Genomic DNA, 100,088 nt, shown 5'->3' with positions numbered 1-100,088 from the left:
CCTTGATCAGCGTGAGGAAGGACCGCAGGATCCGGTCCTCGTCGAGCGAGGCGACCTGGTCCAGGGCCCCGTCCAGCTCCTCCAGCATGCGCTTCGCGGGCTTGGCCTCGGGGTCTTCCGCTTCGCTCCAGACCCTTGGTTGAGGCGCTTCGCGGCTCAACCAAGTCCGTTTCACGGCCTGTTGGGCCGGTCCGCTTCGCTCCCCGGCCCTGGCCCGCTTCGCAGGCGGCTGGCTACGAGGGAGGGGGCCGGGGCCCGTTGGTGACCCCTCCGCTGGTGCGATTGGTAACGCACAGTCAGGATCCCAGACCCTCGCCGAGGCTGTCAACCTACAATCCGAGGCCAGAAAAGCAAATCTGACGGTTAATTAGATTGTGTCCGTCGCTCGAATCCAGCGGAGGAATTTTAAGCTTTACGGAACCGCCGGAGACTCGAAATTCAGACCCCTTTGGACTTATCTGCAACCCTCAATGCGTGGACAATTGCCCACGCCAAATCGTCCGAATCCAACTCTTCCGCATCGGTGTCGACTTCAGCAAGGTACGCATCAATCGTCCCCATGATCACAGACTGCTTTTCGTCATCAGTCACGCCGCCACTCCCTCCGTGGTCCGAACCCGGCCGGGGAGCCGGGAAACTAGGTGAATGACCGAACGCCGCGCCCTGGGCACCGGCCCGCGCCCCACAACTCCCCCAGCACAACCCACGACCGGCCGCCGGGCCCGACTCGCCGCCGAGCCGGTCGAGGCGCCCCGCGCGGCCGCCGAGGCGCCTGCGGAACCGCCCCGCTCCCCCGGCCGGCGCCGACTCGGCACCGGAACGGACGCGGCCGCGGAGTGAGCTCCCGCCCCCGGCCGGGGCCGACTGCCTGCTTGGGGCGGCCCGGTGGTACTGCCCCCGGCACTCCGGGCACCGGGCCTCGCCCGCGCACGCCATATCGGCACGGGCTGCACCCGACACTAGCCCCCGACAGACACGGCACGGGGCATCGAACACCCGTCAGAACCCGAGGCCACAGAGGCCCCCTGAGCACCTTTCAGGCTGCTTCGCGACGGGGTGAGGCCGCGAGGTGCTGCGGGGTGCTCAGAGAGGCACACAGCGGCTAGACCGGGGCTGCTGCGGGCTGCTGGACAGCACGCAGAACGCCAAGAGGGTGTGAGCATCAGTCTCGATGCTCACACCCAAAGGGGGGCTACCCAATTAGATATGAATTCCAAGGAAAGCAAGGATTGTCTTCAAAATAAACCTCAGCAGGGAGGGCTGAGTTGGATCGATAGCCATGTGGATTTTGTCGTACCCGCCGATCAGGTTGATCAGTATGAGCGGGTAGTGCGTGACAGTCGCCGTGTAGTCCATCGTGGTCTTTACGCCGCGGCCAATCCGGCGGGCCCTGCGGATCAGTCGGGATGTCGTGTGCCGCGTGGCATCCATGATCGCTCGAAAACGGTAAGAGAACATGCTCGCTCACTTTCGGGTCGGTTATTCCACGGTGTGATCATTTTGGATTTCCTTTCTTGCAGGCCGTCTGTCGATGACAGACGCTTCCGTCTTTCAGGAAGAAGTGGCTACATGCTCGCCACCGCCGAACGGTAGATGTGAGTCCAGTCTACCGACGTCCTCGCTCCGTCAACCATCCAAGAGCGCTCAACTTCACTTCGGCATGCCGACTTTGACTGACACTCAGGCACACGGTCGAGCAGTAGGACTGCCCATCTCTGTCGGGGGTCGCGTCGGCGAAGTATCCGGCAGCAGCCGGCGCCCGAGCCCCCGGCGTGGCTGGTAGAGCGCGGCATGGGGGTCGGCCGGCTCCCGGTCCGCCTCCATACCGGTGGGTTCTGGGCCGCGGCCATCTACGGGCCGGGATGAACTCCACGTTCTTGCCGCCACAGCCGGCCGCGATGCCGAGCAGCCGGTCCCGCTCCGCCTCATCCACCGCCAGACCCCACCGCAGCTTCGTCGCAGTCCACTCCGCCCCGTACCGACACGACGCCTCCGCCGACGGCGGCAACCACCCCGCCGGATCCTGATCCGCCTCGCTCCTGTTGGCACGCGCGGTCACCGCGACGAGAGAGGCGGCCTGTCCCTGGTCGTTCGCCGTGCGCGCCGGAGCGCGGGGGCGGGCCCGGCTTCACTCACTCGGGTGAATCGGGGGGCTGTGGGGGGAGAAGTGCGCCGTGGGCTTCGTCTGCGGGGGCGAGGACGCGTTCACGCCGACCGTGTCCCGCCAAGTAGATGGAGAACCACTGAACATGACGCCGTCCTTGGAGTGGATCGGGCATGTCCCGGCCGCCGTGAGCGCGGTGCACGCGCTGGTTGCCCTGGTGAGGTTGTGCCGGCGAAGTCCTGCCGGTCATCAGGTCGCCCGCTTGGACGCGACCGCGAAGCCCGTGGCGGAGGGGGAGCGCTGCGGTGCGCGGGTTGTCGCGGTGCGGGTGGATGTCGCCGTGGAAGCGGATGTCGTGGTGCGGGTCGTGGTCGGCGCGCACGCCCCTGCGGGCGTCGGTGCGGGCGTCGGCGGTCCAGCAGCTGGCGGGGAGCGGGGCCCGTGGTAGGCGAGGGGGCGGAAGAGGGGTTCGCGCCGGATGCGGATGTGGCGCAGCGGTTGCTGGAGGCGTATTCGGCGTTCATGGCCTCTGGGCCGTACGCGTTGCGGCGGGCGTTTCGGTCGTTGTCGTTGGCGACGTGTCAGGACCTGGTGCAGGAGGCGTTTCTGCGGGTGGGTTCGAAGGCTGCGGAGGGGGAGCTCGCGCCGGATACGAACGTGATGGCGTACCTGCGGCGCACCGCCCACAACCTGGCCATCGACGAGCACCGCAGGGAGCAGCGCGGGGGCAAGCGGCTGGTGGTGATGGACGCGCAGGAGCTGGACGGGCTGCCGGCCGGTCGGGAAACGGTGGATGAGGGCCGGGAGCGGCAGCGGGAGCTGTTGCGGCGGGAGATCGAGCAGATGCCGGAGGGCCGGCGGCGGCAGGTGGTGGACTTGCAGAGCCGGGGGCTGAGCGATGCGGAGATCGCGACCGTGCTCGGCATAGCGGCCACGCAGCTGCACAAACTGCGTTCGAAGGCCATCGCTTATCTAAGGCGCAAGCTCACTGGGCATATTCGGGATGGGCATCGGAAGAAGAGCCTCGGAAGGAAGGACAGGTGACGGATGTGAGCACGAACGACGACCACCGCGGCGGGGCGGGCCGCCCGGAGCCAGTGGTCCCGGCCGGGCTCGCGCACCTGCTGGCCCAGCTTGCCGGGCCGCATGATTTCTGGGACCGCCCCAAGGGCTACTTCGGTCCCCTGACCGACACCTACGGCCTGAGCCTTGAGGATCGGGAGCACGCGAACTCGCTGTACCGGCTCGGGTCGAAGGCCTTGGTGCGCGGTGAGCTGCTGCGGGCCGAGCGGTGGCTGGGCACGGCGAGTGAGGCCGGGCATCCCGGTGCCCTGTTCCGGCTGGCCGCGCTGGCCGGACGGGCTGACGGCGACCGGCGTGAGGATGTCCGGTTCCTGGTCGCGGAGGCGGCCCGGCACGGACACAACGACGCCCGCCGGCTCCTGGCCGCGACCGCCCACCGCCGCCCCTCCCCTACGGAGCCGGTCCCGCCTGTCGAGGACCCGCAGTTCTTCGAGGAGGTCCGCAGCCACCTCGGCGTGCGCGCCGAACTCCTCACCCCCGACCCGGCGGAGGCCGCCGCGGCGGCGGAGGCCGGGGAGATCATGGCGCCCAGGGCCGGGGGCCCGCATCTGGTTCTGGTGCCCCCGCCAGCCATCCCCGCCCCCGACCGGCCGGCAGCCGACATCCCGCCCGGACCCGCGTCCAGGCCGCAGCGGCCGCATCTGCGGGCCGTGGACGGTATGCAGGCCGCGCTGGTCCAGCCCCTGCCGGACCCCGCCCCCCACCTGGCCGCCGCGGCCGCGGCCGCCGCCGGAGCCGCCGGGGACGCCGGGGACGCGACCACAGCCCAGCCGGATTCCGCCGCTGCCGCCGCCCCCGGCGGTGGCAGCAGGAAGGGGCCGTGGTCGGCGAACGCCCTGCGGCCGGCGGTCCTGGCCGACATGGCCCGCTCCCGGATCCTGCCCACCCAACCCCCTAGCCAGCAGGCCGCAGTCCTCAAGGCCCAAAGACTGCTCCACCACATCCAACAGTCCGGCGGAATCAGCACCCGCGACCTCGCCCGGCGCACCGGCATGTCCGTGACCTCCACCGCCTGGCTGCTGCACTGGCTGCGCGCCCAGTACCTCGTCGAAACCATCGCCGGAGCCCACGTGCCCGGACCGGTCATGGAAATGGCCGGCCGCCCCGAGCAGCACGAGCTGCTGATGCAGCAGACTCTCGACGGGCTGCGCGACCGCCTCGGCGCCGCCGTCTACCTCAGCACCTACACCGGCGGGGAAGTCGAGATCCTGCAGTCCTCCCACGGCCCGGGCGCGCCGCCGGTCCGGCCCGGCGCGGCGTTCACCGACAGCGCGCACGCCAGCGCGGTCGGCAAGGCCCTCCTGGCCGACCTCGACTTCGAAGCCCGCATGGAACACCTCACCCGCTACGAACCCGTCTCCTACACCGGACGCACCATCACCAGCACCCGAACCCTCTTCCACAACCTCGACAAGCACGGCCCCCAAGCACTCCAGTTCGATCTCCTGGAGTACTCCGACTTCAACGTGTGCGCGGCGTTCTCCCTCACCCTGCCCGGCCACGACGCCACCTGCGTCGCCCTCGCCCTCCCCTCCGACCAGCACCACCGCCTGGAGCGAACCGCCGCAGCCCTCAGCGACCTCTCCGCCGGACTCCTCCTCGCCCGACTCCTGACCAGCACCCCAACCGGCAGCACCACCAACACCGGCGCGGACGGCACCTGGCCCGTGCGCCCCTCCGACCCACCCCGCGCCATCGCCCTCCCCTAACCCGCGCACAACCGCTCTGCCCCGGTCCGAGGCGCCCCAGGGCGCCCGGACAGGGCAGAGCACCAGCCAGGTCCCCCTCGGCTGCCGCCAGCCGTAGGCGAGTGGCTGGCGCCCCGGCTCTGGTCGCATTACCAAACCCGCGGCTGCGCCTGGACGTGGCCGAGGACGACGTCGTGCTGCTCGGGGCGGGGTGCCCGCAGGCTGACATGGCGGGCGAAGCCACGGGAAGCAAGTAACGAAACAGGGCCGACCCGGGGGTCGGCCCTGCACGTGCGGCACTCGCGCGGCAACGCGGTGCGGCTGTTATCCCTTTTCGTGAAGTCACCACTTCAGGGGGCCGCCGGTTTCCCCGACGGGCTGCCCCCCACGGTGCCCGGGACTTGCGCTTGGGGCAAGCCGTAGTTGGGACGCTGGTGGACGAAAGCGTCCGGTTGTCCCCGTGACAGGGACAACCTAGGGGTGTTTTGCACTCATCTGTGAAGGGCGTCGACTGCGGGTGTCCGTGGCCTGTGGGTGTGTAGCCGCAGGTCAAGGGCCTGCGTTTACTTGCGTTTAGTTGTGGACGCCGATGAACGAATCAACCGACATTCCGGGCATTTCGATGTAGCGGGTGACGGAGCGGCAGGTCTGCCGCACGGTGACCCGCGGGTCACCTGTCATGCTGGTGACTCCCGGGTCCGCGACGGCAATCGCCCCTAGGGAAACGCCACTTGGCGTGAAGTCACCAATACGAGAGGGCGCATTTTCGCGCCCTCTCGTCCACTTCAGGGGGCCTGTGGCCCCCGGATAGGACTGGCATGTCTGTGTACGACGAGACGAGCCACGGCCCGGGCAAGCGCGGGCGGGCGAACGCGGGCCGGACGGCTGGTGCGACGATGCCGCAAGCGGTGATCATCAGCACCATCGTCAGCGCAGTCCTCGTCCTGGCCGTGGTGCTGCGGCTGCACGGGATCCCTATGACGGAGACCCTCCAGATACTGGGTGGGGCCGGCGGGATCGGGGCGGGCCTGGTGCTCGCCGTGACCCCGGGGGGCCGCGGCCGGCTGGCCGCGGTGGCCCGCGCTGCCGTGCACTCAGGTCGCTGAGGGGGGGATCATGGGACGCCGTGAACTCCCCGTGGACTACACCGTCCCCCAACGCGGCCAACTGGCTGCAGCCCTGCGGCGGGTACGTGCGCTGGCCGGCCTGAGCTACGACGAGCTCACAGGCAAAACCGGTCTGTCGGCGGCCACCCTCAAGCGCGCTACCTCGGGCAAGACCGTTCCGACCGAGGAGACGGTCAAGAAGTTCGCCACCGCGTGCGGGGGCGACCTGGACGCGCTGCACCTGTTCTGGTTGAGCGCCAGGATCGCTGACCGGGGCAGACTCGCGCATCTGCGCAAGCCGGCCCTTCCGCAATTCATCAACGGCCGCCGGGAGCTGAGCGCAGCGCTGGAGTACTTCTACGAGGCAGCCGGCGCGCCCTCGCTGCGCCGCCTCGCCGAGCTCGCGGGAGGCACCCACCTGCTGCCGGTCAGCTCGGCCGGCCGGATCGCCAACCGGCAGGCCCTGCCGGCCAGCCGTCAGCAGATGGTGGCCTTCCTGACCGCCTGCGGCCTCACCGGGCAGGGGCTGGACCTGTGGGGAGACGCCTTCGAGGAGATCACCCAGCACCCGGACGGTCCGTACTCCAAGCTCGAGGCGATCCTTGAGAAGGTGGCCGAGAGCATGAAGGGACGCGGGCGTCTTCACCTCTCCCCCAACCACCAGATGGTGGACGGCCCAGGAGGAGACTCAGGCTTCGTCACCGCCGCGCGTTGGGCGGCGAACGACATGCTTGCCGCCAGGCATCTGACCCATCGGTCGGCGGCCTGATAGCTGCTGGGCTGTGCAGTGGTGCTTCACCAGCGAGCAGGCCCCGGGCAGGCGGTTCACATGCCCTGGGCCTGCTCGCCGCAGACACCACAGCGGCCACCGCTTCCCTCGCTGTCCCCGCAACCACAACCCCGCCCCCAGCGTGGCTGATCTGTGGGCGGTCAACCGACGGCCGCGGTCGGGCCCTGGCCGAACCGCGGGACGTCAGCCACGCCCATGTCCAAACGGATCCGCCGGAAGCGGAGCGGGTGACGGAAAACACCCAGGTCAACGGCCTTGTCGGCGCTGACTTCCGCCACCAAGTCCGGGCGGACCAGCACCACGTCCAGGACGTCGTGGCTCCCCCAAGCCGAGGCAAATCGCACACCCTCAAAGGGGTGCGCGGGGCTGGCCGCGGAGAGATGCTCGCCGACCTGCCGGGACGCCTCCGGGCGCAGGGGGACGGTCCGGCCGACCGCGCGCAGCCGGCCCGCCTGGTCGTGGCGGCCGAGGACGAGGAGCTGCGGGCGGGTCAGGGTGCCGGTGACGGCGCCGATGATCGCTTCGGTGGTGTCCCTGCGGCGGACCTTGGTCCATCCGCGGTATGAGGGGAGGTAGCGGCTGGTCAGGGGCTTGATCACGACGCCTTGTGCACAGTCGGTCACTGACCATATACCTAGCGCCATGATCGCGAATGCGTGGCGAGTGCGAGCCACGATGGAGGACTTCGACCTCCCTCCTGACGGACTTCCCTTCGATGTACGCCTGCTGACGACGAACCGGGCGGAGTGGCTACGCGAGGCGGCCCTGGAGGCAGGTACGCCGTCCTCGTGTCGCCGGTGTTCGAGTACGACGTCGTCTTGAACAGCTTCTTTCAATCGCCTGGGATGCGGATGCACGCGGTGAACACCCAGTTCGGCTACGCCCGGGACCTGGCGGCGTTCCTGACATTCCTGTGGGTGTCGCGGCGCGGTAAGGGCTGGCGGGACGCGGCCGAGGAAGATCACCTCGCCTATCTGGCCTGGCGGCGCCGAGACGGCCACGGGCCGCCATCGCCGGGGCGACGTGGAACCGCGAAGTGGCGGGGGTGGACGCCTTCTACCGGTGGGCGGTGCGTGCCGGGCACGTGCCGACGAGCCCGATTCCGCAGGTGGCCAGGCGCCCGAGGGTTGGCGCGCAGTTGTCGCGCCGGACAGCGGACGAGCAGCGGCCGGCGACGTACGTGCGGGACACTGGGGCCGTGCGGGTGGAGTGGCTGCCGCCGGTCTCCCATTCCTCCCAGCCTGACGTATGCCCACGGGCTATCGGGGTCCCCATCGCACAGTCGCTCGTCAGCACGGCGGGCTGCCATCATGCTCAGATGGCCCACCACATAGTGATCTTCCTGGCCCCCGACGACGAGACCGCTGCTGCAACGCGCCTGGGGGACCTGGTGAGGCCTTCGAGTCCGTGACCTGCCATTTCATTGAGCCGGACAGTGCCATCGCCGAATGGGACATGTACTTCGAGGAGCCTTCGGCCGAGGCCCCGCCTCCTGAGCAGATCTACACGTGGCGGCCGTGGCCGGAGTGGGTCACTGCACCCTTGAACGATGGCGTTGAGGTGTTCGCACTGCCGCAGCGGTTGACCCGGGCGCTGGCCAACGCAACCTCGGCCGCACTGGAAGAGCTGGCAGGCCGCTGGACCATGCGGCTCCGGTCCGAGGACGGGGACGACATGACCGACGATGATCTACTGGCGGTCCTGCAAGGAGTTGCCCGGCTTGCGGCGTCTGCAGTGGACACGGGCGGCGGCCTCTACAGCTGGAGCCTCTGAGCGTTCCTGCGCGGGGGACGCTCGTTCTTGACTCCGCTGCATGCCAGGAGCTCGGTCCCGGTGGCGTCGAAGTACAGGGTGAAGAACCAAGATCGGCCTGCTGCAACGATGTTGCCGGTACGCAGTTGTTCGTCGCGGTCCCGAGCGCGGAGAATTTCAACGGACTCGTCGAGGCCGAGGGTCGTCAGGCCGATCTTCAACGACCGCCTCAGCCTTGTCGCAGCGATGCCAAGGACCATCCACATTGGCGCTTGTCCGTCGTAGAGCATGACCTCGCCGCCAGCGGCGATGGCGTCGCGCGCTGCCTTACAGGCACTGGTCTGGTCTTTGAGCATCACAGTGATGTCTGGCGGACTTGGGCTCTCGTCCTCGGTGGCCATGTGGCGACTGTAGAGACCGAATGCAGGCGTTGCCACAGGATTCGGCGTGCGCAGGACTCAAAGACAGAGGCAGTCGTGACAGGTAGAACTGTGGACGGGCCACAAGGTGGTCAATCGGTCAACACCAAACCCTGGCTGCAAGATGCCTTCGACGCCGCACACGTCCGTCCAGGACTCCAGCCACTCCCGCGCTTTGGCCAGGTCCGTCGTCATGGGGACGAGCGTCCACGGGGGCATCAGGGCGTAGTCGGTGAACAGCTCCTCCAGCAGGGCGCGCCGCTCGGCGTAGGGCCGTTGCAACAGCTCCTGGCCGCCCATCTGCAAGACGTCGAAGGCCACGAAGTAGGCCGGCCACTGGGCAGCCAGGCCAGCGGCGCCGCGGGCGCGGGCGGCGGCCCGGCGCTGCAACGCGGCGAACGACAGCCGGCCCGCTTCGGCGTCCCACACGACCAGCTCGCCGTCGAGGACCAGGCCGTGCGGCAGCTGCTCCTCGGCGGCCGCTACCAGGTCCGGCCACCGGTCCTGCACCAGCGACCCGCGCCGGGTCTGCACCACCACGGCGCCGCCCGGACCGGCCGCGGTGAAGACGAGCACCCGGCGCCCGTCCACCTTCTGCTCGTACGCCACCCCCACCCGCACCGCGGCCGGGCCCGGCACGGCTTCCGCGGCCTGCGCCAGCATCGGCTCAACCGGCGGCCTGAGCACCATCTCGGGGGCCTCCTCTCGCCCCTCTTCCAGGGTCGGCTAAAGCCAGCCCGAGGCGGCCCGGCAGAACAGCCGTCGGATCACCCATCCGAGGGGCGCAGCGGGGCCGTCAGGAGCGGTCTGGGACCCGGCTGCGGCACCGTGACGGGATGCGCCGCTGGTCCCTGCCTCTGCTCCTCGCCGCGCTGCTCGCGGCCTCCGGATGCGTCTTCGTCCATCCCGCCCCTACCCGGCCCGCCGATCCCTCCCCGGCCGCGGCGCTGGCGGACGCCAAGCACCCAGCGCCCCGGCCCGCACGGCCGGCTCTGCCCCTCTCTCGCCTGCCCGAGAATGCCGCCGCCCCAGAGACCGAACGTCCTCCCGCCCCCGGGCACCCCGGGGCGGGCGCCCGCGAGGCATCCGGCGGGAGCCAGCACACCCGGCCGGTCCCCCAGCGCAGGGCCGAGGGCCAGGCCCCACCGCGCAGGGCCGCCCCGCCGGCGCCCGCCGCACGCCCCGCCGCGAGCCCAAGGCCAAGCCCAGGAAGGTGAAGACGCGCCCGCACCACACCACCCGGTACAGCCCGCACCCGGGCCGGGCGCGGGGAGCCGCGAACATGGCCGCGCTGTGCCGCGCTGCGCACGGCGTGACCAGCCCCGCCGTCACCGCGCTGTGTCACCAGACGTACTGTGACCGAGCACCGCAGTTGGCCCCACTGGACAACTCCGATGCACAACCACAGACCGGTTGCTCAGAACAAGGAGTCCCAGAAGACCTCTTCCGGGTCGGGTTCTTCTGGGTGGAGCATGCAGCGTCTGCAGCGCAGGAGTCCTGGTTCGGTGGTGCCCGAGGCGGCACTCATCCACGGCAGGGCCTCCATGGCGTGTGCGCGCTCGTTGTCGGCGAGGGTGTCGACGGTCCGGCGGAGCTCCTCCGGTGCGGATTGGTCGGTGAGGCACAGCCAGCCGACCGCCGCCGACAGACGGGCTTCGGGGGGCTCCGTCTGGTCGTGCCACCGTTCCCACAGCCACATGACAGTCGGCGGGTGCGGGTGGGCCCGGGTGATCTCGGCGGTGGCCAGGAGCAGGGCGGCGCGGACCATGGCGTCGCGCTCCGTGGCGAGCCTGGTGACGACGGCGGTTCGGACCGTGTGGTCCGGGTCGGCGGCGGTGGCCAGCGCATAGGCGGCGTCGATGCGGATGGAGGGGTCGGGGTCGTCGAGCAGTGGCAGGAGTAGGGGCGTTTCGGTAGTGATCGCGGCTCGGGCAGCGGCCACCGACCAGCCTGCGGGGTAGCCGGTCACCTCGACGCCGTAGTCGTCGTAATCGTCAGATGCGTGGCGCCGCGGGTCGGTGCGGTAGAGAAGGAGTTCGTCCCGGGAGGCGACGCCGAAGTGCCGGGAGCGGGCCGGGGCGGAAAGTACGCCGAGGGCGTCGGCACGGTGTGGATGACGGGCATCGGTGGCGATGGGGATCAGGAACGGTACGGCGAGGGCGGCAGCCGCCCGGCTGTCGTTGGCACACAGGCCGCCGAGAACCCCCGTCGCGTGGCGAGCGGGGCTGTCGCCGGTATGCAGCTGGTGAACGGCCTCCCGGGCACGGTCCCCATGAGGGAAGTTTCCCCACGGGACGGCGTCGAGGAGGAACCCGCGCTTGGTCTCGGGCCGGATGCCGGCCACCACCGCCCGGACATCGAACGCACCTCCCGCGAACGAGGCCAGATCTGCTCCCTCCACCAGCGCCCGGCACATCGCGAACGTCGGATCGGTCCGCCAATCCCCCACACCACACCCCCACCATCGATCTCCAGCGACTCGATCATGCCTTCCCCGACCGCCTCCGATAGCCGGCTGTCGGGGATCCCGAGCGCCTCCCCACACATCGCGAACCACCGAAATCTAGAAAACACCCTGCTCAGGGCGGACCTTCCGCCATCGTGCGGGCCAACTATCGCGCTCAGCCCGCAGTGCCCGGGCCGCGGGCGTCTGGCCGCTGAGCCAGCCGTGGCCGTGCTCCGGAACGCCCGGGGAAGACGGACCGGTGCCGTTCGTAGGCCTCGCCCAGTTCTTCCGCCGGGACATCCCAGCCCTGGCTGCCGGGCCCGACGGTGCGGATCTGGTGCAGATCTTCCGCTGCCCGTTCAATCACGGTCCCTACCTGGAGCGCCGTTTTCACCTGCGGTGGCGGCGGGCCGCAGAGACCGAGCGAGCGGAACGGTTCCTCGCCGCTCCGCCCGAAGTGCCCATGCTGCGATGGGAGCACGAACTCCCCGAGCCGTGTGTCCTGCATCCCGAAGAGGTGGACACCTATCCCTGGGCAGAGGACGACACGCTGCCTGCCTCTCTGATCGCCCGCATCGACGCGTGGGACGACGCCCAGGCCGCGGAACACGGCCCTGAGGCCCCCAGCTACCAGTTCGACCTGTCCATCCCGCCCGGCTGGCGGGTGGGCGGCTTTCCCAGCTGGGCGTCGACGGGCCCGATAGCCATCGGCTGCGAATCCTGCTCGACCCCGATGCGACTGCTGCTGACCGCCGGCAGCGACGAGATGGACGCCGGCTCGCACAGCTGGGTGCCTCGAGAGGAGCGCGACCCGTCCCTGCGGGGGAAGGCCTCGATCCAGGGCGGCCCGTCCGTTGCCCAACCGACCCGGCTCCGCTTCGGCCGGGACCGGGACCTGCACGTCTTCACCTGCCCGGCCGACCACAGCCACCCACCCCAATGGGTTCTCTCCTAGAGAGCGGTGAGGTAGTGGGACCAGCTTTCGCTGACCAGCTGTGCCCAGCGGTTGGCGGTGTGGGGCTGGATGCCTGGGCAGCCAGCCAGACCGGACCCTGCGCGCGATGCCACCTTCTCTGCAGTCTGCTGGGCGGCCTTGGCGCGCGCCGCTGACGTTCCCGTACAAAATGGCTGTATGGCTTCGAGGGGGACACCCCGTGCGGCGGTTCGCAGCAACCAGTTGAAGCGGATCGCACGACGTAAGGGGCAGAAAGCCCGGCGGCGAGTGCGGGCTCCACTGGGTCCTGGACAGCAGGGACAGCGCCATAGAGCAGCCGAGCGCTTTCGGGGCGCCGCTGGCGCACCTGGCGTCAGCAGCGCACCACGCAACCGCATGAGCCTGTGGGCTCGACTGGAGCGATCAGTCTCTCTCTCCTGGCAACCTTGAGCGCAATCGCCGTCGCCGCCTTTACCTGGAAATCAATCAACCAGGTAAACAACGAACAGGCCATTACACGAGAAGGGCAGATCACCGATCGCTATAATGCCGCCGTGGGGAACCTCGGTAACAAGGCTTCCGAGGATGTGCGCCTCGGTGGAATCTATGCACTTCAACGGATCATGCAGGACTCGCCGCGCGATCAGCCCACCGTTATGAATGTCCTCGCCTCCTTCATTCGGGTCCACAGCGAGAAGCCGAAGCCGAAAAGCGGCGAGACTGCCGTGACAAGCGACGTCGCCGCAGCAGCCAAAGTCCTCCTTTTCAGAGACACCCACAATGACGGAGGCGGCTCCGGGATCTCGAAGCTTCGAGGCGACGAGGACTTTGATCGCTACCTCCGCAATCGACAGCGAAGCGTAGACCTACAAGGCGCCGACTTGCACGACCTCTCCCTGGAGTACGCGCAGCTAGGCAAGGCCGATCTGAATGGCGCCGACTTGAGTGGCGCCTCCCTGATCACTGCGGACCTGCACGAGGCTTATTTGATCGGCGCTGACCTCAAAGACGCAGACCTGAGTGGGGCATCCCTGAGAAATGCAACGCTGCAATCTGCGGACCTGAGCAACGCATCCCTTAAGTCCGCAGACTTCACCTGTGCGGTGCTATTCAACACGAACCTCCAGAACGCTTTTCCGGAGAGAGATCACCCTCGAGCAGATCTTGTCTACTGCGGTCATTGATCGATTCACGCAGCTTCCTGAATATTTAGCAAAAGACCCTAAAGTTCAAGAAAGGATGCATTTCGATAACCCTTCGTGCGAGGTACTGACCGACTGACCTGACCCGGAAACCGTAAGCCTGCCGTCACTACAAAACAGTGCAGTGAACACGCCAGCCGACATGCCGTTACGGGGTGGGTGGGAGCCCCTTGTGCAAGCCGTGCCGGCAGGCCCGGCAGGAACAGCTGCTCGCCCGCCCCTGACCGTGACCGACCCCGCACCACCGCCCGCACCGATCACGCTCCTCCTGCCCGACGGGCAGAAAATCGAGCTCGTACGGCTCTACGAATGCCAGCAGCTCGAATCGGGCCTGTGGATGTACCGCATCGGCGTCCCCCTCTGGCAGACCGCCGTCGGCGGCGGCGCCGAGCCGGTCGAATACGCAACGTGGGTTACCGCCGCCCAGCTGCGCCCGATCCCCGGGGTTGACCTGGACGCTGTGCCCAAGCACCACCGGCCCGCCACCGCCCCCGCTGCGGAGGCGCCCACCACGCCCTGGGCGTGGGTTTTGGACGGCCATTCCCGAGGGCGGGCCGCCGTCGTGCACGCCGCAGGATGCCGGCTGGCGAACGATCGCGCGGTGCCGGTGAAGACGACGGGGGCGCTCGATGCCCTCATGCGGCCCGGCACCACGGCGTGCCCCAAATGCGACGCCGCCGAGACCCTGCTGCCGATCCTCGACCACGGCCAGAAGGGCGTGCCCGACACCGCCGACTGACCGAAGGCAGCGGGTCAGACGGTCGGAGACGCGGTGTAGTCATGGCGTAGGTAGCCGCGGCCGTCGCCGTGCCAGTCCAGGAACAGCACCGAGACAGCCGTCCCGCGCGGGTCGGGGCGCTGGACCACGGTCAGCCACGCGCGGGCGTCAGCACCGTGGCGGTGGCGGGTCGCTCAACCCCGAACTCCCCTGGCCCGCTGCGCCCTCAGGCGGTGCGCCGGCACGACGGGGTGGGCGAGTCCCCGAGGTCTGGATACCGACCAGGCGGCCTGGTGCGGCCCGGGAATCAGCGAGGTTGCGGATCGGGCGGGCGGGATGGGGCGGTGGGCAGGAATCGATCCGCCGCATCAGCGGTCGGCACCCGTGGCTGCCGTTGGGGTAGGCAGCGGTGACGAGGAGCGCGTCGGCTGCGTTGCACCTCGACTTCCGGTCGAGCCCTTGCCACCTGGAGGCAATTCAGAGAATGTACAAGCTTATCGGATACAGCCCTTAATCGCGATCAGGTCCCTTTAGTCCGCCCTGTAGCTTGTGCGCAGGGGTAGCGAATAGTGGCGAATAACGGAGTGGATCTCCATTCGGTCATCACGCCTCCGGCACATGCCACAGACTGACGGTGCTGCCCCACCTACGCTCCGTCAGATACACGCCACCCCGGGGAGACGTAACCACGCCCACTATGGGCGAAATTTGCGACATATCGACCATGGTTACCCGCCTTCGCGGGGATGCGGCCGAAGCCGCGTCGGGTGGGCGGCCGTTTCGGCGGCCAGCCCGAGGAGCCGCGCGGGCGAGCGGGGCCAAAAATCTAGATGCGGTTTCCATTTATTGAGGAGATGGTTCTGTGGAGCCTGAACGTGTCGCCTTACGGACGACAGATAATGTCGTCCTCAAGGAGGCAGATGGCAAGAGGCGTGCGGCATTCCGGCAGCTATCTTCGCCGAACGCGCCCGATACAAATGCTTGGACCGGGGCGCTCACTCAGGAGCCGGCGCTTCGCCGGCCCACGCCCCGGCTCGGCGACGTGGCCGCCCGGTACGACGAGATCATGGCCGCCGTCGACTACGACAGCCACGGCATGGTCTCCGAGGAGGACCTGCTGGCCGCCCTGCTCGTGATCCGGGAGCTGAAGTCGAAATTCGACATCGACGAAGCCCGGATCATCGCCGCGGCCCGGGAGAAGAAGGTCACCTGGCAGCGACTGGCGGGGGCCATGGAGCTTCGCAGCCGGTCGTCAGCCGAGCGGCGCTTCCTGCAGCTGAGCGCGGTAGGCGACTGCGAACCGGGCAGGGCGCGCACCCAGGCCGAGCGGGTCGAGCAGGCGCGGACGCTGCGCTCACGGCGCGCCGAGCGGGAGTGGGCGGCCGACAACGCTGCCCACATCATGCGGCTGGCCCGTCAGCTTGCCCTGCTGCCTGACCTACAAGACCGCGCTGAGCGCGCCCCCCACGTGACCAAGGCCCGCCACCGCGCCGCCATCGAGGCCACGAGGACCGGGCATCAGGGCTCCGCTGTCCCCGTGGCTTGGCCCGGTGAGCTCATCAAAACCCTCCGCCTGCTCCAGGGCCTCGAGCCAGGCAAGGCCGACTGGACCTCGCTCATCCACCGGCTGTCAGGACTGCTCAGCCACGCCGCCGACTCGGCGCACATCCGGCTGGACGACCACCCCGACCTGCGCACGGAGGTCCGCGCGCTGTACCGCAGCGCCGGCAACGCCGCCCCACGCCAGTTGGGCCGCCCGCCGGCCGCCCCCCGCCGGCGGCCCGTCATGGACTGAACCCCCGGCACACCGTTCAGCCCGGCACCACGCCGCGCGGCACCGCAAAGCCCATCAAGCCGGCCCGGCCGCCGCCATCGGAATCCACGCCATCAGGCGGCGGCCGGGCCCGAAGCCCTTACCAGCCAGGCAAGACCCGGAAAGGACCCCTGCTCATGGTGCCCGACAAACCGCCCGCCCAGCACTGCCCGGCCCAATCCGCCACCCACCGCGCCACCCTCACGCCGCCCAGGCCGGTCATGCCCGCCACCGACTCCAGCATGTCCCTCGACGACGTCGCCGACGTGCTGCTTACCGGCCTGGTCGAGCAGACCGGGCGCTGCACCAACACGATGGTCACCGTCACCCGCTCCCGCCCGGGCCCAAACGCGGTGCTCGAGGCCGCGGCCCTCCTGCGCTCCCGCGGGCACGTCAGGGTGCTGGAGACCTTCGGGGCGATGGCCCTGCACCTGACCTACGAGGGGCTCCGTGCTGCCGACCGGATCGTCCGCGAGCGGGCCAACCACGGCGTGCGGATGGGTTTCATCCTCGACCGGCTTGTCGCCGCCGCGTACGCCGAGCCGGCCTCGAGCGTCGACCTGCAGGCGTTCACCGCCCGCACCCTCCACCGGGGCGAGCGCCTCGATGCCTCCGCCGTCGCCACCGCCGCGCTCGACCTGCGCGCATACGGGCTGGCCATCCTCGACCCGGGCGACAGCCGCCGGCCGAGGCAACTCACCCTCACCGCTGCAGGCCGCCACTGTGCCGCCACCCAGCCGAAAGTGATCCAGTACATGACCCGTCACACCGCCGCGAGCGGCCCCGTCTTCCACCAGCACATCCAGCCGGGCGCCACCGGCACCCAGGCGATGAACGTCACCCACCACCACGGCACCCAGCCCGCCGACCTCTCCCAGCTCCTCGAACAACTCCGCGCCGTCGCCGGCCTGACCGATGACCGCGACCGGTACAGGGCAGACCTCGACACTGTCCAGGACACCCACGCCCCCGCCGAAACCCGCCACAACGCCCTGGCCCGGATGCGCTCCCTGCTGGAAGCAGCCGGCGCCGCCTCCAGCATCATCCAGGCCACCCTCGCCCTCGGCATGCTGATCTGACATCCGCAACCCGCCCCCCTCGGGCCCGGTGCTCCCGCCAAGGGGCACCGGGCCTACCTCGCCGTTTCACTTGGGGATGGCAGTGGGCGGAAACGCGAAAGTGCCTCCCTGACCTGAGACGATGAACCTCCTGAGGGGTTCTGCCGGTCCAGGCGGAGGGCACTTCTACGTGCAGGCTCGTTGCGTCCCAGGGTCCAGGTCAGTGCCCGGTGGTCCGGGGGCGGTCGGTCACGCCGGGGCACGGTTGCTGGCGGATCTCGCTGATGCCACCGGGCTCACCGCCGCGTACTCCGCCGCTCTCAGGTCGCTTCGGCCGCGCGGGACCCGGGCATGATCCGGGCCGGATCGCCACCGATCTGGCGGTGATGCTCACCGACGACGGCGAGGCCATTGGAGCTGGCCAGCGGTGTCGTGGGGGCCGAGGATGAGGAGCTGAGGGGGGCAGGGTGCCGGTGCTGGCGCCGGGATCGCTTCGGGGGTGTCTCTTCGGCGGAGCGTGGTGCAGCCGTGGTGGCTGAGGACGAAGCGCTGGGCCATGTCCTTGATCACCCTCCCTTTCACCCTGGACACGGTTGTGGGCGGGCGTGGGCGTCCTGTCCAAATCCGCGGGGCGAGTTACCCATCTGTCCCGTCACCTTGGTAGGAATGATCTTTTGATCGGTTTTTCACCATGGGGGGATGGGTCGCGTGGCTGTCACGTTGCCTGACTGGGCGGACACTCTGCTGGACGTGATCGGGGTGGCGTGGCCGAACGTCGATGAGGATGCCTACCGGGAGATGGCGGATGCTCTGCGGGAGTTCGCCGAGGACCTGGAGGACGACGGGCAGCTCGCCAACAATCACTTCCAGCGGCTGATCTCATCGGGCGAGGGCGAGTCGATCAAGGCTCTCAGTGAGCACTGGGAGAAGGTCAAGGGCAAGCACATCAAGGACATCGCCGGGGCCGCGCGGACGGTCGCCGGGGCGATGGACAAGGCCGCCGGAGCCGTGGAGGCGATGAAGGTCGCGGCCATCGGGCAGCTCGGTTACCTCGCCGCCGAGGCCGGTATCGCGCTGGCCGCGATACCGGTGACGGGCGGTCTGTCCGCCCTCTTGGGCGCGGGGGCGATACGTATCTGTCAGGAGGCCATCAAGCGCGGCGTCAAGGAGTGTGTGAAGGAGGCCGTCGGGTACATCGTGTCCGCGTTGACCGAGCCGGCGGTCGCCGCTCTGGAGGGCATAGCCGCCGACCTCGTGGTGCAGTTGGGTGCGATGGCGATCGGCCTGCAGGACGGCGTGGATCTGGGACAGGCCAAGCAGGCCGGCAAGGACGGCTTCAAGGAGGGCGTCCAGTCCGGCAAGGAATCCCTCAAGCTTGCCTCCGCCGGTGGCGCAGGAGGCGGTTCCGGGCTGTCGGACCTCTTCATCGATCACGACGAACACGACCGGGCACACGGCAAACTCGGGGATGTCAGCACCCGCATTCACGGCCGGACGACGTCGAAACTCCACAAGGCCAAGTCCCACCACGGCCGCACCCGCGGCCGGGACTCCATAGCCCAGGCCATCGACCCGGTGGCCGACAAAGCCATGGCCGCCTTGGTGAAGGCGACCAAGCAGGTCGGTGACCACGTCGGCAAGACCCTGCCCAAGGCCGTCAAGCAGATCTCCACCGACCACAAGAACAACGACGCCGACCTCGCCGCCCGCTTCGCCCGCGTCAGGAACAAGGACGACAACGGGCACGGGCGCGGGCGCGGCGCTGATCACCGCAAGGGTGATGCAGGGGCGCGGACGAAGCCGGATGCGTTGCACCTTGCCAAGGATGATTCCCGGCGCAACAGCATCCCGTTGGGAAAGACACGCTGTGCGACCGACCCGGTCGACGTCGCGACCGGCGAGATGCTGCTGCCGCACACGGACCTGTCGCTTCCTGGCGTGCTGCCGCTCGTCCTGTCCCGTACGCACCTGTCCAACTACCGCTACGGGCAGTGGTTCGGCCGGACGTGGGCCTCCACCCTCGACGAGCGCATCGAGCTCGACCCGGTAAGCGCCGGTGCTGTCTGGGCCCGCGAGGACGGCTCCCTTCTGGTCTACCCCCGGCTGCCGGCGCTTGGAGGCGAACCCGTACTGCCTGTGGAGGGTCCCCGGCTGGCGCTGGAGCACGCAGGTACGCACGAGGACGTGACGACGTACACCGTCACCGACCCCATCGGGGTGACCCGCCACTTCACCGGCAGCCCCTACCGGGAATCCCCCGCCTACTGGCTGTCGTCCGTCGAAGACCGCCACGGCTCCCGCCTCTCCTTCGCCCGCCGCCCCGACGGGGCCCCGACTTCCGTGAAGCACTCCGGCGGGTACCTCGTCCAGGTCAGCGTCGAGGACGGCCGGGTCGGCGCGCTGCACCTGCGCACGCCTGACGGTCTCGTGCAGGTGAAAGCCTTTGGGTATGACGAGCGGGGCAACCTCGCCGCCGTGACCAATTCCTCCGGTCGCGCTCTGGGGCTGGCCTACGATGCCCACGACCGGGTCGTGTCGTGGACCGATCGGAACAACTCCACCTACACCTACGTGTACGACAGCTCCGGCCGTGTGGTGCGGACCCTGGGGCCGGACGGGTTCCTGTCGTCGTCGTTCTCCTATGAGGGAAGGCACACAGAGACCGGCCACCGCATCACCCGGTACACCGATTCGGCCGGCGCGACAACGGTCTTCCACATCAACGACGCGCTGCAGATCGTGGCCGAGACCGATGCGCTCGGGGCGACGACCCACTATTCCTTCGACTCCGCGGACCGGCTGGAGTTGGTTCGCGACGCGCTGGGGCACACGACCCGCCTTGAGCGTGACGCGGGCGGCCGCGTCGTGGCTATGACGGCGGCTGATGGCGAGCGCACCACTGCGGCGTACAACGGGCTGGGCCTTCCGGTGGAGGTCGTGGAACGCGGTGGTAGGCGCCATGGGTACGAATACGACGAGGCGGGCAACCGCACGGCTGTGATCGGCCCGGGCAGCGCCCGCACAGAGTATGCGTATGACGGCGCGGGAGCCATCGCCCGCGTCCTCTCCCCGGCGGACGGGTCGACGTCGATCACGAACAACGCCGCCGGCCTACCCATGGTGATCACTGCCCGCAACGGTGCCCGTGCGACGTGCACGCGTGATGCCTTCGGCCGCGTCATCTCCGTGACCGATGCGCTCGGCGGGACGCTGCGGCAGGGCTGGACGATCGAGGGCCTGCCGTCCTGGCGCGAACTTCCCGACGGTACCCGCGAGGAGTGGGCCTGGGACGGCGAGGGAAACCTGCTCAGCCACACCGACCGCACCGGTCGGGTCACCACGCACGAGCACACCCACTTCGACCGCCCGGTGGGGCGGTCGGGCCCCGACGGGCCGGAGTACGGCTTCGCCTACGACACCGAGCTGCGGCTGGCCGAGGTCACCGATGCCCGGGGCCGCACGTGGCGGTACACGTACGACCGGGCCGGGCGGCTCGTGGCGGAGACCGACTTCGACAACCGGACACTGACCTACGCCTACGATGCGATCGGCCGTCTGATCAGGCGGACGAACGCAGCCGGGCAGAGCCTGACCTACGAGCGCGACGTTCTCGGCCGGGTGCTCCGCATCCGCGACGACAGCGGGGCCACCACCGAGTTCGGGTACGCGGCGACCGGAGCGCTCAGGGAAGTCGCCAGCCCCCAGGCCCGGATCACCTTCGAAGCGGACGCGGCAGGGCGCATCGTGTCCGAGACCGTCAACGGCCTGACCATGTCCTACGCCTACGACGAGGAAGGCCGCCTCACCTCGCGGCGCACCCCGTCAGGTGCCGTCAGCACCCTCACCTACGGCCCGGAGGGGCTTTCGGCCCATCGGGTCGGGGAGCACATCTTCCGCTTCGACCGCGACGCGATGGGCCGGGAGACCGGCCGCACGCTCGATCACCGCCTGGTTGTGGCGCGGGATCTCGATCCGGTCGGACGCCTGTCTGCCCAGGCGGTCACTACGGCGGACGCCACTGTCCTCGAGCAGGCCTTCAGCTACCGGGCCGACGGCATCCCCGTGGCGATCGACGACACGCTCACGGGTCGGCGTGCCTTCGACCTGGACTCCGCCGGCCGGATCACCGGGGTCCGGGCCCGCGGCTGGAGCGAGCAGTACGCGTACAACGCCGCCGGAGACCAGACCCGCACCGACCTTCCCCCGCAGGCCCCCGGACAGGATCACCACGGAGAGCGCACCTATGAAGGCAGCCGGCTGACCCGCTCCGGCCGCACGACATACTCATACGACCCCCAGGGCCGCCTGACAGAGCGCGCCACCCGCACGCTGAGCGGGAAGCAGCTGACCTGGCACTTCTCCTGGGACGCCCGGGACCAGCTGACCCAGGTCCGCACCCCGCACGGCACCGTGTGGCACTACCTGTACGACGGCCTGGGCCGGCGGATCAGCAAAACCCACCTCGAGCTGGACGGCTCCGTCCGCGAATCCGTCCAGTACACCTGGGACGGGCCCCAACTCGCCGAGCAGCAGTCCGGGGACATCACCTTGACCTGGGACTATGCGGGCCTGTATCCGCTGGCCCAGCGCGAGGCACGCACGGAAGCCGACCAGGAAGATGTCGACCGCCGGTTCTTCGCCATCGTCACCGGCCTCGACGGCAGCCCCCACTACCTGCTCACACCAGAAGGCGACGTGGCCTGGCGGGCCCGGACCACCGTGTGGGGCGCCGCCCAGTGGAACCGCGACGCCACGGCCTACACGCCGCTGCGCCACCCGGGGCAGTACTTCGACGCCGAAACGGGCCTCCACTACAACGTCCACCGCTACTACGACCCCCACACCGGCCGCTACATCAGCCCGGACCCGCTCGGCCTGGCCCCGGCGACCAACCACTACGCGTACGTCCCCAACCCGTTCGTCATGAGCGATCCGCTGGGGCTGGCCGGCTGCGAACCGGACCACACCTGGGGCGGGAGGGTCGTCTTCGTCCAGGACGAGCACGGCCGCCCGTTTGAGATGCACGCGACCATCACCCGCGACATGCTCAAGGAGGGCACCCACGCCAACAACAACATCAAGCCGCCGGGATTCGTGCACGGGACCGACCACAACCAGGCCCGCGCGCACATGCTCGCCCGCATGCTGGGGGGCACCGGCGACCACCCGGACAACCTGTTCACCCTCACCCAGAACCCGACAAACTCGCCGCACATGCGGGACCTCGAGCAGATGATCTACGATGCCGTGGCCGGTGACCCCGCGAACAACGTCGCAGGCCAGACCGTCCAGTACAGCGTCTACCTCGACTACACCGACGACCAGAAGGACTCCGTCCCCTCGCGCGTCTACATGCAAGCCGACGGCTCCAACGGATTCCATATGGACACCGACTTCGCCAACCCCGACCACGCAGCCCAGCAGCACCGACGCCGCCGAGGAATCCGATGACCGACATCAGCGCCCTCATCCGCCTGTGCCCGCCCCCCGGAAACCCGATGGTCATCGACTGGGAGGTTGTGGAGGCGGCACTGGGCATGCCGCTGCCCTCCGACTACAGGCAGCTGGCCGAAACGTACGGACCAGGCCGATTCAACGACTACCTCGCGGTGTTCCACCCCCACGGCGTCACCGAGTACGTCAACCTGACCGGCCCCATGTCCGCACGCATCCGTGGCCAGCTGCACCAGCAGGAGCGCCAGGGCCGCTTCCCCGTGCCTCACGACCCCGACTCGCTCTTCGCAATCGGCTCCACCGACAACGGCGAGTACCTCTTCTGGATCACCAATCCGGCCGAGGATCCCGACCGCTGGCGGATCACCGTCAACGAAGCACGCGGACCGGGCTGGTTCGACTACGACGGCAACCTGACCGCCTTCCTCGCCTCCGTACTCGCCGGCCGCATCCGCGTCCCCCTCTTCCCCAAGAGCCTCACCGAGCAGACCCCGCAGTTCACCCCCTCCCACCCCGTCCTCTACAAGCCCGCGCCCACCCCGGACCAGACCCCCACCGATACCAACGCCATCCGCATCTGGGCCCAGGCCAACGGGTACAGCGTCCCCCCACGCGGCCGGATCCCTCCCAATGTCCGGCAGGCATGGGAAGACGCCCACAGGGCCTGAACCCAACGCCAAGAAGCCCCACAGCCAAGCCGACCGGCCTGGTCGACTCATGGATACCCATTGCCGCATGGTCACGTCCGCGGCCGCCAAGCCCACGGCCAAGCCCCGGTCCGTCCAAGCCAGGCGCGACGCCGCCCGGCTACTGGACGGCGCGCAGCGGCGTTCCCCGCAGGGCGCGACCTGGTCCAAAAGCCCTTGCACAGGTGCTGGACGTGGTGCGGGCTCTGGTAGGCGCACGCGCGCAGACTGTGGCCGTCGCCGCGCCGGCGAGCGCGCGGGCCGCCGGCGCGCGCCCGGCCGCCGCCCACGGGCGGGCGATGGCGGCATAGCGTCGCCGGCCCCTGCTGCTGCACCCCGGGGCCGGGACGCGCCCGGTTAGGGGACCTGCTCGTAGGAGACCGTCGTGCCCGGGCAGTCCTCCGCCAGCAGGGACAGCGCGTCACGCTCGGCCGGGTCCGCGGTCAGCTTCCAACGCAGCTTGTCGGCCACCCAGTCCGCGGCGTACTTGCACTGGTCCGCCTTCACCGGCAGCCAGTCCGCCGGATCCTTGTCCGCCTTCGACCTGTTGGAACTGCCGGAGACCGCGATCAGAGAGTTCGGCGCGCCCTGATCGTTGGCGTACGCCTCGCGCCGAGCCGCCGTCCACGAAGCTGCTCCAGAGTCCCAGGCTTCCGCCAGCGGCACCATGTGGTCCACATCGAGCGACGACGCCGAGGTGATCCACACCTGGTCGTACTCCGACCACCACCGGCCACCGGTCAGCGCGCACTTCGCCCCGACCTCCGGAGCCAGCAGCGCCTCCGCCAAGATCACCTCCTTGCGCGTGTCACAGCCATCGCCCGCAATCAGGCCCGCATTCCAGTGCTTGAACTGCGTGCGGCTGTATCCGTCCCTGACTCCTTCCGGGCCCTCCTCGATCCACGCCAGCGCCTGGAACAACGGCGCGTCGACAGCCGACGCCGGAGCCGGCGCACGCTCCATGCCCAGGGCGGCGGGTGTACCGCCGGCGGACACCGGGGCAGCCGCGGCCGCCGCCGGGGCGGGAGCGGTGAGCGGGAGAGCGGTCAGGACGAGAGCGGGCAGACAACGCCACAGGTTCTTGATCACACCGCCCGATGTACCGGCCCCGGCCAGCGAACACGAGGGACAGCCCGGCCAACTCACCTTGACGGGCGCACACATTCACCGCAGAACCGATCCGCCCATACACCGGCCGCCACCGCGACCAAGACGGCCCACGGCCGACACGACACCTCGGCCACACAGGGCTCGAGACCCGATCCAACGACCCGTGGCAGCGGGCCACGGGCAGCGACCAAGAGGAACCGGCGCCGATCAAAGCCTGACCACGCGCTTCACGCCAGCGCCGGTACCGCGGCCCCATGAACCCAGCCCGACCCGCGCTCTGGCACGCAACTCTGCGGCCGCCGCTGCCGGCGTATGCCCGAAGCGGGTCAGCCGTGGTAGACCCAACCACCGAAACGGGCCAGGAGCGCCTGGGTGTCGTCAACGTTCAAACCGAGCGCGGCCGCGACCTCCTGCGGGTCCTGACCGCGCGCGTCGTGAGCCGGCCAGTGTGCTGTGCGCTGGGCGATGAGTTCGAGGGAGCGGGCGGCTTTGAGGGCGGCGACGGGTGAGTCCTGGGCGAGGTTCTCGATCGCGTCGGCGATGGTGTCCAGGAGGGCTTCCAGCTCGGCGGGCAGGGCGATGGTGGTGGCGCTGACGGCGGTGATGTGGCTGTCCCACTCCTGTTCGCACTGCGCTGCCATCGCCAGGCCACTCTTACGGAACGGGAGATCCCCGGGGGCGGTCCAGTCGATGGTGTGCTGGGGGCCGGTCCAGCCGCAGGAGCATTCGGCGCGCAGCACCTCCGCCTTCGGCCGCGGCACGTAGGGGCCGTCGCCGTCGTAGACGCTCCAATGCCTCACCTCCCAGCCGAACCCGCCCGAGTTGGAGTCGAAGTACACCGGCTTCGGGACTGTCCCGTCCGCAAGGAGCACACCGACACGGCCTTCATGCGACGTCCCGTACTCCTCGGACGTCCACGTCTCGTCCTTCGCCACAGACACCTCCAGCACCTCCGACGGGCCTCGGTCACAGCCACCAGGGCACGACCATCTCGCACCCGAAGCGTGCGCGGGCGAGAACCGGCTGAATCAACCACTTCCGCGCGGGTCCGGACAGTCGCGGGACGTCGCAGCTCCCGCGCTGCGGTGAACCGCAGCGCGGTCCAGTGGGAGCCGGGTACGGCCGCGGCAGCTGCTCGGCGGGCCGGGGCCGGCTGGAGCAGGACCGTCCGCCCCGACCCGTACGTGGCCGGTCTGCGTACGTCGAAGCGCCGAGCAGGGACCGCGGCCAGTGGGGAGGGGCGGGGTGGGTCGGTGCTCACGGCTGGGGTTTCGGGCGTCTGATCAGTTCTGAGCAGTTTGTATGTTCAGCTTGGGGCTTTATCGGCTCACCTTGCTGCACCTACCGGTTTCTTGCGTTGACCGGCAGGTGGCTGTCGTCGCACCGATTAGGGTCGCGATTCGGAGGCCCCCTGACCGGCCGTCAAACCAGGGGCAGGGGGCTCTCCTTCAACCGACTCGAACAAGGGAGCGCCATGTCCGTTATCCGAGGTTCTGCAGAGCGCGTGATGGCTCTGAGCAGCGGTTTCGACCGTAACATGCCCCCTATTGGGGTGGCCCAGTCCTGCGGGGCTGTCGACAAGTGTGTCAACGTGCAATTGATGCCGTTTCTGGCCGTCGTTTGCGTGGGCGTGATTCTCGTTCTCGCCCCTGCGCAGGTTTCGTCCCTGTTCTTGGTCCTGCCGGCTCTTCTGGCTTCCGCGCGGCGTTCTTCCTGGTCGATGCGGTCCAGGCGGGAGTGGAGCGGTGTCGGCCCGGTGCCTGTTACCGCGGGCTGAGGCTGCGCTGTGGCCCGCTCGTCGCGGCGCGCGCCGGGACGAGAGGGCTGTTTCTTCCTCTCCTCGGGGGCATTGCGTCTCGGGGCGAGGTGGTGACGAAACCGGGGTGGCGCGGCTATTCGCCACCCCCCTCTCATGCCTGTGAAGGATTGGTATGTCGCAGATGGTGGCGCCGCGGATCGAGTGTGCGCACTGCAAGGAGAAGTTTTTTCGGCCCCGGCCGACGGGCCGGCCTCCGACGTACTGCGGGAAGGAGTGCCGGGCGGCCGCCCACCGGGCGCGGCAGGCGTCGGTGCTGCGGTATTCGCAGCGGCACGACGCGGACGTGGTGCGACTCGCACAGTCGGTGTCGGGCCGGGCGGGCGCGGCTTTGCATCGCGCCCGGCTTCCGGCGCCGTCGCGGCCGCTGGAGCTGGTGGAGGAGGTCGTGCGGCTGCAGCGGGACCTGGAGGAGCTCAAGGCGGTCGCGGTGCGGCAGGCCGCCGAGTACGGGGCCGGATGGTCGGACATCGCGGCCGTGCTGGCCATGTCCCCCTCGCACGCGCGCGTGAAGTTCAGCGACGAAAACGTCGCCAAGACTCTCGAGTGGCGGGCCGCACGCGGCTCGGCCCCCGGCCCCCGCCCGCCGCGCGTGCCGTCACGGCGGCCGGCTTCCCCCTCCGCCGCGCCGCAGGAGGGGCAGGGGCCTTCCAGTCCGGCCCTGCCCGGCCATCCCGGCTATCAGCTCACCACCGCCCTGTCCCACCTGCAGCGGTCTTCCGGGCACACGCAGCGCTGGCTCGCGGCTGAAGTCGGGGTGTCCCCGTCGTTACTGTCCCGGATCCTGCTCGGCAAACGGAACCCGAAGTGGGAGGTGGTCAAGGCGGTGGCCGCGCTGTGCGGCGCCGACCCCGACGACCTCAGGCCCCTGTGGGAGAAAGCCCTGGGCATCCCGCCCGTCCAACTGCCGGGCCCGGAGGACTTCCTGCAGGCAGCCGCCGCGCTGAAGGCCTCCCTGCGCGGAATGTGGATCGCGGCCGGCGCGCCGCTGCCGCACGCACTCTGCTCCAACCACCCGCTCCTCACCCCGGGCCGCGTGCGGCGGGCGCTGGTGACCGGCCGGCCCGAGGAAGAGCTGGCCGACTGGCCGTTCGTGGCCGCCCTGGCCACAGCCCTGCGCGGACAGCCGGAAGACCTCCACCCCTTGTGGCAGCGGATGCAGGTCGCATCCGCGCTCCTCACCCCCTCCGGCCCCCAGGCGCACGACGGCGCCGGCGCGGCACCGGCACCGGTCCCGCACCCGCGTGCGGGCAGGCCGTCCGACACGACCGCACCGGGGCACTCGAGCACTGGCCCACATGGAAGCAGTCCGCGAGACGGCTTTACGCCCCAGGCGCGCCCGTCCACGAGGCCCGGCGGCGCCAGGAGCACCGGTGCCGACGCGGTACGCCGGCGACTGGAGATCCTCGAGGTGCTGCGCGCCTGCGACGCGCCCGTCGGGCTGACCACGCTCGCCCGGTCCTGCGGGCTTCCCGTCCCCCAGGCCGCTGAGGTCCTCTCATGGCTGCGCGAACACCACTTCACCCAGGACAAGGACGGCGGCCACACCGCCGGCCCCGTCCTGCAGGCCATCGCCGAAGGCCGCGACGTCACACAGGACTACCTCGAAAGCCTCAGCCGGCAGCTCCTCGGCGCGATCTACATCGGCACCTACATCGACGGGGAGATCCACGTCTCCCACGAAGCAGCCGAGCCCGGCATCCCCACCGTCCACCAGTGGGTCGACTTCCGCGAAAGCGCCCACGCCAGCGCCGTCGGCAAAGCCACCCTCGCCCAACTCGACCGGGCAGCCCGCCTGGACCACCTCTCCCGCCACCAGCCCGAACCCCTGACCCCGCACACCATCACCAACCCCGACAGCCTTTTCCGCTCCCTCGACCTCACCCCCGTCCAATACGACCTCACCGAGTACTCCGACCACACCATCTGCGCCGCCAACCCCCTCACCCTGCCCGGCCAGACCACCTGCATCGCCGTGGCGCTCCCCGCCACCGAACGCCGACGCCTCAACCAAGCCACCACCCCCCTCAAAGCCCCATCAACCACCATGGCCCTGTCCCTCATGCTCGCCCTGAACACCCCCCACCCCCGACAGCCGAGGTAGACCACCGACATCACCGCCTGGGCGCCCGCCCGCCATCGCGGCCGCCCCCGCCGGGGCGGGCGGGACCAGGCCCGAGCCAGTCGCACACCACCAAGCCGCCACAGCCCAGTAGCCGACCCCTCGGTCAGGGCCCGGCCCCTATCGGATGCCGGCCCGAAGAACGCGTTCGCCAGCACGCGGCGGCTCGTCAGCCGGCCGCCGCGGCCGCCCCCTGCCCGAAGGACGCGACGTCGTCCACGCTCACATCCAGACGCAACCGAACGAAGCGCAGCGGGTGCCGGAAAACGCCCAGGTCAACGACCCGATCCGCACTGAACTCCGCCACCAGCTCCGGGCACACCAGCGTGACGTCCATGACGTCACGCTGCCCCACGCCGAAGCGAACGTGCCCCGGTACAGGGGTGCCAGCAACGGGCCAGGCCAGGTACTCGGCCACCTGCCGGGCCGCCTCCGAGGGCAGAGGTACCGTGCGGCCGACCGCGCGCAGCCGGCCGTCTTGGTCGTCGCGGCCGAGGACGAGGAGCTGCGGGCGGGCCAGGGTGCCCGTGATTGCGCCGATGACCGCCTCAGCAGTGCCGCGTCGCCTGATCTTGGTTCACCCGCGGTACGAGGGCATGCAGCGGCTGGCCAGGGGCCTGTAGACGATGCCTTCAACGCCGGACACATCCGGCCAGGACCGAAGCCACTCCCGCGCTGGGGCCGCGTCCCTTGTTATCGGGCACAGCGTCCACGGGGATGTCAGGGCATGGCCGGCAAACAAGGCCTCCAGGCGGCCGCGGCGCTCCTGATAGGGCAGGTTGATGGCGATATCTGAAACTCCCCACACAACAATCGGTGGCTCCTCAGACTTGCTCAGCTTGGTTCCCCAACCTCAATGTGCCTGGCGTCGAATGGGAGGAACGCTCGTGCCTCTTTACCTGGCCACGCGAGGACGACACCAGCCTTCTTGCAGATCCGTCGCCACCGTTCCCTCTCTGTGGGGGCTCGCTCCACCCAGAGCACCCGTCGCACGGTGCGGTCGCGGAAGTGGTCGGCGTAGTCGAGGAGCTGAGCGAGGCCGGCCCGCAACTGAGCTGTGGCGTTGTGGTCGTTCAAGGACTTGACCTCCACCAGCGTGAAGTTGCCGTCGGTGTCGGTCCATGCAAGGTCGTATGCGGGCACACCGGTCGGGGAGAGAGGGCGGAAGCCCCGGACCATTGCCTCATCGGCGAGACGGTCCTGCAGGATGCCGTGTGTCAGCCAGCCTGCCGCGGTGAGGTCCGGGTCCGGCCTGCTCAGTTCCGCCTCCTTCGGCGGCGGCCTGTCGCCCTGCCGCCGGTACGTCGCACCAAGTGGGGACGGCTGCTCGATCACGGGGAACGTCAGTTCGCCCTCCTCGGCAAGGAGGTCGGCGACAGCCTTTCGGAGCTCGGCGCGGTGCGCCTTGATGGGCCGGATCGTGCCCTGCATCGTGAGCGCGTTGGGCGGAAGCTCGCTCCGGATCAAGTACGTGAACCACCGCATCCGACGGCGACGCGGGAACCCGTCGTCGTGCCACGGTTCGTACGTGGGATCACCCAGGACCTCGCCCACGTAGACGACGCCATTCTCACGGTCATGGACGGCGATCCAGTGACCCACCCGGACCTTCCACAGGAAGGCGTGGAGCTGCGTCGTCCACTGGCTGATCGTGCCAGGCTTCGCCTCTGGGAAGCGGCTCTCGAAGGCACGCCGTATCGGCGCTGGGTCCGCAGCCGGCTCGACGTAGCCGATGTCGTGATAACTCGTGGCGCAGTACCCTCCCCTGATCCACTGCTCGGCGCGGTCGTCGTCCTCCCGACCTGCCGTCAACAGCCAGGTATCCGGATCGCCGACGGAAATGGTCGAGGTGTCAGAGATCATGAACGAGAGTATGCAGGGGCACAGGGGGGTTGTTGCCTAGAGCAATCGACTGAGGATCGATGAGCAGTCTTGGTCGATTTCACGAAGCCCCATCAAGGTGCAGGAACTCCTGGCCGTCTGCTGCAAGACGTCGAACGCCACGAAGTAGGCCCGCACCGCCCGGCCAGGCCAGCGGTACCCGGCCCCGAGCCGCAGCCCGGTGCTGCAACGCCTCGAACGACAGCCAGCCGCCCTCTGCGTCCCACACCAGCAGCTCGCCATCGAGGACCAGACCATGCGGCAACTGCTCCTCGGCGGCCGCCACCAGGTCCGGCCACCGGTCCTGCACCAGCGACCCGCGCCGGGTCAGCAGCACCACGGCACCGCCCGGGCCGGTCGCGGTGAAAGACGAGCGCCCGATGGCCGTCCGGCTTCTGCTCGTACGCCACCCCCGCCCGCAACGCGACCGGGTCCGGCACCGACTCAGCGGCCTGTGCCGGCATCGGCTCTACTGGCGGCCCCCGCACCATCCCCGGCGCTCCTCACGTCCTATCCGCGTCCCTCTTCCAGGGTTGGCAGGACTGCCCGAGGGGGACCGACGGGAGGTCCCACCGCATCATCGATCCGTCCAGCCGGTGGCTTCCGGCAGCGTGAGCGCCTTGGGTCGGTAGCTCCTCAGCCCTGGCGGGCTTGCGGTGCCCCGACGGGTGGAGACTCACCGCTGGCGACTAGCGGGTTCGTGGTGGCTTTGAAGAGGAAGCGTGGCTGGGACCGGAACGGGGTTGCTGGAAGCCATGCCGCTGCTCAAGAAAGTGAAGGCATCGTCGTGGCTGACTTTCGATGGCTGAGGTTCAGGAAGGGGAGGGCAGCCAGAGGGTTCACTTGAGCTGAGGGTCTGGGTAGTGGCCGGGGGCCAAGCTACCGAATGGATGGAGCAGAGGTCACGGCTCGTACGGGTGGCCGCACGTCGGTACTGCCGGTTCCACCCCTTAAGAGGGAGGAGGCCCTCAAACTTGCTGGTCAGCGCGTTGCGGGGCTGGAGATGTGCACCTACTGGGGGTTCATAGCGCGCAGGATGTGCACCGCCTGAGGTTACATATCGGCGACCAAACGTCAGGCTGCCTGACGTTTGGTTCCTCGGAACGTCGGCCACACTGACGTCTCACCGCCGGGAGTCCGCTGGGTCGCGAAGGGTGTTGCGGGCCTTCGCGGTGGAGTTGCGCACCTGGTGAGGGTGCACAACTCCACGAAATGTCGGCGTGGCTGACGAAAATGTCGGCGTGGCTGACGTACTCTGCTGGTCCGGGATCAACGAAGTGGAGAGCCGCCTCGTGTCAGCAGAGTCTGCGCGTCGCCGTCGTCAACCGAGCCCTGCCGCAGGGTTCGAGACCCCTCATGACGATGCCATGGCGGCTTGGTCCCAGCCGATTGCGCCGGTTCCGGAGCTGCCAGACCTGGATTTCGTCGCGCGGCAGTACCCGGACCGCAAGCTAACGCTGGACAGTCGACGTGCGCCGCTGGAGTTCTACGGCCGCCCTGGGGAGCCCAACGCCTTCTCCTTGGACTCGCTGGAGTTCTTCTTCTTGATCGCCCAGTACTTTCGTGAGGCCTTGCCCCTACGGCTGATCCTGTTGCTGATTGCGTGCCAGAGGGCCGGCGGCCGCATCCACCTCACTCAGGAAGAGATGGCGACGGTGTTGGACGTGCACCGCGTGAAGGCTGCGGAGACGCTGCGGGAAGTCATGGGGCACGGCATCGTCTTCAAGGTGCAGCGCGGCGTCTACCAGTTCAACCCGCCCTACTCGTATCGGGTCGCCGAGTTCATCCCTGGCACTGAGACCATCGAGGCCGAGTACGTGAAGGTGCCCCAGGGCAAGACCATTGCCTCGATCAGGGCGAACAAGGATCTCCCCGACCTCGTACGCTTCCCCTCGTTGGAACACATGAGGCAAGCCATTGAAGAGCTCCGGAAGCAACGGGCTGAGGAACGTGCGCAACGTCGTCTGAGGAAGGCGCGGCAGCGCCAGGAGGGAGCGGATCAGTGAGCACGCTGCGATTCGCCGCGGTCAACGCCGACGGCCTTCTTGCGGACCTCGACCTGCCGCCGGCGGCATACCGGGCGCTGCTGAAGCTGCGCGCGATGAGCGAGCCGGGCGGGCGCATCTATGTGGACCAAGCCACGATTGGGCATCTTCTTGGGCTAAGCCGGCCCAGTGTGAATGCCGCCATGCGCACGCTGGAGCTGGCCAAACTGGTAAAGAAGGTCCGTAACGGTCTGTACCAGGTCAACCCCATGCTCGCGGGCTACAACGCTCCGGAAGACGCCGTCGCTGCGGTGCGCGACATGCCAACCGAGGATCGGCTGGACGCTCCCGACTTCGTCCCGAACTACCAGCGTGCTGTGGCGGACTACGAGGACCAACTGGCCCGTAAGCGCCGGCTCAAGGAAGACCAGAAACGTCGACAGGTCTTCAAAGCCGTCTCCTGACTAAAGCGGAGCAGCAACGCAGCATCCTTCGGGGGTGGCGGCCCTGCGATTTCCCTGTCCATGGGGGCAGCGGCCTCAAATCGGCATTGCTGCCGCGCAGCACAGGCGTGGCGACGACTGATCGTGTGCTGGGTGCGTCGTGCGAATGCTGCGCCTCACGTCGTGATCCTCCCCAGCTCGCAGTGGCTTGACGCGGCCGTCGAACAGCGGGGCAGGCGACGGTGAAATGCCAGCCCATTGTCGTGCACCCAACGTTGCCGCCGCGTGCCAGTCACCCAGTGTCCGTGGCAGGGCCGGGCCCGGACCGGATGGTCCGGTGTGACTGAGCATTTGATACGGCGAGTTGAGCTGAGTCGCGGTACAGCCCGCATCCCGGCTGCCAGGTCGTGCGCGAGCTGCTCGGGCCTCCCGCCCCCTTGGCCCGCGTCGTCCACTCCACAGGCAGCACGGCTGCCTGCGCAGCCGGCGTCTGGCGGATGCGCACGAGGTTCCGGAGAGGAAGTCCTTGCTGAACACGCCGTCGATCAACAGGAAGTCCCCCTCCCGCCTGTGACAATCTGATCCCGAATTGTCACTTTCTGCTACGAGAGGCATCGTCATGATTCCGTCCGACCTCAAGTACACGAAGGACCACACGTGGATGAGCGAACGTGGCCTGGAGTTCAGAATCGGCATCACCGAGTACGGCCAGGAGCGGCTTGGGGACGTTGTCTTTGTTCAGTTTCCCGAGGTCGGCAGGCACATGATGGCCGGGGAGGCTGTCAGCGTTGTGGAGTCGCCCTCTGGCGAAATGCGCGTGCAGACCCCCAGGAGCGGTGTAGTGACCGCGGTGAATAGCATGCTGGACGACCAGCCTGAATTGGTGAACAGCGATCCGTACGGCGAAGGCTGGCTGTTCTGCATCAAGCCGGACAGGGGAGCGCCCGCCTACGGGGTGATCGACGCGGCGACATACGAGGAGATGTTCGGCTAACAACCGCGAGTTCGTATCCTGGCTCGCCGGTTAACCCCGAGCCGTGGATCACTCCCACTCAAGTCGCCATCTCGCACGCTCACTCGCCAACTGAAGCGCCCAGTCACATCCGGTGTGACTGAGCGCTTCAGTTGGCGAGTCTCGCCAGATGAGGCGCTCAGTCGTGTCAGGTCGTGTCGGAGACCTGCTGTTCGTAGGCCGCCGCCAGCTGTGTCTGCACCCTGGCGTGCCGGAACTGGTACACCGCGCCCTCTTGCCGAAGAACTCCGCGACGATGGGCCTCGTTCAGGAACGTCATCAGGCGCCACGGCAGCTTGCCGGTGCCGCACAGCCACAGGCGTGCAGTGAGGAACCAACCCCAGGCGCTCAGGGCGATAGCGAGGGATCCGACCAGAGGCCAGATGAGCGCCGAGAGGCTGCCACGCTGGGAAATCCCCGGTTGTGGGAGAGCCAGGAATAGCAAAACGGTGGCAAGGGTACCGAAGAGGAACACGATGAGGCCTTGGGCGATCGCTGTCGTTCTATCCGTGCGCAGACTCGCTCGCGGGCTCAGTGCGCGGACGATGTCCACCGGTGAGAACAGCCATCTGTGCAGTGCGGCGACGATGCCAGTGACCAGACCGATGGCCAGTCCGCCTACGAGGCCGAAGGTCGCGAAGTTGCTGAACTCCAGCGCCGGGTCCGGGCTGTAGAGCCATTGAGCCGTCTGAAGGGGCAGTCCCCTTTTGAAACTGAAACTATAATCGCGGGCGGGGGTGCCGTCGGGAAGTACGACCACCAAGAATCGCCTGAAGCGGTCTCGTTCGACGTGAAGCTCGATGAGCCCACGGAAACTGGTACACCGGTACCTCGCGCACGGCACCTCCGACTCCGGGGTACCCGCCCAGCTGCTGGACCGGGCGTCGAAGCGGACCCCCTCAACCTCACGTGAGGGGCGCACGAACCGGTCGCCGTCCGGCGACCGGCACTGACTCCAGCCGTTCGGGGTGACCGCGCAGCGCGTTCCCGGACGCAGCGTGAACACATCGGAGCCTTCGGGAAACGCCTGGTGCATACCAGCCCGGATGGCCAGTACGGTCCCCCCCGCCAGACCGAGAGGAGCGCCGAGGCAGAATCCGGCCACCAGACCAGCCGCCAGCCCCCGCCCCACCGTCTGGCCCAGCCGCTGCCACTTCCTGGCTCTCCCTGTGGGCCTATGACGGGCCGCCTCTATCCTCCCGACCTCCGGGGTGGCCTTAGCTCCGCGGACAGCTGTCAGTGCATACAGCAGCGTCATGACCGCCACGGGAACGCCGAAGAAGAGGGCGCCGCTGCCCCAGCGCAGGTAGGAACCGGCCGCGGTCAGACCAGCGGCCACGGTGAGAACGAGGGCTGTCCTGGACTGACGACGGCCGCTGAAAGACGCAGTGGAGGGCACCGGCTCGCCGACGATGCCGACTACGGCCAGGACCACGGCGGTGGCCAGGCCTCCGGTCATCGCCAGCCAGAAGGCTGGATACGGCCAGGTCGGCTCAGAGTCCAAGGCGTACCTGAATTGGCCACTGAGGTTTACTCTTGTGCCGATGATGGCGCCAAGGACGGCGGCAGTTGCGACAACCGCGAAGAACCCCCGTAGAGCGCGGCCCCGTTGGACCAGCGTCAAGCCTGGACCCTGCGACAGTACGACGTATCCGATGCAGACGCCGACCAGCGACGCGGTGGCTACCACGAGTGCCGCCAAACCCGCCGCCGGCGCCAGGGCGGTGCTGATCACGACGCCGAGGGCTCCCAGAAGCAGGATCGGCCCCAAGCGGCGCAGCGGCCACGGCAACGCCGATCGCAGGCGCCACCAGGCAAGATCACGGGCTTGACGACGTTCCAGGTGTGCGGCGAGAAATCCGAGCCACCGACCAGCCCGGCCACCATCAGGAGAATCGCTGAAGGCCGCAGGCACGAATCCCTCGAGCAGGTGCTGCTCGAGCTCGGCAGGGTCGGTGAAGCGCAGATCGAGTAGCTCCGCAGGGTCGGCCCTGCCATCGCTGTAGACGGCACGCGTCATCGCCACCATCAGCGGCGTCTGGAAGACCTGGCGCAGTGTGCGGCAGACGGGAGCGTCCGGATGATCCCGTAGATGGGCGAGGACCGAGTCCCAGCGCGTGGTCCGTTCTCCCGCGGCCCCTCGCACCGGTCGCGCGGTGCGTACGAGGTAGGCGCTCACGTTGTCGAAGGAGGGCGGCTTCAGTTCCAATACCGCGGCCGAGGTGAAGGCATCCCCATTCTCGACCTGCTCGGCATAGTCCTGCGTTCGGCAGGTCAGCAGGACGGGGGTGGCGGCATCCAGTTCAGTGTTCAGCCTGCTCACTGCGCGGGTGCGCAGGGGTGGGGGAATCTCGTCCAGACCGTCCAGTACCAGCAGCACCCGACCGGTGGCCAAGAGCCCCTGGACTCGCGCGGTCCCCATGGTGGCCAGCGAGGCCGCCGCCCAGGTACGGAGGCTCTCGCGATCCGGCCGCCAGCTGGAGAGCGAAAGGATCACCGGCACGGGGTCGCCAGGGTGGCGCCGCCGCAGTACGTCCAGAGTGAACCGCACGGCCAGGACCGTCTTGCCGCTGCCTGGAGCACCAAGTACCACCATCCGCCTGGAGGGCACCTGGTTGAAGACCTCAGCGATGTTCTCCCAGCGGTCGCTGTGGTCTACGGTGTCGTCCCAGTCGCCGCATGCATCGGACAGCCACGGTTCCGGCAAGGCCCAGGGCACCGGCAACGGATCAGGGTCCTGTAGCCGGCGCAGCCGCCACTCCTCCTTCCACTGATCCTTGACCGCGTCGGCCAGTCGCCCCGCGAGGCGGTCCAGCCTCTCGGGGGATGCAGCCTCGCGCTCGGCTTCGGCGACGTCATGGAACAGGGCCCGCGCCGATTCGAAGACGGCCACAAGGAATCCCAGCACCGCGATCAGGAGCTCGGGGTCGGCGAGGCCCTTCCCGCTGAGCGCTGTGACGATGATGACGGCAGCGGTGATGATCAACGTCGTCACCCAGATGCCGAGTCGCATGTACCGCACGTCAAATGCCCCCGTAGCGACCGTTTCCCTGACGGAGGAATACTTTCTGTAATCACTCCGGCACCGGAACGCGCCGCGCCGGGCGGCGAGGTGCTTCTGGATGGGCTGCCCAGGGCGGAGACAACGACCCCTGAGGTCAGCCCAGGCCCGACGTGCAGCCAGTTCTGCAGACCAGCCCGAGCGAACCCGGCCGCGGTGCCCAAGGATGGAGTCGCCGGTTTTGACCTGCCACGGCATGGGATGGCGCTCAATCCGCCAACTCGACCGCTCACCCGCCAACTGAAGCGCTCAGTCACATCCGGGCTCGCTCTTGTTCGGGGTGTGGCCTGCTACAGGTCGAACTCGATGTGGTCGATGTCGGTGAACTCCACCAGGAGACCGCCGGCGCGGCGGCCGCAGTCCTTGAAGTAGATCTACTGCAGGCCCTCAGCGGCGATGTCGAGCAGCTGCTGCTCGCTGGCTCCGGCGTCCTGGGCGTCGAAGAGGCGGCCGGCGAACTCGGGTGGCAGTCCCACGGTGAGGTGGCGCAGTCGGCCGTCGTCGGTGGTGCCGGGTGCGGCGGTGTAGCCGAAGCGGGCGCGGGTGCCGACGAATGCCGCCGGTGGTGGCAGCGGCCTTCTTGGCCCTGGCGCGGATCTGGGGCTGCCAGCGCTTCTTGACCTCGCGCTCTATGCGGTCGGCGAGCTCGGGGCGGGGCTTCTTGATCTGGTCCTTGAGGTACCGCTCGACGGTGCGCTGGGTGATGCCGAGCGCGGCCGCGGCGGCCTTGGTGGACTTGTACTGCTTGACCAGGTAGCGCATCTGGGCGCCCGCCGACTTTGGGATCGGGCGGGTGAACGCCTTCTGCACTGCCTGGTTGAGGCCGTCCCCGAGCTGTGCCCTCGCGGTTTACTCCCCGCCGTCGGTGTGGGTGATGTTGCCGTCCTTGATGTAGCGGGCGAGGTTGAGGTCGCCGCCGTGCTGCTCGCGGACGCCTTCGCCCCACAGGACGGTCTGGGTGCCTTCGTGCTTGACCAGGCCCGGGTTCACGCCGAGCTTCCACCCGCCGGGGAGCGGCTTGCCCTCGCGGTAGGGCAGGAAGTCCAGCGGGTTCGTCCCGTCGACGGCGTACACGGCGCAGTCGGAGAGGATCGCAACCGGGTACTGCCCGGTGAAGGCGGCGTGCTTGAGGATCTTGCGGTGCATGTTGATGCGGGTCCGGGAGATGACCGCGGCGCGGATGTCAGGGCGCCAAGTCGGCCGGGACAGGGCCCGCCACGGCTGGCCGGGCTTCCAGCCCTCGCCGCGGGGCCGTTCGCGGAGCTTGCCGATGCCACCCTTGACCGTGGCCTTGATCGCTGAAACGACGATCGCCATCTCCGGGTCGCGCTGCCGGTAGCCGTCCATGGCCGCGAGGAACTCCTGTGGCGGCAGGTCGGTGCCGACGCCGAGGTCGGCCATCGTCGCCAGGTACGCGTCGCGTAGCCGGCCGTACCAGGCGTCCAGGTAGCGGCCGTTCTCGTAGCGGACGTACGCCTCGAGCGGGGCGACGTCGTAGCCGAGCTCCACCGCGTACGCCACCGTCGGCGTCGCGTACCAGGCCGGGCCCTCGGGGCGGGTGCCCTTCGGCGTGAACGGGTTGGGCAGCAGGTCGCTGTTCAGCTGGACCCAGTCCTTGCCGGACTTCACTCGGGAGAGGTCGACGTGGGAGAGGTCGACGAGCCAGGAGCCGGGCAGCTTCGGGTCGAACACCGGTGCCTTGACGTGCGTGGGGGCGCCGAGGCCGACCACCAGGCCGTTGGCGCCCGCGGCGAAGGCCATGTTCACGTCGATGCCGACCAGGTTCGAGCGCATGCACTCGTCGTCGGTCAGCGGCCGTGCCCAGTCGTACGCCTCCTCCATCAGCATCTCGGCCGGGGTGCGCTGGTGGAAGCGCGGGAGGTCGGCAAGCAGAGGGTGGCCGTCGGGGGCCTCGCACGGCGCGCAGTCGACCGGGTCCTTGCCGAGGCTGCCGGGATTGTGCTCGGAGTGCCGGCGGCCGTCGGCGTCGGGTTCGGAGGCGCGGGTCGCCGGGTGGAGGGCGGTCATCAGCTCCAGGCCGGTCACGGCCGTGGAGCCGCGCGGCGTGATCACGCGGGCCGCGTACGTGCCCAGCAGCCGGGCCAGTTCCGCTGGCGGAAGCTGGGCGGCGCCGTTCCAGTGGCGGGTGTCGAGCGCGTCCCAGGACGGGATGCACAGCTGGACGCACGCGCGCTCCGAGCCCTGCGCGGGCCGGTAGATGCGTGCCCAGGGGCCGAAGCCGCGCTTGGTGAGCTGCCACTCCGCTCGGGCCAGCTGTTTGGCGACCTTGTGGCCCTCCGGGAGCCGTCCGGCCAGCCGCTCCTGGTCGGTGAGCTTCGCCGGGAGGCCGTAGCGCTCCAGTGCGGTCTCGGTGAGCACGAGCAGTGGGTCGGCGTCCTTGCCGGGACCGGACAGCCTCGGCTGCCCGAGCTTCGCCTCCTTCAGTGTCCAGTCCACCAGTGTCGGCAGGGACTTGGCGGGCACGTCGAGGACCAGGCCGCCGGTGCAGTACGCCTGCACCTGCCCGTCCTGGACGTCGACGACCGCCAGCGGGCCGTTCTCGAACCGCTGGTCGGTTCCGCCCGCCGGGGTGCCGGTCGGTGCTGCCTTCTTCGCTCCTGGACGGCGCGACGTCGATGACGGCCTGGTGGTGCTCGCCGGACGCTGGGCGGCCGCCGGAGCGGCGACGGGGGCAGGGCTGGTGGGGGTGTTCTCGTGTTCGGTCATGGCCGCAGCCTCGGGTGCCGGGCCTGCGGACAGGGTTCGGGCCTCAGGGGCCGGGGCGGGGCTGCCGGTGAACGTAGCCGGCGCCGTGTCCGTGGCGGCCGCAGCGGTGCTGGCGGGGGCGGGGTAGAGCTCGGCGAGCTTCTTTAGGAGCCGGGCGTACGCGTCGCGTTCCGGGGGGCGGGGCTCGGTCTTGCCGGACTCCCAGCCGGACACCGTGGCGCGGCGCACCTTCAGTGCGGTGGCCACCTCGTCGATCGTCAGGCCGTGCGCGGCGCGCAGTCGCTTGCGCTCGGCGGGCGGCGGGAGTGTGGCGCGGGACGCGATCAGTGCGTCGACCGCGTCGAACAACTCGGACATGGAACACCTCCTACCCCCACCCTACCCCACGAAGCGTGCATTTCGCGTACGCTTCTCGTGCGAAAGCCGTACGTTCTGCGTACGTAGGGGCTAGAGTGGGGCTTGTGGGACCTCCGCTCTGCGACAGGGATTGCGCAGTCCGGAAGGACCCACCACATCGGGCACGCGAGGCACGGCCAGGAGAGGTCAGTGGAGGAGTACGGCGAGTTGTCCGCCGAGGTGATCGTCGCGAAGTTGACGGCGGGCGCGGTGCCACAGGAGCACCCGGTGGCGGTGTTCGTGGCCGGGCAGGCCGGCAGCGGTAAGACGTTGGTGATGGACCTGGTACACGCCGCCCTCGAACAGCGGGGTGGCGCAGTGCGAGTGGAGCGGGACGCCTACAAGGCCCTCCACCCTCACTACTCCGCCTTCCTGGCCCAGGAGGTCCGCACGGCCGGGGTGCGGGTGCGGCCGGAGACCTACCGCTGGCAGGCCGAGGTCGAAGCACACGCCCGCAGCCGCCGGTACGACGTGGTGGCGGAGGAGGCCCTGGCCGACCCGGCCGGGTGGCTGGCCACGCTGGCCGCCTACCGCGAGGCCGGCTACCGGATCGAGGTCGTGGCCCTAGCCGTCCCGGAAGCCGTGTCCCAGCTCGGTGTCCTGGACCGGTACCTGCGCCTTGCCGAGGAGGGCCGGGCCCGGTACGTGGGCTGGGACAACCACGACGCCTGCGCGGCCGCGCTGCCCACCGCCCTCGCGGACCTCGAGACCGGACGCCTGGCCGACCGGGTCGTCGTCGTACGCCGCGCCGGCGAAGTCCTGTATGCCAACGAGCTCACGCCCTCTGGCCGGTGGCGCAACCCAGCCGGGGCGCGCGAGGCGCTGCTGGGCGAGCGGTTACGGCCGTGGAGCGCAGCGGAGACCGGCGTCTTCCGCCGCCAGCTCGCCGATGCCGACCGCCGTGCGCACGATCCGCAGCTGCCCCAGGACTGGGCCCTGGCGGTGCGACGCGACGGCGAGCGTGCCGCCGCCCTGGCCGAGCCGCTGCGACGCGGCGCGCAGGCCCGCCGAGAGGCGCCCGGCGTCGACTACCACCGGCTCTCCGCCGAAGAGCACCGCTTCATCTTCGACGTGCTGATCGCCCCGTCCCTCCTGGAGGGCATCACGCCGCAGGAACGCCCGGTCGCGGTGTACGTGATGGGCCAGCCCGGCTCCGGCAAGACCAGCCAGGCTCGGGTGCTGCGCCGGGCCCTGCGCGGCGGACCCACGCAGATCAGCGGCGACGACTTCAAGGCGATGCACCCGGACTACTACGACCTGCTGCGCGAGGAGCCCCGTACGGCCGGTGAACGTATCCGGGCGGACTACCGAGCCTGGCAGGCGATGGCCGAGGCGGCCGTGCGGGAGCGGCGCGGTGACGTGATCATCGAGATCGCCCCCGGCAGCGCAGCCGGCTTCGTGGAGGGAGCGATGGCCTACCGGCGGGCGGGCTACCGGGTGGAGCTGGTGGTGCTGGCCGCACGGGCGGCGGACTCCCGGCAGGGCACCGCGGTGCGCTGCGCCGATGTGAACCGGCTGGGTGGTCATGGCCGGTTCACCACCGCGCAGGGGCACGACCACCACTTCGCCGTGCTCGCCGACGCGGTGGCCGCGGCCGAGCAGGAGGCGGTGGCCGACTCCGTCATGGTGTGGGGGCGCGAGGGAACCGTTCTCTACCGCAATGACCGCACTCCTGAGGGCTCATGGTCTAGGCCGAGAGCGGCGGCGCAGGCGCTGCTCGCCGAGCAGACCCGCCCCTACACCTCCCAGGAGGCGGCACGCTTCTGGGCCGTCCAGCGCCGCCTGCGCGTCGAGCTCCCCCACTTCCGCCACGACCTGGAGCAGATCGCCCGCCTGGCGCGAGCGCTGATGCCCGCCCACCTTCAGCCGCGCAGGCTTCCCGGCCCCGCGGCCGTGGCCGCCCTGCCGCTCCCCCGGGCCCACGAGGTCGCCGATTATGAGCCGGTGGCCTCCAGCTCCTTCAGCCGGGCCGCGTAGAGAGCGGTGATACGGGCTGTCTCCTCGGCGTCGGCGTCCCTCAGCCGCGCCCGGTCCTGCATGCCCTCCTGGTGCCGGGCGAGCAGGTGCTCCAGCCGCTCCGGGTCGGGGTGGGGCGCGCGGCGCTCGGCCATAAGTTCCCGGGTGTACCAGGCCAGCACCTCCCCCACCACATCAGCGGGGACCTGAGAGCCGGCCACGTCAGCCGGCTCGGAGCTGGAGGAAGACACGGGATCGTACACGGGGGACCAACCTTCGCGGGAAGACGACAAAAGGATCATTGTCGGCCGTGGCCGATATCCAGTCCACCACCAGCGTGCACTGGACGTGCCGCCCGGAGAATCCGCAACGGGCCACGGGGCCGCATAGGTTGGGGGCCCGGACGATCACATGTGGGGGGACCATGGCCGACAACCTGCGTGCGCTGTTCAGCTCCAACGACCCGTCGGCGTTCGACGTCGCGGAGGCGTTCACCGACCGCAACAGCCAGTGGGCCCTGGTGGCCGCCGCACTGGAGGAACACCTCCGCCGCGTCGCCGACGGATCCATCGACGTGGAGGACCTCGAAGCTTCCCGCACCAACGTGATCGTCTTCCACGGCGTCGGCGGCGTCGGCAAGTCCACCCTCCTGCGCAAGATCGAGGCCGCCCTAACCGCCGCCGAGCATCGCCCCGAGCAGTGGGGCGCACCCACCTGGACGGACAAGGTCCTGCCCATCCGGATCGACCTGTCCCGGGCCGCGTCGACCGGCTCGGACTTCGAGCGGGTCATCCTCACGATCCGCCTCGCGCTCGCCGGGGCCCTGGACCGCACGGTGCCCTCCTTCGACGTGGCACTGAGGCACTACTGGGAACACGTCCACCCGGGGGAGCCGCTGGACGAGTACGTCCGACGTGCCGGGCTGGCGGGGCGCTTCGCCAACCTGCTGCCCGGGCAGCTGCGGGCCGGAGTCGGTGAGGTCGCCGCGGCCCTGGCGCTGCCCGGCCTGGTCGGCTCGGCGGCCGGCCAGCTCACCTCCGCGCTCGTCCAGGCCCTGCGCGAGCGCCAGGAACGTGCCCGGGCCCTGGCCGGCGCGACGCGGACGGCGGCCCTGCTGGAAGCCACCCCGGACTTGGAGGCGCTGTCCTACTACCCGCACCTGCTGGCCTGGGACCTGAACCAGCTGCCCACGAAGAAGCGACTCACCCCGGTGGTCCTGCTGGACACCTTCGAGGACACCGCCGACCGCCACCGGGACTTCGAACGGCTGCTGCAGCGCCTGGTCTGGCTCATGCCCAACGTCTTCTTCGTTATCGGCGGCCGCAGCCGCCTGCAGTGGGCCGACCCCGCACTCCACGGCCAGCTCGACTGGACCGGGCCCGCCGCCTGGCCCGGCCTGGCCTCCTCCTCTTCCTCGCTGACCGTCCCGCAGCCCCGGGCAGCCGGCTCCGGCGCCCGGCAGTTCCTGATCGGCGACCTCTCCCCCGAAGACTGCGAAGCCCACCTCGCCCGCCGCCTGGTCCAAGACGGTCAGCCCCTCATCAGCGCCGACATCCGGGCCGCGATCACCGCCCGCTCCCACGGCCTGCCCCTCCACCTCGACCTCGCCGTCTCCCGCTTCCTGGAGATCCGCCGCACCGGGCGCACCCCCACCCCGGCCGACTTCGACTGCACCTTCCCCGCCCTCCTCGCCCGCACCCTCTCCGACCTCACCCCAGAAGAACGCCACCTGCTGCGCAGCGTCAGCCTGCTCGACGCCTTCGACCTCGACCTGGCCACCCAAACGGCCGGCCTCACCCACCAGGCCCTGGCCCGCCGCCTAGTCGAGCGGCCCCTGGTCACCGAAAACCCGTACGCCCTGTGGCCCTACCACCTGCACCGCGCGATCCGCAGCGCCGTACGCGACGACCAGCACAGCGACGACCGCTGGACACCCGCCGACTGGCACCAGGCCGCCACCCGCGCCCTGGCCGCCCTCGGCGACCAGTGGACGAAGGCCGCCGCCCTCGCCCCCAGCCGCATGCTCCTAGTCGCCTGCCTGCGTCAGGGCCTGCGCCTGGCCCGCGACCACCAGCTGACCGGACTGGGCTGGCTCATCGAGGCCGCCTTCGTCTACACCGACGACTCCGTCTGGGAACCCCTCTCCCTGCCCACCGTCACCACCGACGCCCCGGACACCCCCGCCGATGCCGTGGCCGAACTGCTCACCGCGATCGTCCGTCGCCAGCGCGAGCACCGCCGGCTCACCGCCGACCGCCTCACCGCCGTCCTGGACAGCGGCCTGCTGCCCGCCGAGCTGACCGAGATGGCCCTCTACTACCGAGCCAAGGCACACAAAGACCTCAGCCAGAACGACGCTGCACGCACCGGCATGCAGCAGGTAGCCGACGCCGATGGGCGCCTGGCTCCCAAGGCCCGCCGGGCGCTCGCCAACCTGGCCCGTCTCGCCGGCGACTTCCCCACGGCCTTGGCCGCCGTCCCCACCCTGGGCTGGACGGGCCGCCACCACCGCGTCCTCGGCGACATCCACTGGTCGCAGGCCGACACAGCCCAGGCAATCACGGCCTTCGAAGCCGGCCGCGCGGAAGCCGAACAGCACGGTGCCGCCGGCGAGCGGGCCATGATGCAGGTCCGCCTCGCCCTCGCCATCTCGTTCGCCGACCCCGTACGGGCCGACGATGAGCTCGCCCTCGCCCACCAGCTCCTCGACGGCCTCGACCAGCGCTCGAACACCCTCCTCGCCCAGGTCGTCGCCCTGATCAAGGACGCCGGGACCGACGGGGTCACCGACCGCGCCCAGAGCCTGCACGGCAGCGTCGAGAGCGCCGGGCTCCCGTTCCTCCACCGGTTCGTGGAGCTCGCTCTCGCCTTCCACCACGCAGTCCGCGGAGAGGACCAAGACCTGGCGGCCACCATCAACCGCCTGCGTGCCCTCACCGTGACCGGCGACTTCGCGTACTTCACCGACATCGCCCACTTCATGGCCGGCCTTCCCCTGCCCGGCCCGACGACCACGCGGTGGCTCGACGGCGAGGACCAGACACGTGCCAGGTGGCACCGGCTCGTCACCGCCCGCCGCACCCACACGGGGCACGCCCGATGACCGATCCAAAATTCGCCCAGCAGATCCGCCGGAGTTTCGAAGAGGCGTCGGAGCGCCGACACCAGATCTACCTCGCCGAACGCGCACAACGGCAGGCCAGGGAGCGGGAAGAAGACCGGAAGCGGCAGAAGGCAGAGCTGCGGCAATCGCAGGCAGCCTGCCTGGCTGTCGCTGTGGTGCTCGGGCTCATCGGCTGGGGCGCATGGTGGGTCGTGTCCGGCGTTTCCGACTGGCTCGAGGGCCCGGGGCACGGTCCCACTGCGGCCGGACTTGGCCCGTCCCACTCACCCCTGCCCGCTCCCCTTTGGAAGCTGGCCCAGCAAGGCGACGACACCAAGAACGCGACGCTCTGGATCGACATGCACGATGAGACGACGCTTCGCCTCCTCGAACATGTGAGTGCCGAAGACACGCACACCGTTCGCACCGACGACCTCGACGACGACAAGGGCCTGACATCCGCCGATGTCGAGATCACGGTCACCCAGCAACCCCAGCACGCGACGCTGGAGCTGCAGGCGGACAGGAGCCTGGCCGTGTACACCCCGCAGCGTGGCTTCGGCGGACATGACACCTTCGAGTACACCGTCAAACTGCGAAGCCAGCCCGAGGTGCTGAAGGTGAGGTTCACCGTTCAGGTCGGCCTAAGCATGGGCGCCCGCTACGACCTGGAGCACAAATACGAGGACTGCGACGCCGCCCGAGCCGCCGGCGCAGCACCTCTACGCCGTGGAGATATCGGATACGGGCTGCACCTGGATGCCGACATGGACGGCATCGCCTGCGAATAGTCGTCGCGAAGAAGAGGGGCCAGTCGTCCAGGCGGCGCACTTTCGTCGCAGTCGGCGAGTAGGGACGCCAGCAGTGAGATCGAGAATTGGGAGGCCCGCACACCAGGTTGTGCGGGCCAAAGCAAGAGGGACAGTGGCCGGTGAGGCGAGTGCCCCTTCAAGTAGCTCCGACTGTACGCCCTCGTCACCCGCACGGCACCGGGATGGACTATTCCGTCAGGCGCGCGATGATGAGTGGGCGGTGCTGAAGCCGTTGTCGCGGTCGCGGTGTTGGGCAGACCGGCCGGTGTGCCGGCTGCGGTTGATCGATCGTCCCAACACCGTCTACCCGAGCGGGGGTGGCTGGTATGCGCCGACACGTGTCAGGAGCCGGCCTGCGAGGGACACGACCCGCGGCGGGGCGTGACGCACCAGGCCGTTAAACAGACCCCACCATCAGCCGCGGTCGATGCGGGCACAAGCCCTCTGCCGTCCGTGTGCCAGCCTTTCCCCCGCTCTCGTACGGTGTCCTCGTGACGACGACAGACGAGCGGGTCAGCGAGATCACGAAGGCCCTTGCCCACCGTGAATGGGTGCCGAGCGAGACCGAACAGGCCGTGGGCGCCTTGATCGTGCGCAAGCGGCAGAGCCTGATGGGGCACCTGGATCAGCAGCCGATGACGGGCCGTAGCAAGGCGGAGGGGCTGCGGCTCCAACAGGACCTCGCAGATCAAGTCGCCCGGGAAAGCTTGCCGGCTGCCCGGGAGCTGTTGGGCAGGTCGCTGATGGTGGAGCTGATCGAGGCGTATGTGGACACGCTGCGGGCGATGGCGCCGTACGCCGACAAGCTGCGACCGCTGCTGGAGGCAGGCGGGGAGAGCCTGACCGAGTACGACGTCCTCACCCCCGCAGAGCGCGAGAAGATGCAGGACGTCTGGACTGCGATCATCGCGGCCGGCTCCGTTCTGGGAGCCGCAGTGACTGGCGACGTCGACTGACCAGTAAGGGGGGCCAATGAGGGAACAGCCGCAGCCGCACGCGGTCCTGCCCGGCATGGACGTGCACGCCTGCCAGGTCCACAGCCACGTGGTGGTGGTCCACGGCGAGCCGTTGCAGATCCATGTCACCCGGTACCCGTTCGCGAGCAGGCCCTCGATGTGGCCGGGCGGGCCGACCGGCCGTCTCCAGCGGCTCTTCGACGACCTGGAGCTTCACGCCCTGGCGGTCGAACCGCTCGACAGGATGCAGGAGACCCCAGCCCTCGGCAGCGCCGATGTGATCTTGAGCGGCCCCGGGGACCTGCCAGCGCTGCTCATGCTGGACCGCTTGTGCCGGCGGCGCCGCGCGGCCCGCGTCATCGCCGTCGTGACCGACCAGCGCTCCGCGGTCGTCTGGGTCCGCACCAGTGGCGACATTCTGGGCCCGGACACGGGGTACACCATGACGGTCACCTGCGACGAGCCCGGCCCGGTCGAGCTGTACGGGTCCGCGCTGTACGGGTGGGTCCAGTGGTGGGTCAAGACCGTCATGGAGCTGCGCGGCGGAGGAGCGGACGGACAGCAGTCCCCGGTCCAGCTGCGGGAGCTTCCGCCACCACCCGACGAGCTGGACATTGTGGAGGCATGGCGGCCCTACCGGGCCCACATCACCGATATCCACCGGGAGACCCGGCACCGGATCCCCGAGCGCCCGCGCCAGTACTGGACTGAGCCTGGCCCGGAATGACGGCTGAGCTGGGTAGCGGCCGCTGCTCGGATCCGGGGCTGCGGCTTGTCGGAGAGGTGACCGGGGCGGAACCCCCTGCGGGAATCAGGCCCGAGGCCGTGTACGACCGACGTCGTACGGATCGCGAGTTCGCCCAGCGTACGGACCGGCTCAGGGCGAGCGGGTAGGCCATGCGGGGGGAGTGAAGGTGGCTAGCTTTCCTTCCATATTCGAACAGAATTACGATGTCGGTGTGAGTGACACCGACACCTTCCCCTCCGACCTTGTCGCGCTCCAGGAGGAGATGCACCGCCTGCGCGCTGAGCACCACTCCTACCTCAAGGGCCTGCCGTGGAGCGTCGAGCCCCTCGCCGGCTGGGCGCGCGGTGAGCGGTACAGCCACCGCGGGGATGTACCCGACAGCCCCGGGTGGACCGACGAGCAGAAGGCGCGCGTCGCGGCTATGGAGCAGCGGCTGAGGGATCTGGCGGCGGCCGTCACCCTGCATCCGTACTGGGCGACGGTGGAGAAGGAGAAGCTGGTTGCGGCACGGATGCTGCTGAAGAAGCAGACCCGGCCCGACAGCCCCGGGCCGGTGGAGACCAGCGAGGCGGCGTAGCCGTGAGCATCCCCGATCCCCTGCTGCCGTTGCCTCCGCGGCTGGACCAGCTGCTGGTGGTACGCCGCTGGCTCGAGCTGACGCTGGCCCGCGTGGACGCACGGATCGAGGCGGTAGGGGAGCAGGAGGCGGTGCTGGCGCAGCGGCGGCCGCTGCCGGAGCCGGCCGCCTGGTGGCTGGAGTACGGTCGCGGCATCCAGCGGGCTCCGACCCGCGTCCACACCAGTGCCTGTCGGCGGGGCAGCCGCTCCCGCCCGGCAAGCCGGGAGGAGGCGGTCGAGACGCTGCGGTCCGTCCCGACGGTGATCGCGTGCCCGCTGTGCCGGCCCGAGAGCGACCTCGGCCTGCTTGACCTGTAGACACCGCCCCCGTGGCAGGCTCGGCTCCTGCCGGCCGGGCAATCACGCGCGGGGGCGCGGTGTGCGGCCCTCGGTCGCCCTGGCCTGTGTCGGCACCTGCGCCCGCGCCTACGGCACGCCTGCGTCCACGTACAGGCTGCGTACGCTGCCCCCTCCACCCCGACCCGCACCTTTGAGGAGAAGGTCGCTGCTCTGATCAAGGCCCGGCCGCCTGCGAGAACGTGGAGAAGGCCGAGCCCGCGGCGGCCCCGACCGGCATAGTGGACCTGATGGAGGTTCTGCGGACCAGCCGAGTGCGCCCGCAGCCCCAAGGCCACCGGCGAGAAGGCCGCCCCCCACCCGAGCCGCCACCACCTCGCGTCCGTCCCGGACGGACGCCCCACCTCCCCCCACTGCGCAGGCGCCCACCCCCCCACCGGACGTCGCCGCCGAGCCGACGGCGTAGGCGTGCTGTCACAACCCCGTGGCGCTGTGATCCGGCGACAGCAAGGGGGACCTGCTCGGCGGCGAGGAGAGCTCGCGCCATGTCGAGCTCGCTGAACGTGCCCGCCCCGGAGGGAAGTTCCGAGGACGCGTCGGCGGCCGCCCCCAGTGCTGCTGGCGCGCGCCGTCCTACCGACGAAAGTCGCCGAGGCCGACGTCGCCCCAGTCGGCTGCCGGAGAGAGGCGCCGTCGCACCGCGATCGGCTCACCAGGGCGTTACGCAGCGGGTAGGGAAACGCGGGGCCCGGCAGCTCAACAGCGCGCCAGCAGCCCGCCCTTAAAGCTGCTGGCTTTTGGTAGACGCACCAGGTGGGCAGCACGGGAGCGTTTTAGCCAGGAGGCTGATTACCGAACATGCGAGATCACCTTTGAGCCAAGCTGATCAAGACCGCCTACGCAGGCCGCCGAAGGATTGGCCGAAAAATGTAATGCACACACAAGAGGCCGCCCGATATAGGCCGCTCAGGCGCATTGGCTACGCAGCGCTACACCTTGAGGTCAGGCCCGAAGGGGAGGAAGGGCCGCCATTTCCATCGCATGACACTGCGTTGCGAAAAGACCCTCGTCCGGCATGTTTGAGTCAGGCTTTTATCTTTCTATTCCCTGGACTGGATTCGCGGTGCATGTAAATATTCGTAACGCCTCTCGAGAGGGAGTGGTGCGGGGAATTGGGGGGATTATTCGACGCTAGGCAGATCGATATAGCTCTGCTTGAATGCGACGGTCGCGCGATGGTCAACACAGCTTAAAGTCGTGCAATTTGACACGCTCTAATGTGTCATCCGTCCAATTTGCGGATTGACCTTGGATCTTTTCGTGAATTTACACTTTCTTCACTTGCGTCAAACCTGCTCGCCAATCTTGCCTCGCGGTTACTCGAAAGAATGCGCCACCCATCCGAAAGGGTAGGTGGCCTAACAAAGGGAGATGAAATGAAGAAGATGGTTACGGGGATCACCTTGGCGCTGGGTGGGGCCGCACTCGTGGTGGCCACTCAGGGATCGGCACAGGCTTCCGAAACGCCGGCGCCGGTGGCCCGTGCTGCCGCAGTGCAGGCTGAAAATCCGGAGGATGCCCCGCAGGCGATCGGCGGCCTGGGCAAGCTCGCCGGTAAGGCTGCGAAGTCCGCTGGCCGCTTCGCCGAGCGGGCCGCCGTGCACGGCAAGGCGGCAGCGGAGCTGGCCGGCGACTCGGCGCTGGAGGCCGTTGGGGCCGTCAGTGATTTCTTCGGTGTCGCCCCGAGCAACACGCTGCCCGACGGCTCCGACGTGGAGACGGTTTTCGACAAGTGACGGAACACTCTGTAGCCAGGAGGGTGGCGCTGCTCGTCGGCGCCGCCCTCCTGGGCCTTCATTTCCTTGCCTCGGCCTTCTCTCAGATGCCGTTGACTCCGATGAAACTCCGCTACTACCACTATGCTGCCAGTTATCTGGAACCTTATTTCGCCCAAAATTGGATGCTCTTCGCCCCGGATCCCCTGTCCGACAATCGCGGCATCCTGGCACGGGCCACATGTCCGGACGGATCGACCACCGATTTCTATGACGTGACCACGCGATATGTGGAGAAGGCGCAGCAGAGCAGATTTTTCCCTTCGCGTATGTCGCGGCTGGTGACCGGCAGTGTGCAGCAGCTGAGCGGCGGTGACCCGGTTCTGGCGCGGCTGCGGGAATCGCAGAAGGAGGAGAAGAAGAAGGAACTTCCGCTCACGCCTTACGAAAAGACCTCACGAGAGGAGGCCGTCCGGTTTTTGTCGCGTTATTCCTTGACGCAGATGCCTGCGGTCTGCGGCGGAAGGCCTTCAAAAGTCCAAATCCGCCTCTATGTCCAGCAGTTGCCGCCTTGGTCGAAGCGGCACGATCCCAAGGCTGAGGACAAGGTCGACGTCCAGGACATGGAGTGGGTGGAGGTAAGAACCCTGTGAAGAATCTGATCCCTCTTCTGGACAAGGCGAGTAGTCGTCCTTACGCCGTACTCGGGGTAAGCGGTACCCGCCTCCTGCTGGGCTTCGTTGGCTTCATGTACTACGCGAGCCAGTACGGCGACCGCAAATACCTCTTCGGACCAGATGGTGTGCTCCCCTGGGGAGAATTCATCACCAAGGTCCACGACAACGACACCTTCAGCCTGTACACGCTCAGCAGCTCCGATGTGTGGTTCGAGGTCGTCTTCCACATAGGGATGCTGGCCGCCCTCGCGGTGACCTGCGGCGTGGGCGGCAGGATGTCACTGGCTGTCCACTGGGTACTCCTGTGGTCGCTCTACCAGCGCCAGCCCGTTCTCCTCGACGGCGGCGACAATCTGGCCTACGTCGTGCTCCCCATGCTCCTGCTGACCCGCTGCTACGACCGGTTCGCCTTCCCCACGGGCCTTGCCCACCGCCTCGCGCAGCGCATCCCGAGCGTGCTGCGGTCGCTGTCGGCGCCCTTGCACAACCTCGGTATCCTCGCCATCGCCACCCAAATATGCCTGGTGTACGTCGTCAGCGGCCTCTACAAGGTGCAGGGAAAAATGTGGCAGGACGGCACTGCCCTCTTCTACATCCTGAGAGTCTCCGAGTTCAGCCTTCCCGACGTCTCCGACCTGGTCTACAACAACGACATCCTGGTCTTCCTCGGGACGTACTCCACGACCATCTTCCTGGTCTATTTCCCCCTCGGGATCCTCGTCCCGCGGCTGCGCCCGTGGGCAGCAGTGGCCTCCATAAGTTTTCACCTGGCCATCGGCGTGCTGATGGGACTCACCAGTTTTGCCCTGACCATGATGGCGTGCGACCTCATCTTCCTGAGCGGGGCACTCGGCACTGCCCTCCAGCGGTATTCCTCGGCAGCGCACCGGCTGCGATCCTCCCGCCGGCCTTCCGACGAACAGTCCGGCCGAAGCACGGAACCGCATACGGCGGCCGGGGCCAGCAGCGATGCCCCCGAGCCCGCGCCGGCCACCTCGTCCGCCACGTGACGCCTACGAACCGCACGCTCGCCACTCGCACACCCCAGTCCCGAAAGGAAGGCATTCGTGAGCCCAACCAACCGCCCGCAGCCCGTCCTGGCCTTCGACGGAGACTGCGGCTTCTGCCAGGCCGTCATCAACCAGATCTCCGCCCACGGCCGACCGACCATGCACGCCGTCCCCTGGCAGTTCCTTCCCGACACCGCCACCGAGCCGCATCGGGCCCGCCTGGACCATGAAGTCCTCCTGCTCCGCCACGACCAAGTGATCGCGAGCGGCGCACAGGCCCTGGCCACATACATGCGCCACTCCCCCCGCCGCCGCTTTCAATTGGCCGGGGCAGCCATCCAGGCCCCCCTCCTGCGCAACGCCGCGCAATACATCTACCGTTGGGTAGCCCGCCACCGGCACCGTATGCCCGCCGGAACGCCGGCTTGCGCCATTCCGCCCACCCGCCCCTGAAAGGACCCGCGCCCGTGTTACGGACACGCACGCCCACATGCGTCCTCACCAGCGCCGCCGCGCCCCGCACCACACATGGCCACGACCCGGACCGCTACGTCCAGATCGGTTCACTCACCAAAGTCCTCACCGGCACCGCCTTCATCCGCATGGTCGCAGCTGGCCTGCTGGATGCCGCCGACCCGGTGGAACGCTGGCTCCCGGCGCCCCGCGGGACCGGCATCACTCTGCAGCATCTGGCCGAACACACCTCCGGCCTCCCCCGGCAACCTCCTGGGCTGCCGAGCAAAGACCCCTACCGCGGCTTCGACACCGCCGCCCTGCACCGACTGCTGGCCCGCTGCAATGAGATCACCGTCGCGCCCGCCGGCACGACCGAGGAATACTCCAACCTCGGATACGCCGTTCTCGGCGCAGCCTTATCCGCGGCAGCCCAACTGCCCTACGAACAGGTCATCGACGACCATGTCCTGTCGCCTCTCGGCATCCGCGAGATCGCTGCTCACCCCCCGACGGAGCAATGCCTGCACCCCACCGGGCTGTTCGGACGTAAACGACCTGAATGGACCCTGGACGGGGCCATCCTTCCCTCCGGCGGTCTCTGGGCCACCCCCCGCGCCACCGCCGACCTACTCAAGGGCCTGCTCGTCGACCGGAAACTGGGGGATCCCGCCCCCACCTGGCAGACCACCGGCCTCGTCACCTGGCACAACGGCGCGACCGGAACCTCCTCCGCCTTTGCTGGCGCGCTCCCGGGCGGCGCATGGGTCCTGATTCACCGAATCGGCGGCACCTCCAGCGACACCGACCGCATGGGCGTCGAACTCCTCAGAAACCTGCACGATGCCTGATCACTCCCGGTCGTGTGCTCCTCCGCTGCGGCTGATGGCGCAGAAGCCGGCGCCGGGCCCGATCTCCACATCACCGCTTTGCAGGACATGGCCAGCGCCGCCACCTGACCGCTCGGGCGAAGTGGCGGACACCGTCGTCCGCGGCGCGTGGTCCGCCACTTCCAGATCAGAGGTCGCCCTGGACCCGAGCATGCAGATGCTCGTCGTGCCATCCGTCTGCATGAAGCAGAGCGCTTCGCATGGTCCCCTCCAGGGGAAACCCAGCCTTGGTCGCCACCCTGCATGAGGCCGGATTCGCAACAGGGCCCACCGGCTGATCAGCTCCGTTGACTCAACTATGGCACCATGGCCACGGCCCTCAGGCAGAAGCCAGTACAAGAACTCGGCGCTTCCTCTGTGAAGGTCGATGTCGCCGAGCCCAATCAACCCCACGGGCCTGGCATTCGGAGCGGCGATCGCCCAGATCCCGGCTTCCTCGTCCTGCCAGCGCTGTCCCCACCGCGAGATCTTCTCGCGGGCCTCGTCCAGCGACAGGTAACCAGTGCGGTTTCACATCTGAATGTCCGGGTCATGGCAGGACCTGACCAGTACCTCGGCGTCCTGTTCCTGCCATGGGCGCAGCAGGAAGCCGCTGCTGAGGCGGAACACCGGCTGATCACTCCGACTCATGCTGCCGACAGTGACCACAGAAGGTATCGAATCCATCGCAGCATCATGTCAATCGCTGAAATCACAGCTGCCTTTGCACCCGTCCAGGCGACGAGCAGAGATCGAGAGCACAATCAAGCACCCCCTGACAGAGCTCTGCACTCCACCCCGTACTTCGCTCTGCAGATGAACTCGTACGCCGACAACAGCAGCCCGATGACGACGGTTCCCGGCGCCGCGACATAGGCGGCCCGGCCCAGGAAGGACGACATGGGCAAGGCCGGCGGCCCGTGCTGGCGGCTGCGCCTTCGACGTGGGTATGAGCCCAGTCTGTTCACAGCGCTGCACCCCTGCACGTAGACCCGCCAGCAGGCTGTCTTCCAACTTCCGGGCGCTTCCCGCTCTGCTGCCCCCTCCTGCCCGCGTGCGGTTTTCACCGAACCGATCAGCGCCGGACTCGAGTTGTCGGGGCGCCTCCTTCCCTGGGGGCCGACCGGCACCCGGCCGGCCGCCGACGGCCGACGGCCGACGGCCGGCGGCCGGCCACCGGCGGCCGACAAGGGCTGGGCGTGGGGTGAGGTCGAGGGGGGCTTTGGACGTCTCCATCTTCGTCCCCACTGCCTCGCCCTGTTCCTGAGGTGTGCGGATGCTGGTCCTTCCGGACAACGGGGTCAGGTGCGGAAGACAAGCAGTTCGTTCGGTGTGCTGGGGTCGAAGTCCTGGGTGTGTGCTCCTTCGCTGATGCCGGTAAGGGTGGTGTACGTGTGGGGGAGGGCCAAGTCCGCGTTCTCCAGGTTGAGAGCGGGTTCGGGGTCGGCTGCGAAGAGGTACAGCCTGTCGCTTTCGGGCCGAGCGGCCAGGTGGGGGCCGGAGGCGGCGGACAGCTCGAGGTCGATCGCGTCGGCGGTCGCCAAGGGTGTGCGGAACCGGTGGCGAAGCCGGTCCAGCGCGGTCCGGCTCAGGATGTCGGGCTCGGACGCTGCTTCCGGCCCCCCGTTGGTGACAGGGCTGTCGGCGGGCAGCTGGGCCCCCGCCAGCAGCAGGGTGAGCAGGACGGGTACGGCCTTGAGGGTGAGGGCCTGCGTGGCGGCCCCGAGTCGGTGTGCGCTGCTGTAGGGCAGGGAGAGGGCCAGGCTGCCGGCCTCCGTGCCAAGAGTGACGGGCACGGCGGCGCAGACCGTGTGGGAGGAGTATTCGCGCAGGTCGTAGACGGGGTCGTTGGGGGTGACGCGCTCCAGCCGGTCGAGGAGGATCCGCGGGCTGGTGATGGTGCGTGGCGTGAGGCGGGCGGCCTTGTGCCGGGCGAGGTGGTCGACGCGGGTGGCCGAGTCGAGCTGGGTGAGTAGGCATTTTCCGACGGCGCTGGCGTGCGCGGCCGCACGGAAGTCGACCCACTCGGTGACGGCCGGTGTGATGGGCCCGTCGGCCATCTGCGTGATCCGGACCTCGCCGTCGGTGTAGCGGCTGAGGTAGACGGCGGCGCCGACGCTGTCGCGGGCCAGCGCGAGGGTGTGCTGGAGCTGCGTGGCAAGGCCGCCGGGAGAGGCCAAGCGCACGAGGGCGGGGCCGGGGGCGTAGACGCCGCCGGTGAGGGGCTGGGCGAACTCTTCCTCCACCAGCAGCGTCAGGACCTGGCGCAGCTGCTCAGCGGGAACTCCCGACTCGCGGGAGATCTGTCGGCCGCCCACGCCCAGGGGGTGCTGCTCGAGGACGCGGACCACGCGCTCGGCGATTCGGGCTCGCCGGACCGCGTCGCTGTCCTGTGGGTCCGGCCGTTCCTGGGCGTGGTGGGGCGCCAGCACGAGCGACCAACCGGAGTGAGGCTCCCCCTCGGTGCCGGGCTTTGGGTCTTGGCGCTCCGGGAGTTCGGCCTGGCGCAGGAGACGCGGAGCCCCTCCCGGTTCGACCAGCTCCTGGACGAACTCGACGAGGCCCTCCTTCGGGGCCGGGATGACGCCGAGGAGGTCGTCGTCGTCCTCGCTGACGTACGCGGTCAGGGTGGGGGGGAGGACGTTCTTGGATGGGACGCTGCCGTAGGGGCCCCAGCGCCGGAACGGAACGAACGTCTCGTGGTCGAGCCAGGCCGCCCACACCTCGGCGTCGTCGTATTCCGCGTGCCGGCTGTGGTCGAGGTAGAGGCAGTAGGCGGCGGCATCGCTGCCCGCCGCCGCGGCGAGCTGCCACCAGAACCTGGCCCCCTCGTGTCCGAGAAGATGCAGCAGGCAGGCGAAGACGAGGGGGCCGTGCCAGTCGGTAGGTCCGCCTTGGACGAGATCGTTCAGCACGGAGCCGGAGTCCGGCGTGAACACCGACCGCAAGCAGACCGCGCCGAGCGCACGCTGCGCGTCCGCGGCATCGGCAGGATGGTCTCGGCGTGGGTCGAGCCAGTGCTCAGGACGGGCCGGGGGAACGGCGGTCTCCGGTCCCGGCTCGGGCAGCTCCGACACCAGGCCCCGACCGGCCGTACGCCTGCCGCTCTGAAAGGTGGCCACATCGAGACCGAGCAGACGGGCACGCGCACGGGCCATGTCGGGGTGGGGGTACCTATCGGGGACCTGCGGCCTGGCGTAGATGCCTGCCAGGTACTGGAAGAACTCGCGGTCCCTCATGTTCTGACCTTCCTGTCTCCGTTGGTGCTGCCGGGGCTGGCGAGTAACTGGAGGAGGCGATTGCGGGCCAGGCGCAGCTGGGAACGGACCGTTGCCTCCTCGACGCCCATGAGCTCGGCCGCGTCGGCTGTGGAGAGATCGAACCCGTAGCGCAGGATCACTGCGTCTCTTTGACGTTCGCTCAGCCGACGGACCGCCGTGTAGAAGTGGATGGTCCCGGCGAGGACCTCGTAGTCGTCTTTGCCATCGGCGAGGACCGCCTCAAACGCGGTCACATCAGTGGGCTCGGCCCGCTTCGCTCTCTTGCGCCGCTCGTCGACGATCCGGCCCTTGAGGATGGCCCAGGCATATCCGTCCAGGCTCTCCAGGCCGAGCATGTACAGCCACTTCTTCATGATCTGCTCGAAGGTGTGGGCGACAGCTTCCTCGGCGTCGGCGTCCGACCCCAGCTGCGCGTAGGCATAGCCCAGATACCGCGCGTAGCGCCGTTCATGGAAGGCCCAGAACGTCAGCTGGTTCTCGGTGGTCCAGTCGCTCATGGCCGGACGGCTTGCGGACTCCGCAGCGTCCTCGTCCCCGCCGGAAGCCTCCGGCCCGCCGTGGGTCACCGCATGACCTTGTGGTCATCGTCTGGCTCGGTGCTGGAGCGACGGGCGGCCCCCGACATGGTCGTGATCCCGATCCGCACGCCCGCGGCAAGCAGCCGCCGGCAGCAGCGCACCGCGTCGGGTCCGAAGACGCGGATGGCCAGCGTGACTTCCAGGACCGCCAACCACGGAGCAGCATCTCGCTGCACGTGCCCCTCCCAGGGATGTCGTCGAAGGGCGCCGCACCCCGCCTTCCGCGGCGCCGGAGGCGTCGTCGCCTCCACCCCTATACCGGTCGGAAGGCCTCCGAATGTGCAGGCCAAAAACGATCACTTCCGAAGCCTCAAACGAAACCTTCCGCACCTTTGTGATCCCTTGACTCGGGGCTCACCTCCGGCGAGGGCAGCCGCGCACGATCGAACCGCGGAGAGGCCGGCGCCCCTCAGAGGTGCCGGCCTCTTGCCAGCCGGGTGGCCGCTACCGGTGCTGGTACAGCTGCACCTGCTCCGCGGCGTAGGTGCCGTCCGCCAGGGCCGCGTCGGTGAGCTCGAACCGCTCGGGGCCGGCGGGGCCGGTCTCTGCCCCGGCGCGACCTGGCAGGCACTCGGCGAAACGCTCGACCCCGACGAACGCGAGAACGCCCTAACTCAAGCGCTGATCAGCCTCAACGGACCGTATCGATCCGCCCGTTCCGTCCACGCTGCCGGTCAGTACCCACCGGCGAAAGACATCGATGCCCGCCTGCGGCTCAACGGTACGGCTGGCCCCTCCGCCCCGCAGGTTGGAAAAGCGGGAGGGCGCGTTTGCCGCCATGAGCTGAAGCCAGTCGCTCTCCGACTCCGGGTGCGGAGGCCGGCTACGCGGCGCCGTCGATCCGGAGCTCACGGTCCGGCCCGCAGAAGGGACACGCCTCGATGCCGTCGGTCAGGAGGCGAAGGGCCTCGTGCCGGGTGATCTCCTTGCCGTGGCCGTCGGGGCAGTGGCCGGCGTGGACGCGGAAGGGGCGGGGGCCGTAGCCGGTGCGGTGCACTTCGAGCTTCCAGTCGGGCACCCGCGGCGTCGGCCTGCGGGCCGTGGCGGCGGCCTCTTGCTGTTCCAGGCGGGCCAGGGCCTCGCGGGTCTCGCCCAGCTGCCACTCCAGCCAGCCGACGACCGCCCGGTGCCGGGCGATCAGTTCCGCAAGATTTTCGTTCACGTGTTCTATTTTAGGGGTGGTGGCGCCGGGCTCCGGCCGGGCCGCGTGATTGTCCTGTCTCAGCGAAGGTTCACCGGTCTCACCGAGGATTGACGACCGCGCGGTTCGTCTCATCGAAGCCTCACCGGGCGACGCGGCAGTGTCCCGTGTCATGGAAGCTTGCCGTTCTCAGGAAGGCTGGCATCTCATCTTGTCTGGGTCTCGGTGCGCGTAGATCGATGCCCGGTGGGCCGACGCGAATCGCTTGCACCGGACCACCACGGCTTCCTCGGTGCGCCGGGCCATCCCGGCCTCCCCCCCAGCCCGAGGCTGGTAGGCGGGCCGTCATGCCTCGTTGAGCGCCGCCCCAACCACCTTCCGGTGGACCTCCGCGTCGGCGGACTCGGCAGCGCGGCGACGGCGGTAGTAGTGCACGGTGAGGATGCCGAGCAGCGGCCCCCAGGCCGCCAGCGGCCAGTACGACGCATAGAAGACGAAGGCCTGCCAGCCGTGCGTGCCCCCACCGGGGTTGACGCCGCCGTCGACCCTGCGACCAAAACTGATCATGATCATCGAGTACGGCCAGAGCAGGGTGTTGAACGTTGCGCCGAGGCCGGCCGGGATGACCGCGGCGAGGATCGGCACCCGGCGGCCGCGCAACCATGGGATCCACCGGGGCCACACCTCACCCCACACGCTCACCAGACCGACCGCCAGGAACGCCAGGGCCTCGCTGACCACGCTCAGTGCGATGACGTACCACCACTCGCCGCCGAACCAGTCCGGCGGTGGGCGGCCGTCGCTCGGGGCATCCATCAGCGGGATCCGGAAGTCGACGCTCAGAACCCGCCAGAGCCCGGCGGGCAGCACGGTCAGTGTGATCGCGTAGGCGACCCGCACCGCCCAACGGGGCACACCCGCTGCTGTCCGGCCATGCAGCCTTGCCAGAAATGAGCGAGCGGTCATGGGGGTCCTCCTGGTCCGGACGCCCGGTCAGCGCGGACGGCCTCTTCGTCCGCCGATCCCGTGGGCGCACCTTGCTGAACCGAAGATCGCAGTGAACGCAAGGCGGCACATCCGACCTGAGTGCGGAACGGCTCACCCTCGCGGGGGAGGTCTGCCCTGGAGAAGTCAAACTTCAGTGAGATTGCTCAACCTTCGCTGAGACAGGACAGTGATCAAGCGCGGCGGCGAGGCGTGCGGCCCTCGGCCGCCCTGGTGGTCTTCTTGGCAGCCTTCTTCGCGGTCTTCTTCTTGGCGCCGAGCTCATGGACGGTGGCCTCGGTCTCGCCCCGGGCTTCCCGCGCCTTCTGCACGGACGCCTCCAGGGCGGCCATGAGGTCGATCACCGGGGCGGGTGCCTCGGGGGCCTGTGTGCGCTCCCCGTGGGCCTTGGCTGTGAGGAGTTCCTCTACGGCGTCGCGGTAGTTGTCGCGGATGCCTTCGAGGGTGTCGGTGGTCATCGCGTCGGCGAGGGCGAGGGCGGCCTGGACCTCGTCATCGGTGACGTCCACGGTGGGGGCGGGGACGTCGGCCTCGCGGATCTCGTCGGGCCAGCGGAGGCCGTGGAGGACCAGGACGTCGCCGACGACGCGGAGCAGGCCGAGGCGTTCGCGCTGGTGGAAGGCGAATTTGGCGACGGCGACGCGGCTGGTGCGGCTGAGGGCTTCGCGCAGGAGGACGTACGGCCGTGCGGCGATGGGGTCCGGGGCGGCCAGGTAGTAGGCGCCGGCCCCGAAGGCGGCGGGGTTGACGGAGGCTGCGTGGACGAAGCTGATGATCTCGATCGCCTTGGCGGTGGGCAGGGGGAGGGCGTCGAGTTCGGCGTCGCTGACGGGGATCGTTCCGGTGGAGGTCTCGTAGCCGCGGCCGATCTCGTCGAGGCCGACGGGTTCGTGGTCGAGTTCGCAGACCTTGAGGGTGCGGACGCGGCCGATGAGTCCGCCCTCGTGCTGGTGGATCTGCCGGAAGTGCACGGCATGACGTTCGGTCGCAGGCACGACGGACACCGGGACGCTGACCAGCCCGAACGAGATCGCCCCCTTCCACAGCGGTCTCACGTCTCAGGCCCAGGACTCGGGTCCGGTGCCCTGCCAGTCGAAGAGGGCCTCGTCGGTCAGGTCGATGTCCTCGGCGTCGGCCATGCCGGCCCGGTAGAGGAACTCCCGGACGTCCCGCTTGCTGGTCGCGCGGCCGAGTTCCTCGCGCCGGTAGGTCACCAGGCGGCGGCCCCGCTCGTCGGGAGGGTGGATGGTCACTTTGGACTAGTCGGCCATGGCTCCAGAGTCGCGGCCGATGCCCGGAGCCGCACTCAGGCCCAGTCCGGTCGGGTCCAGGCCGCAGCATTCGCTGGCCCCCGAGGGGTGGGGCTGGACCAGCCGGCCGACCAGGCCACCCCGTCCAGCCAGCCGCCGACGGCGCGACTTCGATCAGCCGCGCAGCTGCCGTCGGGCCCCTCGATCCTGCCGGGTGGGCGGTGCTACCGCCTCGCCCTGGGGCCCCCGGCGGCCCCAAGGGAGGAACAGGGCTAGCGAGGCCAGTACCTGGCCCAGGCCCGGCAGGATGTGCGGTAAGTCCTGGGGCCGCGCCTTCGCCACTACCGCGCGGGCGACGATGGCGACCACGGTGAGCAGTACGACGATGACCGCAAGCGCGGCGAGCAGGACGTAGGCGGGCACGGCAGAAGCAAGTTCCGTCACGGGGACCTCCGGATACAGGTAAAGCCCCGGCGGGCGCCGAGGCTTTCGAACACAGGACATGCGGGGGTAGGGAACAAGGAACTCCCGCCCGGAATGCGGGCGGGAGCTTTGGTGCAGTGGAACCGGCAGGGGATTTGGTGGAGCCATCGACCCTGCCGTCATGCTGCACCGTCGTGAGGGAGCGCGGGCTCCACCTCGTTCCGCCGGTGCCTCTATATGGGGCGTCATGGTGGCAGCGCACGGGACGTCCGGTCAAACCTCATGGTCAGGTCATGTGGTCTGTCCAAGCTGGCGCGGGGTCTGCGCCCTTCCGGCCTTCTCCGCACGGGCCCGGAGCAGCGCGGCGGCCTCGGTCGCCGCGGCCTGGCGGGCGGCGCTGAATGCGGGCCTGCTCGATCGGGGCCGGCGCATCGTCCGGTACTGCGGGCGGCTCGGGGAACGCCCGGCGGGGCAGCTCCCGCATCGCGGCGCTCTGCCGCTCCACCGCCTGTGATGGGGATTCTTGAAACCGGCCAGGGCTGCTCGTCGCCCCACTTGAGTCAGGGGTTCAACAGAGTGGGGAGTGGCAACGAGCATGGTGAGTCCGACACTGAGGAACACCAGCGCGGAGATCAGGTCATCCCTGCTGGGTGCTGAGAGTCGGTGGACGAGGTCGGTCAGTGGCTGCGGGGCGCGTACATGATCACGGCCATGCCTGCAAGGCACACCAGGGCGCCGATCACGTCCCAGCGGTCGGGCCGGTAGCCATCGGCGATCATGCCCCATGCGATCGACCCGGCCACGAAGATCCCGCCGTACGCGGCGAGGATGCGCCCGAAGTTGTCGTCGGACTGGAAGGTGGCCACCACGCCATACAAGCCCAGCGCGATGACGCCAGCGCCGATCCAGATCCAGCCCTTGTGCTCGCGGAGGCCCTGCCAGACCAGCCAGGCGCCGCCGATCTCGAAGAGGGCGGCGACGAAGAACAGGGCAATGGAACGAGCGACAACCATGCGGGCGACCCTATCGGCGGCCCGTGCTCGTGATCTTCAGCGGGTCCGCGGACGCCTTGCAGCCGCACCCGCCCTCACCTGCGGCCTTCGCCGCGCAGGAGCAGGGGAGGGAGCGGCGGCGCTGGCCGAGCCACCAGGTCCCGGCGGCGAGCACGGCCAGGACGACGGCGAGGGCGGGCAGCCAGCCCACTACCGCCCCGGCCCCGGCGCCGACGACGCCCGCGGTGATCAGGACGGGCAGCGCGCAGCACGCCACGCAGGCCAGGGCGGCCAGGCCCCCGAGCGCCTTCGGGGCGCGGTGGGGGCGCAGGTCAGCAGCAGGGTCCGGCATGGCGGTTCTCCTCGGCGAGGTGGGTGAAGGGGATGGGACAGCAGGCGCTGGAGGCACAGACGGTCAGGTCGTCGCAGCCTGCTTCGACGGCAGCGGCCAGGGCGGTGCGGATGGTGGTCAGGTCGGCGATCTTCGCGTCGACCTCGGCGAGCTTGGCCGCAGCACGTTCCTGGAGGCCCGCGACGGGACGGCCGTGCCGGTGGCGGCCGGCCTCCAACAGCTCGGCGACCTCCTCCAGCGTGAACCCGAGCCGCTGGGCGGCCTTGATCACCCGCAGCGCGGTCACCGCCTCCTCGCCGTACAGGCGGTGACCGCCATTGCTTCGTTCCGGCTCGGCCAGCAGGCCACGCCGCTCGTAGTAGCGCAGCGTCTGCACGTTCACCCCGGCCGCCTCGGCGACCTGTCCACTGCGCAGGCCCGAGCTCACCGTGACTCCCGGGAGGCAGCGGTCCGCGCGGCGAGGGCGTCCAGGACGGCCTCGTGCGCCGGATCCACTGAGATGTCCAGTGCGATCAAGTCCTCGCCCGGGGTGGTGGTGAAGGTGAAGAACGAGCAGCAGCCGTTCTCACGCTCCACCAAATCACGGACCCGCTCCTCAACGCCCGGCCCGCCAGCCAGGTCCAGGCGCAGCCGGAGCGGCTGGGGCCGCGACAGCGAGATCAGCCCCTCGGAGAACAGCGCGTCCCACTCGGCGACCCGTAGGGGCCGCTCCTCGGTGGGCAGCGTGCAGGACTGCGGCACCCACGCCAGATCACTCATCGCACTCACTCCCGTCATCACGCCCCCGAGGGCGGGGACACCTCCGACGGTAAACCCGTACCTAGGTACAGGCTGCAAGTCCTGGACGCGGCTACAGGTGGGGAGATCCACTGAGCATGTGTGGGGTGGGCCGAGCAATGGGGTGGCCGATTTCAAAGAGCCCCATCACCTGCGCGATGTGCGGGTCCACCCGGGACCGGGGGCGCGGCCTGGCGGTGCGCCTCGATCGCACGGCGGTAGCCCTCCGGCGGCGTCCGGCGCTCCACCGGCGCGGCGGAGATTGGCCGGCTGCGGGGCCGGGTCGGCGGCCGCTGGGGCGGGGCCGGCCTTCATGGCTGCGGGGGCCAGGACGTGCAGGGAGCGGACATTCGCGCCGGGCACCCGCTCGGTGGCCGTCGCGATCAGCTTCGGCGCGCTCCAGCGCAGCTGCGTACCGCTGGCCGGGCCATCACCGACCGCTCGCAGGGTCTGCACGCCGAAATCGAGGCCGCGGGACTTCCCTTCCTCCACCGGTTCGTGGAGCTCGCACTCGCCTTCCATCACGCCGTCCGCGGCGAGGACCAGGACCTGGCCGCCACCTGAACGCCTGCTCGCCGGAAACTGACCCTGGACGCACGGACGGCCCCGACCATGTCTGGTCGGGGCCGTCGCCACGCACGGGCCGGGATACATCAGCCGGCGTCGGGGCGCTTCCCGACGAGCTGGGTGAGCAGCTCGATGATCTGAGCCTGATTGCGGTCGATCTTCTCGTTCAGAGCTTCGACCTTCTGGTCGAGGTTGCCGATTTGGAGGCGTACCGCGGTGAGGTCGGACTTGATGATCCCGAACTCGCGGTCGTGCTTCTCCGCGACCTCTTCGAATCGCCGGGTCAGGGCAGCGAGCTCGCTGTGGGCGATGGGGTCCTCGGGCACGCGGTACTCCTGCCAGATCAAAAACTGCAGATAAGAAGGCTTCACGATACCGCGCCGATACCTCGTACGGCCTACGCCTTCACGGCTGCGGCGCAAGGTGCTGCCCGCGGTCGGCGGGGCCCGAACTGGGGCGGGACCGTGCAAGGCAGGCTGGTGGCAGCGACGGGGTCGACCGCGGCGAACACGATGATCGGGGGCTTCCGCAGCCAGGAAGGACGGGGCGCGGCCAGCGAGAGCCTCGCGTGAACGGGCGCTTCAACCCTCGCCGCGGGGCGAGTCCAGGTAGCGGTTCGCTGCGGCGACGAAGAGGTGCCCTTTGTCGCCGTACAGGGCTGCGAGGAGGACTGCGATGGCCGCCGCGTCGCTGGGCTTGTGGTCCAGGCCCGAGACGTTGTCCGGCAGAAAGAGCCACTCTTGAAGGTCCTTGGTGGCCTGTCCCCAGGGACTGGCATCTCGGTCTTGGAAGGCCACCGTGCCCAGGGCTGCGTACACCTGTTCATGTACGAGGTCGACGATCTTAGGAAGGAGCGGGCCGCTGATCCGGGCGGTCCAGTTATCGGGATCGTCCGGCTTGGGGCCCTTGCCTGTCTTCGTGAACTGGTCCTTCCGTTCGACGAGGTAGTCGTAGGTGGTGAACTCGTTGCCGTCGTCGAGGTACGGCATCAAGGGCAGAGCCTGCTCGACCAGCTTGCTGGTGACGGCTGCGTCGACGAACACCTATGCATCTCCTTCCCAGCCACCCGTCACGGTGCGGCCGGTTCGCGTGAGCACCCAGTAGGCCACTGGCTGAGGAATCGGGACGGGCAAGGCAGGTCAGGTGAGGGGGACCCAACCGAGGAAGATGTAGCCAGCGGCCCCATAGCGCATGAGGTCGGGGAGGCCGATGGTGGAGGTCGGCTCGCATGCGGTGGAGATGCCCAGCAGCAGCCCGCCTAGGGCGCGGCACGCCTTGATGGTGTCCAGGTCCGCTGACGACGACCACTGGCCGTCCGGACCGGCGTCGATGTGGATGGTGGACCCGGTCAGTCGGGCGCGGGGCGGCTTCTGGTCGGCCACCCATTTGTCGACGCGCAGCTCGCGGCCCATCGGGCGGAAGCCGCGGGCCCGCCAGTACCGTTCGGTGGTCACGCTCCAGCCGTCACCGCCGTCCTGGTCCAGGTTCACGCCTTCCAGGTGCGGGCAGACGATGAGCGTCGCCCGCGGGGGTCGGTCATTTTCCTCGTCCATCGGCAGGGTGAAGAAGCGGCTGGTCCAGGACATGTGTGTGCCCACCATGATCGAACGGAGCTCGTACCAGCCGGAGGGGCGGCAATCCTGGTGGTTGAGCGTCGTGGACAGGACCGGGCCCAAGTCGTCGACGGCGAGGGCGGGCGTCTGGTCACCGAGTGGCTGCCCGCAGGTCTGGCAGTCCCGCTTATGCAGGTTGAACGCCACTTCCTTGCGGGCCTGCTCCGACAAACGCGACATGATCTCGTCCGCGACCAACAGCTCGGTCACTGCCACCGGTACCTCCCCCTGCCACCAGGCCGCACGTCGCGTCCCACTGCCGCAGATCATGAAGTGGTACATCCTGCGGCACACCGGCGTTCCCTGGGGCTGCCCGGTTCGGTACCCGCAATGGCTGAGAAGGCACTATTGGCGCCACAAAAGCAGGTTCTGCTGTCAGGTCGCCGGGACGCTTGCAGCGGTGGCCTTGGTCAAGATGTTTCCTGGATCGGCCGTCACAGGTCGGGCAGGCCCAGTTCCCGGTACGGGCGGCACAGCGGGCACGCGATCACGGACGGCACCGCACGCAGTACCTCCACGGCCATGTCCCGGGTGGCGGAGCGCGAGCGGGCTCCGCGGCGGCAGTCGCTGGTGTGGACGCGGGTCGGCTGCCGCTGGACGGCCGATGCCGTACTCGATCCACCACCGCAACGGTTCCAGGAGCGGCCGTCGGCGCGCGACTCCGGCCTCTGCTTCCCACACCTCTTGAATCTTGGTCTCGACGCGATCGCGGGTGAGCTCGAGCCATCGGCGTATCACCACCAGCTCGTCCAAATTTGGCGGCAGGGGAAGCAGCGGGTCTCGGCCGGCCATGGCGGCTACGCCGCCTCCGAGGCGTTCTCTGCGGCGCTAGGTGCGGCGGGGCGGGCCTGCTTCTTCAGCAGCATGCGGGCCTCGACGACCTTCTCCCGCTCGACGGTCTTCCAGTACGGGTGGTCGACCACGGCGGCCGACAGGTCCCGCAGCTCCTGCCACATCCGGTCCACGCGCTCCTTCTGCTCCGGCGTCCAGCCCGGGCTGTCAGGGACGTCCCCACGGTGGGAGAAGCGCTCCCCGCGCGCCCACCCCTTGACCGGTTCCACGCTCCATGGCAGGCCGGCCAGATACGCGGTGTGCTCGGCACGAATGCGGTGGAGGCGCTCTTGGAGCTGGAGGAGGTCGTCGGGGAAGACGTTCGCGTTCGAGGTCACCCCTGAATCGTAAACCTGTTCGATTTCTGAAGGGAACTCGACGCTCAGTGATGTCGCCTGTTCGGCGGTCTGCTGGAGCTCCACGGGGCCCGGGGAAACCGAGTCCACGGAAGGCTCGGCCGTCTCGGCCTCTGGCGGACCGTCCGGCCGCGGTGCATGGCTGGAGCCTCCCGTCAGCACCGGGGCGGGATCCTGAACGCGCTGCCGCGAGATCGGGCGAGTGGTCGAGAACGTGCCGCCTGTGGCGATAGGGGTATTCAGGGTCGCAGGAGAAGTTATGGCCACAGGTTGAGCTGGGGAGGCCGCGTCCGTTGCCGTGCGGCAGGTGGGGGCATTTGGACTGGACTTCGGTGCTGCCCCCTCCGGCGGCGCCGGGTTCAGGATGACGGTGCCCTCCAGCAGGTCCTCGAGCCGGTCGCGGTCCGCGCTGGTCACCCAGAACTTGTCGAGCCTTGATCCCCTGAGATGTTCGACGGGCACGATGGAGCCGGCCGCCGTCTGGCGAACTAGGTCGTCGAACAGCACGTCACGAGGTTTGGGCGTGACGTGGTGTTTTCCGCACCGCCGGACACCGTCGGGGCAGGGATAGAGCGCCCGAAGATCGCAGAGCCAGAAGTCCAGGGCTCGGAAACCGGAGACAACGCGCAGGTCGCCGGTCTTCGCGATGACGTGGGCGGGCAGATTGTTGCTCCCAGTCCACTGGGTGTCGTTGCGTCGGGCGTAGTCGACCCGGTCGGTGTGCCAGGCCGGCGTGATGCCCAGCTTCGCCGCCTTTGCAGCGCGTGCCTTCACGCTGCGCGGTCCCTCGGCTCCGGCGGACGAGAGCTGGATCTCCCAGCCGATGCGACGGCCGCCCTCCCCTTCGACCAGGGTGTCGGTCTGGATCCAGCCTCGGGTTCCGACGGGCGTACGGACTTCGCTGTCGCCTGGGAAGCCGCCTTCCTCGGCGGCGCGAAGGATCCGTTCCTGGTACGCCTTGTGCTCGTCACTCATGGGCGCCTTGTGGCGTTCCTCGTCCTCGGCCCGCTCGTGAACGGCCTCGCGCCGACCATTGGCGCGCAGCCGCAGGTGCATCCAGGCCACCACCCCCTTTTCCTGGCAGATCCCGCCGCACTGCAGCCCGCGCTCGGAGACCGGGACGTTGCGTGAGGCATAGAGCCGATCCGTGTCGTAGATCAGGTCCCACAGGCCCTCAATGCCTTGCCCGAGATCATTTTGTGTGAGGTCGAGACGCATCTTGAGCTTGGTGTGCCAGACGATGTTGGCCATGGCCTGCCCTCCCCCTGAAGAAGACCGCTGCCATTCACGGTAGAGGGCGCCACTGACAATCCGACAGGTGACGATTACAGTCAGCGATCTTGCTGGCAGCGCCGCTGGCGATTTGGGCCAATGCGGGCCGGAAACGTCCGCCGGAACAATCAGCTAGAGGGTGGATTGGCTTCGGACCACATTGGGCGGCGGGGTAACTGCCGCCCGTGGCGGGCTGCACCGAGCTCCGTCGAAACCAACTGCACCACTCCGCGCCTGAGCGGGTGACCAAGGAGGCATCAGGCACGCTATGAAGTGCCGTTTCTCTGGTGAATCATCGCGCCCAGCTGGGTGATGTGCCCGCCGCTTTCGTCCTGGACGAGTTGATGGGCGGCTACAACCCGGGGCGTGATCAAGAACCTGCTGATGCGCGGCCTGCCCGCACTCGCCCTGTCCGCCTTGCCCCTGCTCGCCACCGCCACGCCGGCCTCTGCCGACGGCCCGGCCTCGGCCATCACCCTGCCCGCCGCGCTGGAGACGACGTCCCTGTTCGAGGGCATCGACCGCATCCCTGCGGCCGTCGAGTCCCGCGACGGCTACGTCCGCACCGCTTTCAAGCACTGGAACGCCGGAGCCATCACGGACGACGGATGCAACACTCGAGCCGAGGTCATCCTCCAGGAAGCCGTCGAGTACCCCGAGATCGCCCCAGGCTGCAAGCTCACCGGCGGCCGCTGGTTCTCCCCGTACGACGACACCTGGGTCACCTCCGCCTCCGCCCTGGACGTAGACCACCTCGTCCCGCTCGCCGAGAGCTGGGACTCCGGGGCTTCGGCCTGGACCGCCAAGCGCCGCGAGGCCTACGCCAACGACCTGGCCACCCCGACCTCGTTGATCGCGGTCACCGCCAAGTCCAACCGCGCCAAGGCCGACAAGGACCCGGCCGAGTGGCTGCCCCCGACCGCCACCTACCACTGCACCTACGTCACCGGCTGGGTTGAGACCAAGCTGCGCTGGTCCCTGACCGCCGACGACCGCGAGCGCGAGGCACTCCTCGGCCTCGCCGAAGACTGCCCCGGCGCCACCGTCACCTACGAGACCGTCCCCTTCGACACCAAGAAGTAGACGCGCCCTGCTACAGCGGCACGGTCAGGCGGGACCCGATCCGGAAGCGCATCTCCACGGCGGCATGGCGGACTTCCTCGGGCTGCTCGTCATCGTCGAGCACTCCGAGGAGGACCATCAGGGCCCGCGCCTCGTCTTCGCTGATCAGCTTCAGTCGCGGCTCGGTGACCCCGTCGAGGAGCACGTCCAGCATCTCGTCCATGCCCAGAACAACGCTGAGCCGACCGGTCCGTCACCAAGGGTTTCCCGACCTTCTGGCCGCCGCCGAGCAGCTGCCCGACGGCCTGGTCCTCGAGGCGGAGGTCGTCGCCTGGGACACCGCAGCCGGCCGCGGGGCGGCCACGGCTGGGATGCAGCCCGCCGGAAGGCGTACGCGAACGACCAGGCGTCCCCAGACACCCTGATCGCCGTCTCCGCCGCCTCCAACAGGAGCAAGAGTGACAAGGAGCCGGCGCAGTGGCGGCTCCTACCACTGCACCTACGCGGCCACCTCGGTCGGCACCAAGCTCCGATGGAGCCTCGCGGCCCACGAAGCTGAGCGCCAGGCCCTCCTCGGCCTCGCCGAAGACTGCCCCGCCACTAGCGTCGTCTACGAGACCGCACCCTGACCAACGCCGTGCCGGCCCGGACCGCGCAGCAGGACCTCCCGACAGGATTACGGCTGCGGCCGGGGGCGACCGTGGCAGAACGTCGCGGCGGCGCCGGCATACACGCGGGCATCGCGCTTGCAGGGCCGGGGTCACGGCGGAGCCAAGGTGCTCTGGCCCGCGCCGGACATACCGGCCCCGCGTCTGTCACTGACGGCGGAGCTGGGCGCAGTCCGCTGTGAGCTGGATGACCAAGTCGCTGTCTTCGTCAGGGACGTCCCGCTGGAGCAGGTGTGAGACCTCGCGGTGAAGGCGTAGTGCTTCACCGGTGCCGGCAGCGGCGAGGACGGCCGACCACAGGGGGCTGCCGGGGAGGGTGTTCTTCTCGATCGTTTCCAGGAGGCTGAGTTTGTCCTGGTAGGTGAGGCGGGCCAGCTGACGCTGGCCGGTTTTCTGCCCGATTTCCTCCCAGGTGGTAGTCCGCCCCTCCCGGGCCGCCTTCTTCAGCGCGCCGGAGACGAACAATGCCAGGTAGGCCAGCTTCTCGGCATGCGCCTGATGCTCTGCAGCGTCGGCTTGGCGACGCCTCTCGGTCAGGACCCGTTCAGCCTGGCTACGGCGCTCCGCTTCCCGCTGGTGCCGTTCAGCTTCCCGCCGGCGCTGTTCGTCCGCGAGCTGGCGGGCCTTGGCGAGGCGCTCCTCGGCCAACGCACGCTTGTGGGCTGCCTGCCGCTCACGCGCCGCGCGCACCGCCTCTCGCTCCTCAGAGGTGGCGTCGGGGTCCTCCACCAGCTGCGCGGCTTTCAGGAGAAGGGGGGTGTGGGGGTGCCGGAGCCGGACCCTATCGGCAGCCGCCGACCCGCACTGGCTGCGCGTGGTCTGCGCCGAGGCCGGCACCGAAGGCGGCAACCTGTGGATCGGCCCGTCCACCTCCCGCGCCTGACCCGCTTCACTGCCCCGCCCCGCCCTGTTCCGCATCCGGGACTGGGCCATCAAGGCGTACGCGTACCGGGCCGAGCTTCCCCACCTGGGACAACCTGAACGTTCACAAAGACCGCCGTATGCGGGCCTTCATCGACGCACACGACTGGATCACCGCCTACCATCTGCCGCCATACACCCCCGACCTCAACCCAGTGGAAGGCATCTGGTCAATCCTCCGCCGGACCAGTCAGGCCAACACCGCCTTCACCGACCCCGACCACCTCATCCGCCGACTACGACACGGCCTCCGCCACATCCAATACCGGAGCGACATCATCGACGGATGCCTCGTGGCGACCGGCCTCACCCTGACGGCACCACGCCTACAACCTCAGTAACGAATGAGAGGTGTCGTTCTCGTCCGGGCCGGCGGCCTTGTGCGTGCGGGCACAACGACGGCGGGGCCGCCCCCTTACGGACGGCCCCGCGTTCAGCTTGTAGATCAGGCTGCGGTGCTGGGCTTGAAGACTGCCGTGAACCAAGCAGGCCGCGGGTACACCATGCAGGCCGACGGCTCCAACGGATTCCATATGGACACCGACTTCGCCAACCCCGACCACGCAGCCCAGCAGCACCGCCGCCGCCGAGGAATCCGATGACCGACATCAGCGCCCTCACCCGCCTGTGCCCTCCGTACTCGCCGGCCGCACCCGCGTCCCCCTCTTCCCCAAGAGCCTCACCGAGCAGACCCCGCAGTTCACCCCCTCCCACCCCGTCCTCTACAAGCCCGCGCCCACCCCGGACCAGACCCCCACCGATACCAACGCCATCCGCATCTGGGCCCAGGCCAACGGATACAGCGTCCCCCCACGCGGCCGGATCCCTCCCAATGGGTCTGTCAATCGAACGGTGTAACGAGGGCGGTTGGGGTTACTGGCGTGCTGCCGAGAGCCGACCGTCGAAGGTGATGCCGAAGGCGTTGAGTGCGGTCTTCCAGCGCATGGTCCAGCGGGCCTGGCCCTTGCCCGTGGGGTCCAGGGACATGATCGCCATGTAGACGCACTTCAGGGCGGCGGTCTCGTTCGGGAAGTGCCCGCGGGCCTTGACCGCCCGCCGGATGCGAGCGTTCACGGACTCGATCGCGTTGGTGGTGCAGACAATGCGGCGGATCTCGGTATCGAACCGCAAGAACGGAGTGAACTCTTCCCAGGCGTTCTCCCAGAGCCTGACGATCGAACGGATACTTGCGGCCCCAGGCATCGGCGAACTCGGCGAACCGCTCCAGGGCAGCCTCCTCGGTCGACGCCGTGTAGATGGGCTTGAGGAGCTTGGTGATCTTGTCCCAGTCCTGGCGGGCGGCATAGCGGAAAGAGTTCCGCAGCAGGCGGACCACGCAGGTCTGCACGATCGTCTTCGGCCAGACAGCCTCCACCGCGTCGGGCAGGCCCTTCAGACCATCGCAGACGAGCATCAGGACGTCGTTCACGCCGCGGTTCTTGATCTCGGTGAGGATGTGCATCCAGTGCTTGGCGCCCTCGCCGCCGTCGCCGGCCCACAGCCCCAGGATCTCGCGCCGGCCCTCGACGGTGACGGCCAGAGCCACGTAGATGGGCCGGTCGGCGACGGCACCATCACGGATCTTCACATGGATCGCGTCGATGAAAACCACCGGATAGAGCGGGTCCAAGGGCCGGTTCTGCCATTCGGCCATGCCATCAAGCACCCTGTCGGTGATCGTGGAGATCGTCTGCCGGGAGACCTCGGCGCCGTAGACCTCCGCAAGGTGGGCCTGAACCTCGCCGGTGGTCAGGCCCTTCGCGGACAGGAAGATGACCATCTCGTCCACGCCGGTCAGGCGCTTCTGCCGCTTCTTGACGATCTTCGGCTCGAAGGAGCCGTCCCGGTCGCGGGGCACGGATATCTCCACCGGCCCGACATCGGTCAGCACGGTCTTTGCGCGGGTGCCGTTGCGGGAGTTGCCGCCGTTCTTCCCGGCCGGGTCGTGCTTGTCATAGCCGAGGTGATCGGTGATCTCGCCCTCCAGGGCGGACCCCAGCAGCCGCTTCCTCAGCTGCTGCAGCAACCCGCCCTCGCCCGTCAGCTGCACGCCCTCAGCCTGAGCCCGGGAGACCAACTCGTCGATCAGCCGGTCATCCACCGCCCTCGTCGGCTACGGCTCGGCTGCCTCGCTGATCTCGGCCTCGGTCACGTTCTCACTGGTCATCGGTGCATCCTCCATGATCGGGAGCTACACCGAACGATTTACAGTCCCCTCCCAATGTCCGGCAGGCATGGGAAGACGCCCACAGGGCCTGAACCCAACGCCAAGAAGCCCCACGGCCAAGCCGACCGGCCGCTCCCTGGTATCTGGGAGCGGCCGCTGTGCTCAGGCGGTGGTCCCGATTATGGGGTGGGGACGGGGAGCGGGGCTGTGCTCAGGGTTGGGATGGTCCAGTGCTGGGCGGAGCTGCTGTTGCAGTCGAACAGCCAGAGCTGGGTGCCGGGGGTGGTGTTGAAGTTGCCGAGGTCGAGGCATCGGCCGGACGCCGGGTGGTTGACGCTGCCGTCGGCTCGGGGCAGGAAGCGTTGGCTGGGGGCCGCGCTGTCGCAGGTCCGGAGTTCGATGAGCGTCGTGTTCACTGTGCCTGCGTTCACCGTGTTGAGGCACTTGCCCTGGGTGCGGATGGTTCCATCAGCCCGGATCTGGAACTTCTGGGCGTCGGTGCCGTTGCAGGTCGCTATTTGGATCTTGTTGCCGTCGTCGGGGCGGTTGAAGTCGTTGTCGGCGCAGTTGGCAGCTGCGGCCGTTAGGGAGATGGGGCCCGCGGCGTCGGGAGCCGTTGGGGCGACGGCGTAGGGATAGACGGTGAAGTTGCTGATGCCGCCCTTCTGGAGGAAGGAATTGTTGACTCCGTCGACCCGGTAGCGGCCGAGTACGAGCGGGCCGTTGGGCGCCGGGCTGGTGGACGCCCGGTGAGTGCCACTACCGGCAAGGACATCGTTGGTGTAGAGGCTCATGCGGCCCGTATCGGCGTTGTAGACGGCGGTCAGGCGAGTCCAGGCGTCGGGGGTGATGCGGGCGCCGTCGTTGGTGATGTCGGTGTTGTCGAAGGGCCAGCCGTTGTCGTCGGCGTGGGCGAGGGCGAAGTGCCAGCGGGCGGTGCCGGCATCGGCGTAGAGGATGAAGGAGCTGGCCCGGTTCCCCTCTTGGCTGGCGATGACGCCACCCTTGGCGTCGGCCTTGGCCCACGTGCTGATCGTGAAGCTCTTGCGGGTGTCGACAGCCGGGCGTGCAGTGGTGATGGTTGCCGGCGAGGTCGTGCCGTCGAAAGCGGCGTACGGCGTGGGTCGGCCGCCGATGGTTTCGGGGTCGGCAAACTTGACGTTGCCTGCCGTTGTGGCGTGGTTGGTGCCGACCGCGTCCGGTGTGGTGGCACCCGTCTGGCCGGTCAGCGGCCACCGGCCCGTGGGCAGGTTGAGGTTGCCCAGGGTGATCGCGGCCGGATCGACGCCGACGGCGGTCGGGTAGAGGACTGTGGTGCCGTTGGGTGCGGTGCCGGCGCCGTTGAAGGCGACGAGCTGCTGGTTGGTGTCGACGGCCCACAGGTCGGGGATTCCGTCTCCGCTCAGGTCGCCGTCCGAGCCCACCCGCGGGTAGACCTTCGGGTCGATCTTCCCGGAGATCAAGCCCGCTGCGGGGTTGGCGAAGCCTGTGAGGTCCGGTGATTGTGCCGTGCCCTTGATGGAGAAGGCGTGCAGGGTGCCGTCCGCCTTGGAGCGGGCCCACAGGGTGGGGAAGTCGGTGCCTTGGGCGCGGCCGGGGGTGATCAGGTCGTAGCCGCCCCAGCGGGTGTCGTTGGCGGAGAGAAGGATTGCCTGGAAGTCGAGCTGGTTGGGGTCGCCTGCCGGGGCCAGCCACAGGCGTCCGCCCTCGATGAAGAGCAGGGAGGTGCGGGGCAGGGCATTGGGCTTGGCATTGGAGTCGCCTGTGACCGACCCCAGGGCCGCGATCTGGGTGACGTTCGACCAGTCGGCGCCGTATCCGTGCGTTGCGCAGTCGATGGCGGTGTAAGCCGGTGTGACACAGAGGGTGGGCTTGTCCACGGGTTCGAAGTCCCTGGTGTCGAACCGGCCGTCGGTGTTCCGGTAGAGGGCGAGCTGCGCGGATGACGGCGCGTGGGCGAAAAGGTCGTCCACGGTCTTGTATCCCGGGCTGCCGCGGTGGGTGGTTTGGATGCCGTTCCAGCCGTTGCCGCCGGGGGCGGAGGAGATGACGGCGTTGGGCGCGGCGGCCGGGTCGGTGCCGCCGCCGATCACGCGCAGCGCACCCGAGCTGTCGGGGAGCAGGATGTCGGCCTTCCGGTCGCCGGTCACGTCACCGAAGATCGGCGCCGGGCTGTTGGGGTCGGCCGGGGCGTAGTAGCTGTAGGCGACGGGCTGGGAGAGGTTGCCGGCGTTGTCCTGGGTCTGCAGGTAGAGGTGGTTGGTGCCCCAGCGCTGTGGGGTGAGCTTGATGGTGGCCTTGCCGTCGGTGAGCTTGGTGATGCCGGTTTCGGTGTCCGTGCACTTCCAGTTGACGGCCGCCGCCTTGACAGGGTCGGTCGTCCAGCGGGCGCAGGCCAGGCCGGAGCTGCGGCCGCCGCCGGGCGGGGCGGGGTCGGTGCCACTGAGGGTGAAGGTGCCCTCCTCACCCGCGTGCTTCGGGTGGGGGTCCAGGGTGCCGGAGGCGGGGAAGTCGGTGGAGACGACGGCCGCGGTGGGCGGGGTGCGGTCGACCCGGAAGAAGCACCAGTCGGTGCCCGCGCTGGTCAGCGTTCCGTCCGTGGTGCGGGCCGTCCAGCCGTACTGGTGGCCGTCGGCGAGTTGGCCGATGTCGACGGTCGCGTCGCCGTAGTCGCCGTTCCAACCGGTCTGGGCGTACTCGGTCTTGCCGGTGTCGTCGTCCCAGTACTGGAAGGTCGTCTGGAGCTGGCGCTTGGTGGCCGAGTACGTGGCGGTGGTGAGGGTGGTGTTGGTGTTGGCTCCGACCCAGCCCGGGTTGTCCCACGGGTTGGCGGTGCCGGGCGTGCGGCAGTCGGCGTACGAGGCGGAGTCGGCGAAGCCGGGTGTGGGCCGGGTACGGGGCCACCAGACGGTCGGCGTGATGTCGTACTCGACGACGATGTGCGGGGCGTTGTCGTAACGCTGACGGTAGTACTTGTTGTACTCGTCGTCGGGTGCGAGGCCGACCGTGATGGTGGGCCACTGATACCGGGCGGCGTTCCTCACCAGGTCGGTGACGTTGAAGTCGATCTGGCCGGTCCCGGACATGCTGGTGTGTCCGACCTGGCTGCAGCCCTGCATGGTGGATCCGGTGCCGCAGGGCTGCCTGTTCCAGCTGGTCGGGCTGCCGATGGGGTTGGTGGAGTACAGGCCCATCGGTGTGGCCGTGCTCGGGCTGGACGAGGAGATCACGGTGGCGGAGAAGGTCGCGTTGATGATCTCGGTGCTGTACAGCCTGGAGTCGACGCCGATCTGGAAGTAGGCACGGGTGCGGCCGATGCCGGTGCAGGGCGGGTTGCCGACGTTGTAGCCGCAGTAGCCGGTGGCCGGCTTGTCCTGGCCGTACTCGGTGCCGTTGAACTCGTTGGTGCTCGGGTAGGCCTCCTGGACCTGGGCCCAGGCCTGGTTGCCGTTGTCGATCGTCGGGTTGATGCCCGGGTCGATGAACCAAGGGCCGGTGCCCTTGCTCAGCAACTCCGGGTCGGGAACGAGCTCGATGCCCTTGGCATCGGCGGTCGCCCTGATCGGCCTCACGGCTGCGCCCGCACCAGGCCCGTCGGCACTCGACGGCGTCGGCGGCCGATCCGCAGCCGGCGCGGACTGCGGCTCATCATCTCCGGCCGACTTGCTCAGGCGAGGGGCAGTGCTGGCACCGCCCCCGGCCGACGCTGCCTCGGCGGAGTCCCACATGAAGGAGGTCGGGCTGGTGAACCGGGTCCGTCCGTGGGAATCCTTGACCTCCAGGTTGCCCGCGGAGTCGCTGCCGACAACCAGGCCGTCCGCCTGGACGTCGAGGCGGAGCTTGCGCAGCACCGGGTTCGCAGCGGCCTGAGCCGTGCGGACGATCAGAACCTGCCGCCAGCCGCCCTGGCGGCTGGCGGTCAGCCGCAGGTCCACGTCCGGAAGCACGTTGCGGTAGAAGGCGCTGTCCCCCAGCAGGGTGGGCTTGGGTAGCGCGAACGGGACCTTGAAGGCCACCTTCTTACCGTCGGCGGTGCTCATGGCGACCATGGGGCCCGTACCGCCGCCGGAGAAGCTGAGCCTCGAGGAGACGGCGTCCGGGACGACAGTCCCGTCCGCAGCGGTATGGAGCGTCGCGTCGAGGGTGCGCCACTTCCCGTCCTCGCCCTTGAGGCGCTCCGGTACGCCGCTGATGTCGGTGGTGAGCGTGCCGCCCGGGTTGGCGAACGTCTGTGAGGCCGCTGTAGTCAGGTCGGTAACAGCCACCTGCTTCCCACTGCTTCTGGCATCGGCGAGGGCCTTGGTGACGGCCGTCTCCTGGGCGCTCGGCGCCGGCCTGGGGGGAGGAGCGGGCCAGGCTGTCTGCCCCGGTCCGTGCCCCCGGGGAACAATGTCGGCGGCTGCAGGTGGAGCAGCGACCAGGCCTGCTCCGAGTGACAGCACTGCGGCTCCGGCGACGGGCAGAGCTGCGAGGCGCGCTGCGCCCCGTCTACGGCCTCCCGGCCGTGGTGTTCGCGGTGCAAGGAATGACGGCCTCACGTGCGTTGCCCCCCTGAGCTGTGAGACGGACAGAAGTCAGCCGCACCTTTTCTTCACGAGTGCAATTCTGTCAATGAGTTTGAGGATTCCGCTTTTCCGTGTCGGGTGGGAAACCACCGAAATGTCCCTCGGGTGACATGGGTCACTCGAGAGGAATGTGGGAGTCCGCTGATGAATCAGAAGCGCACTTCGTAAGGTGCGTTCCCTCCGGGCTCCGCCTGCCCGGAGCGCACTCTTCTGCGTCCTGTGGGGGGATTCGGTTGTCTAGTAGAGGTGGTTTCCTCGTGCGCTCACGCACGGGGCGAACTCGCGTGGCGCTCGTCGCGGCGCTCGCCGTGGCCTTCTCCGGCCTAGGCCTTCCTGTCGTTGAGGCGGCGGATAAGCCGCCCAAGGTATGGGTTCCGCCCAACACGCCGCTGCCGGATACAAAACCTGTCAAGGGGTCAGACGCGAAAGGCTCGGCGAATCGGCCGTCGACCGGCCGAAAGTGGACGCCGGATTTAAGTAAAATGCTCCCAGCAGGGGCGGCTACGGTCACTCTGGGACCCAAGGATGTGGCGCGAGGGGCAGCTGGGGCAGGGGCACTTCAAGCCGGGAAGCTCCCCGTTTGGATCACGCCTGTAAATGGCGTGAATCGCGCGGCTGATTTCTCCACTCGGGCCGTCGGCGCTTCAGGAGCGGATCCAGGCCAGAACAGCACGCTGCACGTAGACGTCAAAGATGTTGCCAAGGCCCGCGCTGCGGGGGTCAACGGCGCGCTCGTCGCCCTGAGCGGCGGCCCGGCGGTCGGCCTGTCGGGCACGGTCGAGGTGGCTCTCGACATCTCGCCCTGGGCCAAGGCCGCCGGCGCCAACTGGGCCGACCGGGCCCATCTGGTGCGGCTGCCCACCTGTGCCCTGACCACCCCCGGCGCCACCGGCTGCACCACCCGTACGCCTCTGGCCTCGCACCGGGACGCCTCCGGGCGCCTTGTCGCGCAGGTCGACCTGCCTGCGAGCCGCTCGGCGTCCACGCTCTCCGGAAAGGTTCAGTCCGGCGGAGCCAAGCCGGGCCAGGCAGCAGCCCCCAAGATGCTGGCCGCCCAGGACGTGGCGATCGCGGTCGAGGCCGCCCCGAACGGTGCCAGCGGCGACTACACGGCCACCCCGCTGCAGCCGTCCGCCTCCTGGCAGGCCGGGGCCAATGCCGCCAACTTCACCTACGGCTACACCGTCGAGGTGCCCAATGGCATCGCGGGAGCCGGTCCGGGCATCTCGCTCGGCTACGACTCGTCCTCGGTGGACGGCCGCACGGCGTCCACGAACGCGCAGGCAGGCCCCTTCGGCGAGGGCTGGGACTGGAGTCCCGGCTCGATCTCGCGTTCGTACAAGGGCTGCAAGGATGCCGGCATCAAGGACTCGGGCGACGAGTGCTGGGCCGGCGACATCCTCTCGCTGAACCTCGCCGGGCACTCCGGCCAGATCGTCCGCGACGACGCCACCTGTGTGTACCGCCTGCAGAGCGACGACGGCACGACGGTCGAGCGGCTGACGGGCCAGCGCAACTCCGCCTGGAAGGGCGAGGCCTTCAAGGTCACCACGACCGACGGCACGCAGTACTACTTCGGCTCCAACCGCCTGCCCGGCGGTGACGGCACCGACCCCGAGGCCAAGTCCGTCTCGACGGTGCCGGTGTACTTCAACAGCGGCCAGGACAAGTGCCTCGGTGCGCAGACCCCGGCGAACGGCACCTGGCAGCAGTTGGGCTGGCAGTGGAACCTCGACTACGTCGTGGACCCGCACCAGAACCTGACCAGCTACCGCTACGAGCAGGAGGACAACCACTACGGGCGCGGCGGCGGCCAGAACAACGGAACCGGCACCTCGACGCGCTATCAGCGCGATAGCTACCCGGTCTGGATCGGCTACGGCCAGCGCCTGCCCGAGCAGATCGCTGCGAAGGGCACGCTCAAGCCCGCCGCCCAGGTGTGGCTGGACACGGCGGAGCGCTGCTTCGCCGCCGGGACCATCACCTGTGACCCGTCCCAGCGCACCAAGACCAATGCGAAGTCCTGGCCCGACACCCCGGTCGACCAGGAGTGCGCGGCCACCGGCGAGTGCCTGAACCTCTCTCCGACGTACTTCAGCACCAAGCGCATCACCAGGATCAACACGGAGGTCCTGGTCGGGACCGGCTACCGCCTGGTGGACTCCTACGTCCTCAACCAGTCCTTCCAGGACCCGGGCGACGGATCGTCCCCCACCCTCTGGCTCGACTCGATCGAGCGCAGGGCCTCCAACGGCAAGCCGGAGCAGAAGCTCCCGCTCGTCTCGTTCGAGCCGCTTCAGATCCCCAACCGCGTCGACGGCGTGGTCAAGCGCTCGGACGGTACGGAGGCCTCCGCCCCCCGTTACAACCGCCCGCGCATCCAGAAGATCACCACCGAGACCGGCGGCCTGATCAACGTCGTCTACAAGGCGCCGGAGTGCTCCCGGGTCAAGGGCACGATGCCGTCCTCCGAGGACGCCAACACGATGGCCTGCATGCCGGTCAAGTGGTACCTGCCCAAGCAGTCCTACCCGGACCCGGTCAACGACTGGTTCAACAAGGTTGTCGTCCAGTCGGTCACCCAGCAGGACATGGTCGCCGGCCAGGTCTCCACGGTCACCGACTACGAGTACGGCGGCGGCATCGCCTGGCACCGCAACGACTCCGAGTTCACGGACCCCAAGACCCGCACCTGGGACCAGTTCCGCGGCTTCGCCACGGTCACCACCCGCACCGGCAACGGCAACGCGGCCGAGGCCCCGCGCACCAAGAGCGTGGCCACGTACCTGCGCGGCATGGACGGCGACGTCCTCGCCAACGGCAGCACGCGCAGCGTCACCATCGACGACGCGCAGGGCGGCCACATCAAGGACGAGAACGTGCTGGCCGGACGCGTTCGCCAGACCGAGACCTACGACCGCGACGGCGGCACCGTCGTCGCCGACGAGGTCACCACGCCCTGGCTCGGCAAGAACGTCACCGCGACCCGCGCCCAGTCCGGCGGCATGCCTGCCATCACCGCCCGCGCCCAGAACACGGCCCAGGTCACGAGCAGGGCCAAGCTGGCGGACGGCACGTGGCGCACCAGCGAGCGCACCTCCGAGTACGACGACACCCTGCTGTCGCGCCCGACGAAGGTCGACGACAAGAAGGACCTGGCCCGCCCCGACCAGCGCCTGTGCACCACCTTCGAGTACGCGGCCGGTCCCGGCGGCGCCCTCACCCAGCTGGTGTCCCGCACCCTGGTCCTCTCGGCCGCCTGCGGGCAGACGCCCACCACCGCGAACACCGTCGGCGACACCCTCGCCTACTTTGACAACCAGCCCGCCGGGCAGACCGGCGCCACGGCGGACCAGACCGGTGTCGCGGTCCTGGAGAAGTACGACGAGGCGGGCAAGGCGGTCTACCGCCTCAACGCCACCTCGACGTACGACGTGTACGGCCGCGTCACCAGCAACACCAACAAGACCCGCAAGGATGCCGCCCATCCCGACGGGGCGGTGACCACGACGGAGTACAGCCCGGCCACCGGCGCCCTGCCCTCCTCGGTCACCCACACCAACCCGCTGGGCTGGAAGACCACCACCACCCTCGACACCGGCCGCTCGCTGCCGCTGAAGACCACGGACGAGAACAAGCACGTCGCCGAACGCGACTACGACGCCTTCGGCCGTGTCGTCTCGATCTGGCAGCCAGGGCAGGAACGGGCCAACGGCGCGCTGCCCGTGCGCAAGTACGCGTACGCGATGAACGGCACCAGCGCCCCGTCCAGCGTTCTGAGCCAGGCGCTTCTGGGCAAGAAGCAGGCCTACACCGCGAGCTACACGATCTACGACGGCCTCGGCCGCATCCGCCAGACGCAGGCGAACACCGTATCCGGTGCCCGCGGCAGGTTGATCACCGATGCCCTCTTCGACTCACACGGCTGGCAGGTGAAGACCAGCGCCGCGTACTACAACGACGAGGGAAGCCCGTCGGGCGCCCTCTTCCTGCCCAACGGCGGAGTCAATCCCGACAGCAAGATCCCCGCCCAGACCGTGACGGTCTTCGACGGCCTCGGTCGGACTACGGCCTCTGTCCTCCAGTCGTACGGTGTGGAGCAGTGGCGTACGCGGACGGAGTACCCGGGCGCCGACGAGACCCGGACCATCCCGCCCAACGGCGGCTACGCGAGGGCGACCGTCACCAACGGCACGACCTCGCTGCTGCGCCAGTACAAGTCGAACACGCCAACCGGCCCGTACGACGAGACGACGTACGAGACGAACACACAGGGCAAGGAGCTGCGGCGCAAGGACGCCGCGGGCAACGAGTGGACGTTCGCGTACGACCTCCTCGGCCGGGTGGTGCAGACGACCGACCCGGACGCCGGTACCAGCACCACCGTCTACGACGACAGCAAGAACCTCACCACCGTCACCGACGGCAGGAACAAGAGCGCCACCACCGTCACCGACCTGCTCGGCCGCACCGTCGCCACCTATGAGGGCAAGGCCGTCGACCCGGCCAAGCAGGTGGGCGGTTTCACCTACGACACCAAGGCCCTGGGCAAGCCCGCCACGACCACCCGCTACGTCGGCGGAGCCGGCGGCAGCGCCTACGTCTCCGAAATCACGGGATACGACGGCGGCTACCGCCCTCTCGGCACCAAGGTGACGATCCCGCCGGTCGAGAAGGAACTGGCCGGCGTCTACGAGACGAGCAACACCTACGACGCCTACGGGCAGCTGGTCCGGTCGTCCCTGCCGGCTGTCCCCAAGGCCGGACTCGGCGTCGAGTCTCTATCTATTGGCGCGGACGCATCGGGCAACCTCTCAACACTCAGCGGCACCATCGCCGGGGTCCGGACCCCGTACATCGTGGACCTGCTCTTCGACCCGTATGGGCAGGCGGTGCGGACCACGGTGGGCGAGACTGGTCTGCAGATCGTCTCGACCGTCGACTACGACGTCGCGACGGGGCGGCAGATCCGCTCGACGCTCGACAAGCAGACCGCGGCGACGGCGAGCGTCGACGTGGTCGACTACACCTACAACCAGGTCGGGCAGCTGACCTCGATCGGCGACACGCAGGACGGTGCGAAGCGCGACCTGCAGTGCTTCACGCACGACTACCTGGGCCGGCTCACCCAGGCCTGGACCGACACCGGCACCCAGACCACCGCCCCGCAGCCCAGCGTCCGCGGTCTCGGCGGCTGCGCCAACGCGGGCGGCCCGGCGATCGATGCGGCGGGCAAGCCGAGCGTGGGCGGCCCGGCACCGTACTGGCAGCAGTACGAGTACGACCTGCTCGGCAACCGCAAGAAGCTGGTCCGCAAGGACGTCACGGGCGACGCGGCCAAGGACACCACGGTCACCCAGACCTTCGGCGGCCGCCAGAACACCCCGTCCACCGACCCGAAGACCGGCGGCGGCACGGGCGGCCCGCACGCCCTGATGACCTCCACGGAAACCGGCCCGTCCGCCACGAAGGTCACGTCGTACACGTACGACGCGGCCGGCAACACCACCGGCATCACCAGCACACCGGGCACCCGAACCCTGACCTGGAACGACCAGGGCAAGCTCGACAAGATCACCGGCACCGGGGAGAGCGCCGGCACGAGCTACCTGTACGACACCAGCGGCAACCAGCTCATCCGCCGCGACCCGGACGGCACCACCCTCAACCTCGGCACCGACCAGATCACCCTCAGCGCGACCACCGGCAAGGTCACCGACGTCCGCACCTATGCCGCCCCGGGCGGCCTGTCCATCACCCGCACCACCACCGGCAGCACCTCCAGCAACCTCACCTACCAGAGCTCCGACCACCACGGCACGGGCGGCGTCCAGTTCAACGCCGCTGACCTCGCCCACGTACGCCGCACCTCGGACCCCTTCGGCAACGACCGCGGAGCTCCGCCCGCGCCGGGATCCTGGGCCGGCGACAAGGGCTTCGTCGGCGGCACGAAGGAGAACGCCACCGGCTTCACGCTCCTGGGAGCCCGCGAGTACGACCCGACCACGGGCCGCTTCATCAGCCCGGACCCGATCCTCGACGCGGGCGACCCCCAGCAGTGGAACGCGTACGCGTACTCCAACAACGACCCGATCAACAAGTCGGACCCCAGCGGCCTCAAGAACGCCTGCGACACCCCGGAGGAGTGCCAGCACAACAAGGAGAGCGGCCACGACAAGCCGTTCATCTACAGCGGCGGCAGCGATGACGACGACGGCTCAGCCGCGCTGACCACTGCCCACAACCAGCTCAACAAGGCCAAGCAGAGGCGCGATCACCTCATCCACGAGGTGGTCAACCTCATCGGCGACCTGATCGGCTACAACGACGCCCGAGACTGCTTCACCAAGGGCGACGTCATGGCCTGCATCAACACGGCCCTGAACGCCGTCCCCTGGGGCAAGATCGCCAAGGCCATCAAGGTCGGCATCAAGGCCTTCAAGATCTACAAGGAACTCAACAAGGCCTACAACGCCGTCCACGAAGCCGAACGCGGAGTCTCCCGCGCGGCCGCGGCCATGACCAAGGCCAAGACGGCCATCAAGGAAGCCCGCGACGCCGAAGCCAAGGCAGCCCAGGCGGCAGCAGAGAAGGCCAGCAAGGAAACCGCGACAGACAGCGCAGGAACGGAAAGCAGAAGCACCCGCGAGACATCCGACACCGAAGCCAGCACAGGCTCCGCCGAATCCCACAGCAGCGGCGGCGCGGAGGCGGAGCCCGGAACGTCCACACCCCCGCTGATTCACAACAGTGGCGACATGGAGGCTGCTGGCGTCTGGGGACTCGCCAACAAGAAGAGGCGATTTGAAGTCATCGGCCCCGGAGAGGTCAGGACCGGCGACGTGCACGGAGATGTCGTCGTGCGGGGCGGAACCCTCAGGGGCAACGTGCACGGCACCTTGGTGGTGGCAGAAGGCGGGACCGTCATCGGGGACGAATTCTTCGGAGCGGTGTACCAGATCGGCAACAACAACAACATCGGCCACCTAGGTCCGCGCGGCGCGAATTCCATCATTGGTGATACGCATCCGCCGGTCTTCCACGACACCGTTGTGATGGCCAGATCGATAGACAACGTCACCGTGAGCGGCCGTACGCTGTGGCCACTTGATTGAGGAGCTGAGCCAACGCCTTCCTTGGGCACCCTCAAGGAGACCAAGCATCGCGCCTGACGATACTCCGCAGTAGCCGAGTTTGAACGGGCCGCTTTGGTGGAGGAATGGGTGGGTTCCTCGGCTCCGAGCCGAGGAACCCACCCATGTCCTCTTGAGGCAGCGCTGACGGCACCGGCCGCGGAGAATCTGTCAAGCAAACATCGCTCTCGCGCATTCAGCCGAGTGGTCGGCGGCTGGCCGCCGACCACGCCGCACCCCTCGCAGTCCCAGAGCCCTGCGGCCCGCAGTGGAGGCTTCGCGGACGTCATGATCCGCGCGCGGGAAAGTGCGGTCGCAGGCTAGGGACGCGGGCGACGGGTCACCCGGCGATGATCGGCAGACGCGTGCCAGGTAGCCACACGGGTGGGGGAGGGGGCAACGGATGATTGTCGAACACTTGGGCGATCTGCCGCCGATCCAGTCGGCGTTCGGCGAGTAGCCGGCCCGCGAGGGCCTCCACCGCGAGGACGGTCCCGGGCATAGCGAGGATCCGTTCGGCGTCTTGCAGAGCCTGCTCGCGGTCGACAAGCAGACCGCCGGCAATGTAACTGTCCACCGCGGCAGCATCGCCAATCGTGCAGTACTCCAGCACGCAGCGTTGCATCTGTGGGTGGGTGTAGCCACGGTCCCACAACCAGCGGGCGTGTGCAGGCCCGGCGCCCAAGTGGATCACGGTGGCGTGCTGGGCATCCAGTTGGTCGAACTCGACGCGATATCCGCCGCCGACCAGCTCGTCCCGGCCGGGGGCCAGTTCCATGTGTACTGGGGTCGCACCCAGGCTTTTGGCCAGTACGGCGTGTGCAGCCTCGTGTACGGCCTGCGATGCCTTCAACACTTCGTCGGGGAGACCTTCATGGCACCAGACCTCGGCAGGCGGCTCGCTCGGCAGGACACGCGAGGAGAGCGTTTCGAGGAACGGACCGTGGAGTTTGAGGTGAAACCTCGATGCCGCGGCTGGGTCGATTTCGGCGAATTCCTGCAGGTTCATCCGTCGGCTCCGCGAGGGATGTGGGCGAGGTTCTGCCAGGTAATGAATCGAGGGTCTTGTGACTGGGCTATGAAGGAGATCCGCTCGACCGGCAGGGCCACGGGCCCGCCGGGATGATTGGAGACCAGGACTTTCGTAGTGGTGCAGCAGTCCGCCTCAGGTTCGGCAACACCACGGGCGAACGAGCTGTGCAGGTAGAGCGCGGCGGGCATTCCTGGCGACTGGCCGCCACCCGCCACATCGGTCTCGACCAACGTCATCTCCTTAGCCGTCGGGGCTTGTAGTCCAAGTATGCTGCCGGGCGAGCCTGAGATGCCGCCGCCGGGCAGAACGAGCTCGTTTGCGCGAGGCGGCCGGGATCACCCAGGCCCTGCACACCACCACACAGTCCATCAAGAACTGCGAGGCGGGCCGCAGCAAACCACGGCCCCCGCGCTGCCAGTCGTACAAGCGCTTGACGGAAGTCGTCTCCCAGCGCAGGAACGTACCCCCGCCTCGGCGGCCCCGACCCGTGCATCTCCGGCCTAATAAGGTGCCCGAGACCATCACCGCCACCTGACCCCAAGGAGGCCCGCCATGCGACAACACCACTCGTCCGACCACACCACGCTGCGCCTGGGCAGCGCCGCGCCGTTCTAGCTCAGCCACACCCACGAACGCGACTGGCCCGACCTCGCCCGCACCGCCGGCCGACACCCGCAGAGCCCGTTCACGCTCGGCGGCGACGGTAACACCCTCGCCTCCCGACCACGGCACCACCCGGCCCCGCTCGCCGAAGCCGCGGCCGCCGTCCTCCACGACCGGCACGAACACGGCCTGCTCCTGCCCGAGACCGGCCCCGACCACCGCCAGGCCGGATCCTGCTTCCTCAACCCCACCGTCACCGCGGAGCAAGCCCACGCCCTGCGCTGCCAAGGCGCCACCATCTACCAGATACCCTCGGGGACCTGCCGGACCAGCGCCGGCTGGCTGCTGGAGTCCTGCGGCTACAAGCCCGGGCCCCACATCACCCCCCGGCATCCGCTGCTCCACGCGCCGCACCCTCACCCTCACCGCCCAGCGCCAAGCCGGCGCACATGGCTTCCGCCAGGTACTGGAGGAGATGGCCGCAGCGTGCACAGGGCCAGGGGCATCACGCTGCACCCAGAACCCGCCATCCTATGACGTTGCGTTCCGGGGCTCGCTCCACCCAGGGGATCAGTGTGGGCTCGGCTCGCGGTGCAGGAACTGAAGGCGCTGCTGTGTCAGCTGCAGATGCCGGGCGTCGAGCGATGGCAGCGAGCGCAGCAGGCGGACAAGGTCCGGACCGGCGGTGAGAGCTGCCTTGCGGTCTTTGAGCTGTGTCCAGCAGTACAGTGCGCCGGCGGCCGCCGCATGGACGTCCGGCGCGTCCGGGGCCTGGCGGGTCAACCGTGTCCTGGTGGCGGTGGTCCACAGCTGAGTCGCGAGCGCGAAGTCGCCTGCCATACGGGCCAGGTCAGCCCGAATCTCCACCCACTCGACCGCCTCCGGCGAGGCGAGCCCGCAGGTCTGCGACACGTGCTGCTACCAGGTCTGCGCGAGCGCGGCTGCCTCGAGGTGGCGCCCGCTGGTGGCGAGTTGTGAATGTGCGGGCGAGGGTCCTGCGCGGGTACTGCCGCCTGCTGAAGCGCCCGGTCCGGCAGCTGCGGCTGCGCGAGCCGGCCGTCGGCGGGAACGCGTACGACCGCCTGGACCGGCACGAGGTCGGCAGGATGAGGGCCACGTACCGCCTCATGCTGTTCCTGGGGCAGGCCAGCGCCGGCCCCGCCGTGGCCATGCGTTGGTGTTGGCGCCGCGACCGTGTGCAGCGGTGCGTCATCGGCCGGCTCCGCCCTGCCAGAGGGAGTCGCCGCGAGCCGCGTCGGCCCGGTCGGGGTGCCGAGTTCGAGGGCGCTCGGCAGCACGATGCAACCGGGCGGGAGGGCGGCCGCACCTGCCGCGAGAGCGTGCAGCTGGAGGTTCGGTCACGGCGCTGGACACGATGGGGTTCAGCTCGCACCTCCTTGGTGCCACGAGCCGGGGCCTGATGCGCAATGCCCGTGAGTTCATGGCCGTGGAGAGCCGGCAGGTGTCGGCGTTCCTGGGCAAGGAAGTGGACCTCACGGTGGGCATGGGCGACCCGGGCGCGCACTGTCCGGAGAACTACCTTGGCCTTGGGCAGGGACTGCCCAAGGTGGTCGGGGAGACTGCCTGGTACACGCAGTACGCGCCCGGCGGCAGGAGTGACCGTTTCCGGGGTTCTCCGGAGAAGATCCTGATGTCGCCGACTCGTGGCGGCAGGCGGCCTCCCTCATGCAGCACTTCCTGGAAGATGCCCAGGCCTACGCGTCCACAGCGAGCAAGGCGCACTCCGGGGCGGCAGCCGACTCCTTCCAGGCCTACTTCAAGCAGCACGTGGGCTTCGCCGCCCCGCTGGCGAAGGCTCAGCAGGACGAGCCGGTCGTGGCCAACCTCGTAGCCGCCTGTACGCAGCTTGCCAAGGCATGCGACCGGTACGCCGAGCATGTCGCGGCGGCGAAGGTGAAGATTCAAGAGCACAAGAACGAGCTGTTCCGGCTGGACATGCCGTGGGACCAGCCCATGTTCGGCGGCAACGGCTTCGACGGCGGACTCCACGACGCCGTCCTCAGCGACCCCTGGATCCACGACCTGGGGGAAGTCGCCCACGCCCTTGACTCCTCAGCCGCTCGCGTCCGCCTCCCCGACGGCGAAGGCCCAGGAGCACCGGCGCTGCCAGGCGTGCCATTCCTCCCGCCGCTCATCGTCCCCGTGCCGGTACCGGTCGCCCTCGCGTCCCACACCGCTACCCCGGCCCTGCTGCCGATGATCAACCCCGTGGACTCCGGCATAACCTTCGCCGACCCCATACCGCATGTACCCGGAACAACCAAGCCGCTCACCCCAGCCGAAGAGCAGCAGTTCCGCACATGGATGAACTCCCTCAAAGCGGGAGGATTCGCCGGCGGAGGCGGCACCAGCGCTCCGGACAACGCCTACCAGCTGCGCGTATCGGGATACCCCGAGCGTGAGGTGCCGCCGGCCGGCAAGAACCGCGGCCTGATGGTCGACGGCATCCGGCCATCCGACGGAGACCTCGTGGAAGCCAAACACGTCCGCGACCCCGACTGCACGAAGAAGAGCTTCCGCTCCCTGGAACGCCTGGAGGAAACCCTGACCAAGCCCGTCAAGGTGAACTCCAAGGGAGAGCTCGCCTACGACCCCGTCATCGACTCCATGTACGCAGGGGACGAGAGCGAGCTCCTGCGGTACAGCAGGCCATGGAAAACCCCGCGAACAAAGAAGTCCGCGGCCTCGAGATCGTGACCAACGGCAAGGACAACGCCGCCTACTGGCAGTCCATGATGGCGATCACGGGCACGACCGGCTCCACACGCTACGTGCCGTAAGGCAAGAGGGAAGACTGTGTCTACTGAACGGAACATCCGCACCAACTTCGCCTTCTACCCGCCCGAAGGTGCCGACGCGGCATGGGACGCCAACCTGGAGTCCCTCGAGAGGGCTCTGCGGCAGGCCTTCCCGAACCCTGTGGTCGAGTACCGACTCTCAGGCGTCCACGGCATCCCCGTCCTCGATTTCGAGATCGAGCTGGCAGCCGGCGTCTGGATCGACGGGACAGCAGCGATGCCCAAGCCCGACTACGCCTTCATCACCCTGACCAACGTAACCGCCGACGAAGCCGCCGTCTTCGCCCGGTGGCTGCGAGACTCCTTCGTCCCGGCTCCACACCTGGTGCGCTTCGCCAGCAGCCTCGCCGTGGCCAACGGCGAACAGGACCCATGGCCACTCCCGGCACAGGGCGGCGTCGAAGAGATCGCCACTGAGCTGAGGCGACACCTCGCCTCCATCGACGACCAGGAGTAGAGCGCGGGCCACAAGAGGGCAGTGCTCTCGCGGCATCGCCGCCCTCCTAACCCGGTATTCATCCAAGCTGACGCTGACCGCCGATCTCGAGGGCGAAGCGGTGCGTGAGCAATCAGGATGGGAGCTGGGCGCTCCACAGTTTGGGTATCGCTTGGCGCTTGGCGCTGGTCGACATCGGCCTCGTCGGATTTCGGATGGACGGCCTGGGGCCGTGGTGGTGGGCCGGCTGGTTCCGTCCGGGTCCGCGGGCTCGGACGTACATCCCGGCCACGCTCACCGCGCCCTTGCAGACCAGGACCGGACCAACGACGCGGGCCAGGCCGTCCGGCTTGAACTCGCTACGGTTGCGAGGCGTGCAACCTCGTGTCCCGCAGCTCTGCTCTCGGTCTTGCTTGAAAGCCCGGCAGCAGAAGAGAGAGCATTGGATCGCTCTCGATCTTCTCCTTGGTCAGCTTCATGCCCTCATCGATAACGGGATCCCACCTCTCGGTGGCGCACTCCACTCGGCACGGTAGTTCTTTGATGACACGGTGGTCCACGGTCAGATGCAGAACCGCATGGCTTCCCCGCTGTCTTCCATCGGCCTGTCCAGGGTAGAGACTCATCAGAACCGCATCTCCGTCTTCGGCGATCCCGCGTGCGGCCCTCCGTCCCGCGCTTGCCTCCCCCTGTGTAAGCCTTCGCCCTAGGAACGTTGACAGAGCTTCCCGCACTTCAACCGTTTCTTGTTCGCCCAGAGATGCAAGCAGGCGCTGTCGGAATGAATCAGCCATGGAACCCATGAGGAGATCCTGGCGTTCCGCTGCAGGAATTGCACTGATCACCGCCCTGCCTGGCACGTGTCGTCTTCCGTTCCCTCCATTGAGGCACCTTGTCAGCTGCCCCCGTACCGCCGCCAGGCGAGGTAGCTTCCAATGCCTCATGAGTACAAAAGCTCATGCGGCAGCGGAGCTGTGTCTACAGACTGAGCTCATGCATCAACGCGAATGGAAGCCAGCCCACCACCGCCGCGGGGTCGAGCGTGTCGGCATTGCCATCCTGGCGGTGACCACGGCGATCTTTGCTGTGGTAGCCATCCCTACCGTCATCGTGGTCGTCGGCTACGCCCTGGCCTGAGTGGATTCCAACTGCAGACGGAGCTGGGGCAATGGCCGGAGTCCCGGTCTCAGACCGTTTTTGAGATCTTCTGCTGTCCGTGTGTCGGCCTCGGCCGGAGTCCTACCAGCCGAACTGCGGCTGCCCAACGATCCGCGCACCGACTTTGGACGCCAGCCATGTGACCCGTTCGTCCTCTCCAGCCCATGTATGGATGAAGACCGTGTGCTCAGGACTGGGGTCATCACCGTAGATGTCATGGCTGTTGAAAGCGATCTGCAGCTCCGCGTGCTTCGCGTCCGAGCCAAGGCTCAGCTCGGGTACTGGCGGCCACGTCAGATGGCCCCACGACAGGGAGAGCGGACAGATGCCTACGCCGCGTGAAGGGCTTCAGCTGCCTACTCAAAAGTGGCCGGGTCCCACTTCACTGCGACGGGAAATCGATCCGTGAAGGGAACGAAGCGAGCTTTGGGGAAGGCTGTCTTTGAGCCCCTCCAGCTCGGCTTCGGTCCCGGCGCAGCCTTGCAGGTAGGAGCCCTGGCAGTCCCCCGATACGGCCGTCAGTAACCTCTGCGTGATGTCGAGCACTTCGGTCAGGTCCGTTGTCCTCAATAGCGGGTACGCACGCGAGTTCCCCATGATCCCAAATCATGCCAGAAAGGGATCTGACCTGCCCATGCCAGCAAATGGGCCCGACCGCGCCCTCACAAGGCGGCGAGCGAGAGTGGCCGCCGGCCTGGCCGACGGCCCTCCTCGGCTGCTCTCGTAGTCGCGGGCAAGGCGACGGCGGGCGGTGAGCCGGGAGAAGGTGTGCTCGCACCACGGGGTGCCGACCAACGCGTCAGCCAGGGCACGGGTCAGATATCGGCATCACAGTGGCCTCGCTGCAGGCCAACGGCAAAGTCCGGCCATATCACCACGCGCCACTGACCTCACATCCTGGCCCGCCGCCGTCAGCTGGCTGGCCGCGCCAGGGTGAGCATCCCGCAGCCGTACGCCTTGCCGGACCCGATGCCGGCGACGAGGACCTGGGCGAGGAGCGCTGGATCGGTGACGGTGAGGGTGCCCTCGTAGACGACGATGTCCAGTGTCACCGTTGTCCTCCCGCCCGGACTGCCGGAGGAGTCGTTCGTCGCCTTCGAGAACACGGCCCGTCGCGCGCGGGTGACCTTCACGTCGAGGACGGGAAGAGAATGGTCTGGTTCCACACCTTCGATCAGGTCGAGCGGGTCGATCACGGGGGCCGACCCGACGGGTGCGGGGATCTCCACGATGGTGAACCCGTGCCGCCCATTGTGGCCGCTGATCCAGTCGAGCTGCTGAGCTGCGGTGCGGCATGCGACCTGCCGCCCGCGCGGCAGCCGGAGCCGGCCGTCCGGCCCCGGGACACGTGGGCCCTGCGCGCGGATGTGGTGGACGGGGTTGGCCGACAGCCGGAACCGGTAGATCTGGCCGGCTGCCAGGCGGTCCAGGAGCGGCTTGTAGTCGGCGACGACTGGCTGTGCGGAGGGGGTGTTGATGGCCCATCCTGCCTGTTCGACCAGGGCAGTCCAGTCGGGTTCGACCTGGGTGACCGCGTACAGGTACGGCTTGTGCTTGTCGTCGGGGTCCAGGCGCCACAGGCTCCGGCCGGGGTCGGCGTGGTAGGACGTCGCGCCGAGGACGGCGGCGTGCATGGTCAGCTCGGAGCCCAGGAGGTAGGGACCATCCCCGACCGGGCGGGGAGCACACCTGGCAGGCGGCGTCAACGGACAGGCCCTTGGGGCCATCCCCGACCGGGCGGGGAGCACACTTAGCGACCAGCGGCGTTGTCGCGGAAGATTTCGACCATCTGGTGTGTGGGATGGCTTCATCAGCTGAGGGAAGTGTACGTGAGGCGCCGATCAGGTGGTTGTACTTCACGTCGAAACTTTCCAGGGCCCAGGTAAGTGGGGTGTGATTGAGGATGAGGCCGCGGCTGTCGAGGTGGATGTCGCCGCCCGCCGCTGGGGCCGAAGGGCTGGTCACCAGCGAGGGTGTAATAGCCGCTGTGGTCGCGGGTAACGGGGACGATTTCGATCAGTATCTGCCGGTGTCCGCGGTCTCAAGGACCTTCGCCGCCGTGCGCAGCAAGAGGTAGCGGCGGTAGAGGCGGTGACCACCAGGCTCTTTGTCAGTTCCCTCGGCGAGCCGGCCTTTGCGGCGTGAACCGCGATGTCCCGGCCGGCCTTGGCTTCGCGGCTGCCCCGCCGCGCGATGATGCCTACCTTGTGGCGGAAGTTCAGCTCGGCGAGTCGTTCAGGTTGGGCCACGGTGTCGGGATAGGGTGCTGGGGTTCCAGGGTTCGCCGGAGCGGCTGGTAGCCATGTGTGCTTTCCCCCGCGCGTCGTCGTGGGCCAATGCTTCGCTCCTGCCTGTCGTGTCTACAGATTGCGTTGGGCTGATTGGCGACGTAGGCGCGCGGGTTGTCAGGTGGATGCCATGTCGACGAAGCGTGAGTAGTGCCCTTGGAAGGCGACCGTGATGGTTCCTGTTGGGCCGTCCCGGTGCTTGGCGACGATGAGGTCGGCTTCACCGGCGCGCGGGGACTCCTTCTCGTATGCGTCTTCGCGGTGGAGGAGGATGACCAGGTCGGCGTTGTCCTCCAACGCTCCGGAGTCTCGTAGGTCGTTGACTTGCGGCTTCTTGTCCGTCCGCTGTTCGGGGCCGCGGTTGAGCTGCGAGATGGCCACCACCGGGATGTCTAGCTCTTTGGCGAGGAGCTTGAGGCAGCGGGAGATCTCCGAGATCTCCTCGTACCGCGTGGCGAAGGGGCGCGTGCCGTAGGTGAGCATCTGCAGGTCGTCGACGACGATCAGCTCGATGTCGCGCTGGAGGTGCAGGCGTCGGCTCTGCGCGCGGACTTCTGTGAAGGTGGCGTGTGCGCTGTCCTGCACGTAGAGCGGAGCGCTGGAGACGTCGGGCATGCGACGGGCGAGGCGGGTCCAGTCGTCGTCTGTCATCGTTCCGGAACGCATGTGGTGTAGTGCGACTCGGGCTTCGGCGGACATGATCCGCATGACGACCTCCGTCCTGCGTGCTTCGAGGGTGAACAACAGCGCGGGCAGGTTGTTCTTGATGCAGGCCGAGCGAAGGAAGTCCACAGCCAGGGTGGACTTGCCCATGGCTGGGCGGGCGGCGATGACTGTCAGGCTGCCCGGGCGCAGGCCGCCGGTCAGGGAGTCGAGATCGGTGAAGCCTGTGGGTACTCCGAGGACCATGGTGCCTGCTTTGCGGCCGACGGCTTCGATCTCGTCGAGGGTGTCCTCGCAGATGTCCCCGAGCGCGAAGGCGGGCGGGATGCTTCCCGGGATTTCGGTGCTGGCGGCGAAGATCTCGGCTTCTGCGGCGTCTGCGATGCGGTCCACGAATTCCGGGGTGCCGTTGGCGGCGAGGTCGTGGATGCGGGTGGCCGCGGCCTGCAGCCGGCGGAGCCGGGCTGTCGATCGGATCCGCTCGGCCTGGTTGCTCCAGGCCTTCCCGGAGGGCTTGCTGCCGGCGAGAGCGTTGATGTAGTCGGCGCCGCCGGCCGCCTCGAGCTGGCCCGTCTCGGTCAGGTGTTCACACACGCTGAAGGGACTGGGCGTGTGGTTGCCCGCGTAGAGGGTCAGGATCGCGTGGTAGATGAGCTCGTGGGCAGGCTGGTGGAAGTCGTGGCCGCGGAGGATCGCCACGACGTCGGCGATCGCGTCGGTGGAGAACATCATCGCGCGCAGGACGGCTTTCTCTGCCCGCAGGTCGTTGGGTTGGGCCTGCTCGACGCCGTCCTCGGCCATGTACTCCCCCTGTGTGCCACGCCCCTGTCAGGCGCCCCACATCAGGGTAGCCAGTGCGGACGGATGACCATGTGAGGTCAGGATGGTTGAGAGGCCCGGGCCCGGCGAAGCGCGAGGGCGTGGGTCCTTTCTGCGGCCGGCAGAGCGTGAGCGGGGCTGGCTGGCGCGTAGAAGGGGTGCGCCGGCTGGTCCTCGGCTGGCTGCGCTGCGAGACGCGGGTCAGGGGTGACTGGTGCAAACACCGCATTGACGATGCCCCGCTCTGCCGGGAGGGAGGCATCCGCGGGCGACAGGATTCGGATTGCGTGAACTGGGTCAGTGCCGGAGTCCTGGGTGAGGCGTGGGACGAGCAGGTCTGCAAGGAGCCGGATCTGCGCAGCCCAGGCCACTGAATCGGCGCGGACGACGAGTTCACCAGTCTGGAAGTCGACCGCAGTGACATGGCGGGCGATGTCACCGCCGACGATGGATGGCCACCGCGCCAGCAGAGGGTGCACTTCGGGGATGACCCAGCCGCGCTCGGCGAGGAGCTCGGTGAACGCTGCGCTGATGTGTGCCGGGCCCCGATCTGTCCGGCGCTGCGGACGGGCAGGCGGCGGTGTCACGCGGCGCCGGCGGGCACCCTGCCGGGCGTAGTGGAGTGCGATCCGGGCGAGATCCCCGCCCGTGCTGTCACCCTGCTGCGTCATCCCTGTCCTGGTCTGTGTCTCGGAGGGGGCGGCGAGACCCTGATCTTCCGCGGGCAAGTCCCACCGTCGTCGGGCTCCGCCAGCTCGGTAGCGGACTTCGCGGGCGCCCGGGGGAATCATCCCTCTTGGACCGTGCGCCGCAAACCACCGGAAATCAATTGCGCGGTTTCGCGGGTCTGCTGGGACGTGAAGCCGTACAAAGATGAGCGTGACTACGTCTCCGTGGGACAACGGCGGAAGCCGCCTGTCGCAGGCCTTCCGTCTCAACCCGCACTCGCCGTCGAAGGCCTTGCGACGAGACAACGCGGGACGCTGTCTGTACTGCTACAACAAGGTCTGGTGGTTCGACCGGGCCGATGGCGGCCGCATCCCCCTGATTCCGAAGCAGTTCCCCACCTCACGGGTACCGCCGCGTGCCCGGTGGAGCGTGGACGCTGGGCTTGCCCGTCCCGGGGCCGTGAGCGACACCTGCTGGATCGCCCATCCGACGGTCTGCCCAGGGATAGAACGCGGCGAGGAGATGCAGGACGCCGGTCTTGCCGACCTTCACCGCCAGTCGGCCATCAACATGCAGACCGCGATCCGCGAGGGACGGTTCAGCGCCCCGCTGGCAGGTCCCGAAGACGAGGGCGACCAGGACAAGGATGTACGTCCGGCGGCCTGGCGCCGGGATGTGGTCGCCTACCACTCCGTCTTTCTGCTGGTCCCCTCGACGGTGGAGGAGCTGTCGTGCGTCGCGCTCTCCGATGCGACGAACGGGCGCTGCGAGAACGTGGTTTTGGACCCCCGGGCGGGCTACCAGGGCGAGTGGGCGGAACTGGAGATCCCTTTCACACGCGGCCGTCGGCGCGACCACGGTCTGTGGGAGGGGCACACCATGTGGGTGTGGAGCCTGAATAGCGTCAGCTACCAGGAGAGCATTCGCTGGCGCCACCAGCACTGTGCCCAGCACGCCACGGGCGGCACCACACCAGATGCTCACCCGCGTGAATGCGAGCATTTTGACATCTTCCGCCACAGCCAGCATGTGCGGCACCAGCGGCCCGGCACAGCCGCGGGGCCGGCTGCGGCGGCCGAGGAGTCGCGAGTGATCTGTGCTGGCACCGGATGCGGCAACGGGAATGTCGGAGCCGTGCCGGAACGGGAGATCGTGCCGGATGTCGGGTGGTTGTGCTGGAAATGTCGGCCCAAGCACACGGCTCGGCGAGCCACCCATCGCCGCTGGCAGGACTGAGAACGGCACTGTCCGCCGGGGTGTTTAGGCTGTGCGGTTCAGGGCCTCGGCCGTGGTCGCAGTGATTTGCTGCGGCAGCTGGGTGAGTCCTGCCTTCTCGGCGCGAGAGCGGGCCCGCGCGCGGGCTTCCGAAGTGGCCCTGGCCAGTTCCCTTTCCGTCTGCTCGCGACAGCGTTCGGCCTCGGCTCGTCCTTCGGCGAAGGCGCTCTCGGGCTCCAGGATTCTGGTGCGGATCTGTTCGAGTGCGGCCTGGGCGATCCGGGTGTCCACGGGTCGGGTGTAGCGGTGGGCTCGGTGCTGGGCAATGGCCTCGCGGTAGCCGGCGGGCTGCTCGTAGGGCTCTGTCCGGGGCGGAGCAGGGACTGCGGCTGCGGCGGTGTGGGGTGTGCCGGCCGGGCGGGGGACGTCGCGGGCGGCACCGGGCGGCAGGATCCGGATGGTCCGAACGGCCGTGGCGGAGCGCATGACCTGGTTGGCGGCGTCGATGAGCTGGCGGGTGCGCAGCCGGACGGCGGTGGCGTAGGGGGCGGAGGCGGGGCGTACGGCGAGCTCGCCGGTGTCCGGGTCGTAGCCGGCGAGGGCAACGTGCCCGGTCAGGTCGGTGACAACGGCCTGCCACTCGTCGACCAGGGATCCGCCGGCGGCCGGGAGTTCCCAGGCCCGGTCGGTGACGAGGCTGGCGAGGAGCGCGGCAAACCCGATCGGTTCGCGGCCATCCGGCTGCCGGCTCGTGCGGGCACGGTGGGCTTTGCGGGAGCCGCTGGGCCGCTCACCTTGCTGACGGGCACTGGCCCGGGCAGCGGCGAGGGCCTGGCGGGCGAGGTCGACACCGGATGCCGGGGCCTGCGGGGTGGTGCTCGCTTTGGTCATCGAGGGCTCCCTACTGGTGTGCGGTGGTCATCGGGCGGGTGGGGCGGGGGATGTTGAGGGCGCGGTGGACAAGCCCAGCGCCGAAGATCACCTCGGCGCCACGGCGGCCGTTGCTAGTGATGACGGAGCGGATCAGGCTGGCGTGGCCGTCGCGGTACTCGGCCAGGGCCAGGACCCGCATGTCCGCGGCCTCCTGGGCGGTCGGGCCGAGTTCGGGGTGCTGGTCGACGACGATGCCCGCAGTCCTGTCGTAGTCGGCCGGCAGGGCCTGGCGGGCGGTGAGGTAAGGCATCCATGCGGCCTTGGCAGCCTGGCTGCGGGGGCCCCGGGGTACGGCTTCGAGCTCCTGGTGGCGGCGGGCAGCTGCGATGCGGGAGTCACGCCAGTCCGAAACCAGCCCGGCCCGGGCCTCGGGGGTGCGGACGATCTCGTGGGCACCGCGCAGCAGGGTCGCGAGGAGTCCCGAGGCGCGATGAACGGTGTCGACCTCGCCGCGGGCGTGCAGCCATCCCTGGACCTCGGCAGCGCTCCAGCCTGCGTCGGCGACGTGCCGGACCACCCAGGCGATCCGGGGCGTGGAAGCCCGGCCCAGCCAGGGGACCTCCCGGATCAGCTCAGCAGCCAGCTGGTACCGGCGCCCCACCGCGTTGATCCCACGACGAGCCTTCTCGCCGGACACCTTCCTGATGGATGACTCGCTCTTCCCGCTGGCGACGTCTGTCGTCTCAGAGGGAAGCGAGGTAGTAGCTGCAGTAGAAACACTTGAGCAACTACCCCCCATTGGGGTGCAACGGTCCTCATCCGAAACAGCCGCCCCACAGGCCGCGACAGACTCCTTCGGGGCGGGCTTCGCCGGGCCCTTCGCGGTCGCCTTCCGCGGCTTGCGGATCTTCCGAGCGGCCTTCTTCGCCAGCTGCGCAATGAGCTCCCGGCCGGCCTCCGCGATGCCTGTCATCGCGCGCGTGTACGCGGGCGCGTCCTGGTCACGCTGCACCGTCTTGATGCCCAGCGCCTGGTCGAACTGGGGCGGGACCATCAGCGCGAATTCCGACGCCTGGTTGCCGTCCCCTGCCAGCCGGGTGCCCTTGACGATGTACGCGAGCAGCCCGGTCTCCCGGAGCATACGTAGGTGGTCCTGCACGGCCCGCTTGGACAGGCCGGTGCGCCTCATCAGGTAGTCGATGCCCGGACGGCACGGCGACAGCTCGCTGAGCAGCTGCGCGATGTAGACGGTCGTCGGCCCGAACGAGCGCGGCCCGTGGTTCCTGTGTACCCGCGGGGCGTACAGGCCGGCCCCGGCGACCCAGTGGACCGCCTGCATCCACGAATAGCCGTCCAGGGCGACCCGGCCCGACGACGTCGACAGCCACTGCATCGCCTCCGGCACGAACAGACCGGGCGGCACGGAGACCGCGTCGCCGTCGACCGACGCACGCGGGCCAGGAATCAGCACGGCGGCCGGCGCCGCCACGGCGCTCACCGGCCCGCCCGAAGGTACGAGATAGAGATCATCTCGGCAGCCTTGCGCGGCAGCCTGTGGACAGAGTCCGGGAAGCGGCGAGAGCCCGGTTCGCTCCCGTCCGGCGGGCAAGAATCTTGAAGCGCGTCCCGCAAGACCGGACGCGGTCGGCGGGCGCGAGCAACGCGACACCGGTCGCGCGGTCGCGAGGCCCGGCTGTGAATCTGATCAAACAGAAGCCCGACAACGCACTAAACGGGACGAAACGGGTATGCGTCGGCTTTTCAGGGGACACCAGATCGTGCACTATGAGAAACGACCTGCCTTCCATATAGCTGGACCGACCTGAGCCCTCGGGCCCGGCCGAACCAGATGTGCGGATGTGTTAGGTGCCGCCCCCTTCGTCAGAAGAGGGCGGACGCCGATCGGGCGGGGGGAGATTTCTCCTCCCCTCCCGGTCCTGCTGAACCGCGAAGCCCCTGTGGTGGGGGCCCGCGGGTAATGCGGATCGGTACTGCTACGGCTGTGGTGGCCTTGGTTAGTGGCCGGTGGTGCTGGTGGCCCTGGTAAGGGGCCGATAGAGATATGAGCGGCTCGATGAGCCGCGGCTCAGGACCGGCTGCAACCGGGACTTGAGCGACCGACACGGTGGTAAGCCGGTCGGTAGACGGGCCGCGCGAGGCCAGCGGATTGGTAAGTCCGCCTCTTGGCGCGCGCGGCCGATGGCCACTAGGTCATCCCGACCCCCCTCCGGAGGCCGGCGTCGGCATGCCCTCATTCAGCTGAGCGGCCTCGGGGAAGCGCTCCGCGAGCCGCTTGAGCAGGTGGATGTAGACATCGCGCTGCGGGCGCCGGGGGTGGCTCTTGCCTAGCTCCCAACGCACTACGGCAAGGCGCCTTACGCCCACCGCGTCCGCGACGTCCTGCTGCGTGAGGTTTGCGGCGAGGCGCAGTTGTGCGCGCACGTGTGGCGGCGGGAGGACGTCGTCCAGGCCGGCCAGCAGGTCATCGACCTGCCTCAAGCGGTCCGGGTCGGGCATGGCGCAGCCTCTCATGATCGATCGATCTCTGAAACATACACCATTTGATCTCCGATGGGGTGCGACATCTGCCCCGTCAGGCAAGGTCCCCCAGATGCGCGTTGACGGCCTTCGCGGCCGCCATCAGCTCGGGCAGCTCCACTACCGTCACCCCGGCCTCCACTAGCTGCTCGTAACCGACGCAGTTGTCGACGAACAGGCTCGGCTCGCGCCAGGCAATGACCACACGCGGGATGCCGGCCTCGAGGATCCGCTGCGCACACGGCGTACGGGAGGCGCTGCGCTGGGAACAGGGCTCCAACGTGCTGTAGATGGTCGCGCCCGCGAGCCGCAGGTCACCGTCCGGAAGTTGGGCGAGGGCGACCTCCTCCGCGTGTTCGCGGGGCCCGGTCGCCCGGGAGTATCCGGACGCCAGCTCGGTGCCGTCCTCGCCGACGATGACCGCGCCGACCGAGTAGGCACCTACGGCCGGAGGGCACAGCGCGGCAAGGTCGATCGCACGCTGCATCCAGCGCAGGTCCTGGCCTCGGTCGGGTGCATACATCAGCTGCGCTCCTTCGGGGCGTAGCGAACGAAGACGACGTCGTCGATCGCCCGAACTTCCAGCAGCTTCATCCGGGCCGTCGATCCGCCGGGGTAACCATCTGGACCGAGGAAGCGAGCGGCCTCCGGCTGACCCACCAGCAGGGGGGCGATGGCCAAATGCACTTCATCGGCGAGGTCGGCGGCCATCAGCTGGGTGTGGATCGTGCCGCCGCCTTCCACCATGAGCCGACCGACGCCCCGGCGCCCGAGCTCATCGAGGACCAGGCCCCAGTCGAGGTCCGGCCCGATGCTGACGACGTCGGCAAGGTCCCCGAGCGTGGCGCGCACCTTCTCCGCCGCGTCGTTGACGGTGATGACCAGCTTCTCGCCGCCGTGGTGCCAGAAGTTGAGGTCGGCGGAAAGGTCCCCGGTGCGG

The 100,088-nt window shown here is 68.9% G+C and carries 84 protein-coding genes and 8 pseudogenes (1 of these 92 running past the window's edge); 43 read left to right on the top strand and 49 right to left on the bottom strand.

Annotation, left to right across the window (positions count from 1 at the left end; genetic code table 11):
* Positions 1–438: 438 nt before the first annotated feature.
* Positions 439–591, bottom strand: a complete 153-nt coding sequence (locus AB0F11_RS14280; protein WP_362172322.1) for a hypothetical protein — start codon at positions 589–591, stop codon at positions 439–441.
* Between the two features lie 54 nt (positions 592–645).
* Here AB0F11_RS14280 and AB0F11_RS14275 point away from each other — a divergent pair, with 54 nt between their 5' ends.
* Both AB0F11_RS14275 and AB0F11_RS14270 read left to right on the top strand, forming a co-directional pair.
* On the top strand, positions 646–840 hold the full coding sequence (locus tag AB0F11_RS14275; RefSeq protein WP_362172320.1) for a hypothetical protein: 195 nt from the start codon (positions 646–648) through the stop codon (positions 838–840).
* Between the two features lie 366 nt (positions 841–1,206).
* Complete coding sequence (locus AB0F11_RS14270) at positions 1,207–1,593, top strand: hypothetical protein (RefSeq protein WP_362172317.1); 387 nt, start codon at positions 1,207–1,209, stop codon at positions 1,591–1,593.
* A gap of 292 nt (positions 1,594–1,885) precedes the next feature.
* Here AB0F11_RS14270 and AB0F11_RS14265 read toward each other — a convergent pair.
* Positions 1,886–2,095: pseudogene (locus AB0F11_RS14265) on the bottom strand (HNH endonuclease); the annotation flags it as partial.
* 450 nt (positions 2,096–2,545) lie between these two features.
* Between AB0F11_RS14265 and AB0F11_RS14260 the strand changes: the two are divergent.
* From AB0F11_RS14260 to AB0F11_RS14245, 4 genes are all read left to right on the top strand, one after another.
* Positions 2,546–3,148 carry an RNA polymerase sigma factor gene (locus AB0F11_RS14260; protein WP_362172315.1) on the top strand — a complete coding sequence of 201 codons (603 nt, stop codon included), beginning with the start codon at positions 2,546–2,548 and terminating at the stop codon, positions 3,146–3,148.
* A 5-nt stretch (positions 3,149–3,153) separates the two neighbouring features.
* Entirely contained in the window at positions 3,154–4,896 is a 1,743-nt protein-coding gene (locus AB0F11_RS14255) for an IclR family transcriptional regulator C-terminal domain-containing protein (protein ID WP_362172312.1), read from the top strand.
* Between the two features lie 797 nt (positions 4,897–5,693).
* Complete coding sequence (locus AB0F11_RS14250) at positions 5,694–5,981, top strand: hypothetical protein (protein WP_362172309.1); 288 nt, start codon at positions 5,694–5,696, stop codon at positions 5,979–5,981.
* A gap of 31 nt (positions 5,982–6,012) precedes the next feature.
* A complete protein-coding gene (locus AB0F11_RS14245; protein ID WP_362172306.1) occupies positions 6,013–6,750 on the top strand; it encodes a helix-turn-helix domain-containing protein in 738 nt (245 codons plus the stop codon).
* A 161-nt stretch (positions 6,751–6,911) separates the two neighbouring features.
* On the opposite strand, the gene AB0F11_RS14240 is transcribed toward AB0F11_RS14245, so the two are convergent.
* Complete coding sequence (locus tag AB0F11_RS14240; protein ID WP_362172303.1) at positions 6,912–7,370, bottom strand: hypothetical protein; 459 nt, start codon at positions 7,368–7,370, stop codon at positions 6,912–6,914.
* Positions 7,371–8,178: 808 nt separating this feature from the next.
* Between AB0F11_RS14240 and AB0F11_RS14235 the strand changes: the two genes are divergently transcribed.
* Positions 8,179–8,544 carry a hypothetical protein gene (locus tag AB0F11_RS14235; protein ID WP_362172300.1) on the top strand — a complete coding sequence of 122 codons (366 nt, stop codon included), beginning with the start codon at positions 8,179–8,181 and terminating at the stop codon, positions 8,542–8,544.
* Here the strand turns inward: AB0F11_RS14235 and AB0F11_RS14230 are convergent.
* From AB0F11_RS14230 to AB0F11_RS14220, 3 genes are all read right to left on the bottom strand, one after another.
* A complete protein-coding gene (locus AB0F11_RS14230; RefSeq protein WP_362172297.1) occupies positions 8,526–8,924 on the bottom strand; it encodes a hypothetical protein in 399 nt (132 codons plus the stop codon). The genes AB0F11_RS14235 and AB0F11_RS14230 overlap by 19 nt on opposite strands.
* Before the next feature lie 57 nt (positions 8,925–8,981).
* Entirely contained in the window at positions 8,982–9,632 is a 651-nt protein-coding gene (locus tag AB0F11_RS14225; RefSeq protein WP_362172294.1) for a hypothetical protein, read from the bottom strand.
* Positions 9,633–10,359: 727 nt separating this feature from the next.
* Positions 10,360–11,391: a hypothetical protein gene (locus AB0F11_RS14220; RefSeq protein WP_362172291.1), complete on the bottom strand. Its 1,032-nt coding sequence runs from the start codon at positions 11,389–11,391 to the stop codon at positions 10,360–10,362.
* Positions 11,392–11,647: 256 nt separating this feature from the next.
* On the opposite strand from AB0F11_RS14220, the gene AB0F11_RS14215 reads away from it, so the two are divergent.
* The 8 genes and pseudogenes from AB0F11_RS14215 (at position 11,648) to AB0F11_RS14180 (ending at position 23,235) form a co-directional block, all read left to right on the top strand.
* Positions 11,648–12,343 carry a hypothetical protein gene (locus AB0F11_RS14215; RefSeq protein WP_362172288.1) on the top strand — a complete coding sequence of 232 codons (696 nt, stop codon included), beginning with the start codon at positions 11,648–11,650 and terminating at the stop codon, positions 12,341–12,343.
* Between the two features lie 425 nt (positions 12,344–12,768).
* The gene (locus tag AB0F11_RS14210; protein WP_362172285.1) at positions 12,769–13,506 is read left to right on the top strand and encodes a pentapeptide repeat-containing protein; all 738 of its coding nucleotides are present in this window, start codon (positions 12,769–12,771) and stop codon (positions 13,504–13,506) included.
* A gap of 244 nt (positions 13,507–13,750) precedes the next feature.
* Positions 13,751–14,263 (top strand): DUF6233 domain-containing protein, encoded by a 513-nt coding sequence (locus AB0F11_RS14205; protein ID WP_362172282.1) that lies wholly within the window; start codon positions 13,751–13,753, stop codon positions 14,261–14,263.
* Between the two features lie 1,021 nt (positions 14,264–15,284).
* Entirely contained in the window at positions 15,285–16,037 is a 753-nt protein-coding gene (locus AB0F11_RS14200; protein ID WP_362172280.1) for a hypothetical protein, read from the top strand.
* Between the two features lie 155 nt (positions 16,038–16,192).
* Complete coding sequence (locus AB0F11_RS14195; RefSeq protein WP_362172277.1) at positions 16,193–17,134, top strand: hypothetical protein; 942 nt, start codon at positions 16,193–16,195, stop codon at positions 17,132–17,134.
* Between the two features lie 208 nt (positions 17,135–17,342).
* Positions 17,343–17,526, top strand: a pseudogene (locus tag AB0F11_RS14190) (IS1380 family transposase); the annotation flags it as partial.
* Between the two features lie 295 nt (positions 17,527–17,821).
* Positions 17,822–22,564 (top strand): RHS repeat-associated core domain-containing protein, encoded by a 4,743-nt coding sequence (locus AB0F11_RS14185; protein WP_362172274.1) that lies wholly within the window; start codon positions 17,822–17,824, stop codon positions 22,562–22,564.
* On the top strand, positions 22,561–23,235 hold the full coding sequence (locus AB0F11_RS14180; protein ID WP_362172271.1) for a histone-like nucleoid-structuring protein Lsr2: 675 nt from the start codon (positions 22,561–22,563) through the stop codon (positions 23,233–23,235). The genes AB0F11_RS14185 and AB0F11_RS14180 overlap by 4 nt, the downstream gene beginning before the upstream one ends.
* 375 nt (positions 23,236–23,610) lie before the next feature.
* Here the strand turns inward: AB0F11_RS14180 and AB0F11_RS14175 are convergent, their stop codons facing one another.
* Both AB0F11_RS14175 and AB0F11_RS14170 read right to left on the bottom strand, forming a co-directional pair.
* Entirely contained in the window at positions 23,611–24,342 is a 732-nt protein-coding gene (locus AB0F11_RS14175; RefSeq protein WP_362172268.1) for an HNH endonuclease family protein, read from the bottom strand.
* A 347-nt stretch (positions 24,343–24,689) separates the two neighbouring features.
* A complete protein-coding gene (locus tag AB0F11_RS14170; RefSeq protein ID WP_362172265.1) occupies positions 24,690–25,304 on the bottom strand; it encodes a hypothetical protein in 615 nt (204 codons plus the stop codon).
* A 990-nt stretch (positions 25,305–26,294) separates the two neighbouring features.
* Here AB0F11_RS14170 and AB0F11_RS14165 point away from each other — a divergent pair.
* Entirely contained in the window at positions 26,295–28,283 is a 1,989-nt protein-coding gene (locus AB0F11_RS14165; protein WP_362172262.1) for a helix-turn-helix domain-containing protein, read from the top strand.
* A gap of 187 nt (positions 28,284–28,470) precedes the next feature.
* Here the strand turns inward: AB0F11_RS14165 and AB0F11_RS14160 are convergent, their stop codons facing one another.
* The 3 genes from AB0F11_RS14160 to AB0F11_RS14150 all read right to left on the bottom strand — a co-directional run bounded on the left by AB0F11_RS14160 (position 28,471) and on the right by AB0F11_RS14150 (position 30,522).
* A complete protein-coding gene (locus tag AB0F11_RS14160; protein ID WP_362172259.1) occupies positions 28,471–28,638 on the bottom strand; it encodes a hypothetical protein in 168 nt (55 codons plus the stop codon).
* Positions 28,639–29,135: 497 nt separating this feature from the next.
* A complete protein-coding gene (locus tag AB0F11_RS14155; RefSeq protein ID WP_362172256.1) occupies positions 29,136–30,164 on the bottom strand; it encodes a hypothetical protein in 1,029 nt (342 codons plus the stop codon).
* A gap of 79 nt (positions 30,165–30,243) precedes the next feature.
* Positions 30,244–30,522, bottom strand: coding sequence for a hypothetical protein (locus AB0F11_RS14150; RefSeq protein ID WP_362172253.1), 279 nt, complete (start codon positions 30,520–30,522; stop codon positions 30,244–30,246).
* A 901-nt stretch (positions 30,523–31,423) separates the two neighbouring features.
* Here AB0F11_RS14150 and AB0F11_RS14145 point away from each other — a divergent pair.
* The 3 genes from AB0F11_RS14145 (at position 31,424) to gcvH (ending at position 33,604) form a co-directional block, all read left to right on the top strand.
* Complete coding sequence (locus tag AB0F11_RS14145; protein ID WP_362172250.1) at positions 31,424–32,188, top strand: hypothetical protein; 765 nt, start codon at positions 31,424–31,426, stop codon at positions 32,186–32,188.
* Positions 32,185–32,631 carry a MarR family transcriptional regulator gene (locus AB0F11_RS14140; RefSeq protein WP_362172248.1) on the top strand — a complete coding sequence of 149 codons (447 nt, stop codon included), beginning with the start codon at positions 32,185–32,187 and terminating at the stop codon, positions 32,629–32,631. Before AB0F11_RS14145 ends, AB0F11_RS14140 begins: the two co-directional genes overlap by 4 nt.
* Positions 32,632–33,229: 598 nt before the next feature.
* Positions 33,230–33,604, top strand: coding sequence for a glycine cleavage system protein GcvH (gene gcvH / locus AB0F11_RS14135; RefSeq protein WP_362172245.1), 375 nt, complete (start codon positions 33,230–33,232; stop codon positions 33,602–33,604).
* Between the two features lie 166 nt (positions 33,605–33,770).
* Here gcvH and AB0F11_RS14130 read toward each other — a convergent pair whose 3' ends face one another.
* The 3 genes and pseudogenes from AB0F11_RS14130 to AB0F11_RS14120 all read right to left on the bottom strand — a co-directional run bounded on the left by AB0F11_RS14130 (position 33,771) and on the right by AB0F11_RS14120 (position 39,767).
* A complete protein-coding gene (locus AB0F11_RS14130; protein ID WP_362172242.1) occupies positions 33,771–36,635 on the bottom strand; it encodes an NACHT domain-containing protein in 2,865 nt (954 codons plus the stop codon).
* Positions 36,636–36,973: 338 nt separating this feature from the next.
* A pseudogene (locus AB0F11_RS14125) lies at positions 36,974–37,493 on the bottom strand (XRE family transcriptional regulator).
* Between the two features lie 39 nt (positions 37,494–37,532).
* Entirely contained in the window at positions 37,533–39,767 is a 2,235-nt protein-coding gene (locus AB0F11_RS14120) for a helix-turn-helix transcriptional regulator (protein WP_362172239.1), read from the bottom strand.
* A gap of 189 nt (positions 39,768–39,956) precedes the next feature.
* Here AB0F11_RS14120 and AB0F11_RS14115 point away from each other — a divergent pair, with 189 nt between their 5' ends.
* A complete protein-coding gene (locus AB0F11_RS14115; RefSeq protein ID WP_362172236.1) occupies positions 39,957–41,783 on the top strand; it encodes a zeta toxin family protein in 1,827 nt (608 codons plus the stop codon).
* Here the strand turns inward: AB0F11_RS14115 and AB0F11_RS14110 are convergent.
* A complete protein-coding gene (locus AB0F11_RS14110; protein ID WP_362172233.1) occupies positions 41,741–42,013 on the bottom strand; it encodes a hypothetical protein in 273 nt (90 codons plus the stop codon). The genes AB0F11_RS14115 and AB0F11_RS14110 overlap by 43 nt on opposite strands.
* Positions 42,014–42,186: 173 nt before the next feature.
* Between AB0F11_RS14110 and AB0F11_RS14105 the strand changes: the two genes are divergently transcribed.
* From AB0F11_RS14105 to AB0F11_RS14055, 11 genes are all read left to right on the top strand, one after another.
* A complete protein-coding gene (locus tag AB0F11_RS14105; RefSeq protein WP_362172230.1) occupies positions 42,187–44,865 on the top strand; it encodes an ATP/GTP-binding protein in 2,679 nt (892 codons plus the stop codon).
* The gene (locus AB0F11_RS14100; RefSeq protein ID WP_362172227.1) at positions 44,862–45,656 is read left to right on the top strand and encodes an excalibur calcium-binding domain-containing protein; all 795 of its coding nucleotides are present in this window, start codon (positions 44,862–44,864) and stop codon (positions 45,654–45,656) included. The genes AB0F11_RS14105 and AB0F11_RS14100 overlap by 4 nt, the downstream gene beginning before the upstream one ends.
* 512 nt (positions 45,657–46,168) lie before the next feature.
* On the top strand, positions 46,169–46,633 hold the full coding sequence (locus AB0F11_RS14095; RefSeq protein WP_362172224.1) for a hypothetical protein: 465 nt from the start codon (positions 46,169–46,171) through the stop codon (positions 46,631–46,633).
* 16 nt (positions 46,634–46,649) lie between these two features.
* Entirely contained in the window at positions 46,650–47,360 is a 711-nt protein-coding gene (locus AB0F11_RS14090; RefSeq protein ID WP_362172221.1) for a hypothetical protein, read from the top strand.
* A 232-nt stretch (positions 47,361–47,592) separates the two neighbouring features.
* Positions 47,593–47,958, top strand: coding sequence for a hypothetical protein (locus tag AB0F11_RS14085; protein ID WP_362172218.1), 366 nt, complete (start codon positions 47,593–47,595; stop codon positions 47,956–47,958).
* 2 nt (positions 47,959–47,960) lie between these two features.
* Positions 47,961–48,317 (top strand): DUF6233 domain-containing protein, encoded by a 357-nt coding sequence (locus tag AB0F11_RS14080; RefSeq protein ID WP_362172215.1) that lies wholly within the window; start codon positions 47,961–47,963, stop codon positions 48,315–48,317.
* A gap of 1,415 nt (positions 48,318–49,732) precedes the next feature.
* Positions 49,733–50,092 (top strand): hypothetical protein, encoded by a 360-nt coding sequence (locus tag AB0F11_RS14075; protein ID WP_362172212.1) that lies wholly within the window; start codon positions 49,733–49,735, stop codon positions 50,090–50,092.
* Positions 50,093–50,115: 23 nt separating this feature from the next.
* On the top strand, positions 50,116–50,724 hold the full coding sequence (locus AB0F11_RS14070; RefSeq protein WP_362172209.1) for a DUF5819 family protein: 609 nt from the start codon (positions 50,116–50,118) through the stop codon (positions 50,722–50,724).
* 95 nt (positions 50,725–50,819) lie between these two features.
* On the top strand, positions 50,820–51,758 hold the full coding sequence (locus AB0F11_RS14065; protein ID WP_362172207.1) for an HTTM domain-containing protein: 939 nt from the start codon (positions 50,820–50,822) through the stop codon (positions 51,756–51,758).
* Between the two features lie 57 nt (positions 51,759–51,815).
* Positions 51,816–52,211 carry a DCC1-like thiol-disulfide oxidoreductase family protein gene (locus AB0F11_RS14060; RefSeq protein WP_362172204.1) on the top strand — a complete coding sequence of 132 codons (396 nt, stop codon included), beginning with the start codon at positions 51,816–51,818 and terminating at the stop codon, positions 52,209–52,211.
* A gap of 14 nt (positions 52,212–52,225) precedes the next feature.
* Complete coding sequence (locus AB0F11_RS14055; protein ID WP_362172201.1) at positions 52,226–53,062, top strand: serine hydrolase domain-containing protein; 837 nt, start codon at positions 52,226–52,228, stop codon at positions 53,060–53,062.
* Here the strand turns inward: AB0F11_RS14055 and AB0F11_RS14050 are convergent, their stop codons facing one another.
* The 14 genes and pseudogenes from AB0F11_RS14050 to AB0F11_RS13985 all read right to left on the bottom strand — a co-directional run bounded on the left by AB0F11_RS14050 (position 53,063) and on the right by AB0F11_RS13985 (position 62,861).
* A complete protein-coding gene (locus AB0F11_RS14050) occupies positions 53,063–53,569 on the bottom strand; it encodes a GNAT family protein (RefSeq protein ID WP_362172337.1) in 507 nt (168 codons plus the stop codon).
* A 1,175-nt stretch (positions 53,570–54,744) separates the two neighbouring features.
* A pseudogene (locus tag AB0F11_RS14045) lies at positions 54,745–55,443 on the bottom strand (IclR family transcriptional regulator C-terminal domain-containing protein); the annotation flags it as partial.
* A gap of 872 nt (positions 55,444–56,315) precedes the next feature.
* Positions 56,316–56,858: an RNA polymerase sigma factor gene (locus AB0F11_RS14040; protein WP_362172199.1), complete on the bottom strand. Its 543-nt coding sequence runs from the start codon at positions 56,856–56,858 to the stop codon at positions 56,316–56,318.
* Between the two features lie 65 nt (positions 56,859–56,923).
* Positions 56,924–57,115 carry a hypothetical protein gene (locus tag AB0F11_RS14035; protein ID WP_362172196.1) on the bottom strand — a complete coding sequence of 64 codons (192 nt, stop codon included), beginning with the start codon at positions 57,113–57,115 and terminating at the stop codon, positions 56,924–56,926.
* A gap of 647 nt (positions 57,116–57,762) precedes the next feature.
* The gene (locus AB0F11_RS14030; protein ID WP_362172193.1) at positions 57,763–58,101 is read right to left on the bottom strand and encodes a DUF6233 domain-containing protein; all 339 of its coding nucleotides are present in this window, start codon (positions 58,099–58,101) and stop codon (positions 57,763–57,765) included.
* A 324-nt stretch (positions 58,102–58,425) separates the two neighbouring features.
* Positions 58,426–58,995 (bottom strand): hypothetical protein, encoded by a 570-nt coding sequence (locus AB0F11_RS14025; RefSeq protein ID WP_362172190.1) that lies wholly within the window; start codon positions 58,993–58,995, stop codon positions 58,426–58,428.
* A 263-nt stretch (positions 58,996–59,258) separates the two neighbouring features.
* Positions 59,259–60,140 carry a Ku protein gene (locus tag AB0F11_RS14020; protein WP_362172187.1) on the bottom strand — a complete coding sequence of 294 codons (882 nt, stop codon included), beginning with the start codon at positions 60,138–60,140 and terminating at the stop codon, positions 59,259–59,261.
* A 3-nt stretch (positions 60,141–60,143) separates the two neighbouring features.
* A complete protein-coding gene (locus tag AB0F11_RS14015; protein WP_362172184.1) occupies positions 60,144–60,338 on the bottom strand; it encodes a hypothetical protein in 195 nt (64 codons plus the stop codon).
* A gap of 171 nt (positions 60,339–60,509) precedes the next feature.
* Positions 60,510–60,779, bottom strand: a complete 270-nt coding sequence (locus tag AB0F11_RS14010; RefSeq protein ID WP_362172181.1) for a hypothetical protein — start codon at positions 60,777–60,779, stop codon at positions 60,510–60,512.
* A gap of 270 nt (positions 60,780–61,049) precedes the next feature.
* Positions 61,050–61,272: pseudogene (locus AB0F11_RS14005) on the bottom strand (DUF721 domain-containing protein); the annotation flags it as partial.
* A 163-nt stretch (positions 61,273–61,435) separates the two neighbouring features.
* On the bottom strand, positions 61,436–61,771 hold the full coding sequence (locus AB0F11_RS14000) for a YnfA family protein (protein ID WP_362172178.1): 336 nt from the start codon (positions 61,769–61,771) through the stop codon (positions 61,436–61,438).
* Positions 61,772–61,781: 10 nt separating this feature from the next.
* Entirely contained in the window at positions 61,782–62,102 is a 321-nt protein-coding gene (locus AB0F11_RS13995; RefSeq protein ID WP_362172176.1) for a hypothetical protein, read from the bottom strand.
* A complete protein-coding gene (locus AB0F11_RS13990; RefSeq protein ID WP_362172173.1) occupies positions 62,083–62,529 on the bottom strand; it encodes a MerR family transcriptional regulator in 447 nt (148 codons plus the stop codon). The genes AB0F11_RS13995 and AB0F11_RS13990 overlap by 20 nt, the downstream gene beginning before the upstream one ends.
* Positions 62,526–62,861, bottom strand: a complete 336-nt coding sequence (locus AB0F11_RS13985; RefSeq protein WP_362172170.1) for a hypothetical protein — start codon at positions 62,859–62,861, stop codon at positions 62,526–62,528. Before AB0F11_RS13985 ends, AB0F11_RS13990 begins: the two co-directional genes overlap by 4 nt.
* A gap of 351 nt (positions 62,862–63,212) precedes the next feature.
* On the opposite strand from AB0F11_RS13985, the gene AB0F11_RS13980 reads away from it, so the two are divergent.
* A complete protein-coding gene (locus tag AB0F11_RS13980; RefSeq protein WP_362172167.1) occupies positions 63,213–63,443 on the top strand; it encodes a hypothetical protein in 231 nt (76 codons plus the stop codon).
* Positions 63,444–63,532: 89 nt separating this feature from the next.
* Here AB0F11_RS13980 and AB0F11_RS13975 read toward each other — a convergent pair whose 3' ends face one another.
* The 5 genes from AB0F11_RS13975 to AB0F11_RS13955 form a co-directional block, all read right to left on the bottom strand.
* Positions 63,533–63,772 carry a hypothetical protein gene (locus AB0F11_RS13975; protein ID WP_362172164.1) on the bottom strand — a complete coding sequence of 80 codons (240 nt, stop codon included), beginning with the start codon at positions 63,770–63,772 and terminating at the stop codon, positions 63,533–63,535.
* A gap of 255 nt (positions 63,773–64,027) precedes the next feature.
* Positions 64,028–64,489, bottom strand: a complete 462-nt coding sequence (locus AB0F11_RS13970; RefSeq protein ID WP_362172161.1) for a hypothetical protein — start codon at positions 64,487–64,489, stop codon at positions 64,028–64,030.
* A 96-nt stretch (positions 64,490–64,585) separates the two neighbouring features.
* Positions 64,586–65,275 carry a hypothetical protein gene (locus AB0F11_RS13965; protein ID WP_362172159.1) on the bottom strand — a complete coding sequence of 230 codons (690 nt, stop codon included), beginning with the start codon at positions 65,273–65,275 and terminating at the stop codon, positions 64,586–64,588.
* Between the two features lie 218 nt (positions 65,276–65,493).
* Positions 65,494–65,766: a DUF6233 domain-containing protein gene (locus AB0F11_RS13960; RefSeq protein ID WP_362172334.1), complete on the bottom strand. Its 273-nt coding sequence runs from the start codon at positions 65,764–65,766 to the stop codon at positions 65,494–65,496.
* 90 nt (positions 65,767–65,856) lie between these two features.
* Positions 65,857–67,497, bottom strand: coding sequence for a hypothetical protein (locus tag AB0F11_RS13955; protein ID WP_362172156.1), 1,641 nt, complete (start codon positions 67,495–67,497; stop codon positions 65,857–65,859).
* Between the two features lie 390 nt (positions 67,498–67,887).
* Between AB0F11_RS13955 and AB0F11_RS13950 the strand changes: the two genes are divergently transcribed.
* Positions 67,888–68,601 carry an HNH endonuclease family protein gene (locus AB0F11_RS13950; RefSeq protein ID WP_362172331.1) on the top strand — a complete coding sequence of 238 codons (714 nt, stop codon included), beginning with the start codon at positions 67,888–67,890 and terminating at the stop codon, positions 68,599–68,601.
* A gap of 10 nt (positions 68,602–68,611) precedes the next feature.
* On the opposite strand, the gene AB0F11_RS13945 is transcribed toward AB0F11_RS13950, so the two are convergent.
* The gene (locus AB0F11_RS13945; protein ID WP_362172154.1) at positions 68,612–68,803 is read right to left on the bottom strand and encodes a hypothetical protein; all 192 of its coding nucleotides are present in this window, start codon (positions 68,801–68,803) and stop codon (positions 68,612–68,614) included.
* A gap of 235 nt (positions 68,804–69,038) precedes the next feature.
* On the opposite strand from AB0F11_RS13945, the gene AB0F11_RS13940 reads away from it, so the two are divergent.
* Positions 69,039–69,209: a hypothetical protein gene (locus AB0F11_RS13940; protein WP_362172151.1), complete on the top strand. Its 171-nt coding sequence runs from the start codon at positions 69,039–69,041 to the stop codon at positions 69,207–69,209.
* Between the two features lie 186 nt (positions 69,210–69,395).
* On the opposite strand, the gene AB0F11_RS13935 is transcribed toward AB0F11_RS13940, so the two are convergent.
* Positions 69,396–69,977 (bottom strand): hypothetical protein, encoded by a 582-nt coding sequence (locus AB0F11_RS13935; protein ID WP_362172346.1) that lies wholly within the window; start codon positions 69,975–69,977, stop codon positions 69,396–69,398.
* A gap of 28 nt (positions 69,978–70,005) precedes the next feature.
* Between AB0F11_RS13935 and AB0F11_RS13930 the strand changes: the two genes are divergently transcribed.
* The 4 genes and pseudogenes from AB0F11_RS13930 to AB0F11_RS13915 all read left to right on the top strand — a co-directional run bounded on the left by AB0F11_RS13930 (position 70,006) and on the right by AB0F11_RS13915 (position 71,027).
* Positions 70,006–70,131 carry a hypothetical protein gene (locus tag AB0F11_RS13930; RefSeq protein ID WP_362172343.1) on the top strand — a complete coding sequence of 42 codons (126 nt, stop codon included), beginning with the start codon at positions 70,006–70,008 and terminating at the stop codon, positions 70,129–70,131.
* 85 nt (positions 70,132–70,216) lie between these two features.
* Positions 70,217–70,510, top strand: a pseudogene (locus tag AB0F11_RS13925) (transposase); the annotation flags it as partial.
* Between the two features lie 135 nt (positions 70,511–70,645).
* Positions 70,646–70,771 (top strand): hypothetical protein, encoded by a 126-nt coding sequence (locus AB0F11_RS13920; protein WP_362172148.1) that lies wholly within the window; start codon positions 70,646–70,648, stop codon positions 70,769–70,771.
* A gap of 25 nt (positions 70,772–70,796) precedes the next feature.
* Positions 70,797–71,027: a hypothetical protein gene (locus AB0F11_RS13915; RefSeq protein WP_362172145.1), complete on the top strand. Its 231-nt coding sequence runs from the start codon at positions 70,797–70,799 to the stop codon at positions 71,025–71,027.
* Between the two features lie 15 nt (positions 71,028–71,042).
* On the opposite strand, the pseudogene AB0F11_RS13910 reads toward AB0F11_RS13915, so the two are convergent.
* Positions 71,043–72,270, bottom strand: a pseudogene (locus AB0F11_RS13910) (IS256 family transposase).
* Positions 72,271–72,515: 245 nt separating this feature from the next.
* On the bottom strand, positions 72,516–76,601 hold the full coding sequence (locus tag AB0F11_RS13905) for a ricin-type beta-trefoil lectin domain protein (protein WP_362172142.1): 4,086 nt from the start codon (positions 76,599–76,601) through the stop codon (positions 72,516–72,518).
* A gap of 902 nt (positions 76,602–77,503) precedes the next feature.
* On the opposite strand from AB0F11_RS13905, the gene AB0F11_RS13900 reads away from it, so the two are divergent.
* The gene (locus tag AB0F11_RS13900; protein ID WP_362172139.1) at positions 77,504–84,016 is read left to right on the top strand and encodes an RHS repeat-associated core domain-containing protein; all 6,513 of its coding nucleotides are present in this window, start codon (positions 77,504–77,506) and stop codon (positions 84,014–84,016) included.
* A gap of 358 nt (positions 84,017–84,374) precedes the next feature.
* Here AB0F11_RS13900 and AB0F11_RS13895 read toward each other — a convergent pair whose 3' ends face one another.
* The 3 genes from AB0F11_RS13895 to AB0F11_RS13885 form a co-directional block, all read right to left on the bottom strand.
* Complete coding sequence (locus AB0F11_RS13895) at positions 84,375–85,043, bottom strand: hypothetical protein (protein ID WP_362172137.1); 669 nt, start codon at positions 85,041–85,043, stop codon at positions 84,375–84,377.
* On the bottom strand, positions 85,040–85,297 hold the full coding sequence (locus tag AB0F11_RS13890; protein WP_362172134.1) for a hypothetical protein: 258 nt from the start codon (positions 85,295–85,297) through the stop codon (positions 85,040–85,042). The genes AB0F11_RS13895 and AB0F11_RS13890 overlap by 4 nt, the downstream gene beginning before the upstream one ends.
* A 943-nt stretch (positions 85,298–86,240) precedes the next feature.
* Positions 86,241–86,582 carry a hypothetical protein gene (locus AB0F11_RS13885; protein WP_362172132.1) on the bottom strand — a complete coding sequence of 114 codons (342 nt, stop codon included), beginning with the start codon at positions 86,580–86,582 and terminating at the stop codon, positions 86,241–86,243.
* Between the two features lie 774 nt (positions 86,583–87,356).
* Between AB0F11_RS13885 and AB0F11_RS13880 the strand changes: the two are divergent.
* The 3 genes and pseudogenes from AB0F11_RS13880 (at position 87,357) to AB0F11_RS13870 (ending at position 90,062) form a co-directional block, all read left to right on the top strand.
* Positions 87,357–88,471, top strand: a pseudogene (locus AB0F11_RS13880) (restriction endonuclease fold toxin-2 domain-containing protein).
* Positions 88,472–88,487: 16 nt separating this feature from the next.
* Entirely contained in the window at positions 88,488–88,946 is a 459-nt protein-coding gene (locus AB0F11_RS13875) for a hypothetical protein (RefSeq protein WP_362172129.1), read from the top strand.
* Positions 88,947–89,918: 972 nt separating this feature from the next.
* Entirely contained in the window at positions 89,919–90,062 is a 144-nt protein-coding gene (locus tag AB0F11_RS13870) for a hypothetical protein (RefSeq protein WP_362172126.1), read from the top strand.
* A 932-nt stretch (positions 90,063–90,994) separates the two neighbouring features.
* Here AB0F11_RS13870 and cas6e read toward each other — a convergent pair.
* From cas6e to AB0F11_RS13855, 3 genes are all read right to left on the bottom strand, one after another.
* Positions 90,995–91,810, bottom strand: a complete 816-nt coding sequence (gene cas6e, locus AB0F11_RS13865; protein WP_362172123.1) for a type I-E CRISPR-associated protein Cas6/Cse3/CasE — start codon at positions 91,808–91,810, stop codon at positions 90,995–90,997.
* Between the two features lie 678 nt (positions 91,811–92,488).
* Positions 92,489–93,835 carry a replicative DNA helicase gene (dnaB, locus tag AB0F11_RS13860; protein WP_362172120.1) on the bottom strand — a complete coding sequence of 449 codons (1,347 nt, stop codon included), beginning with the start codon at positions 93,833–93,835 and terminating at the stop codon, positions 92,489–92,491.
* Positions 93,836–93,912: 77 nt separating this feature from the next.
* Positions 93,913–94,524 (bottom strand): DUF721 domain-containing protein, encoded by a 612-nt coding sequence (locus tag AB0F11_RS13855; RefSeq protein WP_362172117.1) that lies wholly within the window; start codon positions 94,522–94,524, stop codon positions 93,913–93,915.
* A gap of 208 nt (positions 94,525–94,732) precedes the next feature.
* Here AB0F11_RS13855 and AB0F11_RS13850 point away from each other — a divergent pair, with 208 nt between their 5' ends.
* The gene (locus AB0F11_RS13850) at positions 94,733–95,758 is read left to right on the top strand and encodes a DUF6083 domain-containing protein (RefSeq protein ID WP_362172114.1); all 1,026 of its coding nucleotides are present in this window, start codon (positions 94,733–94,735) and stop codon (positions 95,756–95,758) included.
* Between the two features lie 24 nt (positions 95,759–95,782).
* Here AB0F11_RS13850 and AB0F11_RS13845 read toward each other — a convergent pair whose 3' ends face one another.
* The 5 genes from AB0F11_RS13845 to AB0F11_RS13825 all read right to left on the bottom strand — a co-directional run.
* The gene (locus tag AB0F11_RS13845) at positions 95,783–96,628 is read right to left on the bottom strand and encodes a DUF721 domain-containing protein (RefSeq protein WP_362172111.1); all 846 of its coding nucleotides are present in this window, start codon (positions 96,626–96,628) and stop codon (positions 95,783–95,785) included.
* Between the two features lie 10 nt (positions 96,629–96,638).
* Entirely contained in the window at positions 96,639–98,108 is a 1,470-nt protein-coding gene (locus tag AB0F11_RS13840; RefSeq protein WP_362172108.1) for a helix-turn-helix domain-containing protein, read from the bottom strand.
* A gap of 713 nt (positions 98,109–98,821) precedes the next feature.
* The gene (locus tag AB0F11_RS13835) at positions 98,822–99,127 is read right to left on the bottom strand and encodes a helix-turn-helix transcriptional regulator (RefSeq protein ID WP_362172105.1); all 306 of its coding nucleotides are present in this window, start codon (positions 99,125–99,127) and stop codon (positions 98,822–98,824) included.
* Between the two features lie 76 nt (positions 99,128–99,203).
* Positions 99,204–99,671, bottom strand: coding sequence for a deaminase (locus tag AB0F11_RS13830; RefSeq protein ID WP_362172103.1), 468 nt, complete (start codon positions 99,669–99,671; stop codon positions 99,204–99,206).
* Positions 99,671–100,088 carry the 3' portion of a dihydrofolate reductase family protein gene (locus tag AB0F11_RS13825; RefSeq protein ID WP_362172100.1) on the bottom strand. It continues 263 nt past the right edge of the window, so the window shows 418 of its 681 coding nt (coding positions 264–681); the start codon falls outside the window, past its right edge; its stop codon occupies positions 99,671–99,673. Before AB0F11_RS13825 ends, AB0F11_RS13830 begins: the two co-directional genes overlap by 1 nt.

Source organism: Streptomyces sp. NPDC032472 (genome assembly GCF_040636955.1).
Lineage (GTDB): Bacteria > Actinomycetota > Actinomycetes > Streptomycetales > Streptomycetaceae > Streptomyces.
This window is presented reverse-complemented; position numbering and strand designations above follow the sequence as displayed.

Coding starts and splice junctions, on each gene's coding strand:
- AB0F11_RS13955 (WP_362172156.1), bottom strand. CDS start 67,497: ATGGCCAACATCGTCTGGCACACCAAGCTCAAGATGCGTCTCGACCTC.
- cas6e (WP_362172123.1), bottom strand. CDS start 91,810: ATGGCCCCAAGGGCCTGTCCGTTGACGCCGCCTGCCAGGTGTGCTCCC.
- AB0F11_RS13985 (WP_362172170.1), bottom strand. CDS start 62,861: ATGAGTGATCTGGCGTGGGTGCCGCAGTCCTGCACGCTGCCCACCGAG.
- dnaB (WP_362172120.1), bottom strand. CDS start 93,835: ATGGCCGAGGACGGCGTCGAGCAGGCCCAACCCAACGACCTGCGGGCA.
- AB0F11_RS14105 (WP_362172230.1), top strand. CDS start 42,187: ATGGCCGACAACCTGCGTGCGCTGTTCAGCTCCAACGACCCGTCGGCG.
- AB0F11_RS14130 (WP_362172242.1), bottom strand. CDS start 36,635: ATGCGACTCGGCATCTGGGTGACGACGTTGATCATCACCGCTGCCGTC.
- AB0F11_RS14180 (WP_362172271.1), top strand. CDS start 22,561: ATGACCGACATCAGCGCCCTCATCCGCCTGTGCCCGCCCCCCGGAAAC.
- AB0F11_RS13995 (WP_362172176.1), bottom strand. CDS start 62,102: ATGCCGGACCCTGCTGCTGACCTGCGCCCCCACCGCGCCCCGAAGGCG.
- AB0F11_RS14000 (WP_362172178.1), bottom strand. CDS start 61,771: ATGGTTGTCGCTCGTTCCATTGCCCTGTTCTTCGTCGCCGCCCTCTTC.
- AB0F11_RS13945 (WP_362172154.1), bottom strand. CDS start 68,803: ATGGACGAGATGCTGGACGTGCTCCTCGACGGGGTCACCGAGCCGCGA.
- AB0F11_RS14270 (WP_362172317.1), top strand. CDS start 1,207: ATGAATTCCAAGGAAAGCAAGGATTGTCTTCAAAATAAACCTCAGCAG.
- AB0F11_RS14040 (WP_362172199.1), bottom strand. CDS start 56,858: ATGAGCGACTGGACCACCGAGAACCAGCTGACGTTCTGGGCCTTCCAT.
- AB0F11_RS13870 (WP_362172126.1), top strand. CDS start 89,919: ATGCATCAACGCGAATGGAAGCCAGCCCACCACCGCCGCGGGGTCGAG.
- AB0F11_RS14065 (WP_362172207.1), top strand. CDS start 50,820: ATGTACTACGCGAGCCAGTACGGCGACCGCAAATACCTCTTCGGACCA.
- AB0F11_RS14275 (WP_362172320.1), top strand. CDS start 646: ATGACCGAACGCCGCGCCCTGGGCACCGGCCCGCGCCCCACAACTCCC.
- gcvH (WP_362172245.1), top strand. CDS start 33,230: ATGATTCCGTCCGACCTCAAGTACACGAAGGACCACACGTGGATGAGC.
- AB0F11_RS13835 (WP_362172105.1), bottom strand. CDS start 99,127: ATGCCCGACCCGGACCGCTTGAGGCAGGTCGATGACCTGCTGGCCGGC.
- AB0F11_RS14230 (WP_362172297.1), bottom strand. CDS start 8,924: ATGGCCACCGAGGACGAGAGCCCAAGTCCGCCAGACATCACTGTGATG.
- AB0F11_RS14100 (WP_362172227.1), top strand. CDS start 44,862: ATGACCGATCCAAAATTCGCCCAGCAGATCCGCCGGAGTTTCGAAGAG.
- AB0F11_RS14165 (WP_362172262.1), top strand. CDS start 26,295: ATGTCGCAGATGGTGGCGCCGCGGATCGAGTGTGCGCACTGCAAGGAG.
- AB0F11_RS14075 (WP_362172212.1), top strand. CDS start 49,733: ATGAAGAAGATGGTTACGGGGATCACCTTGGCGCTGGGTGGGGCCGCA.
- AB0F11_RS13845 (WP_362172111.1), bottom strand. CDS start 96,628: ATGACCAAAGCGAGCACCACCCCGCAGGCCCCGGCATCCGGTGTCGAC.
- AB0F11_RS14195 (WP_362172277.1), top strand. CDS start 16,193: ATGGTGCCCGACAAACCGCCCGCCCAGCACTGCCCGGCCCAATCCGCC.
- AB0F11_RS14155 (WP_362172256.1), bottom strand. CDS start 30,164: ATGATCTCTGACACCTCGACCATTTCCGTCGGCGATCCGGATACCTGG.
- AB0F11_RS13855 (WP_362172117.1), bottom strand. CDS start 94,524: ATGACGCAGCAGGGTGACAGCACGGGCGGGGATCTCGCCCGGATCGCA.
- AB0F11_RS13830 (WP_362172103.1), bottom strand. CDS start 99,671: ATGTATGCACCCGACCGAGGCCAGGACCTGCGCTGGATGCAGCGTGCG.
- AB0F11_RS14250 (WP_362172309.1), top strand. CDS start 5,694: ATGTCTGTGTACGACGAGACGAGCCACGGCCCGGGCAAGCGCGGGCGG.
- AB0F11_RS13895 (WP_362172137.1), bottom strand. CDS start 85,043: ATGAACCTGCAGGAATTCGCCGAAATCGACCCAGCCGCGGCATCGAGG.
- AB0F11_RS14225 (WP_362172294.1), bottom strand. CDS start 9,632: ATGGTGCTCAGGCCGCCGGTTGAGCCGATGCTGGCGCAGGCCGCGGAA.
- AB0F11_RS14120 (WP_362172239.1), bottom strand. CDS start 39,767: ATGTCCGAGTTGTTCGACGCGGTCGACGCACTGATCGCGTCCCGCGCC.
- AB0F11_RS14160 (WP_362172259.1), bottom strand. CDS start 28,638: ATGGACGTCACGCTGGTGTGCCCGGAGCTGGTGGCGGAGTTCAGTGCG.
- AB0F11_RS14090 (WP_362172221.1), top strand. CDS start 46,650: ATGAGGGAACAGCCGCAGCCGCACGCGGTCCTGCCCGGCATGGACGTG.